Raw genomic sequence first — 112488 nt, forward strand, 5'->3', positions numbered from 1 at the left:
GCGCCCAGGCGGGGTTGTCCCAGCCGTAGTCCGGGCCGTGCATCCGCATCCACACGTACTCGCGCGACGTCCCCGACGGGACGTTGCCGCCGACGTCGATCGCCAGGCCCCAGCCGTGCTGGGACGTCCCCGGAACCGCGGCGAGGTAGGGCTTGATCGCCTTGAGCCGCACCTGGTCGTCGTAGGGGCGGTACGCATCGGTGATCTTGAGCGCGTACCCGAACTCCTTCTGGAACTCGGCGGCGAGCGCCTCGAGCTGCTCCGCCGCGTCGCAGCGCAGCGTCTTGCCCGGCGCGAAGTCGAGCGCGCACAGCGCCTCGGCCGGGATCCGCCCGTTCTGGTACTGCGCCGTCGAGCCGGCGTACCTCTCGACCACCTCGGCGAGCCGCTCCGCGAGGGTCGTGCCCGCGAGTGCCGTGGCCCCGGCCGCCGGGACGACGCCGACCGGGGAGTAGTCCGTGCCGATCAGGTCCGCGAGGTGGGTCGCCGAGACGACGACGTCCTCGAGCGTCACGTCGCCGTGAGCGTGGTCGTCGTCCTCCGCGTGCCCGCCGTCACCGCTGTCACCTGACGGGTCGTCCAGGTCGCCCTGGGTGCCGCCGAGCTCCCCCGGGGCGACACCGTCGGGAGCGGGCACGGCGTCCTCGGGGAGCGTGCGGTCTCCGGGGGAGCCCCCGGTGCCGCCGGGCGCCGTCGGTCCTGCCGGGGCGTCGCTCGAGGGCGACGGGCTCGGCGAGCCGCTGGGGCTCGGAGACCCGCTCGGGCTCGGGGACGCGGTGGGGTCGGGGCTGCTCGTCGGGCTCGGGCTCGGCGCGGTGCGGACCGCGGACGTGTGCACAGCGTCCACGTCGCCCGCCGCGTCCGCGGACGCGGGCTGCTGCGCGGGGCCTCCGGGGGTCGTCGTCCCGTCCTCGTCCGCACCGGGGAGGCCGGTGCCGTCGGAGCCCGCGCCCGGGTCGATCGGCTCCGGGAGGTCGGGCACCTCGGTGTCGTCGAGCGACTCGTCGAGGTCGAGCCCGCCGTCGGGGACCACCTGGACGGGTACCCGGCGCGCGGCGTCCTGCTGGGCGAGGTAGGTGGCGAGGAGCATGCCGAGCTCCGCGCGCGCCTGCTCCACGGGAACCGTGATCTCGCCGTCGGCGAGCGCGTTCGCGGTCGCGAGGACCTCGATCGCACCATCGAGCTGCTGGTCCTCGTCGAGCCCGGCACCGAGCGTGCTCGACAGCGCCGAGACCTGCGTCGCCGTCGCGGCCTCGGCGGCGAAGAAGGACGCGCCGGGGCGGGGCTCGACGCTCCCCGCGAGGGCCGCGGCCAGCGTGATCGCGAGCGCCGAGGAGATGAGGACGTGGGAGACGGCGCGAGCGCGTCGCGCGAAGGCCGGCGACGGGGCGGCGGGCGCGGCAGGCTCAGGCATCTGGGGCGCGTCGTCCGCCGCGCCCTCGTGCTCCGCCGTGGTGCTCACCGCTCACTCCCGTGCTTCGTGCCCTGCCACGGACCTGCGGTCCCGCACGCCGGTTCGGCGCGACGTCGCGCCCGGCGTCACGGCTGCGCACGCCCACCAGTCGGTGTGCTGCACGCCACAGTGCCCTCGTCCGCCTACCGTACACCGCCTCCACGAGGCTCTCACCCCCGTCTCATGTTCGCGGGGGAGAATGCCGCCATGAGTTCACCGACGCGTCACCGCAGGTCAACGTCACGCTCGTTCGTGCTCGGCGCGGCCGTCGTCGCGACCCTCGCGCTCGCCGGGTGCGCGGAGGACGGCTCGGTGAGCGTGCCGGAGTTCACCCTCACCGGGGACCAGGTCCAGCAGTTCCTCGACGACGCCCGGTCGCAGGCCGAGACCATCGGCGAGGACGTCCGCTCCCTCACCGACGACCTCGGCTCCCTGTCCGGCGACGCCCGCACGCGCGCCGAGGACGCCGTCACGGCGGCGCAGGATGCCGCGGACGAGGCCCGTGCCGCAGCGGACGAGGCGGCCGCAGCCACGGACGACACCCGCGCCGAGGCCGAGCAGCGCCTCGCGGAGGCGGCGACGGCGCTCGAGGACGCGTCCACCGAGCTCGACGCGGTCGCAGACTCCCTCTCCGGCGCGGACGCCGCCGTCCGGGACGCGATCGAGAGCCTGCGCACGCGCGTCGACGAGCTGCGTGCCGAGCTCGACGGCTCGACCGGCTCCTGAGCGACCCGGCCGCAGGGCCTGCCCGGATCACCGGTGACCTAGGTCCCCGCGGGCGGCGACCTTTGCCTGACGTCCACCCTTCCTTCACAGGGGTTTGCTTGGTCTCAGGAGCCCGACCGCACCGGCCGGGTCGATGAGAGGGGACAGTGATGAAGGGGACGATCGAGCGGAACGCCAACGCGCCGCTCCCCACGGTCGAAGGCAGCGAGCCGGAGACCCTCAGCCTCGCGGAGCGCGCTCCGCGACACACCCAGGTCGTCCTCGGCGTCCTGCGGATCGTGATCGGCTTCTACTTCCTCTGGGCGTTCCTCGACAAGACGTTCGGGCTCGGGTTCTCGACCCCCGCCGAGCGGTCGTGGATCAACGGGAACAGCCCGACCACCGGCTTCCTGTCGAACCTCGAGGGCACGTTCTCGGGCTTCTTCAGCGGCCTCGCCGGCAACGCGTTCATCGACGTGCTGTTCATGGTCGGCCTGCTCGGCATCGGGCTCGCCCTCATCCTGGGCATCGGCATGCGGGTCGCCTCGGTGAGCGGCACGCTCCTGCTCCTGCTCATGTACCTGGCCGAGCTCCCGCTCGTGACCAACCCGATCATCGACGACCACATCACGATGGCCCTGACGATCATCGCCCTCACCCTCCTCGGGGCGGGCAGCGTGGTCGGGCTCGGCAAGACGTGGAAGAAGATCCCGTTCGTCCAGCGCAACGCCTGGCTGGTCTGACGGTTCCGACAGCCCGCCGTGTGCGGCGGGCCTACGGGGCGACCGATACCGCGCGACGATTCTGAGGCCGTCGCTGCAGGGAGTCGCTCCCGGGGGAAGAGGGACGTGCGGGCGGTGGGGAGACCACCCGCACGTCCCGCCCCTCCGCGCCCGGCAGGGCGACCGACGCTCGACGGAGCGGGTCGCCCGCCGGGCGCCTTTTCTGTCTGCACCCGCGTGGCCGTGTCCTCGTGCTCAGCCGAAGCGCGCGAGCAGCTCCGCCGCCTGAGGGTCGCCCTGGGCCGCGGCCTCGCTCCAGAGCGTCATCGCCTCGGCGACCCGTCCGGCCCGCAGCCGCAGGACGCCGAGGCTCGTGCGCGCGGTCGGCTCGCCCACGAGCGCCGCCTGCTCCAGCAGGTCCTCCGCGTCGAGGGCGCGGCCGGCACGCACGTAGAGGTCTGCCAGCGCCGCCGCGACGCGCGCCTCGCCCGCCTCCGCCCAGCCCTCGAGGAGGGCCACGGCGTCGTCTCCCACGAGCGCGCCGCTGCGCGCCAGCTCGACGGCGGCCTCCCAGCTCTCGCCCGCCGTGGCGACGAGGAGGTCGGCGGCGGCGTCCTGCTCCCCCAGGTCGGCGAGCACCTGCGCGAGCCGGACGGAGGCGCCCTCGACGTCCTGCGCCTGCTCGTACCACCGTCGGGCGGCGTGCAGGTCGCCGCGCTCGGTCGCGACCTGCGCGGCCATGAACGCGCCGAGGACGTCGCCCGCGAGCCCCGCGAGCTCGAAGCAGCGGAACGCCTCGGCGGCGTCGCCCGCCTCGTGGTGCGCGACGCCCAGCCGGTACACCGCCCCGGGGACGCCGTGCTCGACGGCCGACTCGTAGAACGGCACGGCGGCCGCGGGACTGCCGAGGGCGCGCAGGTCGTCGGCGATGGCGACGAGCTCGGCAGGGTCGTCGGGGTGCAGGTGCCCGACGGCGGCCCGCAGGTCGGCGAGCGCGGTCGCCGTGGCGGGGCCCGCGCTCTGGTCGGTGGTCGGCATGCGGCACCGTGTCCCTTCGGCCCCCTGCGTCGACGGCCTCGGTCGGCTCGCGCCGCGCCGGCCGCGGCGGGCGACCGGCAGGACGGCGACGGACGTCCCGAGATGTGGACGCACGATAGCGCGGGGTGTCGCCCACGTCACTCCCCGCCTCCCGCCGGGTGCCGCTCCGGGCCCCGCGTCTGGGAGACTGCGTCAGGTGAGCGGAACGACCGACCTGCCGACCGACGTCGGGCAACGCGTGCTGGACGCCGTCGTGGCGGTGACCAGCGACCTCGACCTCCCGCAGGTGCTGCGGCGCATCGTCGAGGCGGCGATGGAGCTGACCGGCGCCCGGTACGGCGCGCTGGGCGTGCTCGACGCCTCGGGGCGCGAGCGCCTCGCGCAGTTCATCCCGCTGGGCCTCTCGGACGACGAGGTCGCCGCGATCGACCACTGGCCGCACGGCGAGGGCCTGCTCGGCGAGCTCATCGACCACCCCGAGCCCATCCGCGTCCCGGAGATCGCCGACGACGTCCGCTCGGCGGGCTTCCCCGAGGGCCACCCGCCCATGCACACGTTCCTCGGCGTCCCGGTCCGGGTGCGGGAGACGGTGTTCGGCAACCTCTACCTCACGGACAAGCGGGTGCGCGGGGCGGGCAGCGAGGACTCCACGACGGAGTTCACGGCGGAGGACGAGGCGGCCGTGATCGCGCTCGCCGCGGCCGCGGGGGTCGCGATCGAGAACGCGCGGCTCTACGGCCGCGCCAAGCAGGTGGGCGTGCTCGAGGACCGCGACCGCATCGCGCGCGACCTGCACGACGTCGTGATCCAGCGCCTGTTCGCGTCCGCGATGACGCTCATGAGCGTGCAGCCGCTCGTGGCCGACCCGAACGCGCGCACCCGCATCGAGGAGACCGTCTCCGACCTCGACGAGACGATCCGGCAGATCCGCTCGACGATCTTCGCCCTGCACACGGCGACCGACCCGGACGCGCCGTCGATCGAGGACCGCTTCCGCGCCCAGGCGGAGGCCGCGACGACGGTCCTGGGCTTCGCGCCGGAGGTGAGCGTCGAGGTCGCGGCCGAGGGGTCGGGCGCGGGCGTGTCCGACGGCGGCCCGAGCCTGCCCGCCGAGGTCGCCGACCAGCTCGTCGTCGTGCTCGGCGAGTCCCTGACCAACGTGGCGCGGCACGCGCAGGCGAGCCACGTCGTCGTGCACCTGTCCGTCACCGCGCACGAGGCGCGCCTGGCCGTCACGGACGACGGCGTGGGCATCCAGCCCGGCGGGCGCCGCTCGGGGCTGCGGAACATGCAGGCGCGCGCGGCGGCGCTGGGCGGGTCGAGCACGGCGACCGCGCTGCCCGACGGCGGCACGCGGCTCGAGTGGTGGGTGCCGCTCGTCTGACCCGTCGCGCCGCGGCTCAGAGGGCGCGGTGCATGACGTGCAGGCCCACGAGACCGTGCACGGGGTGATCGAAGGCCTCGGGCACCGTCGCGAGGATCGCGAAACCGAGCGACTCCCAGAGCCGCACGGCGCGCTCGTTCGTCTCCACGACGGCGTTGAACTGCATCGCCCGGTAGCCGTCGCCGCGCGCCCCGTCCAGCACCGCGCGGGCGAGCGCGCGACCCACGCCCCGCCCCGCGCCGTCGGGCCCGACGACGAAGCTCGCGTTCGCGACGTGCGACCCGGCACCCGGGTGGTTGGGCAGGTACTTCGCCGTGCCCAGCACCGCCCCCTGCGCCACGCCCGTGGCGTCGGGGTCCGTGGAGACCGCGACGAGGACCCGGGCACCGGGCGAGCCGGTCCAGGCGGCGCGGGCGTCGGCCTCGCTGATGTCGCGCGGGTAGGTGTACGTCTCACCGGCGCGGAAGACGGGCTCCAGGGCCCGCCACATGCCCGGCCAGTCCTCGGTCGTCGCGTCGCGCACCTCGGTCGTCTCGGTCATCCGGCGAGCGTAGCCGGGCCGACAGTCCGCCTCAGCGCAGTATCCGCCGCCCGGTGACGATGCGCGGCACGACCTTGATGACGCGGTCGCGCACGCCCGGCACGAACGTCACGAGCGGGAGGGCGAGCAGCCGTGCCCGCTCCACCGGCTCGGTGACCTCGAACGTGCGGCCCACGAGCACGACGGACCAGCCGGAGCGCGCCTCGGCGTCGAACTGGTCCACCTCGAACGCGACCACCGCGCGGCTCGCGGCGACAGCGAGCTTGGAGCCCTCGGCGGTGCGGAACACGACGTCCGGCCCGTCGAGGACGAAGTTCACCGGCTGGATCGCCGGCAGCGCGTGGTCGGTGTAGACGATCCTGCCCACGGGGACGGTCGCGAGGAGCGCGTAGCTCTCCTCCGGCGTGAGCTCCGAGAGCCCTGCCGAGGCGCGCGGACGCTCGGCCGTCATGGCCCCCGCACCCGCCACCGGTGCCCCTGTCCCGGTCCGCTCGACTGTGTCCATCTCCACATCGTCGCGCCGCGGTGTCAGATCGGCGAGAGCCGAAGGTCCCGACGCCGCGCGGTCCGCCGGACCCTCGCCGTCGGCCTCCGGTCCGTCCGGCGACGAGCCCTCCGGCCCGCCGGGACGTGCCCCGGCGCCGCCCTCAGGGACGGAGGGGCTGGCCACCGTGCTGCCGGTCCCCCGCCGGCGCGCCCGCGCCCGGGGTGCCGCCCTGGCGCGTCGCCTCCTCCTGGCGCATCTCGGTCGCGAGCACCGCGACCTGGGTGCGCCGCTGGAGGCCGAGCGTCGCGAGGACGTGCGAGACGTAGTTCTTGACCGTCTTCTCCGCGAGGTAGAGGCGCTTGCCGATCTCGCGGTTCGTCAGCCCCTCGCCGATGAGCGCGACGATCTGGCGCTCCTGCTGGGACAGGCCCTCGAGCCGGTCCGGGATCTCGTCCGCGGCGTGGCGCAGGCGCTCGAGCACGCGCGCGGTGCTCGCCGGGTCGAGCAGCGACCCGCCCGCCGCGACGGTGCGGACCGCGCCGACGAGGTCGGACCCGTGGATCTGCTTGAGCACGTACCCCGACGCGCCGGCGAGCACGGCCTGGAACAGCGCCTCGTCGTCGGCGAACGACGTGAGCATGAGGCAGCCGACCTCGGGCAGCTCGGAGCGCACCTCGCGGCACACCTCGACGCCGGAGCCGTCGGGCAGGCGCACGTCGAGGATCGCGACGTCGGGTCGGGTCGCCTTGATGCGCGCGAGCGCGGAGGCGGCGGTGCCGGCCTCGCCGACGACGGTGATGTCACCGGCCGCCTCGAGCAGCGCGGCCACGCCGCGCCGGACCACCTCGTGGTCGTCGAGCAGGAACACACGGATCGGGTGGGGAGAGCCCATGCCCTCAACGTAGCCCGTCGGAGGGGGATTCTCGCGCGCGCGGCGGTGTCACGCCGCAGGTGCGGGACCTTCGTCCCGCCACCTCGAGCCGTGGGTCCTCGCAGGCCGGGGCCGTCGCACGGTGCGTCGACCCCGGGTCGAGGAGTATCCAGGAGGTGTGCAGGCGGCCGGGGAGCCCGGCCGCGAAGGGGACGACAGGACCGAGGTGGGAACGGTGAGCGGATCGACGCAGCAGGTCGTGCTGGTCGGCGTGGACGGCAGCACCACGAGCGGCAAGGCGCTCGACTGGGCCGTGCGCGAGGCAGCCCGCCGCGACGCGCAGCTCCGGGTGCTCCACGTGGCGTACGTCCCGGTGGTCGCGACGCCGTTCGTCGGGGGCGCGTACTACCCGAGCGTCGAGGAGCTCGGCGAGATCGCCGGGCCGATCCTGTCGGCCGCCGCCGAGCGCGCCGCCCGCGTCGACCCCACGGTCCCCGTGCGCACCACGCTGCGCTCGGGGCCGCCCGCGGAGGCGCTGCTCGACGAGGCGAAGGGCGCCGACCTCGTCGTGGTCGGGTCGCGCGGCCTGGGCTCGGTCGGCTCCATGTTCTTCGGCTCCGTCGGGACGCGGCTCGCCGCGCGCTCGCCCGTGCCGGTCGTCGTCGTGCCGCCCGTCGTGGACCGGAGCGAGCGGACGACGGACGTCGTGGTCGGCGTCGACGGTTCCGTGCACGGCGACGCGGCGCTGCGGTTCGCGCTCGACGAGGCGGCCCGCACCCGGTCGCGCGTCGTCGCGGTGTGCGCGTGGCGGCTGCCGGTGGGACCGCTGTGGGAGGAGAACCCGTCGTTCTACACGTCGGCCGAGCGCGACGCGCGGGCCGAGGCGTCGCGCACCGTGGAGGCGGCGCTCGCGCGCGTGCGGACCGCCGAGCACGACGACGTCCTCGTCGAGACGTTCGTCGTGGACCGCGAGCCGTCCGTCGCGATCCGGGAGGCCGCGGCGGGTGCCGCGCTGACCGTCGTCGGCTCGCGCGGACGGGGCGACCTGCGCGGCATGGTCCTGGGTTCCGTGAGCCAGCAGGTGCTGCACCACGCGACGCACCCGGTCGCCGTCGTGCACGCCGAGAAGGCGTAGCCCGCCACGGGCGGTCGCCCCGCACGGCAAGCCCGGGTGGTGGTGCGCCCGCTGCCGGACGGGCACACCACCCCCGAGAAGCGGGGCAGCATCGGCCGCCGCCCCACGTGGCGCCCCGGTGGCGCCGGACGAGACGGTGTCGGACCCCCGTCTCGCCCGGCGCTCGGGTCACGTCAGCCGCACGACCGCGCGGCGTACCCGGCCGTGACCGTGTCCGTCCCGCCGTCGGCGTCCGTCACGGTGACGGTCACCTCGCCGGCCTCGATCTCCGTGGCACGCGTGCTGAACGACTGGTAGGCGTTCTTGCCCGGAGCCACGTCCGCGAAGGTCTTGCTGCCGAACGGCGTCTCGATCGCGACGTCGAGCGTGGAGTCGTCCGCGTTGAGCGCACGGACCGCGACGTAGGTCTTGCCGGCCAGGCAGCGCGGCTCGACCGTCACGTCGACCTCCGGGGTGTCCGCACCGGCGGGGATGCCGGTGAGGTACTCGAAGCCCTCGGCGGAGAACTCGTCGTTCGCCGGCGAGCCGTCGTACTCCATGACGAAGTACGCGACGTCCGCGTCGAGACCGGCCCGCAGGATCTCCTGCAGGGGCATGTCGCCCTCCCCGAGCTTGGTGAACGTCGGACGTCCACCCGCGTTGAGGTTCGTGGCGTCCTTGATGTGCAGGAGCTCGATGCGGTCCGCGTGCTCCTCGATCAGCGCGGGCACGTCCACGCCGGCGTTCGCCGCCCAGGCCGTGTCCAGCTCGAAGGCGACGAGCTCGGGGTCGGTCTCCGCCACGAGGATCTCCCACGCGGAGGTCAGCGCACCGTTGTACTCGTACTTGGTGGTGAACTCCTGGTCGTGGTTGTGACCGAACAGCTTCCCGGTGCCGTTCGCGACCGAACGCGCACCGAGACGGTCCATGGCCTCGGCCGTGGCCAGCACGTTCTCCAGGCCCCCGCCGATGCCCGGGGACGGGAAGCCGCCCGAGCCCACGTACTCCTGGCCCATCGTCTTGACGTACGCGAGCGTCGCGTCGAAGGTGCCCTCGTTCACGTTGTAGTGCGACGACGGGACGCGGAGGCCAGCGGCGTCGAACTGGGCCCGAGCCTGCTCGGCCGTGAGGCCGGAGTAGTTCGACCCGAAGGGCTCGACGTTCTCGAAGCCGATCTCGCCCAGGCGGTCGTAGACGCCCTCCCAGCCGATCTGGCGGCTCCACGAGCTGAGCGAGAACAGCTGCATCGAGACCTTGTCCACGGGGATGGTGACCGGCTCGGTCGGCTCCTCCGAGCCGCCCGCGGCCTCACCGGTGAGGTACTCGAACCCGGTCGTGGCGAAGGACTCGCCGTCGGCGGCCATGTCGTACTCCATGACGTAGTACGCGACGCCCGCCTCCTGACCGGCGGCAAGGATCTCCTGCAGCGGCATGTCGCCGTCGCCGAGGTTGGTGAACGTCGGGCGCCCACCGGCGTTGAGGTTGACCGCGTCCTTGATGTGCAGGAGCTCGATCCGGTCGCCGTACTGCTCGATGAGCGCCGGGACGTCGACGCCCGCGTGGGCGGCCCACGCCGTGTCGAGCTCGAAGGTCACGAACTCGGGGTTCGTCTCCGCCACGAGGATCTCCCACGCCGACGTGAGCTCACCGTCGTACTCGTACCTGGTGGTGAACTCCTGGTCGTGGTTGTGGCCGAACACCTTGCCGACGCCGGCCTCCACGGAGCGCTGACCGAGGCGGTTCATCGTCTCGGCCGTGGCCAGCGTGTTCTCCAGGCTGCCGATCCCCGGGCTGGGGAAGCCGCCGGAGCCCACGTACTTCTGCCCCACCGTGGCCACGTAGTCGAGCGTGTCGTCGAAGTTCGCCTCGCCCACGTTGTAGTGCGAGGACGGCACGCTCAGGCCCGCGTCGTCCGCCTGCGCGCGGAACTGCTCGGCCGTCAGGCCGGAGTAGTTGCCGCCGAAGGGCTCGATGTTCTTGAGCCCGATCTCACCGAGGCGGTCGAGCACGGCCGGCTGGCCGTCCGCGGTGACCCAGGGGATCAGCGAGAACATCTGGAGCGAGACCTGGTCCGCCGGGATGATGACGGACTTCCCGAAGAACACGTTGTCGACGTCGACGCCGCCCGTGCTCGTCACGACGACCTTGCCCGAGCCCTCCGGCACGCTGGTGAGCGTCCGGGTGACGTCGGTCCAGCCCTCGCTGGCGAAGCGGAGCTCGGCGAGCGACTCGTCGGTCGTGCCGTCGGCGCCCTCCCAGCCCAGCGTGACGGTGCCCTCGCCGCGACCGAGGACGGTCACGCGGTTGATGGCCTCGCCCGACGGGGCGTGCTCGAAGGCGACAGGCTCGTAGGCGAACGAGTCGCCCGCGTCGAGGGACGTGACGTAGCCACCGGCGTCGGCGGTCTCGTCGACGACGACCTCGATGCCCTCGGCCTCGTCGTACCACTCGGCCTGCTGCTCCTCGGGCTTGAAGATGCGCGTCAGCTCACCGGTCGTGGCCGGCACGTCGCCCTGCGCCTGGTCGGTGTAGGTCACGACGAGGGTGCCGAAGATCTTCTCGCCCTCGCCGTGCTCCACGGCGTCCGCGTTGGTCTGGATCGTGATGCCGCACCCGTCTGCCGTCGCAGCCGCCGTCCCGGTGACCTCCGGGTGGGCGTGGGTGTTGTGGCCGAGACCGAACGTGAACTTCACGTCGGTGCACGTGACCTCGTCGCCGTCCTCGGCGTCGTGCACGGAGACGCCCAGCTCGAGCTTGTCGCCCCAGTTGAAGATCGCCCCGTCCGCGACGTCGACGCTGATCTCGGGCGCCGTGTTGCCGACGGTGATCTGCTTCGTCGAGAGCGTGAACAGACCCTCGGGGTCCGTGACCCGCAGGATGACGTCGTACTGCCCGAGCTCGGTGAACTCGTGCGTGACCTTCACGCCGGTGGCGTCGGTCTGGCCGTCACCGTCGAAGTCCCACTCGTAGGTGAGCTCGGCGCCCTCGGGGTCGCTCGACCGCGAGGCGTCGAACGTGACCTCGAGCGGGGCCTCGCTGCTGGAGATCGCGCTGGCGGTGAACGACGCCTGCGGGTGCTGGTTGCCCTCGCTGTAGGACACGCGGTACAGGCCCGCGTCCGGGTTCTGGCGGAAGAAGCCGTCACCGTACTCGAGGACGTACAGGTTGCCGTCGGGACCGAACTCGAAGTCCATGACGTTGTCCCAGATGGGCTGTGCGGCGCTCGTGAGGTGCGCGTTCGGCAGGAAGTCCTCCACGGCCGTCACCACACCGGCGCTGCTCAGCTCGTCGAGCGTGAACGCGGCGACGTAGTCCTGGGAGAACTCCGCCATGAACGGCTTGCCGTCCCAGTACGCGGGGAACTTGCCCGGTGCGTCCGGGTAGTCGGCCGAGCGGAAGATCGGCCCGCCCATGGGGGCCTGGCCGCCGCCGCCCCACGCGGTCAGCGGGTCGAGCAGCTCGGGCTGGTCGCCGGGGTTGTCGCCGTAGTAGACCTGCGGCGCGGTCGCGGGCGGCAGGACGTCCAGGCCGGTGTTCCACGTCGAGTTGTTCTCGGCGCCGGCCTCGCAGTCGAAGAAGTCGCCCGGCGTCGACGTCGCGTAGTCGTACTCGTTGTAGTTGGCGTTGGGGCCGTGGCAGTACGGCCAGCCGCCGTTCATCGGCTCGGTCGTCAGGTTCCACTCGACGTAGCCCATGGGGCCACGGTCGGGGTTCGCGGTGGCTGCGTCGGGGCCGTAGTCGCCCCACACGAGCGCGCCGGACTGGGCGTCGTAGTCGATGCGGAACGGGTTGCGCAGGCCCATGACGTAGGTCTCGTCGCGCACGAGGTCGCGGACGTCGTCGTACTGCGGGTCGTCGAAGAGGTTGCCCTCGGGGATCGTGTACGTGCTCCCCGGGCCCACCTCGGTGCCGGCGGCGAGGTCCTCGATCGGGTTGATCCGCAGGATCTTGCCGCGCAGGTCGTTGGTGCTGCCCGCCCCGCGGCGGTCGTCGAAGCCGGGGTTCATGCCGGGGGCGTTGTTGTTCGGCGCGTACCCCGCCGCACCCGGCGCGCTCGCCGGCGTGTTGTCACCGGTGGAGAGGAACAGGTTCCCGTCCTCGTCCCAGGCCATGTCCGCACCGACGTGGCAGCACTGCCCGCGCTGCGCGTCGACCTTGAGGATCTCGCGCTCGGTGGACAGGTCGATCGTGGCCGTCGCCGGGTCCCACGTGAACCGCGACAGCACGTTGTAGCCCAGCCACCGGTCCCAGTAGCTCTCGTCCTCGCCCGCGGGTAGCGAGTTCGGCGCGCTCCCGCTCGGCGTCGTCTCCGGGTAGTCGACGCCCGAGGGTGACGTGCCCTCCATCACCCGAGGCGCGTAGACCAGGTAGACGAAGTGGTTCTCCTCGAAGTCCGGGTCCAGGGAGATCCCCTGGAGGCCGTCCTCCGAGTTCTTGTAGACGTCGAGCTGCGCGATCTGGCTCGTCAGACCCGTCGTCGGGTCCGTGAGTCGCACGACGCCGTCGCGGGCCGTGTGCAGGACGCGCGAGTCGGGCAGGACGGCGAGGTCGATGGGCTCGCCGGTGTCCTTGCTGAGCAGCACCTTCTCGTAGTTGTCCCAGTCGAGCGCGGCCGCGTCGGCAGCGGCGGTGTCGCCACCCTCCTCGTGCCCGGGGTGGGCGTACGCCCCTCCGACCGTCAGCGGTACCAGCATCGCGGCTGAGACCGCCGCAGCGGCGTAGCGGGACCACCTTCGGTGGCCTGGGGAAAATCTGTGCACAACGTCCTCCTTGACGCACTTGGGGAACCAAGCAGCCTGCACCGTGAGGGCGCGGCACAGGGTCTCTGGCCGCACTCCTCCGTGGCTCGCGCCGGTCGACGCCTGCGAGCACTCGACGCTGAGGCTGCACGTGCGACCGCACGAGGATGCCCGTGTCGGCCGACGAAACCCGACCGTACCTTCGGGATCTACTTTTGTCGACGTTTAGTCGAAAGATGCGTGTCGTGGATCTTTGTTATGCACGCTTGCTACGCATAAGCGGATCTGCCGCGCTGGCCGGTCGCTCGGGGGCGGGCGCTGGGCGCTGCGCTCCGCGCCTGACGACGCCGGCGGACGCCGAGCCGTTCGGGCTAGCCCCAGGGGTCGGTGATCTCGCGCAGGCGCGCGAGCTGACGCCGCAGGGACGCCATGCCGCGCACCCCGAGGTGCGCGGTCCACTCCGCCTCGACCCGCGCGAGCTCCGCCGCGGCGACGCGCGACGCCGCCGCGCCCCGAGCGGTCACCCGCACGAGGCGGGCCCGACGGTCGGCGGGGTCAGGGACGCGCTCGACGTATCCGGCGGCCTCGAGCTGGTCGACGAGGAACCCCGCGGTCTGCTTGGTGATCTCCGCCGCCTCGGCGAGCTCCGTGAGGCGCGTACCGTGCGGCCCGACCCGCTGGAACACGCGGAGCTGCGCGGGCGTCGCGTCGTCGAACCCCGCCTCCCGGACCGCGGTGTAGACCCGCAGCTCGAGCGCGCGGTACGGGATGAACAGGAGCAGCCCGGTGTTGAGCTCGTCCTGCTCGTCCACGTACGCCTCCATGGGTGCCGAGGGGGTTGACCATCGTCAGCCCGGCTGACTAAAGTAGTCAGATCATCGTATCAGTTCTGGAGGCGCTCCGATGAGTGCACCCGACTACTGGATGACGGAGGAGGACGTGTGGGCGGCCGTCGCGACCGCCCGGGCCTCCTTCGTGGACCTCGTCGCCGGTCTCGACCCCGCCGACTGGGAGCGCCCCAGCCTGTGCACGGGATGGCGCGTCCACGACGTCGCGGCGCACCTCACCCTCGCCCCTACCTCCTCGCGCGCGGCTCTGACCCGCGGGCTCGCGCGAGCGCTCGTCCGCGGCCGCGCGAGCTTCGACGGGATGATGGACCTCCTCACGCGCGAGGCCGGAGCACGCCCGCGCGAGGACGTGCTCGCCGCGCTGCGCGCGGGCGTCGGGTCACGTCACCTCGCACCGGGGACGACGCCGCGCGTCGCCCTCGTCGACGCGCTCGTCCACACCCAGGACGTCGCCGTCGCGCTCGGGATCGACCTCCCCGCCCCGCCGCTCGCGTCGCGCGAGGCCGCCGAGCGCGTGTGGGCGGTGTCCTTCCCCTTCCACGCCCGGCGGCGACTCGCCGGGTTCCGCCTCGTCGCCGCCGACGTGCCCTGGCAGCGCGGCGAGGGTCAGCAGGTGACCGGCACCATGACCGCCCTGCTCCTGCTGCTCACCGGGCGACCCGCGGCCCTCGCCCACCTGGACGGTGACGGCGCCCGCCGCCTCGCCCGCTCGTTCGCGCCGCACGACCGGGAGGAGCTCCCATGAGCACGCTCGCCCAGGTCCTCGCCGTCGCCGCCGGCGTGCTGCACGTCGGCGTCGGGGTCGTCGAGGCCTTCTTCTTCCACCGGCCCTGGGCCCAGCAGTTCCTGCTGCGCAAGCGCTTCTCGCCGCCCGAGGTCGCGCTGTGGGCGTTCAACGTCGCGTTCTACAACATGTTCCTCGGCGCCGGGACGGTGCTCGGGGTCGTGCTCGCCGCGAACGGCCTCGTGGACGAGGGGCGGACCCTCGTCCTGTACACGGCGGGGTTCATGACGCTCGGCGGGGTCGTGCTGTGGGTCTCCGACCACCGGCTGTGGACCGGGACCCTGGGGCAGTCCGGGTTCGGGCTCGCGACGCTGGTCGCGACGCTCGCGTCCTGACGCGCACCGCGTCGGCCGGTGCCGCGCGTTGCTACGGTCGGGAGGTGAGCAGCGCCGCGCAGCCCCTGTCCCACGACCCGTCCTGGCCCCGGGCGGGCGGCTGGCCCCCGCTCGGCGGGGAGGACGTCGACGTCGCGATCCTCGGCGTCCCGGCCTGGCGCACGTCGCTCTCCCCCACCGGCGCGCACGCGACCCCCGCCGCCGTGCGCGACGCGCTGCGCCGGTTCAGCCCCGCCCTCGTCCCCGACCGCCCCCTGCCCGACGGCGGTCCCTCCGCCCGCGTGCGGCCCGCCGCCGCGACGGGGTCGGACGGGACGAGGACCGCCGGGACCGGCCGGCGCGCGCCGTCGGGCCGGGCTGGGCACCTCGACCTCGCGGGCCTCGCGTTCGCAGACCTCGGCGACGTCGACGAGCCGGACGGCGCGGAGGGCGAGGCGCGGACGCGCGCGGCGGTCCGCGCCGCCCTGGAGCGCGCACGCCTGCTCGTCGCGCTCGGCGGCGACAACTCCGTGACCGTCGCGACGGCGCTCGGCGCGTGGGGCGACGACCTCGCCACCGCGGGCCTCGTGACGCTCGACGCCCACCACGACCTGCGCGACGGCGTGTCGAACGGGTCGCCCGTGCGCCGCCTGGTCGAGGCCGGCCTCGACCCACGGCGGATCGTGCAGGTCGGCATCGCGGACTTCGCCAACTCGGCCGAGTACGCGCGCCGGGCGGACGAGCTCGGGATCACGGTCGTGCACGTCGACGAGCTGCGCCGGCGCGGCCCGGACGACGTCATGCGGGCGGCGCTCGCGATCGCCGGCGCCGCGGGCGGGCCGGTGCACCTCGACGTCGATGTCGACGTGTGCGACCGGTCCGTCGCCCCGGGGTGCCCTGCGAGCGTCCCCGGCGGCATCGCGGCGTGGGAGCTGCGCGCCCTCGTCCGGGCCGCGGCGCTCGACGAGCGCCTCCGCTCCGCCGACGTCGTCGAGGTCGACGCCACCGCCGACGCCCCCGACGGCCGCACCGTCCGCCTCGCCGCCCTCTGCGTCCTCGAGCTCGCCGCCGGCGTCGCCCTCCGCGAGGTAGAGCCTCCCGTCGCGACGTAGAACGCGGCGAGCTCTATCTCGTGACAGGAGGCTCTACCTCGGCGGCAGGCGGACGCCGTCCTTCCAGACCGCCCCGACGAGCGGGACGCCCGGGCGGTAGGCGAGGTGGACGCGGCTCGGGGCGTCGAGCAGCACGACGTCGGCCCGCGCGCCGGGGGCGAGGTGTCCGACGTCGTCCCGCCGCAGCGCGAGGGCGCCGCCCGCGGTCGCGGACCAGAGGGCCTCGGCGACCGTCATGCGCATCTCGCGGACCGCGAGCGCGACGCACAGCGGCATCGACGACGTGTAGCTCGACCCGGGGTTGCAGTCGCTCGCGAGCGCGACCACGGCGCCCGCGTCGAGGAGGCGCCGCGCGTCGGGGTAGGGCTGGCGCGTGGAGAATTCCACGCCGGGGAGCAGGGTCGCCACGGCCCCGGCGACCGCCCCCGCGCCCGACGGCGCAACGGCCCCGGGCGCTGTGCCCGGGGCGGCCCCCGACCACGAGCCCGCGAGCGCCGTGACGTCGGCGTCGGTGAGGTAGGTGCAGTGGTCGACGGCGGCGGCGCCCAGCCCGACGGCGAGGCGCACGCCCTCCCCCGGGCCGAGCTGGTTGGCGTGCACGCGCACGCCGAGCCCTGCGGCGGCCCCGGCCTCGAGGACGCGGCGCGACTGCTCGGGCGTGAACGCGCCGTTCTCGCAGAACACGTCGACCCACCGCGCGTGCGGCGCGCACGCGGCGAGCATGTCGCCGCACACGAGGTCGACGTACGCGTCGGCGCGTCCGGCGAACTCCGCGGGCACGACGTGCGCCCCGAGGAACGTCACCTCCGGGGTCACCTCGCGCGCGAGGCGCACGGACCGTTCCTCGTCCGCGACCGTGAGCCCGTAGCCGCTCTTCACCTCGACCGTGGTCGTGCCCTGCCCGGCCGCCTCGTCGAGGTGCCGCGCGAGGCCCGCCCGCAGGTCGTCGTCGGACGCCGCGCGCGTCGCCGCGACGGTGGAGCGGATGCCGCCCGCCTCGTACCGGCGGCCGGCCATGCGCGCCTCGAACTCGGCGGCGCGGTCGCCCGCGAACACGAGGTGGGTGTGCGAGTCGACGAACCCCGGGATGACGGCGCGCCCGCCCACGTCGACCGTGGCGTCCGGCGCGCGACCGTCCAGGGCGCGCCCGACGGCGTCCCGCGCCTCGCGGGCGGGCCCCGCCCAGGCGACCCGTCCGCCGTCGAGCAGCACGACGGCGTCCGTCACCAGCCCGGTCGGGTCCCCTTCACGCGTCCCGGGACCGCCGGGCGCGTTGGTCGTCAGCTCGCCGATCCCGGTGAAGAGCGTCGACCCCCCTGGCGAATCCGGGATCGCTCCCCACCCGGACGCTGCCGACCCCGGGATCGCTCCCCAGGATCGGCCGCCCGTGGGGAACGACCCCGGGTTCAGCACCGGGGGGTGAGACATCAGGACTCCCGCGTCGGGACGCGGAGGCCGCCGCGCTCGGCCGCGGCGACGGCGTCGTCGTAGCCGGCGTCCACGTGGCGCAGCACGCCGAGGCCCGGGTCGTTCGCGAGCACGCGCGCGAGCTTGGCCGCGGCGAGCGACGTGCCGTCCGCGACGGACACCTGGCCCGCGTGGATCGACCGGCCCATGCCGACGCCGCCGCCGTGGTGGATCGAGACCCACGTCGCGCCCGACGACGCGGCGGTCAGCGCGTTGAGCAGCGGCCAGTCGGCGATCGCGTCGGAGCCGTCGGCCATCGCCTCGGTCTCCCGGTACGGGGACGCGACGGACCCGGCGTCGAGGTGGTCACGGCCGATGACGACCGGCGCGCTGACGGCGCCTGACGCCACGAGGTCGTTGAACGCGAGCCCCGCACGGTCGCGCTCGCCGTGCCCGAGCCAGCAGATGCGCGCGGGCAGGCCCTGGAACGCGACCCGCTCCTGGGCGGCGCGGATCCAGCGGTGGAGGTGGTCGTCGTCGAACAGGTCGAGCACGGCGGCGTCGGTCGCGGCGATGTCGCGCGGGTCGCCGGACAGCGCGGCCCACCGGAACGGCCCCTTGCCCTGCGCGAACAGCGGGCGGATGTACGCGGGCACGAACCCGGGGAAGTCGAACGCGCGGTCGTACCCGCCCCGGCGCGCCTCGTCGCGGATCGAGTTGCCGTAGTCGAACACCTCGGCGCCTGCGTCGAGGAACCCGACCATCCCCTCGACGTGCCGCGCCATGGACTCGCGCGCGCGGTCGGTGAACTCGTCGGGCTTCGCCGCCGCGTAGTCGGCCCACTCGTCGACGCTCACGCCGACCGGGAGGTACGACAGCGGGTCGTGCGCGGACGTCTGGTCCGTGACGACGTCGGCCTCGACCCCGCGCCGCAGCAGCTCCGGCACGACGGCCGCGCTGTTCCCCTCGACCCCCACCGACAGCGCCCGGCGCTCGCGCCGCGCGTCCTCGACGAGCCGGACGGCGGCGTCGAGGTCGTCGGCGACGACGTCGAGGTACCGCTCGCGGACGCGGCGGTCGAGGCGCGACCGGTCGACGTCGACGACGAGACACGCGCCCCCGTTGAGCGTCACCGCGAGCGGCTGCGCGCCGCCCATGCCGCCGCACCCGCCCGTGAGGGTGAGCGTCCCGGCGAGCGTGCCTCCGAACCGCTTCGCGGCGACCGCCGCGAGCGTCTCGTACGTGCCCTGGAGGATGCCCTGCGCGCCGATGTAGATCCACGACCCCGCGGTCATCTGCCCGTACATCGTCAGGCCCATCGCCTCGAGCCGCCGGAACTCGGGCCACGTCGCCCAGTCCCCCACGAGGTTCGAGTTTGCGAGCAGCACGCGCGGCGCCCACTCGTGCGTCCGCAGGACGCCGACCGGCTTGCCCGACTGCACGAGGAGCGTCTCGTCGTCGGCGAGCGTCGTGAGCGTGCGCACGATCGCGTGGTAGCTCGGCCAGTCGCGCGCCGCCCGGCCCGTCCCGCCGTAGACGACGAGGTCGTCGGGCCGCTCCGCGACCTCGGGGTCGAGGTTGTTCATGAGCATCCGCAGCGGCGCCTCGGTCTGCCACGACCGTGCGGTGAGGGTCGTTCCGCGCGGCGCGCGGACGGGGACGGGGGTGCCCAGTCGATGGGCCGGCTCGTGGGCCATGTCTCTCGCTCCTTCTTCGGTGGGGCTCAGGCCAGGTGCCCGACGGCGGCGCTCGCCGCCCGGACGACGTCGCCACCCGCGACGAGGCGGGTGACCGCCTCGATGTCGGGCGAGAGGTAGCGGTCAGGGCCGGGGCCGTCGACGACGGTGCGCACCAGGTCCCGCACGGCTCCGGTCCCCCGCGCCGGCGCCAGCTCCGAGCGCGTCGAGTCGTCAGCCATCGAGGGGTCCTGGGACCCGTGGGGGGCTGACAGGTCGGGGGCGCAGCGCAGGTCGAGGGCGCGCGTGGCCGTGAGGAGCTCGATCGCGAGGACGCGGCCGAGGCCGTCGACGGCGCGGCGAAGCTTGCGCGCACCGGCCCAGCCCATGGACACGTGGTCCTCCTGCATGGCCGACGACGGGATCGAGTCGACGCTCGACGGCACCGCGAGGCGCTTGAGCTCCGAGACGATCCCCGCGGCGGTGTACTGCGCGATCATCAGGCCGGAGTCGACGCCCGGGTCGTCGGCGAGGAACGGCGGCAGGCCCTCGTTGCGGGCCTTGTCGAGGAACCGGTCCGTGCGGCGCTCGCTCATGCTCGCGACATCGGCCGCGGCGATCGCGAGGAAGTCGAGCACGTACGCGACCGGGGCGCCGTGGAAGTTCCCGTTCGACTCGACGCGGCCGTCGACGGTGACGACCGGGTTGTCGATCGCCGACGCGAGCTCGCGGCGCGCGACGGCGGCCCCGTGGTCGAGCGTGTCGCGCGCGGCGCCGTGGACCTGGGGCGCGCACCGCAGCGAGTACGCGTCCTGCACGCGCGTGCACTCCGGGCGGCCCTGGGGGTCGAGCGTGCGGTGGCTCGCCACGACGGGCGAGCCGTCGAGCAGGGCGCGCAGGTTCGCGGCCGACGCCGCCTGGCCGGGGTGCGGCCGCATCGCCACGAGGTCCGCCGCGAACGGCGCGTCCGAGCCGAGCAGCGCCTCGACGCTCGCGGCGGCCGCGACGTCGGCGGTCGTGAGCAGGGACCGCAGGTCGTGCAGCGCGAGCGCGAGCATGCCGAGCATGCCGTCGGTGCCGTTGATGAGCGCGAGGCCCTCCTTCTCGCGCAGCGCGAGCGGCGCGATCCCGGCCGCGGCGAGCGCGTCGGCGGCGGGCACGAGGGCGCCCGTCGCGTCCCGGACCTCGCCCTCGCCCAGCGCCGCGAGCGCCACGTGCGCGAGCGGCGCGAGGTCGCCCGAGCAGCCGAGCGACCCGAACTCGCGGACCACGGGCGTCACCTGCGCGTCGAGCATCGCGGCGTACGTCTGCGCGACGACGGGGCGCGCCCCGGTCCGCCCGGTCGCCAGGGTCGCGAGGCGTAGGAGCTGGAGCGCGCGCACGACCTCGCGCTCGACCTCCGGCCCGGAGCCCGCCGCGTGCGACCGCACGAGGCTGAGCTGGAGCTGCGCGCGCCGCTCCACCGGGATGTGCCGCCGGGCGAGCGCGCCGAACCCGGTCGAGACGCCGTAGTGCGGGCGGTCGTCGTCCGCGAGCCCCTCGACGACGGCCCGGCTCGCCGCCATCGCCTCGACCGCCGCGTCGGCGAGCCGGACGCGCGCGCCGTGCCGCGCGACGTCGACCACGTCGTCGACCGTCAGCGGGCCGTCGCCCACGACGACCACGCGCGCGGCGCGGGCCGGGTCCGGAGTGGGTACCGCCGTCGAGCCGGGGTCGGCCGAGGTCGGGACACCGGGCGCGGGTGCGTCCGGACCAGGGCGGCCGGGGAGGGCCGGGGAGTGCGTCGTCGCTGCCATGCCCCCAGAACACACCGCGCCCCGGCGCACCGGGAGGCCGGTGGCGCGGTTTTGGTCTGGGATCCCAGACACTCCCGGATCCTCTGCACGCCCGCCGGCCCGGCGAGCCCCGCTGCCGCCGACCAGACGATCCCGGCGAGCCGAGCAGGCCCTCGTAGCGCGTCCGTCGACCAGGACGCGCCACGATCACCTGTTCGGCACCGCGTGGGGTGGGTGGGGCTGGCGGGGTGGCGGAGGGTCAGCCGCCCACGTAGGCCGCGAGGTGCTCGCCCGTGAGCGTGGACCTGGCCGCCACGAGGTCGGCCGGCGTGCCCTCGAAGACGATCGTGCCGCCGTCGTGCCCGGCGCCCGGGCCGAGGTCGATGATCCAGTCCGCGTGCGCCATGACGGCCTGGTGGTGCTCGATGACGATGACGGACTTGCCGGAGTCGACGATCCGGTCGAGCAGGCCGAGGAGGTTCTGCACGTCGGCGAGGTGCAGGCCCGTCGTCGGCTCGTCGAGGACGATGACGCCGCCCTTGTCGCCGAGGTGGGTGGCGAGCTTGAGGCGCTGGCGCTCGCCGCCGGACAGGGTGGTGAGCGGCTGGCCGAGGCTCACGTACCCGAGGCCGACGTCGTCGAGCCGCTCGAGGATCGCCTTCGCCGCGGGCACCTTGGCCTCGCCGGACGAGAAGAACTCGCGCGCCTTGGCGACCGGGAGGTCGAGCACGTCGGCGATGTTCAGCCCGCCGAGCGTGTAGTCGAGCACCGCGGCCTGGAACCGGCGGCCCCCGCAGTCCTCGCACGGGGTCGAGACGGTCTCCATGAAGCCGAGCTCGGTGTAGATGACGCCCGCGCCCTTGCACTCGGGGCACGCGCCCTCGGAGTTCGCGCTGAACAGCGCCGGCTTGACGCCGTTGGCCTTGGCGAACGCCTTGCGGATCGGCTCCAGCAGGCCCGTGTACGTCGCGGGGTTGCTGCGGCGCGAGCCGCGCACCGCGCCCTGGTCGATCGTCACGACGTCCTCGCGCCGCGAGACGGAGCCCTCGATCAGGGAGCTCTTGCCCGACCCGGCCACGCCCGTCACGACGACGAGCACGCCGAGCGGGATGTCGACGTCGACGTCCTGGAGGTTGTGCGCGTCCGCGCCGCGGACCTCGAGCGCGCCCGACGGCGTCCGCACCTCGTCCTTGAGCGTCGCCCGGTCGTCGAGGTGGCGGCCGGTCACGGTGTCGCTCGCCCGGAGCCCGTCGACCGTGCCCTCGAACGTCACCTGGCCGCCGGCCGTGCCCGCACCCGGGCCGAGGTCGACGACGTGGTCCGCGACGACGATCGTCTCCGGCTTGTGCTCGACGACGAGGACGGTGTTGCCCTTGTCGCGCAGCTGGAGCAGGAGGCCGTTCATGCGGTCGATGTCGTGCGGGTGCAGGCCGATCGTCGGCTCGTCGAACACGTACGTGACGTCGGTGAGCGACGACCCGAGGTGGCGCAGCATCTTGATGCGCTGCGACTCGCCGCCCGAGAGCGTGCCCGACGGCCGATCGAGGCTGAGGTAGCCCAGCCCCAGCTCGACGAACGACGCGAGGTTGTCGCCGAGCGCGTTGACCACGGGTGCCATGTTCGGGTCGTCGAGGTCCCGGATCCAGGCCGCGAGGTCGGTGATCTGCATCGCGCACAGGTCCGCGATGCTCACGCCGCGGATCTTCGACGAGCGCGCCGACTCCGACAGGCGCGTTCCGCCGCAGTCGGGGCACGGCGCGAACGTCGCCGCGCGCTCGACGAACGCGCGGACGTGCGGCTGGAGCGCGTCGACGTCCTTGGAGAACATCGCCTTCTGGATCTTGGGGATCAGGCCCTCGTACGTGAGGTTGATGCCCGCCGCCTTGATCTTGGTGGGCTCCTTGTAGAGGAAGTCCTGGAGCTGCTTCTCGGTGAACTCGCGGACCGGCTGGTCGCCCGGGAAGAACCCGGACTCGACGAACCCGCGCACCATCCAGCCGTCGGCCGTGTAGCCCGGCACCTTGATCGCGCCGTCGAGCAGCGACTTGGAGTCGTCGAAGATCTCCGTGAGGTCGAGGTCGGACACCGACCCGCGTCCCTCGCACCGCGGGCACATGCCGCCGTGGTATATCGCGTTGCGGACGATCGTCTTCTCGCCCGTCGCCGACGTCATGATGCCGCTCGCCTTGCGCGCGGGGATGTTGAAGGAGAACGCCGTGGGCGGCCCCACCTGCGGCTCGCCGAACCGGCTGAACAGCACCCGCAGGATCGCGTTGGCGTCGGTCACCGTGCCCACGGTGGAGCGCGGGTTCGCGCCCAGGCGCTCCTGGTCGACGACGATCGCCGTCGTGAGCCCCTCGAGGACGTCCACGTCGGGGCGGTCGAGCGTGGGCATGAAGCCCTGGAGGAACGCCGGGTACGTCTCGTTGATGAGGCGCTGCGACTCCGCCGCGACCGTGTCGAACACGAGCGAGCTCTTGCCCGACCCCGAGACGCCCGTGAACACCGTGAGGCGCCGCTTGGGGATCTCGACGCTCACGTCCTGGAGGTTGTTCGCCCGCGCCCCCTGGACCCGGATGACGTCGTGCGCGTCGGGGTCCTGGGGCACCGAGGTCTGCGTTCCCGTCGTCGTTGCCGTGCTCATCGTGTCTCCTCGTCGTCGAGCCTCGTCGCGCGGCCACCGCTGGGTCGGTCGACTGGCCGGTCGACGGCGCCGACCGTCCGACCTCGGCAGTCCGGTGAAAGTCTGCCCGAGAGCGGGTCGATCCGGCGCGTGGATTCTGCTGCGCCGCGCGGGCGTCCTGTGTCAGGACCGGCCGCGCGGGCGGAACTCACCGCGGGGTGAGCCGCACGAGCGGGTACTGCCGCTCGGCCTTGCTCTGGTACTTCGCGATGCGCGGCTGCGCCGTCGCGACGCGCTGCCACGCACGCTCCCGGTCCGCGCCGTCGAGCTCGTGCGGTGCCGCCGGCACGGGCGCGCGCCCGGGCAGCTCGATCGCGACGTCGTCGGGGTGCGCCGCGAGGTTGGCGTGCCAGTCCGGGTTGCGGCTGCCGCCTCCCGAGGCGACGACGAGGACGGCGTCGCCCTCGTCCGGCAGCCACATGAGCGGCGTCTCGCGCGGCGCGCCGCTGCGGCGGCCGACCGTGTGCAGCACGAGGACGTCCATCCCCATGAACGTCGCCTTGCCGCCACGGACCTTGCGCACGAGGCGCGCGTTCGAGCGGCGCTGCATCCAGCGCGAGAACCGTCCCGGCGTGCCCGGGGCGCGTCCCGCGCCGTTCGTCGTCCGTCCTTCGGTGCTCATCGTCCTGCTCCTCCTGCGTCGGTCCAGCCGTGCCCTGCGTGCCGCGTCGGTCGCGGCCCGCCCCTCTGCGCCGTCGTCCCCCGCCGGGGTGACCGGGGACGACGGCGGTCCTCACCGCTCGTCCAGCACCTCGCCGTCGAGCGCCTCGTGGTCGGTGGTGAGGCCGAGCGTCGCCCCGACGAGCGGGACGTCGCGCGCCGCCTGCGCCGCCGTCTGCATCGCGGCGGCCGAGTCCCACCGCCAGATGTCGAGGTACGTCCCGTCCTCGAGCCGGACGAGCGTGGCCGCGGTGAACGCGGGGTTCGCCGCGCGCAGCCCCTGGATCAGCGCGCTGCGCTGCTCCAGCATCTGGGCCAGCCGGCCCGTCTCCACCGTGTACCGGTGCGTCCTGACGACGGCCATGGTCGTCTCCTCCCGATCCCGCCCGGCGCCTCTCGCCGTGCCCTTCCAGGCTCGGGCCGCGCGGTCGCGCGAACAACGGCCGATCCCGTAACGGTGGTTGCGCCCGGGGTTAACGAACGGGACGATCGTCGGGTGGAGCTGCGCGACATCGAGATCTTCCTGACGCTCGCCGAGGAGCTGCACTTCGGACGCACGGCCGAGCGCCTGCACGTGTCCGCGCCCCGGGTGAGCCAGGCGATCGCCAAGCAGGAGCGCCGGATCGGCGCGCCCCTGTTCGAGCGCACCAGCCGGCGCGTCACGCTCACGCCCCTCGGGGAGCAGCTCCGCGCCGACCTCGAGGCCGGGTACCGCCGGATCCTCGAGGGCGTCGAGTCCGCCGCGAGCACCGCACGGGCCACGCGCGAGACCCTGACGTTCGGCGTCATGGGGCCCCTGTGGCAGGAGCTCGCTCCCGTCACGGCGCTGTTCCGCGCCCGCAACCCGCAGGTCGACCTGCGCATGCGCGAGGTCCGCATCGACGATCCCTTCCGCCTCCTGCGCGAGGGCGAGGTCGACGTCGCGCTCCTGTGGCTGCCCGTGGAGGAGAAGGACCTCGCCGTCGGCCCGGTGACCTTCACCGAGCCGATCGTGCTCGCGGTCGGCCGCACGCACCCGCTGGCCGCGCGCTCGTCGGTGTCCGTCGCGGAGCTGGCCGACGAGAACGTCCTGCCGTCCGGGCTGCCCGTCCCCGACTACTGGGAGGACGCCGTCAGCCCGGTCCCCCGCAGCGAGCCCGACCGCGGCGGCACCACCCCGACGCGCGAGGAGGTGCTGTGGCGCGTCATGTCCGGCGACGGCGTCGCCGTCGCGTGCGCCCAGGGCATCCGGTACCTCGAACGTTCGGACGTGGCCTACGTGCCGCTCGACGAGCGGCCGGTGCTGCGGTGGGGGCTCGTCCGGCGCGCCGGGCCGATCCCCCCGCTCGTCGCCGAGTTCTCGCAGGTCGCGGCCGAGCTCGGGCCGCTCGCGCTCACGCTCGACCTCGAGGCCGCGGGATCGAGCGGCCGGGTCTGACGCCCCTCAGCGGCGCTGCTGGATGCGGATCTCGTTGCCCGCCGGATCGCGGAACGCGCAGTCGCGCACGCCGTAGGGCTGGTCGATCGGCTCCTGCACGACCTCCGCCCCCGCCGCCTCGATCCGCGCGAACGTCTCGTCGACGTCCGCCGTCGCGAGGTTCACGCCGAAGTAGGCGCCCTTCGCGACGATCTCCAGGAGCGCGCGCTTGTCGTCGTCGCTGAGGCCGGGCGTCGCGGCCGGCGGGTGCAGCACGATCGCCGTGTCCGGCTGGTCGGCCGGGCCCACGGTGATCCACCGCATCCCCTCGTAGCCGACGTCGTTGCGGATCTCGAAGCCGAGGACGTCGCGGTAGAAGGCCAGCGAGGCGTCGGGGTCGGTCTGGGGCAGGAAGCTGGAGTTGATGGTGAGGTTCATGAGCACGACGCTAGGACGGCCGGCCGGCCCGCGCTTCTCGATTCCTGACCGGTCGCGTGACGCGCCGCGCGACGCACGCCGGCATCCCGTCCAAGCGCTCCGCACCGGGGTCGGCGCCGGTCCCAATGCCGCGTGAGGCGGCCGCCGCGGCCGTCCGGGACTCCACCGGCGCGGGGGACGCGGCGTCGGGTTCCGCCGCGCGGCGCCGGTAGACGCTCGGCGGTACGCCTACGAGCTCGGTGAACCGCGTGCTGAACGTCCCCAGCGACGAGCACCCCACGGCGAAGCACACGTCCGTGACGCTCAGGTCGCCGCGCCGCAGCAGCGCCTTGGCGCGCTCGATGCGCCGCGTCATGAGGTACGCGTACACCGACTCCCCGTACGCCGCCTTGAACTCGCGGCTCAGGTGCCCCGCCGACACGTGCACGCCGGCCGCGAGCGCCGCGACGTCGAGCGGCTGCGCGTACTCGCGGTCGATCCGGTCCCGCACGCGCCGCAGCCGCGCGAGGTCGCGCAGGCGCTGGTCGTCGGGCAGGGTCGTCACGCCTCGATCGTGCCACGCGCCTACCGTGGTCTCCATGCCGAGCGACGTCCCCGCCGCGCGCCAGGCCGTCCGCGTGCTCACCTACCTCGCCGCGCAGGCCGGCCCGTCGCCCGCGGCCGCCGTCGCGCAGGGCCTCGGGCTCCCCCGCTCGACCGTCTACCACCTGCTGTCCGTCCTCGTGGACGAGGGCTTCGTGACGCACCTCCCCGAGGAGCACCGGTACGGGCTCGGCACCGCGTCGCTCGCGCTCGGGTCGGCGTACGCGCGCCAGGCGCCGCTCGCCCGCCTCGCGCGGCCGGTCGTCGCGCGCCTCGTCGAGTCCACCGGCGAGAGCGCGCACCTCGCCGTCCTCAACGGGCGCGAGGTCCTCTACCTCGTCGAGCAGCGCGCGCCGCGCCGCCCCACGCTCGTGACCGACGTCGACGTCCGCCTCCCCGCCCACCTCACCGCGAGCGGCCGCGCCGTCCTCGCCGGCCTGCCCGCCGCCCAGGTCCGCGCCCTCTTCCCGAACGCCGCCGCGTTCGCCGACCGCACCGGCGTCGGACCGCTGTCCCTCAGCGCCCTGCGCGAGATCCTGCGCGGCGTCCGACGGCGCGGCTGGGCCGAGGAGGACGGCGAGGTCACCCCCGGTCTCGCGTCCGTCGCCCACGCCGCGGTGGACCACACCGGCCTCCCCGTCGCCGGCATCGCCCTCACCTTCTGGGCCGACGACGCCCCGCCCGCCCGACGGGCCGAGCTCGCCGCCGCCGTCGGACGCGCCGCGACCGAGGTGAGCCGCCGCCTCGGCGCGAGGGAGAGCCCCGCCCCGCCGAGGTAGTGCCGTGGCCGCCCCTCGGCGCGCGTCGTTGCGCACGCCGGGCCTACGGACTAGATTTTTCGGTATGCCGAACTTTGTGTCCCGGATAGCCGGAAGAACCGTCGCCCGGGCCGTCGCGCTGGCGACGGTGATCGCGCTCGCCGGGTGCTCCGCCGGGACCGACGCGGGCGGCGAGACCACCGTCGACGACGGCCGACCGGTCGTGCTCACGACGTTCACCGTGCTCGCGGACATGGCGCAGAACGTCGCGGGCGACCACCTGCGCGTCGAGTCGATCACGAAGGTCGGCGCGGAGATCCACGGCTACGAGCCGACGCCGGGCGACCTCCGCAGGGCGGCGGACGCGGACCTGATCCTCGACAACGGCATGGGGCTCGAGGCGTGGTTCGGGCGGTTCGTCGACGGGCTCGACGTCCCGCACGTCGTCGTGAGCGAGGGCGTCGACGCTCTTCCCATCGAGGACGCGCTCGGCGACGACACCGCCGAGGAGTACCAGGGCAAGGACAACCCGCACGCGTGGATGTCGCCCGTCAACGGCCAGCTCTACGCGCAGAACATGGCCGACGCGTTCGCCGAGCTCGACCCCGCGCACGCCGACGACTACGCGGCGAACGCCGCGGCGTACTCGGCCGAGCTCGCGGCCGTCCAGCGCGAGCTGACCGACGCGCTCGACACGCTCCCCGAGGGCCACCGCGCGCTCGTCTCGTGCGAGGGCGCGTTCTCCTACCTCGCGCGCGACGCGGGCCTCGCCGAGCAGTACCTGTGGGCGGTCAACGCGGAGCAGCAGGCGACGCCGCGGTCGGTGGTCGGCGCGATCGAGTTCGTCGAGGAGCACGACGTCCCGGCCGTGTTCTGCGAGTCCACGGTCTCGGACAAGGCGATGCGCCAGGTCGCGCTGGAGTCCGGTGCGGCGTTCGGCGGCACGCTCTACGTCGACTCGCTCTCCGAGCCCGGCGGCCCCGTGCCGACCTATCTCGACCTGCTGCGGCACGACACGGAGACCATCGTCGCGGGCCTCGCCGGGACGACGGCGGCGGGCGACGCGTGAGCGCGGGCACGCGGACGCCGTCGGGCACGCCCGCGATCGACGTGCGCGACCTCACGGTCCACTACGGCGACGTGCTCGCGCTCGACGGCGCGACCCTCGCCCTCGGGTCGGCGCACGGGCCGGGGACCGTGTGCGGGCTCGTGGGCATGAACGGGTCGGGCAAGTCGACGCTGTTCAAGGCGGTCATGGGCATGGTGCGCCCGGACCGCGGCACCGTCCTGGTCGACGGCGCACCCCCGGCACACGCCCGAAGGGCCCAGGCGGTGGGGTACGTGCCGCAGAGCGAGGACGTGGACTGGGCGTTCCCGCTGAGCGTGCGCGACGTCGTCATGACCGGCCGCTACGGCTACCAGGGGTTCACGCGGCGCACGCGGCCCGCCGACCGCGACGCCGTCGCGCACGCGCTGGAGCGCGTCGAGCTCACCGACCTCGCGGACCGGCAGATCGGAGCGCTCTCGGGCGGGCAGCGCAAGCGTGCGTTCGTCGCGCGCGGGCTCGCGCAGGGCGCGACCATCCTCCTGCTCGACGAGCCGTTCGCGGGGGTCGACAAGCGCACCGAGGCGACGATCACCGCGCTGCTGCGCGAGCTCGCGGCGGGCGGCGCGACCGTGCTCGTCTCGACCCACGACCTGCACGCGCTGCCCGAGCTCGCGGACGAGGCCGTGCTGCTCCAGCAGCGCGTCCTGCTGCACTCGACGCCCGCGGAGGTCCTGCGGCCCGAGAACCTCGCGCTCGCGTTCGGCGTGGAGGTGGCCCCGTGACCGACGTCCTCGCGGCGCTCGTCGAACGGCTCACCGAGCCCCTGTCGTTCGAGTTCCTGCGCACCGCGCTCGCGGTCACGGTCACCGCGGGGATCGTGTGCGGCGTGCTGTCGTGCTGGCTCGTGCTCGTCGGGTGGTCGCTCATGGGCGACGCCGTCTCGCACGCCGTGCTGCCCGGCGTCGTGCTCGCGTACGTGGTGGGAGCGCCGTTCGCGCTCGGCGCGCTCGTGTTCGGGCTGCTCGCCGTGCTGCTCATCGGCGCGGTCCGCGACACGAGCCGCGTGAAGGAGGACGCGGCCATCGGCGTCGTGTTCACGACGCTCTTCGCGCTCGGCCTCGTGCTCATCTCCGTCACGCCCAGCCAGACCGACCTCAACCACATCCTGTTCGGCAACCTCCTCGGGGTGTCGCGCGCCGACCTCCTCCAGGTGCTGGTCCTCGGCGCGGTGACGCTCGTGGTCGTCGTGCTCAAACGGCGCGACCTCACGCTCTACGCGTTCGACCCGACCCACGCGCACGCGATCGGGCTGTCCCCGCGCCGGCTCGGCGCGCTGCTCCTCGGCCTGCTCGCCCTCACCGTCGTCGTCGCGCTCCAGGCGGTCGGGGTCGTGCTCGTGGTCGCGCTGCTCATCACGCCCGGTGCGACGGCCTACCTGCTCACCGACCGGTTCTCGCGGATGCTGTGGATCTCGCCGCTCGTCGCGGCGGTGTGCGGGGTCGTCGGGATCTACGTGAGCTACTACCTCGACACCGCGTCGGGGGGCACGGTCGTCGTCGCGCTCGGCGTCGCGTTCGCCCTCGCGTACCTGTTCAGCCCGCGCCACGGCCTGATCGGGACCCGCGTGGCCGCCGCACGACGCCGGCGCCTCGTCCGGGTCTGACCCTCCGCCCGGCGGGACGCGCCCGTTCCGGACGACGGGCGACGTGTCGCCCCCGTGCGCTGTGTGCGAAATCTCCATGAATTCGCCCACGATTCCCTGGCTCTTCTCAGGTTCGACCGGGAGACTGGGTGCCATGTCAGCGAGGACGAGCGAGCCCACGACGCCGCAGCGCACGCGCACGTCTGCCCGGTTCGCCGCGGCGAGCCTGCTCGCGCTGGCCATGATGCTCCCGATGTGCTCGACGGCGAGCGCGGCCGAGGTCCAGCAGCTCATCGCCGACGCGCAGGTCCAGACCGAGACGATCGGTGACGACCTCGACCGCGTCCACGCCCAGCTCCCCGCCCTCCACCCCGTGCTCCGCAACGACGTGCTCGACGCCGTCGAGTCGGTCCAGGCGGCGACGGACGAGGCCCGTTCCGCGCTCGACCGCGCGACCGACGGCGACGAGGCCGCCGACGGCCGGGCCGCCGTCGCGCTGGCCGACGCGCAGGTCGCCCTCGACGCCGCGTCCGCGCAGCTCCGGCACGTGACCGACCTCGCGCACGACGCGGGCGAGGGCGTCGCCGTCGCGCTCGAGCGGCTGCAGGCCCACATCGACGTGCTCCGCGGCGAGACGAGCCGCGCCGGGGTCTGACCCCGCCCTCCGTCGTCGCGAGATCGACCCGCGCGGTGGAGATCGACCCTTGGTGGGTCGATCTCGTGACGGTGGGGCCGATCTCGCGGAGCACGACCGCCGCGCGGTCCGTCGCGACGCTTCCTACGATGGCGGGATGCCGCGCATCACCGGGATCGTCAAGCCGCACGAGGCGTTCCCCGGGGTCGCCCGGCTCGACCGCGCGATCAACGGCTGGACCAACCGTCGCGCTCTGGGACCCCTCGCGGACGCCGCGCTCTCACGCCTGTCGACCGCGGCCGACCGCAGCGTGCTGTGGGCAGGTACGGCCCTGGGCATCGCCGCGACCGGCCGGCGCGGGCGCGAGGCGGCGCTGCGCGGCTACGGCTCGCTGCTCGTCTCGAGCCTCCTCGCGAACGTCGTCGGCAAGACCGTCTTCGGCGGCGAGCGCCCCTCGCTCGAACCGCTCCCCCTGTGGCGCCGGCTCGCCGACCCCCCGACGTCGCCGTCGTTCCCGTCCGGCCACTCGGCGTCGGCGGCCGCGTTCGTGACGGGCGTCGCGACCGTGTGGCCCGCGCTCGGCCTGGCGCTCGCGCCGCTGGCGGGGGCGGTGATGTACTCGCGCCTCCACACCGGCTCCCACTGGTTCTCGGACGTCGCCGCGGGCGCCGCGCTCGGGGCGGGGGTCGCCCTCGTGGGCCGAGCCCTCGTGCCCGGCAGGGCCGAGCGCGGCCCCGACGTGCCCGCCGGCCCGCCCGCCGTCGTCCCGGCGCTCGACGACGGAGTGGGGCTCTTCGTCGTCGTCAACCCCGCGGCAGGGTCGGGCCGCCTGCTCAAGGAGGACCCGCTCGTCGCGCTGCGCGAGGGCCTGCCGCGCGCCGTGGTGCACGTGCTGAGCGAGGACGACGACCTGCGCCGCCTGTTCGACGACGCCGCCGCGGACGGCGCACGGGCCCTCGGCATCAGCGGTGGCGACGGCACCGTCTCCACGGCCACGGCGGCGGCCCGCGCGCACGACCTGCCGCTCGCCGTCTTCCCCGGCGGCACGCTCAACCACTTCGCGCGGGCGGCCGACCTCACCTCCATGGGCGCGACGGTCGCGGCCGTCCGCACCGGCTCTGGCGTGACGATCGACGTTGCCGACCTCGAGGTCGACGGGGACGACAGCCCGCCACGGACGGTGCTCAACACCTTCTCGGCGGGCGTCTACCCGGAGCTCGTCACCGAGCGCGAGAAGCACGAGCACCGCCTCGGCAAGTGGCCGGCGGCGGTGCTCGCCGCTGCGCGGGTACTGCGGCGCGCGCACCGGGTGCGGATGGCGGTGGACGGGCACGACGGTGAGTACTGGTCGCTGTTCGCGGGCGTGAACCGCTACTACCCGCAGAGCCTCGCCCCGGTCGAGCGGCGCCGGCTGGACGACGGCGTGCTCGACGTCCGCACGGCCCGCGCGGAGCGGCGCGCGAGCCGGCTGCGCACGTTCCTCGAGGTCGCGGCGGGCGACACGGGGACCCGCCTCGCGCGCCGGGTCCCGGGCGTGCGGCGGCACCTCGTCGTCGACGCGACGGCGGTCCCCTCGCTCGAGCTCCGGTTCCCGGCGCGGGGCGCGGTGGTCGGCCCGGACGGGCCCGACGGCGGGGCCTCGTCAGGGGTCGCCTCGGCGCCGCCCGTGGTGCTCGCGCACGACGGCGAGACGCTCGCGCTCGACGGCGCCGCGGGTGCCGGACCGGTCACCGTCCGTCTCACGATGCGGCGCGGTGCGGTGCGGCTCTACGCGCCGAGCGACCCGACGGCGGGGTAGTACGTCGCCCCTATCCCTTTTGTCGCTCTTTCACTGACATCGGGGAGAACTCCCCCTGTTCAGGCACACGCGCCATGCCCCACAATGAGGCCCGCAGTCGCGCGGACGGCACCCCGTCCGCGCCCCGTCCGGACTCGACCACGTCGGCCCCACCAGAAAGCAGAAGAACCATGGCCCAGCAGTACCCCGCCGCCCCGCAGGCCCCCGCCGGCTACTCGGCCCCGATCGAGGACCCGGGCAAGACCCTCGGCATCGTCGGCTTCGTCCTGGCGTTCGTCTTCGCGATCGCGGGCATCGTCGTCAGCGCGATCGCGCGCAAGAAGAGCAAGGAGGCGGGCTTCGACAACCAGCTCGCCAAGTGGGGTCTCATCCTCAGCATCGTCTTCACCGTGCTCGGCGCCATCGGCTTCATCATCTACGTCGTCGCCATCGCGGCGCTCGTCGCGAGCGGCGACGTCTCGACCTACTGAGTCGGCGCGCCGCACGCCGGCGCCACGCCCGACGGCCGTCGTCCCTCCCGGGGCGGCGGCCGTCGTCGTGCCCCGGCTGCGAGTCGCCGCGAGACCGGACGGGTCGCGGAAGAAGGACGGACCCGGCACGGTTGAGACGGCGCACGACCGCGCCGCCGGTGAGAGCACCGGACCGCCGACGGTCGACCGACCGCAGGAGCAGACGATGACCGACGACACGACTCCCCCGACCCCCGCCGGACCCGAGGGCACGACCGCCGGACCGCCGTCGGACCCCACGACCGTCGAGCTCGGCCTCGACACGTTCGGCGACGTGACCGCGGGCCCGGACGGTGCGCTCCTCAGCGGGGCGCGCACGATCCGCGACGTCGTCGAGGAGGCGGTCCTCGCGGACCAGGTCGGCGTCGACTTCTTCGGTGTGGGCGAGCACCACCGCGCGGACTTCGCGATCAGCGCGCCGGAGGTCGTGCTCGCGGGGATCGCGACGCGGACGTCGCGCATCCGGCTCGGGTCGGCGGTGACCGTGCTCAGCTCGGACGACCCGGTGCGCGTGTTCGAGCGGTTCTCGACGCTCGACGCGCTGTCCGGCGGGCGGGCGGAGGTCATCCTCGGGCGCGGGTCGTTCATCGAGTCGTTCCCCTTGTTCGGGTACGACCTCAGCGACTACGAGGTGCTGTTCGAGGAGAAGCTCGACCTGTTCGTCCACCTCCTCGACGAAAGGCCGGTCACCTGGTCGGGCACGAAGCGCGCGGGCCTGGCCGACCAGGAGGTCTGGCCCAAGACCGAGAGCGGCCGGCTCCGCACGTGGGTCGGCGTGGGCGGCTCGCCCGAGTCGGTCGTGCGGACCGCGCGGCACGGGCTCGGCCTCATGCTCGCGATCATCGGCGGCGAGCCCGAGCGGTTCCGGCCCTACGTGGACCTCTACCACCGCGCCGTCGAGGAGCTCGGCAAGCCGGTGCTGCCGGTCGGCGTGCACTCGCCCGGCCACGTCGCCGACACGGACGAGCAGGCGCAGGAGGAGGTCTACGAGCACTTCGCGGCGATGAACAACCGCATCGGGCGCGAGCGCGGCTGGCCCGCGTACCACCGCGGACGCTTCGCCCACGACGTGCGCGACGGGTCGCTCTACGTCGGCTCGCCCGAGACGGTCGCGCGCAAGATCGCCCGGACGGTGCGACTCCTCGGGGCCGGCCGGTTCGACCTCAAGTACTCGACCGGCACGCTGCCGCACGCGACGATGCTCCGCAGCATCGAGCTCTACGGCACGCAGGTCATCCCGCGCGTCCGCGAGCTCCTCGCGGAGGGCTGACCGGGCCCCGTCGGCTCAGCGCCCGGCAGCGCGGAGCGCGGCGGACTCGAGGTCCGGCGGGAGCCCGACGGCGGGGCGGTCCGCACGCTGCGGCGTCGCCTCGCCCGCGGCGTCGAGCGTGCGGAGCCAGGCCCAGGTGTCGTGCACGGTCTCGCGCACGTCGCGAGGGCGGAGCCCGAGCGCGTACGCGTGCGACGTGTCGGAGCCGTGGAGCGCGTCGTGCAGCTCGCCCGGCGGGAGCCAGACCGGGAGCTGGCTCCACGGCTCGATGCCCGCCGCGAGCACGGCCTCCGGCTCTACCCAGACGAGCTCGGCGGCCGGGTTCCCGGCCGCCGCCGCGTCGTCCGCCGTCGTCTCGACGCACGCCGCGAGCAGCTCGCCCATGGTCGTGTGGCCCGGGGCGCTGACGACGTCGACCGGCCCCGACGCTCCCGCGAGCGCCGCATCGAGCGCGAACGCCGCGAGGTCGCACGCGTCGACGTACTGCAGCGGCAGGTCCGCCGGTCCGGGCGCGAGCACCGGCCCGCCGCGCGCGACGCGCCGCAGCCACCACGGCAGGCGGCCGACGTTCTCGCGCGGTCCGAGGATCAGCCCGGCACGGAGCAGGATCGCGCGGTCGCCGAGCGCGTCCACCGCGGCGATCTCCGCACCGCGCTTGGCCCGCGCGTAGTCGTCGTACGTCGTGTCCCCCGGGTCGCCCTCGACGAGCGGGGCTGACTCGTCGGCGCCGCGCGGGGTCGGGAAGGGGTAGACCGAGCGCGACGACACGTAGACGTACCGGCTGTCACCGGGGAGCCGGCCCGCGAGCGCGCGCGCCGCGTCGCGCACCGCGACGGGCGCCCACGACCACGTGTCCACCACGACGTCCCACGTCTGCGGGACGTCGTCGGCGAGCAGCGCGTCGAGGCCGTCCGGCCGGGTGCGGTCGCCGACGAGCTGCCGGACGCCGTCGGGCACGGGGGTGCTGCCCCGGTTGAGGACCGTGACGTCCCACCCGCGGGCGAGGGCGTCGTCGACGACGGCGCGCCCCACGAAGTCGGAGCCGCCGAGGACGAGGAGACGCGTCATGGCCTCACTCTCCCCCGGCGCGGGGTCTCCCGCAGCCGGTTTACGCCGCCGGCAGACGGCCGGTGGCACGCGCGCTCGGACGGATCTCTCCGGGGTTCCACCCGACAGACCTGGCCAGGTATCCTGGCCATCAGGTCGTCGGAAGGTTGAGGAGTCGCCGTGCAGGTCAATGTGCTCGAGGCCAAGAACAACCTCTCGCAGCTCGTCAACCGTGCCGCAGCCGGCGAGGACGTGGTCATCGCCCGCCGCGGTGTCCCGCTGGTCCGGCTCGTGCCGGTCCGGGCTGACCTCGCGCACGGGACGGGCGCGGCGATCGTCGAGTGGCTGGACGACCACCCGCACGCGGCGCGTTCGCTCCGGACCGCGGAGCAGGTCGACGCCGCGATCGAGGCCGAGCGCGAGGGCTGGGAGTGATCTACCTCGACACGTGTCTCGTGATCTACCTGGTCGAGGACGTGGAGCGCGGGCTCCACATGCGCGGGCTGCTCGCCAGGCACGGCGAGGAGGAGTTCGCGATCAGCCCGCTCGTCCGGCTGGAGTGCCTCGTCGGGCCGCTCCGGTCCGGGGACGTCGAGCTCGAGGACCGTTACCGCTCGGCGCTCGGGCTGTTCGCCGAGGTGCCGCTCGACGCCGTCGTCTTCGAACGCGCCGCGCGTCTCCGCGCTGCCTCGTCGCTCCGCACGCCCGACGCACTCCACCTCGCCGCCGCGCAGGTGCACGGGTGCACGAGTCTGTGGACGAACGACGCTCGGCTCGCCGTCGCCGGGCGTGGGCTCGCCGTGGACGTGCTCCACGGCGACTGACCCGGGTCCCTCGCGCACACGCGCAGGGCCACCGCTCAGTCGGGGTCGGCCGGGTCCAGGGGTGCGTCGGGGTCGAGGTTGACGACGCCGCGGCGCCAGTAGCCGTGGAGGGCGAGCTGGTCGGGACGTGCGCCGCCCCGCCGCAGGTCGCGGCGCACCTGTGCGAGGTCGGTCGCCTCGCCGGCGCCGAACACGTACTCGTCGGCGTCGACGGGGCCGAGCGCGCGGACTGCCTCCGCGAGCTGACCCGGGCCGTCGGTGCGGTAGAGGAGCTCGAGCGTCGCGCGGCCGAGCTCGTCCTCGACGAACGCCTCGTCCACGTCGTCGCCGATCTCGACGATCGCCGTCACCGGCACGTCCGCCCCGACGGCGTCGACCCACCGGGCGAGCGCCGGCAGCCCGGCCTCGTCCCCGACGAGCAGCAGCCGCCCGACGCCGTCCGGCACGCCACGGCTCGTCGTCGGGCCCGCGAGCACGACCTCGTCGCCCGGCTCCGCGCGCGCCGCCCACGCCGACGCGGGACCGCCCTCGCCGGTGGGCGGCTCGCCCGGGTCGGCGCCCCCGTGCAGCACCCAGTCGACGTCGACCTCGGCGACCCGGTCGACGGTCCGCGTCGCCCGCACGGTCAGCTCGCGCGAGATGGAGACCACGCCCGTCGGACGCTGGAGCGCACCGTCGGCCGTGAGCGTCGGGGCGTGCAGGACGCCGGTCGCCGGGTCGGGCAGGAAGACCTTGACGTGGTCGTCCGGGCCGGGGGCGCACAGCGTCGCGAGCGAGGCCCCGCCCGAGCCGTCGGCACCCGGCCCGGCCGACCGTCCGTCGTCGTGCCCGGCCGGCGCGGCGTCGCGGAAGGTGATGCGCCGCAGCGCGCCGGACGTCTCCTGCACGGCGTGCACCCGGACGCGGCGCGGGACGAGGTCGAGTCGGGTGAGGGGTCGGTCGAGCACCGCCCCATTCTGCGCCGACCACGACGTCGCTGTCGCCATCTGGCTGATGACGACAGCGACGTCGTGGTCGAGGCCGCGTCACTGTTCTCGACGGTCGCGGGCGAGCGTCAGGCGAAGAACACCCGCAGGTCGGCGACGACGTCGAGCGGGACCTCGAGCGACGCGTAGTGGCCGCCGCGCGGGAACTCCGACCAGTGCTCGATCCGGGCGTTGTCACGCTCCGCGAAGGCGCGGATCGTCTGGAAGTCGTCCTTGAACACCGCGACGCCGATCCGGCCCTGGCTCACGACCGGCTCCGCGCCCGACCGCTGCTCGGAGTAGTGGTAGCGCGCGGCGGTCGCGTAGGAGTTCGTCAGCCAGTAGAGCGTCGCCTGCGCGAGCACCTGGTCGGCGCTCACGAGGCTCGTCCCGTTGCCGAAGCTCTCGAACAGCTCGTGGTACGCGAGGACGGCGACGGGCGAGTCGGCGAGGCCCGCGGCCATCGTCTGCGGCCGGGACGCGTTCATCGTGTTGTACGCACCCACGGACTGGAACCACTGGAGGTGGCCGAGCGCCGCGAACTCCTTCTCCCCGAAGCCGTCCATCTCGCCCGGAGCGCCGGACGGGAAGGAGAAGAGCTGGAGCACGTGGGCGCCGCGGAAGCCCTCGGGGTCGAGGATCGCGAGCTCGCGCGAGACCATCGCTCCGCCGTCGCTCCCGTGGATGCCGTAGGACGCGTAGCCGAGGTCCCGCATGAGGGTGTCGTAGGCCCGGGCGACGCGTGCCATGGTCCAGTCCGCGTCGCCGACGACGGGCGTGGAGAACCCGAAGCCCGGCATGGACGGGATCACGAGGTGGAACGCGTCCTCGGGCCGCCCGCCGTGCGCGACGGGGTCGACGAGCGGGTCGATCATGTCGAGGAAGTCGAGGATCGAACCCGGGTAGCTGTGCGCGAGCAGCAGCGGCGTCGCGTCCTCGTGCTGCGACCGCACGTGCAGGTAGTGGATCGGCTGACCGTCGATCTCCGTGCGGAAGCCCGGGTAGGCGTTGACCCGGTCCTCGACGGCGCGCCAGTCGAACGACGTCCAGCGCCCGACCATGTCGCGCAGGTAGGACTCGGGCGTGCCGTAGTCCCAGGAGTCGCCGGGCGCGGCCGGCGCGAAGCGGGTCCGCTCGAGGCGCTCGCGCAGGTCGTCCAGGTCGGCCTGCGGGACGGCGACGGCGAACGGGCGGTGCTCGAGGGTCGTGCTGCTCATGATTGCCTCCTCGGTCGGGCGGGGCCTCGTGCCCTGCTCTGGTACCGACGTTACGCAGGGTTCAGGAACGTTTTCTTCCGTTATTCTGGCTCGGTTCCGACTTTCTTCCGGCGACCTCTCGGAGGGACCTGTTGGCCTCCACCTCGGCCCGCATGCTCGCCCTGCTCGGGCTGCTCCAGTCGCGCCCCGACTGGTCGGGCGGCGAGCTCGCCGCGCGACTCGACGTCACCGACCGCACCGTCCGCAACGACGTCGCGCGCCTGCGCGAGCTCGGCTACCCCGTGGACGCCGTGCGCGGCCCGGGCGGTCGCTACCGGCTGGGCGCCGGAGCCCGGCTGCCCCCGCTCCTGCTCGACGACGCCGAGGCCGTCGCGGTCGCCGTCGGGCTGCGGGCCGCGACCGGCACGGCGGGGTTCGAGGAGTCCGGTGCGTCCGCGCTGGCCAAGCTCGAGCAGGTCATGCCGGACCGGCTGCGCCGCCGCCTCGTCGCCCTGCGGTCCGCGAGCGCCGCCGGGCCGGCCAACACCGACTCGAACGTCGAGGACCCGGTCGTCGACCCGGACACGCTGACCGCCCTCGCCGACGCCGTGCGCGACCACCAGGGCCTGCGCTGCTTCTACCGCGACGAGCCGCTGGAGCTCGAGCCGTACCGCCTCGTCGCGTGGCAGCGCCGATGGTTCCTCGTCGCGCGCGACCCGGAGACCGGCGCGTGGGGTCCCTACCGCGTCGACTGGCTCGTGCTGCGCGTGCCGGGCGGGCGGCGGTTCTCGCCGGTCGACTTCCCCGGAGACATGACCGAGTTCGTCGTGCGGGAGGTCGCGCGCACCGGGTGGGCCGTCCACGCCCGGATCGTCGTCGACGCGCCCGCCGAGGAGGTGCTGCGGCGCATCAACCCGACGGTCGGCACGGTCGAGCCGCTCGACGACGACCGCTGCGTCCTCGTCACCGGCGGCGACAGCGTCGAGGTCGTCGCGGTGTGGGTCGGCATGCTCGGCCTCGACTTCCACGTGACGGAGCCGCAGGCTCTCGTCGACCACGTCCGCACCCTCACGGCCCGGTACGCCCGCGCGACGCCCGACTGACTCGTCGGGGCGGTCTGCGCCCGCCCCGCCCCCGGCGTGAGGCCCGACGGCGGCGCTCGCCCGCGTGGGTGGGCGCGCCTAGCGTGGGTGGGATGGACGTGGAGGTGCGCTCCGCCGTCGGGCGCTACGACGACTTCGCCACCGTGGTCGGGCCGCGGAAGGCCGGGGTGCGCGGGTGCTGGTGCATGTCCTACCGCGACAGCCGCGTCAGCGCCGAGGATCGCCCCGGCTTCATGGCCGACCTGTGCACGACCGACCCCGGGCCGGGCGTGCTCGCGTACGTCGACGGTGAGGTCGCGGGCTGGTGCTCGGTGGCGCCGCGCAGCACCTACCGGCGGCTGATGAACGCCCGGACCATCCCGTTCGTCGACGACCTCGACGCGTGGAGCGCGGTGTGCTTCGTCGTCCGGTCCGGGTACCGGCGCCGAGGGTTGATGCACGACCTCCTCGCCGGCGCCGTCGAGCACGCCGCCGCGCACGGCGCACCCGCGGTCGAGGGCTACCCCGTCGACGCGGGCGGCGAGCGCGTCGACGTCATCTCCGGGTACGTCGGCACGGTCGCGCTGTTCGAGCAGGCCGGGTTCGTGCGCGCGGCCCCGACCACCGGCGTGAGCGGCGGCGTGCCGCGGGTCGTGATGCGCCGCGCGCTCGGCTGAGCGTGCAGGTCAGGAACATGCTGGGTCAGGAAGGCACGGGTCTCCACGGGTCGATGACGGCCACGCCGGTGCCGACGAAGTCGCGGACGTTGCGCGTCGCGAGCGTCGCGTCGTGCACGCGACAGATCGCGGCGATCTGCGCGTCGGCCATGCTCATCGGCCGCCCCGCTCGCTCGCGGAGCGCGAGGAGGGTGCCACCGACGCGCGCGGCGTCGGCGTCGTACGCGAGCACCCGGCCCGAGAAGGTCGTGGTGACGTGCTCCTCGATGAGCGCGGCGAGGCGGTCCCGGCGCCGCCCCTCGGGCAGCCGCGCCACGCCGTGGACGATCTCGCCGACGGTGACGGCCGTGATCCACAACGCCTCCGGAGCCTGCGCGTCGAGCCAGCGGAGCACGCGCGCCTCGGGTACCGGGCGAATCGCCTCGGACACGACGTTCGTGTCGAGGACGATCACGCGTCCGCGACCTCGCGGTCCGACCCGCCCGGCTCGTCGGAGAAGTCGACGGCGCGTCCGTGCTCCGATCGCGGGGGCAGGTCGAGCTCGACCGTCAGCCCGGCGTCGGCGAACGAGCTGTGGATGAAGGTGCCGAGCCCGCGTTCCAACCCGCTCGGTGCCGTCACCGCAGACGTGAGGATCGCGCGGATCTCCGCCTCCATGGACCGGCCGTGCTCTGCGGCCCGGGCGCGCAGCCGTTCGCGCACGTCGTCGTCGAGCCCTCGGATCGTCAGCGTCGCCATCTCGACCACCTCCGAGAACCACGCTAGCAAAATGACAGCACTGTCCACCAGGGTCGTCCCGCCCTCGGGCGCAATGAAGTTGCGGCGGGTTGAGAGAATGGACCGTCGTGAGTACCGAGCCCGCAGCGAACCAGCCTGACGCGCGCCCTCCCCAGCGGGACGGCGCCGCCGAGGGCACCCCGCGCGAGGGTCGCCGGCGCCGCGGGAACCGCCGCGGCCGTGGTCGAGGCGACCGCCCGACGTCGGGCACCCCGACGACCACGGAGCCGACGCGACGCGGGCGGGGCGAGCGGACGTCGTCGGGCCCGCGGCAGGTGAGCCGCGCGCAGCTCGAGCGTGCCGCGCAGGCGCGCGAGACCGTGACGGTCCCGCCCATCACGTACCCCGAGCAGCTCCCCGTCAGCGCGCGGCGCGCGGACATCGCCGCCGCGATCCGCGACCACCAGGTCGTCATCGTCGCGGGCGAGACGGGCTCGGGCAAGACGACGCAGCTCCCCAAGATCGCGCTCGAGCTCGGCCGCGGCCGCACGGGGCAGGTCGGGCACACGCAGCCCCGCCGCATCGCCGCGCGCACGGTCGCCGAGCGCATCGCGGAGGAGCTCGGCACGGAGCTCGGCGGCGTCGTCGGGTACCAGGTGCGGTTCACCGACACCTCCAGCGAGGACACGCTCGTCAAGGTCATGACGGACGGCATCCTGCTCGCGCAGATCCAGCGCGACCCGGAGCTCCTCGCGTACGACACGATCATCGTCGACGAGGCGCACGAGCGGTCCCTCAACATCGACTTCCTGCTCGGCTACCTCGCACGGCTCCTGCCGCGCCGCCCCGACCTCAAGCTGATCATCACGTCGGCGACGATCGACTCCGAGCGCTTCGCGCAGCACTTCTCCCCCGCGCACCTCGCCGCGCTGGGCGGCGCACCGGACTACGTGATCGACGCGCTGCCCGACGCCGCGCCCGTGGTCGAGGTGTCCGGCCGCACCTACCCGGTGGAGATCCGGTACCGGCCGCTGTCGCCCGACGTCGACCCCGGCTCCGGGAAGGCGAAGGGGCGCGCGGGCGCCGAGGAGAAGGACCTCGTGACCGGCATCGTCGACGCGTGCGACGAGCTCATGCGCGAGGGGCACGGCGACATCCTCGTGTTCCTCTCGGGCGAACGCGAGATCCACGACGCCGCCGACGCGCTCACCGGCCACCTCAAGGACCGCGTCACCGACCCGAAGCACCCGCAGCGCGTCGAGATCCTCCCGCTGTACGCGCGGCTGTCGTCGGCCGAGCAGCACCGCGTGTTCCAGGCGCACTCGTCGCGGCGCATCGTGCTCGCGACCAACGTCGCCGAGACCTCGCTCACCGTGCCGGGCATCCACTACGTCGTCGACCCGGGCACCGCGCGCATCTCGCGCTACTCCAAGGCGACCAAGGTGCAGCGCCTGCCGATCGAGCCCGTGTCGCAGGCGAGCGCCAACCAGCGCTCCGGCCGCTCGGGCCGCGTCGCCGACGGCATCGCGATCCGCCTGTACTCCGAGGACGACTTCGTCTCGCGGCCCGAGTTCACCGAGCCCGAGATCCTGCGCACCTCGCTCGCGTCCGTGCTGCTGCAGATGATCTCCGTCGGCGTCGTCGACACGCCCGATGCCGTCGCGCGCTTCCCGTTCGTCGAGCCCCCGGACACGCGGGCCGTGCGCGACGGCGTCCAGCTCCTCACCGAGCTCGGCGCCCTCGAGACGTCCGACGGCGCCACGCGCCTCACCGAGGTCGGGCGCGTCCTCGCGCAGCTCCCCATGGACCCGCGCCTCGCCCGCATGATCTGGGAGGGCTCGACGCTCGGCGTCGCGCGGGAGGTCGCGATCATCGCGGCCGTCATGTCGATCCAGGACCCGCGCGAGCGCCCCGCCGAGGTCCGCGCGCAGGCCGACCAGGCCCACGCGCGCTTCACCGACCCGCACTCCGACTTCCTCACGTACCTCAACATCTGGGAGTACGTCCGCGAGCAGCAGCACGAGCTCTCGTCGTCGGCCTTCCGCCGCCTGTGCAAGGCCGAGTACCTCAACTTCCTGCGCATCCGCGAGTGGCAGGACGTCGTCGCGCAGCTCCGCGAGATGTCCAAGCCCCTCGGCATCGACATGTCGTACAGGCCGCGCGCCGGGCGCTCCGGCTCGGGTTCGGCGGCGGAGGGGGCGTCGGGCTCAGCCGCCGCGGACCCGACCACGGCTCCCGACCCCGCCGCCGCGGAAACGAGCGCCGCGTACAAGCGCGCCTGGGACGGCGACACGATCCACAAGGCGCTCCTGTCCGGGTTGCTGTCGCAGATCGGGATGCAGGACACGGGCGACGTGAAGGCGTCGTCGGTCGCGCACCTCAAGGGCGAGGCCCGGGCCAAGGCGCTGCGGCGCGCGCAGAAGCAGGCGCGCAACGAGTACACCGGCGCGCGCGGCGCGCGGTTCGCGATCTTCCCGGGCTCGCCGCTGAGCAAGAAGCCGCCGGCGTGGATCATGGCGGGCGAGCTCGTCGAGACGTCGCGGCTGTGGGCGCGCGACGTCGCCCGCATCCAGCCCGAGTGGGCCGAGGACCTCGCAGGCGACCTCGCCCGGCGCACGTACTCCGAGCCGCACTGGTCGACCAAGCGCGGCGCGGCGATCGCGACCGAGAAGGTGCTGCTGTACGGCGTGCCGATCGTCGCCGACCGCAAGGTCCTCTACGCCAAGGTCGACCCCGAGGCCGCGCGCGAGATGTTCGTGCGGCACGCGCTCGTGCAGGGCGAGTGGACGACGCACCACCAGTTCTTCCGCGACAACCGCAAGCTGCTCGACGAGGCCGAGGAGCTCGAGGCGCGCTCGCGCCAGCGCGGGCTGGTCGTCGACGACGACGTGCTGTTCGACTTCTACGACGAGCGCGTGCCCGACGACGTCGTGTCCGCCGCGCACTTCGACCGCTGGTGGAAGACGGCGCGGCGCCGCGACCCCGACCTGCTCACCTTCACGCTCGAGCAGCTCGTGCCCGACGCCGAGCAGATCGACACGTCCCAGTTCCCCGAGACCTGGCCCCAGGGCGAGCTCACCCTGCCGCTGACGTACCAGTTCCAGCCTGGGACCGAGGCCGACGGCGTCACCGTGCACGTCCCGATCTCCGTGCTCAACCGCGTCGTGCCCGACGGGTTCGACTGGATGGTCCCCGGCCTGCTCGACGAGCTCGCCACCGCGACGATCCGCTCGCTGCCCAAGCCGGTCCGCGTCCAGCTCGTGCCCGCGCCCGACGTCGCGCGCGACGTCGTCGCCTGGCTGCGCGCGCACACGCCCACCTGGGAGGACATGGCCCGCGCGGGCGACATGGCCGAGCCGTTCCACGTCGCGTTCACGCGCGCCGTCCGGGCGCTGCGCGACGTCGTCATCCCCGACGACGCGTGGGGTCCTGAGCAGGAGGCGCGCCTGCCCGCGCACCTGCGCATGACGTTCCGCGTCGAGGACCCGCGCGGCCGGGGCGGGTCCGTCGTCCTCGACGAATCGAAGGACCTCCTCGCCCTCCAGCGCCGCCTCGCGGCCCAGAACCAGGCCGCGGTCCGCGCCGCGGTGAAGGGCGCGGTCGGTGCTGCTCTGCGCGAGGCGGCGTCGGGATCGGTTCCCGGGTCGGGTGCGTCGGTCTCTGGGTCGGGTTCGGCGGCGGAGGGGGCGTCGGTGCTCGGGCTACCATCCGCGCCGCTCGTTCCTCACGGCGCTCCCGCCAGGCCCGCCACGCCCTTCGCATCCGACGCCCCCTCCACCACCTCCGCGTCCGGCTCACCGACACGCGGCGGCCAGGCCACGGGGACCGACGACGGGCGGGCGGCCACGGCGGCCGGCTCGCCCGGGCGAGGCGCAGGACGAGGGGCGGCAGCCGCCGGTGACCCTGCCGCGCTCGTCACCGAGCAGACCGGTCTCACGACCTGGCCCGAGCTCACGGACGGCGAGCTGCCCGCGGCGGTGTCGACGGACCTCGGGGGTGGGGTGGTCGTGCGGGGGTACCCCGCGGTCGTCGAGGAGCAGGACGCGAAGGGCAAGCCGGTCGTCGCGCTGCGCGTGCTGGCCGACGCGAACGCGCAGGCGCGTGAGCACGCGCGGGGTGTGCGGCGTCTGCTGCTGTCCGAGACGGCGCTCCAGACGGGGCGCATCACGAGCCGGTGGAACGGGACGCAGTCGCTCACGATGGCGGCCAGCCCGTACCGGAACACGGACGCGCTCGTCGCGGACCTGCAGCTCGCCGCGGTGATCGCGCTGACGAGCGGGGGTAGCGGGCAGTACGGCACGCAGCCGGACGTCGCGATGATCCGCGACGCCGAGGCCTACGCGACGGCGCGGGCATTCGTGCGGGCGCACCTGGAGGAGCAGGTGCACCATGTCGTCGGGCACGTGGTGGCGGCGCTCACGGCGTCGCGGAACCTCGACGCGGAGATCCGCGCGTCGAACAGCCTCGCGCTGCTCAACACGCTCACCGACCTGCGCGACCAGGCCGCAGGCCTGATCCACGACGGCTTCGTCTCCCAGACCCCGCCCCGACGGCTGCCGCACCTGACGCGCTACCTGCGCGCGGCGTCGTACCGGCTGGAGAAGGCGCAGGCGAACCCGAACCGCGACGCCGAGCTCGCGTGGCGCATGCACGACGTCGAGGAGGCGTACCAGCGCGCCCGTGCTGCCTACGCCCAGGGGCCGGCCGACCCGGTCCGCGCCGCGGACCTGGCCGAGGTCCGATGGCTGGTCGAGGAGCTGCGCGTCTCGCTGTTCGCGCAGCAGCTCGGCACCGACGGCCCGGTCAGCGAGAAGCGCATCCGCAAGCTCCTCACGCCCGACGGCTGGTGACGCGAGGCGCCGGCCAGCCCGTTGGGCTGGCGTATGGCCTGAGCGCCCGTCGGACGGCGCGTCAGCAGGCGTCGTAGACGTAGCCGGAGTCGTCGGGGGTGACGAGGTCGCGGTCGCGCAGGACGGTGAGCGGGGCGGGGTCGTCGAGGGCGCACACGTCGTCGAAGGTCAGACCCGCGTCGTCGAGCGCGTCGGGGTACTCGACCTGGAGCACGTGGTCGCCGTAGGCGTCGGTGTAGGCGGAGCACTCGTCGAAGACCGCGCACTCCTCGGTGACGGCGAAGTCGAAGCCCAGGACTCCCGCGGCGAGGGGCGCGATCTCCGCCGCGTTCTTCTGCGCGATCGCGAGGCCGGCGTCGTGCGCGAGGTCGGCGTACGCCCGTGCGAGCGCGTGGGCGCCGTCCTCGTCGATCGCGTCGAAGCGCCTCCACGTGTCGAGGTTGTCGATCTCGACGGCGTCGAACCCGTCGTCGGCGCAGCCCGTGACGACCGGGCCGAGGATCGCGAGGATGCCGTCGCGCTGCTCGGCGGTCGACGGGTCGAGGACGTGCTCGTCCGGCCAGTCGGGGTCGACGACGAGGCCACCGTCCGCGTCGTGCAGGAGCAGGTCCTCTTGGTCGTCGAGCCACCGGTCGGCCTCGTCGGGCTGGGTCTGGAACCCGTTGACGTAGCAGACCGAGTACGCGCCGGGCAGGGGCTCGGCCGTCGCGTCCCGCACGACGACGTCGGGCGCGACAGGCCCGGACCCGGCGTCGACCTCGTCGTACGCGCCGCCGAGCTGGTAGTCGAGGATTCCCTCGGTCGGCGGGAGCTCGAACGCCGGCACCTCGAGCGGGCTCGTGTCGGCCGTGGGCGTCCCGTCGGCTGCGCACCCGCCGACGACCAGGGCGAGCAGGCCGGTCGCAACGACCGCCGTCCTGCCCCGGATCGACGCCCGGCTCACGGCAGCACGACCTCCCGCGCCGGGCGGACCGACGCGTCGAGCACCACGCGGTCGCCGAGCGGCTCGTCGAGCGCGACGACGAACGGCGTCGGCGGGTTCGACGGGCAGCTCGCCCCGCCCGTGCGCGGCTCGACGCCGATGGTGACCTCGACGGCGTCGTCGCGCACGGCGAGCGCGGACTGCCGCACCCGGCCCTCGGCGTCCTCACCGTTGTTGCACGCCATCTCGGTGACGAGCAGGTGCAGCTCGCGCGCGTCGGGCACCGGCGGGTGGTCCGGGTCCAGGGTGAGCGTCGCGGTGGCGAGCTCGCCGAGGTCGGCGCGCAGCGCGCAGGTCTGCGCGGCGGTGAGGAGCCACGTGGGCGACGGGTCGAGGTTCGGCGCGTCGGTCCACTCGATCACCAGCATCTCGTGCGTGCGCACGTCGCCCGCGCCCAGGTCCTCGGGGTCGTCGAGCTCGCGCAGGAGGGCGACCCGCTCGGCACCGTCCGCGACGACGGTCCACTCGGCGGGGTCGATCGGCGGCACCTCGAGACCGTCGAGGGCGGCCTGGCCGTCCTCGCTCAGGTGGTCCGCCGTCACGCCCGAGTCCAGCACGTCGTCGGGGACCACCGTCTCCCAGCACCGGTACGCCCCCTCGCCCGCGGTCGCGCCTGCCGGCCCGTCCGCCGTCGCGCAGGCTCCGAGGCCCAGGACGGCCACCAGCCCGGCCCCGACCACCCGCCCAGCACGACCCACCTGGCGCTCCTCCATGTCCCGTCTGTGTGCCGACCGTACGCGACCTTGCGAGCCCGTCCTGATCGGATGACCGACCCGCCGCTTCACTCGTGGTGGGTGACAGCGTGCGCACTGTCACACTGTCGGACAAGACAAACCCCATACGGATGTCTTGAAATGGGACCCATCGACCACAACCGTCGCCGCCGAGGCGACGCCCGCAGGTAGGGGGACACCATGACACGAGCCGTCGTCACCGGCTACGGGGCGGTGACCCCGGTCGGGCTCACCGCGGCGGACACCTGGGACGCGCTGCTGCGCGGAGAGCCCGGGGTGCACGCCATCAAGGAAGACTGGGCCACCGACCTGCCCGTGCGCATCGCGGCGCGGGTGGACGACGCCTTCGCGGAAGGTCTCGCCGTGCGCGAGGCGCGCCGGACCGACCGGGCGGAGCAGCTCACGCTCGTCGCGGGCCGCGAGGCCTGGGCGTCGGCGGGGTCGCCCGACGTCGACCCGACGCGTCTCGCCGTCGTCGTCGGGTCCGCGAACGGCGGCATCGCGACGACGCTCGACCAGTCCCACGTGCTCGACGAGCAAGGGCCCCGGCGCGTCTCGCCGCACACCGTGACCATGCTCATGGCCAACGGGCCCGCGGCGTGGCTGTCGATCGACCTGGGCGCCAAGGCGGGCGCGCGGGCGCCGATCAGCGCGTGCGCCGCCGGGTCGGAGGCGATCACGATGGGCCGCGAGATGATCCTCGCCGGGTCGGCCGACGTCGTCGTGTGCGGCGGCGTGGAGGCAGGGGTCCGGCCGTTCTCCCTCGCCGCGTTCGCCGCCGCACGGGCCATGTCGACGCGCAACGACGAGCCCGAGCGCGCGTCGCGACCGTTCGACGCGCACCGCGACGGCTTCGTCATGGGCGAGGGGTCGACGCTCCTCGTCCTCGAGAGCGAGGAGCACGCGCGGGCGCGCGGTGCGGCGGTGCACGGCGTCGTCTCCGGCGCCGCGCTGACCTCCGACGCGTTCGACATCGTCGGCGGCGACCCCGAGAACCAGGCCCGGACGATCGGGATGGCCCTGCGGTCGGCGGGCCTCTCCCCCGGCGACCTCGGCCTCGTCCACGCGCACGCGACGTCGACCCCGGTGGGCGACGTCAACGAGTCCGACGCCCTCCACGCCGCGCTCGGCATGCCGCCACCCGTGACGAGCACCAAGGGCGCGACGGGCCACCTGCTCGGCGCCTCGGGCGCGCTGGGCATCCTCGTCGCGCTGCTCGCCGTGCGCGACGGCCGCGTGCCGCCCACGCTCAACCTCGACGCGCAGGACCCGGCGATCGACCTCGACGTCGTCCGCGGCTCCGCCCGGTCGACGACCGCCCGCCACGCGCTGGTCAACGCGTTCGGCTTCGGCGGCCACAGCGCGAGCGTCGTGGTCTCGCGCGACTGACGATGTGACGATGGACCTCGACGCCCGGCTCGCCGACATCACGACGCTCACGGTCGACGCGGTCGTCAACGCCGCCAACTCGTCGCTGCTCGGCGGCGGTGGCGTGGACGGTGCGATCCACGCCGCGGCCGGGCCCGGGCTCCTGGAGGAGTGCCGCCGGATCCGGCGCACGACCCTCCCCGACGGCCTGCCCGTCGGTGACGCCGTCGCGACCGGCGCCTACGACCTCCCCGCCCGCTGGGTCGTCCACACCGTCGGGCCGAACCGCCACCGCGGCCAGACCGACCCCGCGCTCCTCGCGTCGTGCTTCACGCGCTCGCTCGACGTCGCCGCTGGCCTCGGCGCCGCGACCGTCGCCTTCCCCGCCGTGAGCGCGGGCGTCTACGGCTGGGACGTCGACGACGTCGCGCGGGTCGCGGTCGGGGCCGTGCGCGGGTGGTCCGCCGCCCGTCCGAGCGCCGACCCCGGCGACGGCGTCACGGCGGTGACGTTCGCGCTCGCGTCGCCCCGCGCCCTGGCGGCGTTCGAGGCCGCGCTCGGGCGTTGAACCAGAGGTCAGGGTCAGGGTCCGTGTCCCGAGGATCAGGGTCGGTTCGGGGGACTTCCCGATACCGCCGTGGCGGGCGCGCTCCTACCGTCGAGGTATGAGCACCTCAGACGCCTCCGCAGCCTCGTTCCGGCCGACCCTGTCCCGGCCGCGCCACGGTCGGATGATCGCGGGCGTGTGCGCGGGGATCGCCCGTCGGTTCGGGTGGGACCCGACCGTCGTGCGCATCGTCGCCGCCGTCTCGATCCTGCTCCCCGGCCCGCAGATCATCGCCTACCTCATCCTCTGGGCCCTCATGCCCAACGACCGCGACTGAGCCGGTCGCGCAGGTCACGCCGGTCACCCGGACGGCCGAGCCCGGGGTTGCGGGCGGGCTCGGCCTTCGAGACCGCCCGCGAGCCCGGGTTCGGCGACGTGCGGGGTCGTCAGCCCGGGAGGCCACGCATGCGGCGCCTGGCGACGACGATCGTCGCGCCGCCCGCGACCAGCACGATCGCGAGGCCCACGAGCGCGCCGACGTGCGCACCGGTCGTGGCGAGCCCGTCGGGCCGGCCCGACCCCTCGCCGTCGGCCCCGCCGGCCGCGCCGTCCACCGCGAGGACCTCGAGCTCCGTCCACAGGACGCGGCCGTCCACCTGCCCGACGAGCGCGAACCGGTGCTCGCCCGCCGCGACGTCGGCCGGGACCGTCACGGTCGCGGTGAGGCTGCCCGACGCGTCCGCGCGGTACATCCCGAGCTCCGCCGGCGTCGAGAAGAGGGTCGCGGAGACCCACTCGCCGGGCGCGAAGCCCTCGGCCGTCGCCGTGACCTGCTCGCCCGCGCGGGCCTGCGCCGGGGAGAGCGTGACGCCGCCGTGGTTCGCGTCGGTGAGGTCGTCCGCGCCGACCGTGTGCAGCGGGGTCGACGGCGGCTGCTCGCCCGCACCGGGCGTCCCACCGGGCTCGCCCGGACCGCCCGGGTTCTCGCCGTCGAGGTGACCCTCGAACACGTCCGAGGCCGCGCCGAGGCTCAGGAGGACGGTCTCGCCCGTGGCGTCGGCGAGGCCGTCGTTGTCGGTGATGGCCCAGACCGTGCCGTCGCCGCCGACCGTGAGGCCCTCGAGCTTCTCCTGCGTCCAGCCGTTCGTCGCGCGCAGGTCGGGCAGGACGTCGTGCGCGAGCGTCTTGGTCACCGCGACCGGGGTCGTCGACGCGGTCCCGACGCCGACGTCGGGCACGTCGACCGCGTAGACGCGCTTCACCGCGGCGGCGGGGCCGTTGAGCTTGTCGCGCTCGATCACGGCGAGGGTGTCGTGGTCGACGACGGTCACCTCGCTGAGGCCGAGCCAGTCGCCGTCGGTCGTGGTCTGCTCGAGCGGGTACGCGAACCAGTCCCACGTGCCCGACGCGATGTCGTAGCGACCGAGACGGGCGGTGCCCGCCGTGCCGCCGTCGTCGGTGGTCAGGCCGCGCTGGAGCGCGACCCACACCTGCTCGCCCGCAGCCCCGCTCGCGGCCCCGTCTGCCGTCGAGGCGGCCGCGACCGCGACGCCCTCGATGCCCTGCTTGCCGAGGCCGCCGGACACGGCCTCGGGCAGCGCGACCGACTCGACGACCGCGCCCGCGGCGTCGACGCGCACGATCGCGTTCTCCGCACCCTTCGCGCCCTCGACGCCGAGCCAGAACCCGCCGTCGGCGCGCGCCGCGACGCCCTCGACGTCGAGGCCCACCGGGGCGCCGTCGCGCGTGAGCGGCACGGTCCGGTCGATGACGGCCGGTGAGCCCGCGCCGTATCCGCTCACGTCGAGCGCCAGGAGCCGCGTCGTGGCGTACGCGGCGTCGGTCGCCGTCCACAGGCGCTGGGGATCGGCGGGGTCGGCGCTCAGCGCACCGAGCGCGCCCCACCCGATCGGGGCGCCGGCCTGCGCGCCCTCGGTCGCGTCCGCCGAGACGACGCTCGGGAACTGCGGCGACCCGCCGCCGTCGGCCCACTGCGCACCCCGCCCGAAAACGGTGACGGCCGACCGCACGCCCGCACCGGCGTCGTCCTCCTCGCTCGACACGACGAGCAGGTCGCGCTGCGGGACGACGAGCAGCCCCTCGGGACCGTTGGTCGTCGCGAGCACCTGGACGAACGACGGGGCGCTCGGGTCGGAGACGTCGTAGGCGGCGACGACGTTGGACCGCTCGGAGCCGACGAACGCGTACCGCGTCCCGCCGAGCGTCGCGACGGTCAGGCCCTCGGGCTCGACGCCCTTCTTGGCCGCGCGGTCCTCCGTGTGCAGGCCGACGCGGACGGCGAGGCGCTCGAGCTCCGCGCCCGCGTCCCACACGACCTCACCCGACGCGGCGTCGAAGACCGACCAGCCGCGCGACCCGCCCTTCCAGTCGCCCTCGTTCGCGGTCGCGACGTGCGCGTCGTCGAGCCAGCCGATCGCGTCGGGCTCGCGCGGCGTCGCGGGGATCGACCCGGTCTGGTCGATCACGCCGTCCTTCTTCACGTCGATCCCGGACACGGCGACCGCGCCCGCGGAGAAGACGGTCTCGATCTCGCCCGTGGCGACGTCGACGACGGCGACGCCGTTGTTCTCCTGGAGCGTCACCGCGACCTTGGTGCCCGCCGGGTTGACAGCGACGTACTCGGGCTCGGGGTCCTCCGGGGTGTCGAGGCCGGCCGCCTCGACCACGGGGAGCGGCGCACCGGACTCGTCGAGGAACGAGACGGCGCGGGTCGACCAGGCCGCCGGGTCGTCGCCGGGCAGGTCGAGGATCTGGAGGAAGCCGCCGGGGAGCTGCGGGAGGTCGCCCTCGTCGCCCCCCTCGGGGGTGACCTCCTCGTCGCGCTGGTTCTCGATCGCGACGACGGCGTGCGTGCCGTCGGGCGTGACGGCGATCGAGTCGGGCTGGCCGCCGAGGTCGAGCGACCGCACGCGCTCGCGCGTCGCGAGGTCGACGACGTCGAGGCGACCGCTCGGCTCGGTGAAGCTCACGGACGTGTCCACGACGACCAGGACGTACCCGCCGACGATCGCGACCGACGTCGGCTCGTCGTGCTCGGACCCGAGCTCGGCGAGGCTCAGCGTGCCCAGGCCCTTCGGGGCGCTCGGGTCCGTGAGGTCGAGGAAGCCGATGCGGCGCGCGAGCGCGTCCGTGTGGACGACCGTGCGCCCGTCCTCGCTGACCGCCGAGATCTCGGCGACCGTCTCGGCCGCGGCGTCCTCGCCGGCCGGGCGGTTCTGGAACACGGGGTACGTGGCGAGGCGGTGGAACGTCTCGTCCGCGGTGGGCGTCGTCCAGGCGCCCGCCGTCGCGAGCGCCGTCTTCGGGGCCGACGCCGCAGCGCCGGCCGGGTGCGCGGGAGCCGCGGCGAGCGCGGGCAGCGCGCCCAGGCCCAGGGTGAGCGTCGCGCCCGTGGCGACGAGCGCGGCGAGACGCGCGCGGCGGGCCGGGGCGCGCTCGGGGGTGCGTGCCGCGGTCCGCTCAGGGGCCCGCTCAGGGATGGCTGACATGTCTCTCCTTCGACGAGGGTCGAGCAGAGGGTGGTGTCCTGCGGTGGCGCGCCGACGACCGTCCCGGGACCGCCGCGTGACGGGTGGATGAACAGTGCGTACCTGCAGGCCCGGGGCCGCCGGCGCCCCGCCCGTTGCCCCGAGCGACAGGTTCCGGGGCGGAGTACCTGATACTTCGGCCCCGTGACCGAATCGTGACGGCGAAAGTACCTAGTACTCGCTGTCCGCCCTGTCCTGGTGGTTGCTAGCGTCGTTCGGGATTTACCTGCTACTCCACGTCCCGCCAACGTTGGCGGTACGTGGTCCCGGCGCACTCCCGCGGCGGGCACGCACGTGACCCCGCCTCTCTCCCGCTCCTCTCCCCTCTTGCCGACCGCCCTGCGACGACGCCGGGCGCGAGGAAGGACGACCGATGACGCAGCACGCCTCTCCCCGACCGTCGCGCACCCACACGGTCCTCACGTCCGTCGCGCTCGCCGTGCTCGCCCTCGCGGTGGCCGGCCTGATCGCGTTCCTGCTCGTGTACAACGGCAAGGTCGCCGACGGCGCCACCCGCCTCGACGACGGCGCCGCACAGCTCTCCGACGGCGCCGCGACCCTCGCCGACGGGACCGCCGAGGCCCAGGACGGCGCTCAGCGCCTCGCTGACGGGGCCGGCGACCTGGAGGACGGCGCCGGCGACCTCGTCGCCGGGGCGCAGAAGGCGTCCGACGGCGCGGTCCAGCTCGCCGCGGGCGGCACCACCGCGCTCGACGGGGCGACCGAGCTCGCCGCCGGCGCGGACGAACTGAACGCCGGGGCGGCTCGTCTCGCCGCGGGCACGGGCGACGCCGCGAGCGGCGCGGCCCGGCTCGCCGCGGGCGGCAAGGACCTCGACGCCGGGGCCGCCCGCCTCGCGGCCGGCAACGCGCGCGCCGCCGACGGTGCGTCGCAGATCGCCGACGGCGCGACCACGCTGAAGGACGGCGCCGCCGAGCTGTACGTCGGCAACGCGACCGCCGCGCACGGCGCCGGGCTGCTGGCAGAGGGCACCTCGGCCCTCGCCACCGGCGCATCCGACCTCGCCGACGGCACGGCGCGGCTCGCCGTCGGGGCGAGCACCCTCGCGGACGGGGCGTCGTCGGTCACCACGGGTCTCTCCGGGGCTGCGTCCGGCGCGCGCGACCTGGCGACCGGTGCGAGCAGCGTCTCCGCGGGCGCATCGACCCTGCGCGACGGTGTCGCCGCCACCGCACGAGGCGCGAGCGCGCTCGCACCGGGGGCGGCGACGGTCGCGGAGGGGGCCGGGCAGCTCTCCGCCGGGGCGGGCTCGCTGCAGGCGGGCACAGCGCTTCTGGCACCGGGTGCTCAGCAGGTCGCGGCCGCGTCCGCGCAGCTCCGGGACGGCGCGTCGGGACTCGCCACGGGTCTCTCCTCGGCCCGCGACGGTGCGGCCCGGCTCGCCGACGGGACGCGTTCGGTGGCCCAGGGCGCCGATCAGGTCCACGCGGGAGCGGACTCCCTCGCGGCACAGCTCCAGGGACTGGCCGCGGCGACCGACGACCCGGCCCTCAAGGCGAAGCTCGACGCGCTCGCGGGTGCGGCGGGCTCGGTGCGCGACGGCGCGGCGCAGGTCGACGCCGGCGCCGGGGGGCTCGTCGCCGGGGCAGCCGCCCTGCGCGACGGACTCTCGGGTGACCAAGGTGCCGCCGCAGGCGCGGCTCGGCTCGAGGCGGGTCTTCGGGACCTGAGCACCGGAGCCGCACGGGTGTCCACCGGCGCCCAGGAGGCGAACGCGGGCGCGACGCGGCTCGCGGAGGGTGCGGCCGGGCTCGCCTCCGGCGCCGCCACGGTCTCCGGCGGAGCACAGAGTCTCGCCACCGGGACGGCTCAGCTCTCCGGAGGGGCCGAGGCGCTGGCCGCCGGTGCGAGCACGGTCTCGGCGGGCAACGCCTCGCTCGCCGGGGCGACCCGCGCTCTCGCCGACGGCGCCGCTCAGGTGTCCGGAGGCGCGACGACCCTCGCCGCCGGGAACGCCGCGACGGCGGACGGCGCCGCCCGGCTCTCCGCGGGGAACACGGGAGCAGCCGAGGCCTCAGCGGCGCTCGCCCGGGGCACGAACCAGCTCGCCGAGGGCGCCTTCCAGATCGCAGGTGGCAACGCGTTCCTCGCGACGAAGACCTCCGAGCTCGCCACGGGCACGTCGGACCTCGCCATGGGTGCCGCCGATCTCAAGGCGGGGACAGCCAGGGCCGCCACGGGAGCCGCCGACCTCTCCGCCGGCACGGTGCGGCTGCGCACGGGCGCGGGCGACCTGTTCGCCGGGACGACGCGCCTGGAGGACGGGACGCTGCGCCTGCAGAACGGGCTCACGACGCTGTCCGGCGGCGCGACGACCCTGGCGGCGGGCAACGCCGCGCTCGCCGAGGGCTCGACGACGCTGCACGCCGGGACGACGACGCTCGCCGACGGCGCGTCGGACCTGCACGACGGCAGCACCCGCATCGCGGACGGCGCCGCCACGCTGTCCGACGGAACGGGCACTCTCTCCGACGGCACGGCCGAGCTCAAGGACAGCGTCGAGAACAGCCCCGTCGGACGGGTGTCGCTCGGCATGTCGGCGCTCGTCGGCGGGACCGTGCTCGCGGGTGTCGCGGGCGTCGGGCTCGGGCTGCGCCGTCGGCTCGCGGCGGTCTGACCGACCGTCGCGCACGGCCGGGCGGCCCCTCCTCACCGCCCGGCCCCCGACTCGGGGGCGGCTTCACGTCGACGGTGTCGCCCTCGCGGGCGGCGGTCCCGGTGGACAGGACTCCGGGACCGCCGCCCTTCTTCCTGCCCTCCGGCACCTCGTGCCCGGCGAGCGGGCGGGAGCGGGCCACCGGAGCGGCACCGGCTACCGTGACCGCGTGACGCTGCTCCTCAAGCTCGTGATGGCGCCGGCCCTGGTGGTCGCGTCCACGCTCGCCGGACGGCGCTGGGGGGCGCGGCTCACGGGGGTGCTCGTCGGGCTGCCCGTCGTGGCCGGGCCGATCCTGCTCATCGCCACGCTCGACCACGGCACCGCGTTCGGCGCCGCCGCGGCCTCCTCGGCGCTCCTCGGCCTCACGTCCCTCGCCCTGTTCGCCGTGGTGTTCGGGTGGTGCTCGCGCCGGACCGGCTGGGTCGGTGCGCTCGCGGCGTCCTGGGCCGCGTGCCTCGTGGCGGACGTCGCCCTCGCCCGGCTGACGCTTCCCGCCGGGATCGCGTTCGTGGTGGCGCTCGCGACGTTCTGGGGCGCGTCCCGGGCCATGCCCCCCGACGTGCCGGACACCTCGCCGCCCGTCGTGGCGGCGCCGTGGTGGGACCTGCCGGCGCGCGCCGCCGCGACCGCGACGCTCGTCCTCGCCGTCACCACCGCGTCAGGCGCGCTCGGGCCCGCGATGACCGGCGTGCTCGCGCCGTTCCCGATCGCGTCGAGCGTGGTCGCGGCTTTCGCGCTCGCGCAGCGCGGGTCGGCCGAGACGGTCCGCCTGCTCCGCGGCCTGCTCGCCGGACTCACCGGGTTCGCGGTCTTCTGCCTCCTCGTCGCGCTCCTCGTGGACCGGCTCGGCGTCGCCGCGGCGTTCTCGGTCGCGCTGGTCGCGAGCCTGGCCGTCCAGGCCGTCGTCCCCCTCGCCGGGCGGCTCGCCGCGGGCGCGGCAGGCCGTCGCGCCCGCTACTGACGGCGGCGCCGGGCGAACACGTACGCCGCGGCACCGAGGAACACCAGGACCAGGCCGGCGCACCACGCGAGGGCGAGCGCCGCCGTCGGGCCCAGGTCCGTGACCGGCGCGCCCGTCGAGTCCATGCCGACGAGGAGCCCGCGGATCGTCTCGATCACCGGCGTGACGGGCTGGTGCTCCGCGAACCCGCGCAGCCACGACGGCATGGTCTCCGGTGGCACGAACGCGCTCGACACGTACGGCAGGAAGAGCATGAAGAAGCTGAACCCCCCGGCCGCCGCGGGCGAGCGTACGAGCACACCCAGGAAGGCCGCGATGCTCGTGATCGCGAACACGTAGGCCGCGACGACCCCGACGGCCCCCAGCCACTCGAGCGCGTCCGCGTCGGGCCGGAAGCCGATGAGGAACGCGACGCCCAGCACGACGGCCGTCGTCACGAGGTTCTTCACGACGCTCGCCACGACGTGCCCCACGAGCACCGTCCAGCTCGCGATCGGCATCGACCGGAACCGGTCCATGATGCCTCCGGACATGTCCTGCTCCACCGCGATCGCCGTGTTCGACGCCCCGTACCCCGCGCAGAGCAGGATGATCCCCGGCGTCGCGTACGTGACGTAGTCCGTGCCGACGCTCATCGCGCCGCCGAACACGTAGACGAACAGGATCATGAGCATCACGGGCAGCACGAGCGCGAGGATCAGCTCGTCCGGCTCGCGGCGCACGAGCCGCAACGAGCGCGCGACCATCGTCCCGGCATCGGCGAGCGCGTGCCGGCCGGGCCGGGCCACGGGGGCGGGGAGCCGCGCGGCCGTTCCCGACGGCGCGGCGGTGGTCTGGGCGGTCATGCTGCGGTCTCCTCGTGGTCGGTCCCGGTCGCGACGTCCCGGTCGCGCGTCCGCGCGGCGTGGCCCGTCAGGGTGAGGAACACGTCGTCGAGCGTCGGCTCGCGCACCTCCCACCGCACCGGTTCGACGCCGGTCGCCACCACCGCTGCGAGGACGTCGCGCACGTGCTCGACCGACCCGTCGGTGGGGACGCGGAGCGTCGCGGAGGTGGCGCCGAACGCCTCCGGCCAGGGCCCCGCGGTCCCGACCGACTTTGCCTCGGCGACCGACGCGAAGGTGAGCTCGATGCTCGCGTCGCCGACGCGGCGCTTGAGGTCCGACGGCGAGCCCTCGGCGACGACGCGGCCGCCGTCGACGAGCGCGACGCGGTCGGCGAGCTGGTCGGCCTCCTCGAGGTACTGCGTCGTGAGGAACAGGCTCGTGCCGTCGGCGACGACGCCGCGGATCACCTCCCACATGGTCTGGCGGCTGCGCGGATCGAGGCCGGTGGTGGGCTCGTCGAGGAACATGACCTGGGGACGGGTGAGGAGACCGGCCGCGAGATCGAGCCGACGGCGCATGCCGCCGGAGTAGGTGCCGACCCGGCGGTCGGCGGCGCTGACGAGGTCGAACGCGTCCAGCAGGGCGTCGACGCGGGCGCGCGCGGCCCGGCGCGACAGGTGCGCGAGGCGACCCATCATCGCGAGGTTCTCGCGCCCCGACTGCTTCTCGTCGACCGCCGCGTACTGGCCGGTGAGGCTGATCAGCCCGCGCACGCGCGCGGCGTCGCGCACGACGTCGTGGCCCGCGACGGTGGCCGTCCCGCCGTCGGGCCGCAGGAGCGTGGCGAGGATGCGGACGGTGGTGGTCTTCCCCGCGCCGTTGGGGCCGAGGAGAGCGAGGACCTCGCCCCGGTGCAGCGTGAGGTCGACGCCGTCGAGCACGCGCACGGGCCGGCGCGCGGAGCCGTAGCTCTTGCGCAGGCCGTCGGCACGCACGAGCACGTCAGGTGCGGGCATGAGGACTCCCTGGATCGGACGAGCGAACCGCGTCGAACGAAAACTGTTTACGACACCTACTATTCTGTGTACGGTAGACACGATTTCGCGGGCGGTCAAGACCCGCGGGAGGATGACGAGATGACCGGGACCGACCCCAGCGAGGCGCGCAGCACCGATCGACCGACCCCCGGTGCGGAGCTGCCTCCCGTCATCGCGCGGCTGTGGGGACGCGGCGCCGCCCCGCGTCGTGGTCCCAAGCCCGCGCTGACCGTCGAGCAGGTGGTGCGCGCCGCCGTCGACCTCGCCGACGCCGAGGGCCTGCCCGCGGTGTCCATGGCGCGCGTCGCCGAGTCGCTCGGGTACTCGTCGATGGCGCTCTACCGCTATGTCGAGAGCAAGGACGAGCTCCTCGTCCTCATGGCCGACGCCGCCGCGGACGTGCTCGCGCTCCCCCCGTACGACGAGGGCGACTGGCGCGCGGGGCTCGAGGCCTGGACGCGTGCGCAGATCGAGGGCGTCCTCGCCCGCCCCTGGTTCCTCGACCTGCCGCTGACGACCGCGCAGGTCGGCCCGAACCGCCTGCGCTGGATCGACCGCGCGTTCGCGATCCTCGCCCCGCTCGACCTGACGACGGACGAGAAGCTGCAGATCGTGGGGCTCCTCGCGCAGCACGTGCTCGGCGAGGGACGCGTGCAGGTCGAGACCCGGCGCGCCGCCGCCGAGGCCGTGCGCCACGCCCAGGGGCTCCCCGCCGACACCCCCGAGGCCGACCTCGACCAGGACGCGGTCGCGGCCGCCAACCCGTACGCCGACTACGAGCTCGTGCTCACACGGCTCGTCGACCCCGAGACGTACCCCGCGCTCACCGGGGCGCTCGCCGCGTGGACGCCGGCCGAGGCCCAGCCCGACGACTGGGAGAGCGACATCGGGTTCGGGCTCGACATCCTCCTCGACGGGATCGAGGCGTTCGTCGCCAAGCGCGCCGCCGCCCGCGGTGTCGCCGAGCGCGGCTGACCGCGGCTGACCGCGGCTGACCGCGGCTGACCGCAGCTGACCGCCAGGCGGTACCGGGTCCAGGGGTAGGGCGGCGCCCGGCCCGCTCGCCCGACGTCTCACCGCGTCAGGGAGTCGTCTGGGCCGGGGCTCCGGGCACCTGGACGTCGGGCAGGTCCGGCAGGTCGAGCGTCGGGACGTCGATGCTCGGGATGTCGATGTCCTCCATTCGGTCGCGCAGCTCCTCCTGCCGGATGCGGTTGTTCTCCTGGATGCAGGAGAGACGGGTCACGGGGCGCCCCGCACACTCCTGGACGTCCGAGTCCGGGTCGCGCGGGGCCTTCGGCGCCTGGACGTAGCGGCCGTCGGCATCGTGCTCGCCCGGGCTCACGGGCAGCGCGGCGAGCGCCGCGACCCCGCCGAGCGCGAGGGACGCCGTCGTGACGAGGAGGACCGCCGCGCCCAGCCCGGCACGGACGGCGGCGCCGGCGCCGACCGCCGCACGCTCGTCCGACGCCGCGCGCTGCTGGGCGGCCACGCGCCAGGCGACCCACAGGCCGATCGCGACCGGCAGGACGAACGCGACGGCGGCGAGCGCCGCGACGGGCCGGGCGTCGCCGCGCGCGAACCCTCCCGGCCCGATCGCGGCGACCACGATCGCGACGAGGCCCATGACGACCGTGCGACGCACGGCGGCGCCGCGCAGGCCCGACCGGAGCCCGGCGATGCGGGCCGCCCCCACGGGGCCGGGGGGGAGGTACCCGAGCTCGCGCGTCTGCGTGAGCATGGCCGCGTGCAGGACTGCGGACGTCACGGCCGTGACCGCGAGCACCACGCCCAGGCCGACGAGGAACCAGCGCACGACGACGGCGTCGCGCACCACGTAGAGCAGGGCCAGGCCCGCGAGCACGCCCACCCAGCCCACGACCACGGCGGCGACGGTCCCGCCGCGGAACGGCGTCCGGCGCAGCGTGCGGCGCAGCAGGCCGCGCGGCACCTGGAGGAGGACGGGCAGCACGCGCAGGGCGGTGATCCCGGTCCACAGCAGGACCACGATCCCCCAGACCGGGACGCTGCCGACGTACGAGTCGCTCATCGAGAAGGCGACGACCAGCGCGACCGCCCCGACGAGCAGGACCGGCATCTCGACGAGTCGCAGGATCTGCTGCCACACGCTGAGGTGCAGCAGGTAGCCGGCCTCGGCGTGCTCGGGGTTCATCGCGAGGACGCCGCTGTACCCCTTCGCGCTGCGTCCCGCGTCGAGGGCGAGCGCCGCGTCGAGGTAGAGCAGGTCCTCGTGCTCCGGGGCGACGGCGAGGCCCTGGCGCACGAGCGTGCGCGCCCGGTCGTCGTCGCCGAGCCGCGACCAGAGCCGTGCGGCCTGCGCGAGCCGGTCCGGGTCCTCGGGTGCGAGCTCGAGCGCGGACGCGATGCGCTCGCGCGCGAGCCGCCGGTCCGGCCCGCGTACGCGACCCGACAGGTGCGTGTCGGCGAGCTGGAGGTGGTACCGCGCGTCGTCGGGGTCGAGCTCGAGCGCCCTCGCCGCGGCGTCGCGCGCGCCCGGCACGTCACCGGTGTTCTGCCGCGCGATCGAGAGGAGGTACAGCGCGCCGTCGGCCGCGGGCTGGGCGCCCACGACCTGCTCCAGGAGCGGCAGCGCCTCGGCCGAGCGCTGGAGCCGCAGCCGCACCCAGGCCGCGGTGAGGAGCAGCCGCGGGTCGTCGGGCAGGCTCGCGAGCGCGTCGTCGACCTCGCCGAGCGCGCGCTCGGGCCGCCCCATCTGGACGAGCAGCTCCGCGCGCGAGGCGACGGCGCGCGGGTCGGTCGTGGTGCTCACGGTCGGGGGTCCTCCGGCGCTCAGAGCATGCGCCGCGCGCGCAGGTACGCAGCGAGGTCGTCGTAGCGGCCGTCGTTGTTCGCGAAGGTGACGACGTTGCGCGCCGACTGGAGCCACGCCGTCGTCGAGGGCCGCACGTCCGCGAGCGCCGCGTCCAGGTCGGCCATGGTGATCGGCCGCACCTGCCCCGACGCGATGGAGTCCATCATCGCCTTCTCGGCCGCCGTCGCCGCGAGGTGCTCCAGGTCAGCGCCGGAGAAGCCGTCGGTGCGCTGCACGACCGAGCGCAGGTCGATCCCGGCGACCGGGCGGCCGGCGAGGTGGTGGCGCAGGATCGCCTCGCGCGCCGGCTCGTCGGGCGGCAGCACGAGCACGACGCGGTCGAACCGCCCCGGCCGCAGCAGCGCGGTGTCGACGTCCCACGGGTGGTTCGTGGCGCCGAGGACGAACAGCCCGTCGTTGTCGGAGCCGATGCCGTCCATCTCCTGGAGGAGCTGGTTGACGACGGTCCGCATGCCCGACGAGCCGGAGTACTGCGCGCGCTTGCCGCCGATCGCGTCGACCTCGTCGAGGAAGAGCACGGCGGGCGCGAGCTGGCGCGCCTTCTGGAACAGCGCGTGCAGGTTCTGCTCGCTCTCCCCGATGTACTTGTCGAGGATGTCCGCGAGCGTCACCGTGAGGAACCGCGCGCCGAGCTCGCCCGCCACGGCACGCGCCATGTATGTCTTGCCGGTCCCGGGCGGCCCGTAGAGCAGGAGCCCGCCGCGCAGCGACTTGCCGAACGCCTTGGCGATCGCCTGGTTCCGCATCGGCTCCAGGAACGCCTCGCGGATGCGCTGCTTCACCGGCTCGAGGCCGCCGACGTCCGCGAGCGTCACCGTCTCGCGCGAGACCTCGAGCAGGCCGGACCCGTCGTCGGGGGCGTCGTCGCGCGCGGGGACGAGGAACGGCTGGCCACCCGGTGCGGGCGGGACGGTGCCGCCGTCCTCCCCGGGGGGCGTGCCGCCCGGGGAGGCCGGCGGCTCCCCGGGCACCTGTCCGGACGGCGCCTCGACGACGGGTGTCTCGACGAACGGTGCCGGGACGTGGACGCCCACCTCGTGCTCCAGCCGGTCCCAGTCGATGCCCGACGGCGCCGCGGGGCCGGGCGCCTCGGGGCCAGGTGCGGCGGGAACGCCGGGCGTGGCCGCGGGGGCGGGCGCCGCGGGGACCCCCGCGGTCGGGGTGCCGGGCGCGGGCGCGCCGGGCGCGCGCGGGACGGTCGCGTCGGACGGCACGCCCGTGATGATCCCGTCGTCGACGCCGCCCGGCGCCGACGTCGGTGCGTGCAGCCCGGCGACCGGGTCCGACGACGCGGCGGGACCCGTCGAGGACGGGTCGGCCGCGGGGCGGGCTCCGGTCGCCGCGGCGACGGCCGACTCCTGGACGAGGCGGAGCGCCTCGCCGTCGGCCGGGTCGATCCGCAGGGCGGCGCTCGCCTGCTCGAGCGCCTCGACCGAGCGCCCGGCGGCCAGCAGGAGGCTCGCGTAGTGGACGCGCAGGGGGGCGCTCGACGGCGCCGCCGCGACGGCGGCGGCGAGCGCGGCCAGGGCGTCGGACATGGGGGTGCTCCTCGGGTGGCGCGGGCGGGACGACGACGCCGGCGCACCCGCGTGCGCGGCCGGCGGGGAACAGTGTGCCCCGGACCGGTGACGCCGACCATCGGCACAACTCCCCAGGGCAACTACTTGCCACATTGGAAAGTAGATGCTTGCATGGCATCCATGGCCACCGACGACACGACCGCCCGCACCGCCCCCAGCCCGGCCGAGGCATCCTCGGCGCTGGAGCACGCCGCACGGCTCGCCGCCTCGACGCGGACCCAGGGCTGGCGCTGGATCCGCCTCTACCTCTCGGGCTGGGCGGCGGCGAGCGTCGGCCTCGTGCTCGCCCTGGGCCTCGGCGGCCGGATCGGCTTCGTCGTCGGCATGAGCGCCTGGGCCGTGATCGTCACGGCAGGTGTCACGTGGGCCGCGCGCCAGGGGAGCATGGCCGCCGGGACGCGACGCCGCCTGGTCCTCGGCGCCGGCGGGTGGGCCGTCGTCTACGGCGCGACGCTCTTCCTCGGGCTCGACCGGTTCACGGGCGACGTCGCGTTCTGGGTCCCCGCCGCCCTCGTCAGCGCGGCCCCCCTGCTCCTCGCGGCGTGGCTGCCCGCGCCGCGCGACGACGCGGCGACCGCATGAACGCGGGGCGCGTCGGCGCCGCGGGCGACGCCGACGAGCACCACCCGCGGCACACGCTCGACGAGGTGATCCACTCCCCCGTGCGCCTGTCGGTCGTCGCGGCGCTGTCCGGCGTCGAGAAGGCGGACTTCAAGACCCTGCGCGACACCATCGAGCTCTCCGACCCGACGCTGTCCAAGCAGCTCACGGTGCTGGAGGCCGCAGGGTACGTGGAGATCTCCAAGGAACGGTCGGGGCGGCGCGCACGCACCTGGGTCCGGCTGACCAGCACCGGGCGTGACGCTCTCGTCGCCCACCTCGACGCGCTGCGCGCCATCGCGGACCTCCGGCTGCCTCCCGGGCCGCCCCCGGGAACGTGAGCGTGCACAGGCCCGGATCGTGCGGTCCCCGCCCACAGGGGGCACCGGGAGCGGGCCACGTGTCGGCGGGACCGGGCAGAGTGGACGCATGACGACCGAGACGACCCCGCCCACGCCCCTGGCGGTGCCCGACGACGCGCCCGCCTCCCCGCAGCCGGGCGCCCGCTGCTTCGGTGACGGGGACCCGCTCTACGAGGAGTACCACGACACCGAGTGGGCGGTCCCGGTGCACGGGGACACGGCGCTGTTCGAGCGCCTGGCGCTCGAGGGGTTCCAGTCCGGCCTGTCCTGGATCACCGTGCTGCGCAAGCGCCCCGCCTTCCGCGAGGTCTTCGCGGGGTTCGACCCGGAGGCCGTCGCCGCGTTCGACGAGCCCGACGTCGAGCGCCTGCTCGGCGACACCCGCATCATCCGGAACCGGCAGAAGATCACGGCCACGATCGACAACGCGCGCGCCCTGCTCGCGCTCCAGGAGAGCGGACGCACGCTGGACGAGCTGCTCTGGTCGTTCGCGCCGCCGGCCCGCCGCGAGCGCCCCGCGACGTGGGGCGACGTGCCCGGGCTCACGCCCGAGTCGACCGCGCTCTCGAAGGCGCTCAAGAAGCACGGGTTCCGGTTCGTCGGGCCGACGACCGCCTACGCGGCCATGCAGGCGTGCGGGCTCGTCGACGACCACCTCGCGACGTGCCCGGTCGTCCTGCACAGGGCCGGCTGACATTCGCGGGTCCATCCGCTATAGCAAGAACCGCCCGCATCGTGGGACGGGGTGCGACCATGGTCTCCATGAGCGCGTACGTGTCGGTCCTCGACCTCTTCTCCGTCGGCGTGGGGCCGTCGAGCTCGCACACCGTCGGGCCGATGCGGGCGTCGAAGGCGTTCGTCGCGACGCTGGCGGACGACGGCGTGCTGGACGCGGTCGCCGGCCTGCGGGTCGTGCTCTGCGGGTCGCTCGGGGCCACGGGCGTCGGCCACGGCACGCCGGACGCCGTCGTCGCGGGGCTGCTCGGCCTCGACCCCGAGACGTGCGACCCCGCCCGGGTCCCCGGCTCGTGGGAGAAGCTGGGCGACGGCGCGCCCGTCGCGCTGCTGGGCCGGCACCGCGTCACGATGACGAGCGAGGACGTGCGCCTCGCGCCGCTGACGCGCATGCCCGGCCACCCCAACGGCATGCGCTTCACCGCGCTCGACGCCGACGGCGCGACGCTCGCCGAGGAGGCGTACTACTCGGTGGGCGGGGGGTTCGTCCTCACGGCGGCCGAGCTCGAGTCCGCCGCGGCGAACGAGGCCGCGCAGCTCGGCGCCGAGCTCGCGGGCGAGGCGATCGACCCGCGCACCGAGCCGACCGGCGTCCCGTTCCCGTTCGCCAACGCCGCCGAGCTCCTCGCCCTGTGCGAGCGCGAGCGCACGTCCATCGCCGCCGTCGCGTGGGCGAACGAGTCCGCCCTGCGCCCCGCCGCCGAGGTCGAGGCGGGGGTCGACCGGATCTGGGACACCATGAGCGCGTGCGTCGACGCCGGGCTCGAGCGCGACGGGGTGCTGCCCGGACGCCTCAAGGTCCGCCGTCGGGCGCGGGCCCAGCGCGAACGACTCGAGCTCGCCGACGAGCGCGGCGCCGACACGACCATCGAGTGGCTCCAGGCGTTCGCCATGGCCGTCAACGAGGAGAACGCCGACGGGCGTCGCGTCGTCACCGCCCCCACGAACGGCGCCGCGGGCATCATCCCCGCGGTCGGTCGGCACTTCCTGCGCACCCACCCGGACGTCGCCGCGGACCCCGCGCGCCGACGTCGGGCCATGCGCACGTACCTCCTCACGGCCGCCGCGATCGGCGCGCTCTACAAGCGCAACGCGTCGATCTCCGGCGCGGAGGCCGGTTGCCAGGGCGAGGTCGGCTCGGCGTGCTCGATGGCGGCGGGCGCGATCTGCGCCGTGCTCGGCGGCACACCCGCCCAGGTGGAGAACGCGGCCGAGATCGCGATGGAGCACAACCTCGGGCTCACGTGCGACCCCGTCGGCGGGCTCGTCCAGGTCCCGTGCATCGAGCGCAACGCCATCGCCGCCTGCACCGCCGTCTCCGCGGCGCGCCTCGCGCTCCAGGGCGACGGCTCGCACGTCGTCTCGCTCGACACCGTCATCGAGACGATGCGCCAGACCGGCGTCGACATGTCGACCAAGTACAAGGAGACCTCGACGGGCGGCCTCGCGGTCAACGTCGTCGAGTGCTGAGCCGGAGCGCAGCGAAGCAAGCGCAGGCTTCAGCACGACCAACAGATCGAGTGCTGAGCCGGAGCTGACCGGTCACCACGTGCGGCGCACCGCCGCCTTGGTGCCGGTGACCAGGCTGCGCGGCGGGACGTCGTCGGTCACGACCGCGCCGGCGGCGACGACCGCGTCGCGGCCGATGGTCACGCCGGGCAGGATCGTGGCCCCGGCCCCGATCCACACGTTCTCGTGCACGTCGATCGGGCCGCCGGTGAGCCAGACCTTGCGGTCGTCGGTGTCGACGGGGTGCCCGACGGTGATGAACGTGACCCGTGGGGCGACCATGACGCGCTCGGCCAGCCGGATGCCCGCGTAGTCGAGGAACGTGCAGTTCTGGTTGACGAACACCCGCTCCCCCAGGTCCAGGTTCAGTCCGTGGTCCGTGAAGAAGGGCGGGTAGATCGTCACGCGCGGCCCCAGCGGGCGGCCCAGGATCTGCTCGAACAGCCGCGCCCGGCCCTGCTCGTCGTCGAACGGCAGGACGTTGAGCCGCGAGGTGAGCTCGGTGGCGCGCAGCACCCTCTCGGACATGGCGCGGAACTCGGGGCCGTGGATGCGCATGAGCAGGTCGCTGGGCATCCCCCGATCCTGCCCCGGTCAGCGGACGGCGCGCGACGCCTCCCGAGAGGCGACGACCTCCTCGACGACGTCGACCACGCCGTCCTCGCCCGGTGAGGCCGCGATGCGCTCGCCGATGCGTGCGCTGGCTCGCGCGTACGACGGGTCGGCGAGCAGACGCCGCACCGCGCGCCGCACCTGGGCGGGGCGCGGCGTGCTCGTCCGCAGCCGCACGCCGGCGCCCGTCCACGCGACGCGCGCGGCGACCTCCGCCTTGTCCTCGGTCTTGCCCGCGACGATCACGGGGACGCCGTGCCGCAAGGCATGGTGGACGCCGCCGTAGCCGCCGTTGGTCACGAGGACCGAGGTGCGCGGCAGCAGCGCGTCGTACGGGAGGTACTCGGCCGCGCGCGCGTTCGCCGGGAGCGACCCGAGCGAACCGACCGGACGGCCGCCCGTCGCGGCGACCACGAGCACGTCCTCGTCGGCGAGCGCGCGCAGCGTGGGGACGAGGAGCTGGGTCGGGTCCTCGTTCGCGACGGTCCCCTGGGTGACGTGGACGACCGGTCGGCGGGTGTCGAGGTCGCCCCACCACCCCGGGAGGTCGACACTGCCCGGCGCCGGGCGCGGCGGGCCCACGAACCGGACCGGGGTCGCGACGTCGGGCCGCGGGTACTCGAGCTCGGGGACGGTGAGCTGCACGACGGCGTCCGCGTCGGCGGGCCAGCCGAGGAAGAAGGTGCCGCTCGGCTCCCCGCCCGCCGCGCGGACCATGTCCTGGGCGGCGCGCTGCGGGGCGGCGAACGCGACACCCTCGACGAACCGGTGCAGCGCCCTGTTGCGCACCACGCCGAGCGGTCCGCGCGCGGGCAGGACACCGAGGCCGAACGGCGCGGTGCGGTCGCTCTTGAGCCCGAGCGGGAAGATGCCGAGCGCGAGGACGGGCGGCCGGCTGTCGGCGGGCGTCGCCACGAGCGGCATCGCGCCGAGGAACAGCGGCTCGACGAGCACGGCGTCGGCCGGGCGGGACGCGAGGGCGTCGACCACCGCCCGGTACTGCGCGACGCCGGGCCCGACGAAGATCTCCAGCATGTCGTGCCGGATCGCGTCGAGCCCGGTGCGCCCCGCGCGACCGGGGAACGCGGCCGCGAGGTCCCGGTCGTCGAAGTCGGCCTCCGCGGGGAGCGGGAGGAACGTGGCGCCCGCTGCCTCGACGGCCGCGGCGAACCGGGATCCTGTCAGGAACCGGACGCCGTGCCCGCGGGCGACGAGTGCCCGCGTGACGGCGAGCAGCGGGGTGACGTGGGCGTGCACAGGGGTGGAGCAGAGCAGGACGTCGGCCATCGGTGGTGCCTCTCTCGTGGCGGCGCGCGGCGCGCCGGGGGGACGGGAAGGCGCAGGACCGGGCCGTCTGCGCGGGGGCGCCGGTGGGGAGCCGGCGTGTGAGAAGATCGATCAACCGTCAGGAGTATTCATCACCTTCGAGGGGTAGTCAATAGTGGTCCCGCGCGCCTACACGTCCGACCTCCGCGCCGAGCAGGCCGCGCGCACGCGTGAGCGGGTCGTGCGCGCCGCCGCGCAGGAGCTCGCCGAGCGCGGCTACGAGCGCACGACCCTCGCGCGCGTCGCCGAGCGCGCGGGCGTGTCGCTCGAGACGGTCAAGGCGCACGGGCCCAAGCGCGCGCTGCTCCTCGCCGCGTTCGAGCTCACGTTCGCCGGGTCCGAGGGGCGGGAGTCCCTCGGCGAACGGCCCGAGGGCCGCTCCGTCGCCGGCACCACCGACCCCGAGAAGTTCCTCGACGGGCTCGTCGCGCTCGTCGCGGCGGCGAACGCACGCGTCGCCGGACTGTGGTCCGCCTTCACGTCGGCGGCACGCTCCGACGAGGCCGTCGCCGCGGAGCTCGACGCGCTCCTCGGACGCCGCCGCGCCGACCTGCGCGCGAGCGTGGACGTGCTCGTGGCGCACGGTTTCCGCCCGCACTCCTCCCGGGAGGAGGCGGCCGAGGCCCTCTCCTACCTGCTCGCGCCCGAGGGCTGGGCGCACTTCGTCGAGGGGGCGGGCTGGTCCGACGAGCGGTACCGCGCCTGGCTGCGCGACGCCGTGGTGCGCCTCGTCGCGGCGCCGCCCAGCGGGGACGCGAACGCCTGAGCCCTGGCGCGCCGTCGGGCACCGCGCCTACCGTGTGCCATGAGCACCCTCACCCCCGGCTTCCACGGCCGGCCACGCCCGCAGGGCGTGGCGCTCCCGCCGGGCCAGTACGTCGAGACCGGGTTCCCGGTGCTCTCGGCGGGGCCCACACCGCGCGTCGACACCGCGACCTGGCGGCTTGACGTCACCACCGAGACCGGCGCGACGCACGCCTGGTCGTGGGCGGACCTCATGGCGCTCCCCCAGGACGAGCCGACCGTCGACATCCACTGCGTGACCCGCTGGTCCAAGTTCGGGACGTCGTGGCGCGGCGTCTCGCTCGACACGCTCCTCGCCGACGTCGAGTCGACCGCCGACTTCGCGATGATCGGCTGCTACGGCGGGTACACGACGAACCTCCCGGTCGCAGAGCTCCTGGGCGGCAAGGCGTGGGTCGTGCACACGTTCGACGGCGCGCCGCTGCACCCCGTGCACGGCGGCCCGGCGCGGCTGCTCGTGCCGCACCTGTACTTCTGGAAGTCGGCCAAGTGGGTCAACAGCATCACGCTCATGCCCATGGACCGGCAGGGGTTCTGGGAGCGGCTGGGCTACCACGACCTCGGCGACCCGTGGCGCGAGCAGAGGTACCAGGGTGATTGAGCCTCGAGATGACTGAGGCGCCCGTCCGCCTCGGCGCCCGGTACGCGACGCCGTCACGCTGGCAGGTCGCGACGCTCGTCGACGCGTGGGAGGAGAGCCCGTCCGCGCGCACGCTCGTCCTCCAGGTCCCCGCCTGGCCCGGGCACCTGGCCGGGCAGCACGTCGACCTGCGCCTCACCGCACCCGACGGCTACACCGCCGAGCGCAGCTACTCGATCGGCAGCGCGGCGACCCGCGCCCCCGTGCGCGACGGCGACGCCGCGGACGGGTCGCCCACCGTCGCGACAGACGGCGTGCACGACGGCGCCTCTCCCGCGCGCGTCGAGGTCACCGTGCAACGCGTCCCGGGCGGGGAGGTCTCGACGTATCTCACCGACGTGTTCGCGGTCGGCGAGGCGATCGAGCTGCGCGGGCCGGTCGGCGGCTGGTTCGTCTGGTCGCCGGAGCGCGACGCCGGGACGCCGGTCCTGCTCGCGGCCGGCGGGTCGGGCCTCGTGCCGCTCATGGCGATGCTGCGGACCCGCCGCGACACCGGCGACCGCACGCCGTTCCGGCTCGTCTACTCGGTGCGCCGCCCGGAGGACCGGCTGTACGTCGACGACCTCGACCGGCTCGCCGCCGCGCACGACGGCCTCGACGTCCAGGTCGTCTTCACGCGCTCGACGCCGCTCGGGTCGATGCGCGGCCCCGGGCGCCTCGAGCGCCGCGACCTCGCTGCGTGGGGCTGGCCCGCCGAGATCGACCCGGCGTGCTTCGTATGCGGGCCGACGGGTTTCGTCGAGGCCGTCGCCCGCCAGCTCGTCTCGCTCGGCCACGACCCGGCGCGGGTCAAGACCGAGCGCTTCGGCCCTGCCGCGGACTGAGGGCGAACCGAGCGACTACGCCGACGGAGGCGGCGGCCAGCCCGCGCGGGCTCGGGCGTCGCGCTCCGAGAGCACGCTGCGCAGCAGCCGGATCGTGAGGATCAACGCCCAGATCACCAGGACGGCGACGGTCGCGATCACGGCGACGTAGAGCAGGATCAGCAGCGGGTAGATCGGCCCGATTCCCATGCGCGGACCCTACCGGCCCCGAGCCCGCCCCTCGCGGCACCACCACTCGACGCCCCTGGGTGGTCGCGCCCGACGGCGTCAGGTCGTCCACCGCGGGCGGCCCGGCCGAGCGGAGACCAGGGCGAGTCGACGCCGGTCGGGGTGGGTGGTGGTGCCGCGTCGTGGCGGGCCTGGCGGGAGCCGCGAGGAACGAGCGGCGGATGGTAGACGCGGCACCACCACCCACCCCGACCACCCAGGGCGACCACGCGCCGTCGGGCAAAGAACCACGGCTCTACCTCGCGGGACCAGGGATCTACCTCGACGAACGTGGCACATCGGGTGCTTGCGACATCTCTTGACGCCTCCTTCACCCGGCAGTAGCGTTCTTGCGTGTTGATGCAAGAAATCAACACTCCGTTGTGCGGTGCGGCACAGCGGGTCCGCAATTCTCGAAGGTACTGACCCGAGCCACCCGGCCACGGCCGGACGTGCGCCGTGGCCCGTCCTCCGACCCGGGCGTCCGGCCCGGTGCGGGGTCGCGCTCGGCGCGGCCTGACGCCCGTCGACGACGACGGGAGATCGAGGACATCGATGAGACATCGACCCAGCACGTCGAACCGCACAACCGCCGGCGCGCCGCAGCGCCGGCTCCGCCTCCTCGCCGCGACGGCGGGGGCAGCGGCCCTGCTCGTCCCGCTCGGCCTGACCACGACGGCGACGGCCGCACCCACGGTGCTGTCCGCCGGGAAGTCGACGGCGGCGAGCAGCAACAACTCGCCGTACCTGTCCGGCAACCTCACCGACGGCAACCAGGGCACCTACTGGGAGTCGACCAACAACACGTTCCCCCAGTGGGCGCAGGTCGACCTCGGCGCGGCCGCCACGGTCGAGGACCTCGTGCTCAAGCTGCCCACGGGCTGGGAGACGCGCAGCCAGACCCTCAGCGTGCAGTCGAGCACCGACGGCTCGAGCTTCGCCACGATCAAGGCGTCACAGGCGTACGCGTTCAACCCCGCGTCGGGGAACACCGTGACGGTCGACGTGCCGGACACGTCCGCCCGCTACGTGCGCGTGCAGATCACCGCGAACACGGGCTGGCCCGCGGGCCAGCTCTCCGAGCTCGAGGTGCGCGGCACGGCCGGCGGGACCGACCCGGGCCCCGGGAACCCCGAGCCGCCCACCGGCACCAACCTCGCGCTGAACAAGCCGATCGAGGCGTCGTCGACGGAGTGGCAGTTCGTCGCGAAGAACGCGAACGACGACAGCACGTCGACCTACTGGGAGGGCGCGGGCGGCCAGTACCCGAGCACGCTCACGGTCTCGCTCGACGCCGCGGCCCAGCTCACGAACGTCGCCGTCAAGCTCCCGCCGGCATCCGCGTGGGGCCCGCGCACCCAGACCTTCGAGGTCCAGGGTCGCGCGACCGCGACCGGCGCGTGGCAGACGCTCAAGGCGTCGGCTGGCTACGCGTTCTCCCCCAGCACCGGGAACACCGTGACCGTCCCCGTGACCGGCACCGCCAAGGACGTGCGCCTGCGGTTCACGGGGAACACCGGCTCCGGCAACGGCCAGGTCGCCGAGCTCCAGGTGTTCGGCACCGCCGCGCCCAACCCCGACCTCGTCGTCACGAGCGTCACCGCGACCCCCGCCTCGCCGCTCGAGTCGCAGGCGATCACGCTGTCGGCGGTCGTGAAGAACATCGGCACGCAGTCGTCCGCCGCGACCGACGTCGCGTTCACGCTGAACGGCCAGACGGTCGCGACGAAGCCGGTCGGCGCGCTCGCGGCCGGTGCCCAGGCGACCGTCACGGCCGACGTCGGCGCCCGCCCCGCCGCGAGCTACACGATCGGCGCGGTCGCCGACGCGGGCGGAACGGTCGCAGAGCAGAACGAGGGCAACAACGGGTACGCGAACCCGACCCCGCTCGTCGTCACCGCCGTCCCGAGCTCGGACCTCGTCCCGACCCTGACGTGGTCGCCGAGCAACCCCGCCGCGGGCAGCACGGTGACGTTCTCCGCGACGATCGCGAACCAGGGCAACGTCCCGACCTCCACGTCCGCGCACGGCCTCACCGTCACCGTGACGAACAAGGCCACGGGCGCCGTCGTGCGCACCCTCACCGGCTCCGCGAGCGGCGCGATCGCCGCGGGCGCGAGCAGCGCGAGCGTCAACCTCGGCACGTGGACCGCCGCGAACGGCAACTACGACGTGAAGGTCGTCGCCGCGCCGGACTCCACCGAGGTCTCGGCGAAGCAGGCCAACAACACCGCGACGCGCCCCCTGTTCGTCGGACGCGGCGCCAACCTGCCGTTCGACACGTACGAGGCGGAGGACGGCGTCACGGGCGGCGGCGCGACCGTGCTGGCGCCCAACCGCGTCGTCGGCGACCTCGCGGGCGAGGCGTCGGGCCGACGCGCGGTGACGCTCAACCAGACCGGCGCGTACGTCGAGTGGACCACCAAGGCCCCGACGAACACGCTCCTGACCCGCTTCTCCCTCCCCGACTCGGCGGGCGGCGGCGGCACGAACGCGACCCTCGCGATCTACGTCGACGGCCAGTTCCTCAAGAACATCGACCTCACGTCCCGCTACGCGTGGCTGTACGGCAACGAGACCAACCCGGGCAACCAGCCGGGCCAGGGCGCGCCGCGCCACGTCTACGACGAGTCGAGCACGCTGCTCGGCACGACCGTCCCGGCGGGCTCGAAGATCCGCCTGCAGAAGACCGCGCAGAACACGTCGCAGTACGCGATCGACTTTGTCGACCTCGAGCTCGCGACGCCGCGGGCGAACCCGAACCCCGCGCAGTACACGCAGCCCGCGGGCTTCACGCACCAGGACGTCCAGGCCGCGCTCGACAAGGTCCGCATGGATGCGACCGGCACGCTCAAGGGCGTCTACCTGCCCGCCGGCGACTACCAGACGTCGAGCAAGTTCCAGGTCTACGGCAAGGGGGTCGACGTCGTCGGTGCCGGGCCGTGGTTCACGCGGTTCTTCGCGCCGCAGGGCCAGGAGAACACCGACGTCGGCTTCCGCGCCGAGGCGAGCGCGAACGGCTCGACGTTCCGCGACTTCGCGTACTTCGGCAACTACACGTCGCGCATCGACGGCCCGGGCAAGGTGTTCGACTTCGCCAACGTGAAGAACATGACGATCGACAACATCTGGGTCGAGCACATGATCTGCATGTTCTGGGCGTCCAACATGGACGACTCCGAGGTCACGAACTCGCGCATCCGCAACACGTTCGCGGACGCGATCAACATGACCAACGGCAGCGCGAACAACCACGTGCACAACAACCAGGCGCGCGGCACGGGCGACGACTCGTTCGCGCTCTTCGCGGCCACCGACAACGGCGGCAGCGGGCAGCGCGGCAACGTGTTCGAGAACCTCACGTCCACCAACACGTGGCGCGCGGCCGGCCTCGCGGTCTACGGCGGCCAGGACAACACGTTCCGCAACATCTACATCGCGGACACCCTCGTCTACTCGGGCGTCACGATCAGCTCGCTCGACTTCGGCTACCCGATGGAGGGCTTCGGCCCGGCGCCGACGGTGTTCGATGGGCTCACGGTCGTGCGCTCGGGCGGGCACTTCTGGGGCGACCAGGTGTTCGGGGCCGTATGGATGTTCTCGGCGTCCAAGGCGTTCGGGAACATCCAGGTGAACAACCTCGACGTCATCGACCCGACGTACTCCGGGATCATGTTCCAGACGAACTACGTCGGCGGGCAGCCGCAGAACACGTTCCAGAACCCGACCTTCACCAACGTCACCATCACGGGGGCGAAGAAGAGCGGTGACCAGTACGACGCCAAGTCGGGCTACGGCATCTGGGCCAACCCGATGCCGGAGACCGGCCAGGGCCCGGCCGTGGGCACGGCGACGTTCACCAACCTCACGTTCTCGGGCAACTTCCGGGACATCGAGAACACGACGTCGACCTTCACCATCACGCGTCACTGACCACGTCCCGGCCCGACGCCGCAGCCCGCCTCACAAGGCGGGCTGCGGTGCGTCCGGGGCACGCAGGTCGGGCCGCTCGCCCGACCCGAACCGCCACCGCATCGCCGCGTGCTCGGCCGTGCGCTCGTAGGCGAACACGACCTCGGGCCGCACCGCGAAGACGAGCGCCGGGTCGCCGTCGTTGACGAACGCGCCGTCCCGGACCGTGAACGACCACTCGTCGCCGTACTTGCAGCGCCACCGCTCGGCGAGCCGGTGCAGCGCCGCGTCCTCGGTGACGCGTACGGCAGTCCCTTCCACGACGACGTCGAGCGCGTCCTCGTAGACGTTCGTCCCGGTCGTGAGCACCACGCGCGCGTTCTCGGCGAGGTTGCGGGCCTTGCGCTCCTCGGGCCCGGTGGTGACGTGCAGGCAGCCGTCCGCGACGACCGTCATGAGCGGCGTGACGTGCGGCCGGCCGTCGGGCCGCACGGTCGAGATCCAGGAGATCTCGGCGCGCTCGAGCGCCCGCCGGACGGACTCCCAGGGCACCGGGCTCGCGCCCGGGGAGCTGTAGCCGGGGATCAGCGTGCCCTCCGGCGCGCCGGGCGTGCTCGTGGGGGGTGCGGTCGTCATGCGGAGTCCTCTCGTCGGCGGTCTCGTCCGTCCCTCCTGGGACCGTCGACTGCACCCGGACTCATCGGCCTCAGCCCACGTCGCCGGGCCCCGCCTCGTGGCCCGACCGCCCGGCCGTGCGGCGCTCCTGCTTCATGCGCGCCTCGAAGAGATGGCGCACGCCGCCCGCGAGCTCGTCGCGCGCCGCGCGCTCGTGGTCGCGGAACACCGACCAGTAGCCGTCGTCGTACTCCTCGACGAGCTGGAACGTCCAGCGTCCGGGCGCGACGTTGCGCCCCACCAGGTCGGTCGCGATCCGGTCGGCGACCTCCGCGTGCCCCGCCGCCCGGAGCTTCTCGACGGCGTCGCCGAGCGCGAGGTCCGCCTCCCCGGTGAGCTGGTGGAACGTGTACAGGTGCCCGCGCGCCCGCTCCGTCGTCTCGAGCGCCTCGCTCAGCGCGCCGAGCGCCTCGACGGTCGCGTCGCTCACGCCCGGCGGGGTCGCCCGCGTGGGCAGGTCGGCAGGGTTCGGGGGCGTCTGCTCGCTCACGCGCCCACGCTAGGTTCGGGCGCACCCGCCCGCACCCCGCCGGGCTCCGGGACCGCGCGTCGAGGCCCGGCCGGGACCGCGCGCGTCGGCGGGCTGTGACAGGGTTGACCAGCCACCCCCGACCGAGGACACCGCTGCGCCCATGCCCCAGACCGCACCCGTACCGACCGTCACGACCGAGGCCACCCCGAGCCAGCGACCCCACCGGGCGGCGCGGCTCGAGGACCGGTGGCGCGCCGTCGTCTCCCGCTTCCAGAAGGCGCGCGGGTGGCGCCCGCGCGTCGAGCCGTTCGCCGGGTACGGCAGCCCCCGTCGCGTCCGCGTCCTGGGGCGCGTGCTCCTCGCGAGCCCCGCGTTCGACCCCGCGCTGCACGAGCGCGAGTCCGCGGACCGCCGCGGCTGGCGGTACTTCTTCACCGCCCCGGCACCGCGGGAGGAGGTCCGGGTCCACGTGGGCAGCACGACGGTCGACCTCGTGTCCGACCGCGGCGGGTACCTCGACGCGACGATCGACGTCGCGCTCGCCCCCGGCTGGCACGACGTGACGTTCCGTCCCTCCTCGGGCGCGGTCGCGAAGGGCCGCGTGTTCGTCGTGGCCGACGGACGCCGGCTCGGCGTGGTGTCCGACATCGACGACACCGCGATGGTGACCGCCGTCCCCCGCCCGTTCATCGCGGCGTGGAACACCTTCGTGCGGCACTCGAGCGCGCGCGTGCCCGTGCCGGGGATGGCCGCCCTCTACCGCGGGATCGCAGCGGAGCGCCCCGGCACGCCGTTCGTCTACGTCTCGACGGGCGCCTGGAACACCGCCGCGAACCTGCGGCGGTTCCTCCAGCGGCACGGGTTCCCGCCCGGCCCGCTCCTGCTCACCGACTGGGGCCCGACGAACACCGGCTGGTTCCGCAGCGGCCCCGAGCACAAGGACACGTCCCTCGACCGCCTCTTCCGCGAGCTGCCCGACGTCGACTGGCTGCTCGTCGGCGACGACGGCCAGCACGACCCCGAGATCTACGCGCGCGCCGCGAGACGCTACCCGGGTCACGTCGCGGCCGTCGCGATCCGCGAGCTGACGCCCGCGCAGCAGGTCCTCGCCCACGGCTCCCCCCTACCCACGCCGGGCAGCCTCCCCGGCGAGGTCGGCAGCGGCGTCCCGACGGCGTTCGGCCCCGACGGCGACGCCCTCACCCGCGCCCTCGCCCGGGCCCTGCGCCGGTAGGCTCCCGCGGGCGCCGGCCGGATCCGCCGCGCCGACCCGGCCGCTCCCGACCGCACGGGTCCGCGACCCCGCGCGGTCACGGGTGGAACCTTCCGGGCTCCCGCTGCGTGCTGAGGGCGTGACGATCTCGACGGAGTCCACCTTCATGACAGCAGACGACCCACCGTCGCCGGTCGGCTGGGCCGACCGCGACCTGCGCGTGGTCACCGACGCGGGCCACGCGGAGGAGTTCGTGGCGTTCGTCGAGACCGCGAAGGACCCGCTCCACCGGCTCGCGTACTTCCTCTCCGGCGACCACCACCGCGCGGAGGAGCTCACGCAGCAGACGTTCGAGCGCACGTGGCGCTCGTGGCGACGCGCGCGGCAGGGCGACCCGCTCGCGTACGCCCGCACGATCCTCGCCAACCTGCGCGTCGACACGTGGCGGCGCACGCGCCACGAGGTGCTCACGGGCCTCGACCACGACGCACGCCGGCACGCGCCCGACGCGACGGGCCAGGTCCACGACCGCGACGCGGTCGTGCGGGCGCTCCTCACGCTCCCGCTGCGGCAGCGCCGCGTGGTCGTGCTGCGTCACCTGCTCGACCTCTCCGAGGCGGAGGTGTCGCGCGAGCTCGGCATCCCCGTCGGGACCGTGAAGTCCACCGCGTCCCGCGCGCTGGCTCGGCTGCGCGCCACTCTCGGCGACACCGCCGACGCCGCTCCCACCGACACGAGCCTCCGCACCGGCTCGTCGACCTCTTCCGCCGAAGGAGACCGATCGTGACCGACCACGACGACGCGGCGTTCGCCGCTGACCTGCGCACCGCTGTCGCGCCCGACGGCCTGCGCTCGACGCTCGACTCTCACCGCGTCCTGGAGTCCTCGCGGCGTGCCCAGCGCCGTCGCCGGACGGCGGCGCTCTCCGCCACCGCGGGATGCGCCGCCGCGGTCGGGCTGCTCGCGGGCCCCCTGTCACCCCGCGCAGAGGTCGACGCGGCGCCCCCGGCAGCGGCCGCGGGCACCACCGGCGCGGCGGGGGTGGTCGAGATCGCCCCGGGCGTGACGGCCGCCGTCGACCCGCGCGTCCACGACCGCACCGGGGGCGGGATCGTCGTCGACCTCGGACTGCCCACCTGGGAGCCCGGGACGCGGTTCCTCCTCACCGTCGAGCCGGACGCCGTCGACCTCCCGCTGCAGGTCTGGGCCGGCGACGACGCCGACCTCAAGACGCTGCTGACCGGCGCGGGCCTGCCCGACGGTCCCGTGACCACGTCCCGAGGAGACCTCGCCCTCGTGACCGGGCCGGGCGGTGACGACCAGCTCGCCGTCGGGCTCGTGCTCGACCAGGACCTGGTCGAGGAACCGGAGGCCGTGACCGTCGTGGCCCGCGAGACCCTGCGCGGCCCGGAGGGCGAGGCCCGCGCCACCCTCGACCTCCCCGTGTCGCCGCTCGACGCCGGGTCGTGGAGTGGCGTCTTCGCGATGCGGGTCGCGGACGCGCCGACCGACCTCGCCGTTCCCGCCGTCCGCGGGGTCTTCCTGCGTGACGCCTTCGGCAGGAACGTGGGGTACGGCGGCTGCGACACCGACCCCGACCCCGACGCGTGCGCGACGGTCTGGGACGCGGCGGAGGGCTCCCGAACGGCCCCGACACGCAGCAGCGAGCCGTCCGCGGACGACGTCGCCGTGCAGGCCTTCGCCGACGCGTACGCGGCGAGCGACCTGTGGGCCAGCCAGGGTCACTTCGTCACCGCCGCCTGCCCGGAGGAGCGCCGCGCGCTCGACGCGGCGCGCGGACTCGAACGGGACGACGAGGACGACCTGACGTGGCAGTGCGAGGCGGACGACGCGGTCGACTGGTCCCGCTGGACGGGTGACGCCACCTCGTGACCTGCCCGGCGCGCCGGGATGCCGCGCGTCGTCGCGGGTGATTGCCTGAGGGAATGACGACGCCGGAGCTGCCCTTCCCCACGCCCGACCCCGAGCCCGAGCAGCCCCGGCGGACCTGGCCGTGGATCGTGCTCACGATCGTCGCGGTGCTGGTGATCGCCCTGGTCGTGTGGCTCGTCAACCGCCCGGCGGACGACGCTCCGGCGGCGGAGACCCCGACGGCGACGGAGTCCCCGAACCCGTCGCCGACGGACACGGGCACGCCCACCGCCGACACGTCGACGCCCGCCGCCGAGGGGTGCCCCGCGGCGGGCGACGGCGTCCCCGCGGGGGCGGGCACGCACGAGATCGTCGACGTCGACGGCGACGGCCGCCCGGACACCGCGTGGCTGACCGGCGGCGCAGACCGCGCCTTCGGGATCACGACCGCGTCGGGCGCGACGTTCTCCGCGCCGATCGAGTCCGCGAGCCCGGTCGCGGCGAGCGCGATCGTCCAGCTCGTCGCCGCGGGCGACGCCACCGCGCCGGTCGCGCTCGTCGACACGGGCCGTGAGGTCCTGCTGTTCTCCGCCGCCGACTGCGCCGTGACCCCGACGCAGAACGCCCAGGGCGAGCAGTACACGTTCGACAAGGGCTTCACCGGGTTCGGCACGGGCGTCGGCTGCACGGAGGTCGACGGGGAGCTGCACCTCGCGGGTCTGAACGCCGTGTCCGACGACGGCACGTCCTTCACCGTGTCGCGCACCTTCGTCGACCTCGACACGGGCGCGCAGACGGCGACGAACGGCGAGGAGGAGACGGTCGCGCAGGACGCCGGCGCGGACGACCCGGTGGTCACGACCGCGCAGGAGACCAGCTGCGGCGACCTCGTCGCCGGCCAGGACGGCCCGGTCGAGCCCCAGTGACCCCGCCGAGCACGACACGAGGGTCGTCATCCGTCGGACAGCGACCCTCGTGTGGTGCTCGACCGCGCGCGGTGGCGTGCTCGGCCATCACCCGCGGCCGCACGCGCGGCACGTGCCGCGGCGGCGGAGCCAGTAGGCGTAGGTCGCCGCGCCGAGGGCGAGGGACCACACCGGCCACAGGAACGTCGGGCCGACGGCGCCCCACGAGTCCGCCGTGAGCGCCAGCCGGCTCTCGCCGAGCCCGATCACGATGAGCGAGAGCCCCGCGGGGAGCACCGCGACCGCCACGATCGTCGCGGGGACGACCGCCAGCCCGACGGGGACCCTGCGGCCCGCGAGCCCGACCATCCACCGGGGGAAGACCTCGCCCCAGCGCTGGAACAGGCCCAGGGTGAGCACGGCGCCCACGAGCGCGAAGCCGCCCAGCCCGAGCGCCGCGACCAGACCGTCCTTCCCCGCGAGGTCGGCGACGTTCTCCGCCGAGAAGCCGAGCGGGATGCCGAGGACCCACGCGATGCGCGTCACCGCGTAGAACGTCGGGATCGCGGCGGCGACGAGCGCGGCCGTCCGGCCCCAGCGCGCCGCGGCGGCGGGCGTCGTCCAGGCGGGGTCGTGGCCGTCGTGCCGCCGCCCGCACGACGCGCACGCGCCGACCCCGCGGCGCACGAACCGCCACGTCGAGGCGACGAGCAGGGCGCCGCCGGCCAGGAGCGCGAGCTGCGTGAGCGGGCCGGCGCCCAGGAAGTCCTCGAACGCCGCCCGGATCACGGGGTCGAACGGCGCCATGACGAGCGTGACCGGGAGGTACCCGAGCCGCGCCAGGATGGACGCGTCGGTGAGGGCGAGGACCCCGGCCGCGACGAGGGCGGTCGCCGCGACCGTCAGCGCGCGGTCCGCCCGGGCGACGGGGCCGTGCCGAGCCCCGAGCCACGCCCGCAGCGCGGTCGCCGCGCCGACGAGCGCGAGGACCGCGACCCAGGGCGTGAGCGTCGCGCCCGCGACCCCGCTCAGGGCGCCGAACGACAGGTCGTTCGCGTCGCCCACCGCGAGCGTGCCGCCGGTCAGGGTGACGACGAGGGCCGCGACTCCCCCGACCGCCCACCACACCGCGGCGGTCGGGGCGATCCACCGGCCACGGGCGGCGTGCGCCCCGGGACCGGGCGGCGCGCCGGCGGGGGACCCGACGGCGACCGTGCGCGGGCCGGAGGGTGCGGGGACGGAGGACGGGGGCGGGGTTCGTGTGCTCATGCCTCGACCCTCGCGCCCGCCGTCGCGCGCCGGATCCCCCGCGGCGACGACGTCGATCCCCCGTGCGGGGGATCAGTCGCGCGCGGGCCCGCGACGCAGCGCCCGCAGCGCGCCCGTGGACCACAGCGCCCACGCCACGAGGACCGGCTGGAAGAACAGGCGCACGAACCGCTTGGCGTCGGTGTCCAGGCCGAACCCGTCCTTGCCCTCGAGCCACTGGCCGACGTTGCCCGGGAAGATCACGACGAAGAACGCGGCGGCGACCAGGCCCACCGCGACCCGCCAGCGGGACAGCACGACGAGCGAGCCGCCCAGCGCGATCTCGACGGCCCCCGAGGCGAGGACCGTCACGTCCTCGTCGACCGGGAACCAGGACGGCACCTGGGCCTGGAACTCCTCCCGCGCGACCGTGAGGTGGCTGACGCCCGCACCCACCAGGGCGACCCCGAGGGCGACGCGGGCGAGCGTCGCGACGGGCGGGACGGGCGGTGCGGGGCGGGAGAGCACGGAGAGGTCCATGGCGCGATCGTCGCACCGGGCCGGGGCACGCGCAGCGCTACGTGCCGGACCGCCCGTCAGCCGGCCCGCACGAACCCGGACTCGTAGGCGCGCACGACGGCCTGCGTGCGGTCGCGCACGCCGAGCTTGGCGAGCACGTTGCCGACGTGCGTGCGCACCGTCTCGACACCGAGGTAGAGCTCGGCCGCGATCTCGGCGTTCGACAGCCCCTGCGCGACGAGCCGCAACACCTCGCCCTCACGCTCGGTGAGGTGCGCGGCGCGCAGCTCGTCGCCCGCAGGCGGTCGCACCGTCGCGAGCCGCCGCACCGCGTCGGGGAACAGGAGCGACTCGCCGCGTGCGACGACCCGCACGGCCTGCGCGACCTCCTCCGGCCGCGCGCGTTTGAGCAGGAACCCGTGCGCGCCCGCCCGCAGCGCGTCGAGCACGTGGTCGTCGTTCTCGAACGTCGTGAGGACCAGCACGCGCGGCGCGGCGTCGCGGGCGAGGAGGGCGCGCGTCGCCGCGATGCCGTCGACGCGCGGCATGCGCACGTCCATGAGCACGACGTCGGGGCGCGCCCGGGCGACGACCCCCGGCACCTCCGCGCCGTCCCCCGCCTCGCCGACGACCTCGAGGTCCGGCTCCGCGCCGAGGATGACGCGCAGCCCTGCGCGCACGAGCGGCTCGTCGTCCACGAGCACCACGCGCGTCGTCCTGTCCGTCATCCGCCCGATCCTGCCAGCGGGAACGTGGCGCGCACGACCCACGCGCCGCCGTCGGGCGCGGGTCCCGCCGACAGCTCTCCGCGCAGCAGGTGGGCCCGCTCCCGCATGCCCGCGAGACCGCGACCCGCGCGGCCGGGACCGTCGGGTGCCCGACGACGCGTGCCCGGCCCGAGCGGGTTGCGCACCTCGACGGCGAGCGCGCCGCCCGGACCCCGCGCCACAGCGACGGCGACCGGCTCGCCCGGGGCGTGCCGGAGCGCGTTCGTGAGCGCCTCCTGGACCACGCGGTACGCCTCCTGCGATACCGCGCGCGGCACGTCCGGCAGCACGGCGTCGCCCTGCGCGAGGCGCACGTCGACTCCCGTGCGGCGCGCGTCGTCGAGCAGGGCGTCGAGGTCGGCGAGAGTGCGCGCCGGGCTGCGCACGGGCGCGCGCGGTCCGCCTGCCTCGGCCGGCCACGCCTCCGCGCGGAGCAGCCCGAGGACGTGGTCGAGGTCCGCCATCGCGGTGCGGCCCGTCTCCTCGATCGCAGCGAGCGCGGCACGTGCGGCGACCGGGTCGCGATCGAGGAGACGGGCGGCCGCGGCGGCCTGGAGGGTCGTGACGGTCAGGGCGTGGCCCACCGAGTCGTGGAGCTCGCGCGCGAGCCGGCCCCGCTCGGCGGCGCGGTCGGCCGCGGCCTCCAGCTCGGCGATGCGCTCCGACTGGTCGGGGCCGAGGAGCGGGAGGGCCGCCTGCCGGAGCACCGCGCGCGCGAGCGCGACGGCGTACGGGACGGCGAGCAGCGCGAGCGCCGCGGTGACCAGCCACGTCCACGCGGGCAGCGCCTCCCACGGCCGCCAGTCGGTGAGGAGCACCGGCTCGACCCCCGTCGCGGAGAGGACGAGCTGCGTCGCGACCGGGACGAGGAACAGCACCACGACGAGCACCGCGGCGCCGAGCGCGAGGTGCAGCCCGTACCAGGCCGCGGCGCGCCAGCGGGTGGCCGCGCCCGGGGGCGAGTCACCCGCTGGCACGGGCACGTCGACGTCGAGGAACGTCCGCACGGCCGCGATCTCGAGCGCGCGGACGGGGGCGAGGAACGGCGGCGTGCTCACGAGGACCGCGGAGACGAGCGCGAGGACGAGGGTCGCGACGCGCGGCGTCTGCAGCGAGGCGAACATCTGCACGAACCCGGCGACCAGCGTCACGTACGCGCCGGCGACCACGCCACCGACCACGAGGTAGACCCCGGCCCGGACGGTGGCCGCGCTGCGCAGCGGTGCGACGACTCGTCCCCACCCACCCCGCCCCGGCGCGGTCGCCGCACGGGTGGGGCGGGCGTCGTCGGGCGTCATGGCCCCAGTCTCGCGGGACCGGGCAGGGCGCGCCTCCCCCGGCCGGGGGAACCGCACGAGCCGACCGCCCGTCCCCGCGCGGTCCCGGCCGGCCGCTGGTCCAATGGGCCCATGATCGGCTTCTGGTGGGGCCTCGTGGGGGCGTCGTCGCTGCTCCTCGGCGCGGCGCTGGTCTTCTGGCGGCCGCCGGGCCAGCGCCTCGTCGGGCTCATCATGGCGTTCGGGTCGGGCGTGCTCATCAGCGCGGTCGCGTACGACCTCGTGGAGGACGCGTCCACGCACGCGAGCGGCCTCGTGCTGCTCGCCGGCCTCGCGGGCGGGGCGCTGACGTTCTTCGTCGGCGACCGGATCATCGACCGGATGGGCGGCGAGGGACGCAAGCGGTCCACCGGCGTGCAGGCGGAGTCCGTCCAGGCGGCGGGCGGCACGGGCGGTGCGGCGATCGCCCTCGGCACGGTGCTCGACGGCATCCCCGAGTCGGTCGTGCTCGGCGCGACGCTCATCGGGGGCGGCGGGGTGAGCGTCGCGATGCTCGCCGCCGTGTTCGTCTCGAACCTGCCCGAGGCGATGTCCGCGACGTCCGGGCTGCTCAAGGCGGGCACGAGGCCGTCGCGGCTCTGGGTGCTGTGGGGGTCGACGACCCTGGTCTCGGCGCTCGCGGCCGGGATCGGCTACGTCGCGCTGGACGGCGCGTCGCCCGCCGTCGTGGCGGTCACGCAGGCGTTCGCCGCCGGGGCGCTGCTCACCATGCTCGTCGACACGATGATCCCCGAGGCGACGGAGTTCGGCGGCCCGGTCACCGGGCTCGTCACGGTGCTGGGCTTCGCGACGGCGTTCGGGCTGAGCTCGCTCTGAGCGTCAGGCCGCGAGGTCCTGGCCGCTCATGCGGTGGATCGACGCCATGACCTCGTCCGTGAGCTCGCGCCGCGCCTGCGCGGGCTTGGTGCCCGCGGTGATCTGGCGCTGCGGGTCGATGGGCTTGCCGAAGTGCACCTGCACGCGGTGCAGGCGCGGGATCCGCTTGCCGATGGGCTGGACCTTGTCCGTGCCGCGCACGGCGACGGGGACGACCGGGGCGTGCCCGGCGAGCGCCAGCCACGCCACGCCGGTGCGGCCCGCGTGCAGCTTGCCGTCGCGCGAGCGCGTGCCCTCGGGGTAGATGCCGAACGCGCCACCGCGCTGGAGCACCTCGAGCGCGTCCTCGAGCGAGCGCTGCCCGGCGCGCGGGTCGTCGCGCTGGACGGGGATCATGCCGATCGTGGTGAAGAACCAGCGCGACAGGCGGCCCTTGAGCCCGCGGCCGGTGAAGTACTCGGCCTTGGCGAGGAACGTGACGTGCCGCGGCGCGACGATCGGGATGAGGATCGAGTCGATGAACGACAGGTGGTTGCTCGCGAGGATGACCGCCCCGTTGCGCGGGATGTTGTTGCGTCCGGTCACCTGTGGCCGCAGCAGCACGTAGGCGAGCAGCGACAGGATGAGCCTCAGGACGCGGTAGGTCATTCGTTCATTGTGCACTCTCGTCGGCGCACGTCCGTGCACGCGGCGTTCGTCCCCGGTGTCCCCGCAGGTCGTCCGGCGTCACCTCCGGTTCACGCGTCGCGGCGCGCCTCCGCCGACCCGACGCGCCGCGCGCGGCCGCGGTGCGTCAGCGCGTAGAGGGCCAGGATGACGACCACGAGGCCGGCGGTGGACAGGAGCTGGGCGCGCGCGGCGGCGTCGGTCAGCATGAGGACGGCCAGCGCCGCGAGACCTGCGAGCACGGCCCACGTGAGCCACGGGAAGCCCCACATGCGCAGCGTCATGGGCTCGCCCGACGCGCGCGCCTGCTCCTCGATCCGGCGGCGAAGCCGGAGCTGCGACACGGCCACGAGCACCCACACGACGAGCAGCGCCGCGCCCACCGCGTTGAGGAGGATGCCGAGCAGCGCCTCGGGCAGGAGCCAGTTGAGCCCGACCGCGACGAGCGCGAAGAACACCGACACGAGCACCGAGACCCACGGCACGTCACGCCCGGACACGCGCCGCAGCGCCCGCGGCCCGTCGCCGCGCCCGGCGAGCGAGTACGCCATGCGCGACGTCCCGTAGACGTTCGCGTTGAACGCCGACAGGAGCGCGATCACCACGACCACCTCCATGACGCGCGCGGCGCCCTGGAGCCCGGCGAGGTCGAGCACCGCGACGAACGGGCTCTCCGCGAGCAGCGGCGAGTCCCACGGCAGGACGAGCACCATGATCGCGACCGAGCCCAGGTAGAACACGAGGATCCGCCACACGATGCTGCGGGTCGCGCGCGCGACGGCGGTGCGCGGCTCGCGCGCCTCCGCCGCGGCGATCGTGACGATCTCGATGCCGCCGAACGCGAAGACGACGACGAGCAGCCCCGCGGCGATCCCTCCCCAGCCCTCGGGCGCGAAGCCGCCGTGGCCCAGGAGGTTCGACGTGCCGACAGGATCGGTCCCGGGCAGCAGCCCGAGGACCAGCAGGACGCCGACGACGAGGAAGCCGACGATCGCCGCGACCTTGACGAACGCGAACCAGAACTCCAGCTCGCCGAACTGTCGCACGCCCCACAGGTTGATCACCGCGAACACGACGACCACGGCGAGCGCGACGCCCCACTGCGGCAGGTCGGGATACCAGCCGGTGACGATGCGCGCGGCACCGGTGATCTCCGCACCGAGCACCATGACGAGCATGAACCAGTAGAGCCAGCCCAGCAGGAACCCGGCCCACGGGCCGAGCGCCTCCTCCGCGTAGACCGAGAAGGACCCGCTCGCGGGCCGCGCGCTCGCCATCTCGGCGAGCATCCGCATGACGAGGATGACGACGACGCCCGCGATCGCGTACGACACGAGCACGGCGGGACCGGCGGTCGCGATCCCGACGCCCGAGCCGAGGAACAGGCCCGCCCCGATCGCGGAGCCGAGCCCCATCATCGTCAGGTGCCGCGTCCGCAGCCCGGTGCCGAGGTGGTCGGAGGTCGGGCTCTCGGCCGGCGCCCGGCTCGCGGTCGGCGCCGGAGGCTCGGGCGTGGGGGTGCTCATGGTGCGGTCCTGCGGTCGGGGTGCCGGCGTCGTGCTCGACGCCGACCCACGACGCTACACGTCCCGGGCACGACGGCGCCCCGCACCCGGCGCGAGGGGGTCGCTCGGGTGCGGGGCGCGTCGGGCACGACGCTGTGCCGGCGCCTACGGGGTCGCGGTCCGCGGGAGCGGCGCGACGGCGTGGTGCCGCGGTGCGGCGCTCTCGCCGCCGGTCGCCTCGGCGGGCGGTGCGGGCTGCGCAGCGGCGTCGGTGCTGTCGTCGGCGGGTCGGCCGTCGTGGTCCTGGCCGCCGCTCGGGGCGGCCGAGGTCGCCGGCTCGGGAGCCGTCGCGTCGCCGGCCACGGGGCCTCGGGTCGAGCCGTTGATGACGCCGTCGTCCTCGAGGTCGTCGAGGTCGCCCTCGTCCACGGAGCTCGCGCCGTGCTCCGCGCCTGCGGCGAACACGGACGGGTCGGGCGGGTTGCCGAGCTTGACGTGGTTGAACAGCAGGTTGAGCAGGATCGCCATGACCGCGGCGGAGCTGATGCCCGAGTGGAAGATGATGCCGAACCACGTGGGGAACTGGTCGTAGAAGTCGGGCTTGGCGATGGGGATCATGCCGAACGAGATCGACGCCGCCACGATGATGAGGTTCATCGGCCTCGAGTAGTCGACCTTCGCGAGCGTGCGGATGCCGGATGCCGCGACGGAGCCGAACAGCACGACGCCCGCACCACCGAGGACCGGCGTCGGCACCGCGGCCACGACGCGGCCCAGGATCGGCAGGAGGCCGAGGACCACGAGGATCGCACCGCCCGCCGCGACGACGAACCGGGACTTCACGCCCGTGATGGCCACGAGCCCGACGTTCTGCGCGAACGCCGACTGCGTGAACGACCCGAAGAACGGGGAGACGACGGACGACGCCATGTCGGCGCGCAGGCCGTTCGCGATGCGCTTGCGGTCCACCTTGGTGTCGACGATCTCGCCCACGGCGATGATGTCCGCCGTCGTCTCGGTGAGGGTCACGAGGATGACGATGAGCATCGAGATGATCGCCGCGATCTCGAACGTCGGGGCGCCGAAGCCGAGGAACGACGGGAACGCGGCCACCGGGCCGTCGCCGACCCCGGAGAAGTCCGCCTTGCCGAGCGCGAGCGCGATGAGGGTGCCGACGACGATCGCGATGAGGATGGACAGGCGCGAGATCGTGCCGCTGCCGACCTTCGACAGCAGGATGACGATCGCGAACGTCAGCGCGGCGAGGCCGATGTTGCTCACCGAGCCGTAGTCGGGCGCGCTCGCGTTGCCGCCCATCGCCCAGTTCGCCGCGACGGGCATGAGCGTCAGGCCGATCGTCGTGATGACGACGCCCGTGACGACCGGGGGGAAGAACCGGATGATCTGCGCGAAGAACGGCGTGATGAGCAGGCCGACCGCCGACGCGACGAGCACCGCGCCCAGCACCCCCGGGATCCCTCCCCCGCCGTTGACGATCGCGACCATGGTCGACACGCCCGCGAACGACACGCCCTGCACGAGCGGGAGCTGCGACCCGAAGAACGGGATGCCGAGCGTCTGGAGGATCGTCGCGAGGCCGCCCATGAAGAGGGACGCCGCGACGAGCGTCCCGATCTCGGCCCCGGTCAGCCCGGCGGCGCCGCCCACGATGAGCGGCGGGGCGATGATGCCGCCGTACATCGTGAGCACGTGCTGGAACCCGTACCCGAACGTCGACCCGATGGGCAGCCGCTCGTCCTCGGGGCGTACCGGACGACGTTCGGCGCCGTCCGCGGCCCTCGTGGCTCGCGCGTTCATAGCGGACCTCCTCGTCAGCTATCGTTCCGCTTGGCGGAAAACTACTTCCACTATTCGAACGCCAAGTGTGACGCGTGTCAAGTCCCCTCCGGCAACTCGCGCGTGGCCTGCGGCGACGGCCCCGGTACGCCGACGCGGTCAAAGCGCTGGCCCCGCCCGCCCCGCCTCCGTAGCCTCCAGCGGTGACCATCACGCTCCGCCCCTACCGCCCCACGGACCTCGACACCGTCGCCGACCTGTCGCTGCGCGCGTGGGAGGACGCCTTCGCCGCGTGGCGCGCGATCCTCGGCGAGCGCCTCTACGGGCTCGCCTACCCCGACTGGCGGCGCAGCCAGGAGGCGGAGGTGCGCGCTGCGTGCGAGAAGCACCCCGCGACGACGGTCGTCGCGGAGCGGGCCGGCCGGGTCGTCGGGTTCGCCACCGCGGTGGTCGGCGAGCCTCCTGCCGAGGGAGCCCGCACCGGCGACCTCGAGATCATCGCCGTCGACCCCGACGCGCAGGGCGAGGGCATCGGGCGGCTCCTCGTGGACGCCGCGCTGCAGCACCTGCGCGACGCCGGGTGCGCGTACGCCAACGTCTGGACCGGCGGCGACCCGGGCCACGACGCCGCGCGCGCCCTGTACGAGTCGAGCGGGTTCACCGCCCTCCCCGTCGTCCACTACTACCGCGAGCTCTGAGCGCGGCGGGGACGCCCCGGTCGGTGGCCGGGCCGCCCCCGCCGGCGCGCGTCAGCCCCCGACGAGGCGGCGGGCCGCGGCCGAGTGCTCGGCCACCAGGGCGTCGAGGTCGAGACCCGGGATCGCGCCGTCGACCACGCGCCACTCGCCGCCGACCATGACGCGGTCCGCGCGGTCGGCCCCGCACAGCAGGAGCGCCGCGACCGGGTCGTGCGAGCCGGAGAAGCGCAGCTCGTCGAGGCGCCACAGCGCGAGGTCCGCCTGCTTGCCGACGGCGAGCACGCCGACGTCGTCCCGGCCCAGGACGCGCGCCGACCCGCGCGTGCCCCAGCCGAGCGCGCGGGTCACGGGGATGTCGGCGCCGTACTTGAGGCGCTGGAGGTAGAGCGCCTGGCGTGCCTCGAGGATCATCGTCGACGCGTCGTTCGACGCCGAGCCGTCGACCCCGAGCCCGACGGGCGCGCCCGCGTCCTCGAGCTCCACGGCCCGGGCGATCCCGGACGCGAGGCGCATGTTCGACGTCGGACAGTGCGCGACGCCGGTGCCGGCGGCCCCGAGACGGCGCACCTCCTCGTCGTCGAAGTGGATGCCGTGGCCGAGCCACGCGCGGTCCGTGAGCCAGCCGACCGACTCGAGGTAGTCGACCGTGCGCATCCCGAAGCGCTCGCGGCAGAAGTCCTCCTCGTCGATCGTCTCGGCGAGGTGCGTGTGCAGGCGGACGTCGAGGTCCTCCGCGAGCGCCGCGCTCTCGCGCATCGCGTCGGTCGTCACCGAGAACGGCGAGCACGGCGCGAGCGCGATCTGGACCTGCGCCCCGGCGCCCCGCTCGTGATAGCGCTCCACGAGGCGCTGCGAGTCGGCGAGGATCACGTCCAGGCTCTGCACGACCGACTGGGGCGGCAGGCCGCCGTCGTCCTGGCCGAGCGTCATGGACCCGCGCGTGAGGGTCGCGCGCATCCCGATCCGCTGGACCGCCGCGACCTGGAGGTCGATCGCGTCGTCGAGACCGGCCGGGAAGACGTAGTGGTGGTCGGCCGCCGTCGTGCAGCCGGAGAGCAGCAGCTCGGCGAGCGCGACCGTCGTCGCGAGCTCGTGGTCCCGCGGGGTCAGGCGCGCCCACACCGGGTAGAGGCGCTGGAGCCAGGGGAAGAGCGGGGCGTCGGCGACCGGCCCCCAGGCGCGCGTGAGCGTCTGGTAGAAGTGGTGGTGCGTGTTGATCAGCCCGGGCGTGAGCACGTGCTGCGAGGCGTCGAACGTCGCGTCGACCGGGGCGGACGGCTGCCCGCCCGCCGCGACGACCTCGACGATCACCCCGTCCTCGACGACGACGCCGCCGCGCGCGTCGGGCGCGTCCGGGGAGTCGTCCGCGGTGAAGACGCCGAGGGGGTCGCGGACCCAGGTGCGGGTGCTGGTCATGGTGCCTCCTGGTGGCTCGTGCTCACCGAGGCGCGGCTCCGGCGCCACGGTGCGCCGGCTCAGTGGTCCTGTCTGCCGATCCAGGTGCCGCGAGAACCGCGGCTGGGCCGACCGTAGGCCGGGCCGCGACAGGCCGTCAACCCCGGCGGACGACGACGCGGACCTCCGCCGCGCGCGACCTGCGGCGCTGCGGGATCCTGGGACCCGCCGCCCGCCGAGACCCGGAGACCCGCCCGTGAACGTCTACGCCCCGCTCGTCCCGGTGTTCGTCGTCGCGCTGGTCGCGCCGCTGCTCGCGGGCCTCATGCCGGTGCGGTCGCGCGTGCCGCAGGTCGTCGTGCTGCTGCTCGGCGGCATCCTCATCGGGCCGTCCGCGCTCGACCTCGCGACGCCGGCCGACGTCACCCTCCTGTCCGACCTCGGCATGGGCTTCCTGTTCCTCCTCGCCGGGTACGAGCTCGAGCCGAACCTCCTGCGCGAGCGCGTGGGGCGACGCGCCGGCGCGGCGTGGCTGACGTCGCTCGTCGTCGGCGCGGTGCTGGTCCTCGTGGTCGTGGGCGACGGCTCGCCGCACCGGGTCGCGGCCGGGGCGATCGCGCTCACGACCACCGCGCTGGGCGTCGTGCTCCCGATCCTGCGCGACGGCGGCCAGCTCGGCTCGCGGCTCGGGCGCACGGTGCTCGTGGTCGGGGCGGTCGGCGAGCTAGGGCCGATCGTCGCGATGGCGGTGCTGCTCGGCACGCGCGAGAGCGGCGTCGCGGCGATCCTGCTCGTCCTGTTCGCCGTCGTTGCGATCGCGCTGTCCGCGCTGCCGGGCCGGCTGGGGCGCATCAAGGCCCTCGGCGGCGACCGCCTCTTCAGCGCCGCGGAGCACGGGACGGGCCAGAGCACGCTGCGCCTCACCGTGCTGCTGCTCGTCGCGCTGCTCGCGCTCGCCGCGGGGCTCGGGTTCGACGCGGTGCTGGGCGCGTTCGTCGGCGGGATGGTGCTGCGGCGCTGGGCGCCGGGCGACGTCGAGGCGCTGGAGAAGAAGCTGGACGCGGTCGCGTGGGGCGTGTTCGTGCCCGTGTTCTTCGTCAGCTCCGGCATGGGCCTGGACATCGACTCCATCGTCGCGTCCCCGCTGCTGCCGCTGACGTTCTTCGTGCTCATGGTGGTCGTGCGGGGCGGGCCGGTGCTCCTGTGGTTCCGGCGCGAGCTGCCGTCGGTCGAGCGGGTCAAGACCGCGCTGTACGCGGCGACCGCGCTGCCGCTGCTCGTTGCGCTCACGGAGATCGCGGTCGAGCAGGGCGCGATGACGTCACGCGTCGGCGCGGCGCTCGTGGGCGCGGGCGTGCTGTCCGTGATCGTGCTCCCGATGGTCGCGAGCCGGCTCGGCCCGCGCCCCGCGGAGGCCGACGACACCGCAGCCCCGCCGACGGGAGGACGCGTCGGCGGATGACCGCGGGCGAGCGATGCGCCCGTGCGCGAGAGATGCGTCCGGGGACGCAGCGCTCGCACACGGACGCATCCGTCGGCTGTGGGCGGATCAGAAGGTCCACTGCTGGTTGGTGGACCCGTGGCAGTCCCAGATCACGAACCGCTGGCCCTCGTGGAGCGGGTTGCCACCCTCGGCGTCCAGGCACCTGCCCGCCTGCGGGTTGCGCAGCGTCTTCGACCCCGCGTCGTAGGCCCACTTCTGCGCGTTCGTGCCGTTGCACGTCCAGAGCTGGACCACCGTCCCGTTGGCCGTGCCGCTGCCGCTCACGTCGAGGCACTTGCCGAGCGCCCTGATCGTGCCGTCGCTCCCCCGCGTCCACGACTGCGCGACGTTGCCGTTGCACGGGACGATCTGCACGCGGTTGCCGTCGTGCGTCTGACCCCACGGGACGTCGAGGCAGTACCCGTTCGCGATCCGGATCGTCCCGGTCCCGGTCGGGAGGCTGCCGCCGGGGTTCGGCGGGTTCGAGGTCCCCGAGCCGTTGTCGTAGACCCGGACGTAGTCCACCTTCATCTGCTGCGGGAGCTGCGTCGTGCCGTCGGGGTACCCCGGCCACTGCCCGCCGACCGCGACGTTGAGGATGAGGAAGAACGGCTGGTCGAACACCCACGCGTTCGCGCCGACGCTCGCACGCGTCACGCGGTGGAACTGCTGGCCGTCCACGAACCACGTGATCTCGCCGGGCTTCCAGTCGACGGCGAAGGTGTGGAAGTCGTCCGCGAACGACCAGCCCTGCGGGTGCTGGTACATGCCCGTGATGCCGGCGCCGCCCGAGTACCCCGGTCCGTGCACCGTGCCGTGCACGCGGTGCGGCTCGAAGCCGACGTTCTCCATGACGTCGATCTCGCCCGACGTCGGCCAGCCCACCCCGGGGAGATTGCCGCCGAGCATCCAGAACGCCGGCCAGATGCCCTGGCCGCGCGGGATCTGGATGCGCGCCTCGACGCGCCCGTACTGCGGCTGGTACTTGCCCTGGGTCGTCATGCGCGCCGACGTGTACGACCCGTCGGCCTCGCGGCGCGCGGTGATGACGAGGTGGCCCTGGCCGTCGAGCGCCGAGTTCGCGCGCGACGTCGTGTAGTTCTGGAGCTCGGCGTTGCCCCAGCCGCCGGCCCCCGTCTCGTGGTTCCAGCGGGCAGAGCTCGGGGCCGAGCCGGCGGCGCCGTCGAACTCGTCCGACCAGACGATGTCGCCCGGCGCGGCGACGGCCGACGTCGCCGGGACGGTCACGGCGAGCGCCGCCGCGGCCGCGGTGAGCGCGGCGACGACGGCGCCCGCGACCCGGCGGCGCGTGCGGGCAGCGGTGCGGGCCCGGGTACCGGGTGGGGCGCTGGGCGGGGTGGGCAGGGAGCGCTGACGTGCGAGGTCCATCGATCCTCCAGTCCGGCGGCGGTGCCGCCTGCGTCTCGCCACGGTGCGCGACGTGCTCTCGGCGCGACTCTGCACCGGGCGGGGGCCGTTCCTCGGCCCTCCGTCCGCGAACCTACGGTGGCGGGACGACGCCGAGCAAGCGCTCTCTCGGCGTGTCGTGGGATCGCTCCCACTTTCTGCCACGCACCGCAGCCGGGGCGGGAGCAGCGCCGACGACGGACGGCGCGAGAGGCGGGAGGCGTCAGGCCGACGCCGGGACCGCCGCGTCGAGGATCGCCTCGGCCGCCCGGCGGGCCTGGCGCGCGACGTCGACGTCCTGCGTGATGGCCGCCGTCGTCTGCGCACCCTCGGCGAGCAGCACGACCTGGAGCGCGACGTCGTCGGGCAGACCCGCCTCGCGCACGACGCTGCGCGCGTACCGCTGGAACGACTCCTTGTGCTCGCGCACGGCCGCGGCCACGGCGGGCGACGTCGCGCCGAGCTCGCCGAACGAGTTGATGAACGCGCACCCGCGGAACCCGTCCTCGCGGAACCACGCGTCGAGGAAGTCGAACACGGCGAGGAGCCGGCCGCGGGGCGTGGTCGCTCCGGCCGCCGCACGGGCGATCCCCGCGTCCCACTGCTCCGTGCGGTGCCGCAGCACGGCGACGACGAGGTCGTCCTTCGACGGGAACAGGGAGTAGATGCGCTTGAGCGACACCCCGGCCTCGGCACGGACGGCGTCCATCCCCACGGACTGGACGCCCCGCGCATAGAACAGCCGGTCGGCGGCAGCCACGACCGCCGCGCGTGCGCTCGCGTCGTCGAGCATCGTCATCTCCTGTTCACGTGGCACCGCTTGCGGGGAGAACCATCGTTCTCTAGTGTAGCGACCAACGGAGAGAACGACCGTTCTCCCCGCTCCACGAAGGGAGCACGACCATGGGGTACATCACCGTCGGGCAGGAGAACTCCACCGACATCAAGCTCTACTACGAGGACCAGGGCGCCGGGCAGCCGGTCGTCCTCATCCACGGCTACCCCCTCGACGGGCACAGCTGGGCGCTCCAGAAGCGCGAGCTCCTCGAGGCCGGCTACCGCGTGATCACTTACGACCGTCGCGGGTTCGGCGCGTCGAGCAAGGTCGGCAGCGGGTACGACTACGACACGTTCGCGGCCGACCTCAACACCGTCCTCGAGACCCTCGACCTGCGCGACGTGATCCTCGTCGGGTTCTCCATGGGCACGGGCGAGCTCGCCCGCTACGTCCACAACCACGGGCACGAGCGCGTCGCCAAGCTCGCGTTCCTCGCGTCGCTCGAGCCGTTCCTCGTCCAGCGCGACGACAACCCCGAGGGCGTCCCGCAGTCCGTGTTCGACGGGATCGTCGAGGCCGCCCGCGCCGACCGGTACGCCTGGTACACCGACTTCTACAAGAACTTCTACAACCTCGACGAGAACCTCGGGAAGCGCATCAGCGAGGACACCGTGCGCGCGAGCTGGATCACCGCGATCGGGTCCGCTCCCGTCGCCGCCTACGCCGTCGTGCCCACGTGGATCGAGGACTTCCGGGCCGACGTCGAGGCCGTCCGCGCGGCCGGCAAGCCGACGCTGATCCTCCACGGCACGAAGGACAACATCCTCCCGATCGACGCGACCGGGCGCCGCTTCCGCGAGCTGGTGCCCGACGCCGAGTACGTCGAGGTCGAGGGCGCGCCCCACGGCCTCCTCGTCACCCACGCGGCCGAGGTCAACCAGGCGCTGCTCGCCTTCGTCGGGCGCTAGGCGACCGACACGCGGTAGTCGTCGGCGTCGTCGTCCCAGGCCAGGTCGACGGCGCCGGCGGCCTGCGCCGCCTTGCAGAACTGCAGGAAGCCGCGGTAGCCGAGAGCCTTCTCGCTGAAGTCGGGGCGCTTCTTGCGGATCGCGTTCTTCAGTCCGGACAGGACGGTCGAGCCGCCCTCCTCCCGGACCACGTCGCGCACGAGCGCGAACGCCTGGTCGGTGTCGCCCTGCGCGGGCAGCGACACCTCCGGGTCGCCCGTCGCCGGGCCGGGCGCGAGCTCCACGAAGCTCCGGTCGGCGAGGAACCGCAGGAACTCGCCGAAGTTGCGGAACCCGTAGTCGGCCTCGCTGAACGTCGGGTCCTTGCGCAGGAGCGTGCGCTTGAGCACGGACGCGGTCACCGCGCCGCTCGTCGAGGCCTCGAGGTCCGCGAGCGTCTGCGCGACGCGTACCTCCATGGGGACGTCCTCGCCCGTCGGCGCGTCGTCGTCGGCCTCGGGGGCGGTCGCGGCGAGCGCGGGCTCGTCGGCGGGCTGCTCGACGGGTGTCGTCTCGCCGTCGACCTCCGCGTTCTCCGTCACCACGGGCTCGCCGCGGCGGGTCGTGCGCCCGACCGCCTCGCCCAGCTCCGCGAGCGCCGCGGCGGTCGGAGTCTCGACCTCCGGCTCGGCGATCTCGGTCGCCTTGCGCCGCCCGGACGTGCGCCCGCCGGAACGCTTGGGCTTGGCACCGCCCGACGCCGTCGCACCGGACGCGCGCGAGCCCCGGACCGAGCGGGGCTCCGGCTCGTCCGGGACGTCGACGCCCTCGAGCCGGTCGTAGAAGAGGAACTCGTCGCACGCGGGCGGCAGGAGGCGTGACGTCGACTTCTCGACGCCCACACCGATGACGCGCTTGTTCAGCTCGCGCAGCTTGTGGACGAGCGGGGAGAAGTCGCTGTCCCCCGTGCACATGACGAACGTCGAGATGTAGTCGCGCTCGAACGCCATCTCGATCGCGTCGACGACCATCTTGATGTCGGCCGCGTTCTTGCGCGACGCGCCCATCCGCTGCGGCATCTCGATGAGCTCGACCTGGTGCCGCGTGAGCGAGCGCCGGTCCTCGTCGAAGTACGACCAGTCCGCGTACGCGCGCCGCACGACCACGCGCCCGCGCACGGCGAGCGCGTCGGCGATCGGGCCGAAGTCGAACGTCATGCCGCCCAGGTGCTCGCGCGCCCCGAGCGCGAGGTTCTCGTAGTCGATGAAGACGGCCAGGCGCTCCTCGGTGTCCATGCCCGCCAGCCTAGGCGCTGCCCGCCGCACCGCCCCGCCGAACCCGCGTCGACGCGTCCCGCCGAACCCGGGGTTGCTCCCCACCTCGGTGCCGAACCGGGGAGCAACCCCGGGTTCGGCACTCGGGGACGATGTGTACGATCGTACGCATCGTGTGTACGATCGTCCGCATGTCGTCCTCCGCCCTCGCGCGCCCCGCGCTCGACGTGCGGCGCGCCCGCGTCGCCGTCGCCGCGCTGTTCCTCACGAACGGCGCGCTGTTCGCGAACCTCGTGCCGCGCTACCCCGAGATCAAGGCCGGGCTCGACCTCGGCAACGCCACGTACGGGCTCGCCGTCGCCGCGTTCCCCGCCGGGGCCATCGCCGCGGGGCTCGCCGCGGCGGCGCTCGTGCGTCGGTTCGGGTCCGCGCGCGTCGCGGTCGCCGGCACCGTGCTCACCGCGGCCGGGCTGCTGCTCGCGGGCCTCGCGCCCGCCCTGCCGCTGCTCGTCGTCGCGCTGTTCGCGGCGGGCGCGATGGACGCGTTCACCGACGTCGCGCAGAACGCGCACGGCCTGAGGGTGCAGCGCCGTTACGGCCGGTCGATCATCAACGGGTTCCACGCGCTGTGGTCGGTCGGCGCCGTGGTCGGCGGCGGCATGGCCGCCGCCGCGATCGCGCTCGACCTGCCGCTCGGCGTGCACCTCGCGATCACGGGGGCGCTGTTCTCGGTGGTCGCGCTCGTGGCCCTGCGCTCGTGCCTGCCGGGGCTGGACGGAGACGTGACCGACGGCGCCTCGGCCGCGGCCGAGGCGAGCGCCTCGCCCGGCGCGCCCGCCGGCACGGGCCTCTCGGGAGCCGCCGCGGCCCTGGCGCGCACGTCCCGCGCTCGCACCGCTGCCGTCCTCGCCGCGCTCGTCCTGGTCGCCGTCGCGGGGACCCTCGTCGAGGACGCGGGCAGCACGTGGGCAGCCGTCTACCTCTCGGGGTCGCTCGGCGCCCCCGCGACGATCGCCGCCGCGGGGTTCGTCGCGCTCGTCGGCGCGCAGTTCGTCGGGCGCCTCGTCGGCGACCGGCTCGTCGACCGGTTCGGGCAGCGCGCCGTCGCCCGGACCGGTGGCGCGCTCGTGCTGCTCGGCACCGGGCTCGCGCTCGCGTTCCCGTCCGTCCCCGGCACCATCGCCGGGTTCGCCGCGGCCGGGTTCGGCGTCGCGACCCTCGTCCCGGCCGCGATGCAGCAGGCCGACGAGCTCCCGGGTCTGCGCGCGGGGACCGGCCTCACGCTCGTGTCGTGGCTCATGCGGCTCGGGTTCCTCCTGTCCCCGCCGGTCGTCGGGCTCGTCGCCGACGCCACGAGCCTGCGCACCGGGCTGCTCGTCCTGCCGCTCGCGGGCGTCGTCGTCGTGCTCCTGGCCGGCGTGCTCGCCCCGCGCCGACCGGCGGGCCGGACGGACACCGCCGACCGGCATGATGACCCCGACCACCGCACGACCCCCGCCCCCGAGGAGGCCACCGCATGACCACCGACTACTTCGCCGGCGACGACCGCACGAGCTACGAGCGCATGGCCGCGGGCGACCTGTACATCGCCGACGACCCGGAGATCGCGCGCGGCGTCCACCGGGGCATGCGCCTCGTCGACGCGTTCCACCGCGCCGTCCTCGACGGCGACGGCGACGACACGCGCGCCCGCGAGATCCTCGCCGACCTGCTCGGGTCGCTCGGCGAGGAGTCGTGGGTCAAGCCGCCGCTCGCGGTCGACTTCGGCAGCAACGTGCACCTCGGCGACCGGACGTTCGTCAACTCCGGGCTCACCGCGCTCGACGTCGCGGCGATCACGATCGGCGACGACTGCCTCCTCGGGCCGAACGTCCAGCTCCTCACCCCGACGCACCCCGTCGACCCGCAGCCCCGGCGCGACAAGCTCGAGGCGGCCGAGCCCATCACGCTCGGCGACAACGTGTGGCTCGGCGGCGGCGTGATCGTGTGCCCGGGCGTGACGATCGGCGACAACACCGTGGTGGGCGCGGGCTCCGTCGTGACGCGCGACCTGCCCGCGAACGTCGTGGCGGTGGGCAACCCGGCCCGGGTGATCCGCGAGAACATCTGACCATGAGCGCCTCCGCGGCCCCGACCGACCCGACGCCCCGCGCCCGCCGTCACGACCCCGAGCGGCGCGACCGCATCATCGACGCGTGCCTCGACGTCGTCGCCGAGCACGGCGTCGCGGGCACGTCCCACCGGCGCGTCGCGGTCGCGGCCGACGTCCCGCTCGGGTCGATGACGTACCACTTCGCCGGGATGGACGAGCTGCTGCGCGAGGCGTTCGGCCGGTTCACGCGCGACGCCGCGGCCCAGTTCGAGCGCCGCATGAGCGACGCTCGCACGCCCGAGGAGGCCGTGCAAGCGGTCACGACGCTCATCACGCACGACGTGTTCGCGACCCAGCGCGACCTCGTCCTGTCGCACGAGCTCTACACGCTCGCAGCGCGCGACCCCGCCTACCGGACGCTCACGAACGACTGGATGCGTCGCAGCCGCGACGCGCTCGGCCGCCACTTCGACCCCGCGACGTGCCGCGTGCTCGACGCGTTCATCGAGGGCATGACCATCCACCGCGCGCTCGACACCGAGACGCACGACGACGTCGACGTCCTCGGCGCGGTCCGGCGCCTCGCGCGGGTGCCCTGACGGGGCGCTCCCGTCAGGGCGCGGTCACGTCGAACAGCTCGCACGTCGTGTCGTAGTACGCGTCCGTCGTGCCGCGGTGGGTCATGCCGATCCGCCGGCACACCGCCTGGGACGCGGCGTTGTCGGCGTGCGTCACGGCGACGACACGGTCGAGCCCGCGCTCGAACGCGTGCGCGAGCACCGCGGCCGCCGCCTCCGTCGCGTACCCGCGGCCCCACACGTCGGGGTGGAAGTGCCACCCGATCTCCGTGTCGCCCGACGGCTCCAGCGGGTCGCCCGTGCCCGACGCCGGGATGGGCTTGAGCAGGATGGTCCCCACGGGCGCGGCGTCGGGGAGGCCCGTGCCCTCACCCGCGCGCGGGACGACGGCCCACACCCCGTGCGTGCCGTCGTCGGCGGCGGCCCAGCGCTCGACCCGCTCCAGCGCCTCGTCGCGGCGCTCGAGGACGCGCGGCGTCACGCCGATGAACCGCATGACGTCCCAGCGCGAGTAGATGTCGAGGATGGCGTCGGCGTCGTCGGGCTGCCACGGGCGGAGGGTGAGCCGTGGCGTCGTCAAGGTCTGCATCGCCCCAGGCTACGAGGCCCACGGGCGCCTGGGGACCGCGGCGTCAGACGATCTTGGGGAACGTCGCGAGGAAGACGACGCCGACGACGAGGACCACGCACGCGAGCCCGACCATGGCCCAGGAGGCGCGCTCCGAGCGGAACCGGCCGGCGAAGGCGCCGAAGAACAGCACGAGCGCGAAGAGCACGGTGGTCAGCGTGTAGTTGTCGCCCCGCTGGTTGTTGACGAGCGCCTGCGCGAAGAGGGCGTCGGCCCGCTCGTCGGCCTCGACCGCCTCGACCGCCCCGGGCGGGACGTAGGAATCGAGCGCGAACGGGCTCGGGGCCGCGTCGGGGTTCTGCAGGGGGCGCGACGCGATCCACTCGTCGAACGCGGGCTGGAAGTGGGGCGTGAAGCGCGCGCGCGTGAACTCCTCGAGCTCCGTGTCCCCGGTCGCGTACGCCTCGAGCCACAGGCTGAACACCTGGAGGTCGATCGACCGGGCGGTGTCGGCGTGCGCGCGCTCCGTCGAGGCCTCGATGCGCTGGGTCGACGCGCGCGAGAAGGCGATCGACATCTCGCCGCCCCACTTGCTCGCCTCGAACCCGCTCCACGCCGTGAGGACGGCCGTCACCGCGAGCAGCACCACGGTCACCGTCTCGCGCCACGACCGTCGCACGTGCTCGCCGTGCTGCGCCGTCCCACCCGGCTCGGACCGCTCGACCTGCCCGGTGTGCCCGGTCTGCTCGACCCGCTCGCCCTCGTCGGCCACGGCAGGACAGTAGCCCGGCGGGGCGGGCACCGCGCGGCGAGCCGCGGCAGGCTGCGGCGTCCCGATCAGCCGCGCCGGCGCCGGACCCCGAGCAGCGTCCCGCCCACGACGAGCGCCACGAGGGCCACCGCGAGCAGCACGGCGACGTCGGTCCCGGTCGCGGCGAGGTCGTCGCCGGGCGTCGCTCCCGGGGTCGACGTGCCGTCCGGCTCCGGGGCGTCCGACGTCGGCCCGTCGGTGGGCGGTGCCGTCGGGTCGGTCGGGGTCGGGGTGGGGGTCGGCGGGTCGAGGACCGCGTTCACGACGGTGCACTCGACGTCCGCGGCGTCCTCGACCCGCACGGTGTCCACGTCGACGAGCGTGCCGCCGTCGCACACCCACTCCTCCTGGGTGTAGTCCCAGTCGCTGCCCGACTCGGTGAGGTCGTACGTCCCGGCGGCCACCGGGACGAGCGTGACGTCCTCGCTGCCGTCGAAGCCGGAGATCGCCGTCGGCCCCGCGGCGGTGAGCTGCCAGTCGTCCGCGGGCGCGGCGTCGTCGACCACCTCCTTGTGGAGCGTCAGCGTGCCCGCGAGCCAGTGGTTGGTGACCGTGCACGTCGCGTCGTTGCCCGGCTCGACGACGACTGTCGACACGAGCGTGCCTCCCGGTCCGGGCGTCTGGACGACGCGCGCGTCGTCGCACACCCACCGGAGCGCGGTCCACCCGTCCGGGCCGCCGGACTCACCCAGGACGTAGCGCCCCGGACCGACGCCGACGTGCGAGACGTCGGCCGAGCCGGTGACGCCCGCGATCTCGCGCCCCTCGCCCGTCGCGGTCAGGGTCCAGTCGGTCGCGACGGCGTCGCCCGTGTAGCCACGGTCGTCGAGCTCCTTGACGAGCGTGAGGTGGGGCAGGCGGGCGCGGTTCGTCACCACGCACGTCGCCTCGTCGCCCGGGCCGAGGGTCACCGTCGCGCCCTCGAGCGTCCCGGCGTCGCACGTCCAGCCCTCGGCGTCGTAGCCGCCGTACCCACCGGACTCCGCCAGGTCGTACGCCCCGGGCGGGAGCGGCACCGCGGTGACCTCCGCGCTACCCACCGGCCCGCTCGCGACGGTCTGCCCGCCCGCGTCGGTCGCCGTGAGGGTCCAGGCCTCCGGGTCGCCCGACCCGCCGACGACGACCTTCACGAGGGTCAGCATCGACCCGACGTACGTGTTGGTCACGGTGCAGACGACGTCGTCGTCCGGCCCGACGAGCACGCCCGAACCGAGCTGCACCCCGCCGACGCAGACCCAGTCCCCCGGCTCGTACCCCTCGGGGCCGCCGGACTCGGCGAGCGTGTGGAGCCCCTCGCCGACGTCGACGTGGCTCACCGCCGCGCTGCCCGAGGCTCCGGAGATCGTCCCCGTCGTCCCGTCGGCCTGCGGCCCGGTCGCTGACAGCGTCCACTCCGCCGGGGCCGCGGGGCCGCCGTCGACCACCTTGACGAGCGTGAGCCGCGACGGCAGCGGGGTGTTGACGATCGTGCACGTGACGTCCGCGCCCGGGCCGACCGTCACGACGGCGCCGGCCACCGCGCCGCCGTCGCACGCCCAGTCCCCGGCGGTGAACCCCGACCAGCCGTCCTCCGCGAGCGCGTAGTCGCCGGCGGGCACCGGCACGTCCGTGACCGCCGCGGTCCCGGAGCGGCCCACGACCTCGGCGTCGGACCCCGTCGCGCTGAGCGTCCAGTCGACGGGGCGGGCGAGGGTCTCGCCCGCGAGCTCCTTGACGAGCGTGAGGGTGCCGCCGGCCCACGTGTTCGTGGCCGTGCAGACGACGTCGTCTCCCTCCGCGACGGTCACGGCACCGTCCGAGCCGTCGCCCGACGTCGCACCCGTGCACGACCAGGCGCCGTCGTACCCGGCCGGGCCGTCCTCGGAGAGGGTGTACCTCCCGGGACTCACCTCGGCGGCGGTGATCGCCGCGTCCCCGGTGGTCCCTGTGACGGTCGTCGTGCCGTTCTCCGCCGTGAGCGTCCAGTCCCCGGCCGCGGCCGGTCCGCCGACGACCTCCTTGACGAGCGTCAGGGTCGGCACGGTCGGCACCACCGGCGCGACGTTGGTGACGACGCACGTCACCGAGTCGGCGAGGTCGATCGTCACGGTGCTGCCGACGACCTCCGCGCCCTCGCACACCCAGCCGTCGTCGCGGTAGCCGGCCGGCCCGCCCTCCTCGGAGAGGGTGTACTGCCCGATGCGGACGGCCTGGTCCGTCACCGCGTCGGACCCGGACGGTCCGGCGATCGACGACGGCCCCTGCGCGCGCAGCGTCCAGTCCTCGGGCGACGCCGTGCCCCCGACCACCGCCTTGACGAGCGTGAGCGTCGGGGAGATCGCCTCGTTGTCCACCGTGCACGTGAGCGTCCCGCCGGGCGGGACGACGACGTCCGGCGTGGGGTCGAGGATGTCCTCCCCGCCGCAGTTCCAGTTCTGGAACCGGAAGCCCGCGACGCCGCCCGTCTCCCAGATCCGGTACGTGCCCGCCGGGACCTCGAGCGACTGGACCCCGTTGAGCCCGTCGCCCTCGACGACCGCACCGGTCTCGACGTTGCGCGCGTGCATCGTCCACAGCTCGCGCCGCCCCTCCGACGATCCCGTGTCGAGGTTCTCGATGCGCTTGAAGAGCGAGAGCCGCCCGGTCTCGACCTGCGCGGAGGCGGGCAGGGCGCCGACCGCGGCGAGCGCGAGCAGGGTGCCGAGGGCGAGCACGAGCGCGACGACCGCCGCGAGCGCCGCGACGGGTCGCGACGTGCGGGACGACCGGGCGACGAGGGCGGACGGCATCGGTACGGGCACCTCCGGCTGGGGACGGATCGAACGTATCGCCCGGCTCGTGGGGGCGCGCGGCGACCGCCGTTCGTCGCACGCGGGCCACCGTTCGTCGCACACCTCGACCGCCGGTCGACGTGACCTGGATCACCCCCTCGCGGCCTCCCTAGCCTTCCGTGGTCGGACCGCAACGACGCGACCCAGGAGAGGCTCGATGACGACAGACACCCGCGCGGCGCACAGCGCCGCCCCCGACGAGCCGGAGATCGTGCCGGACCCGTCGCTGCCCCCCACCGCAGTGCCCGACTCCGTCCCCGGAGCGCAGACCCGGACCCGCTGGACGCCGCAGAAGATCGCCCTGTGGGCCGCGATCTCGCTGCTCGGCGGCATCGCCTGGGTCATGCTCGCGGTCGTCCGCGGCGAGACCGTCAACGCGATCTGGTTCGTGTTCGCGGCCGTCTGCACCTACCTCATCGGGTACCGCTTCTACTCGAAGGTCATCGAGCGCTACATCACGCGCCCCGACGACCGCCGTGCCACCCCGGCCGAAGTGCGCGAGGACGGCAAGGACTACGTCCCGACCGACCGCCGCGTGCTGTTCGGCCACCACTTCGCCGCGATCGCCGGCGCGGGCCCGCTCGTCGGCCCGGTGCTCGCCGCGCAGATGGGCTACCTGCCCGGCACGATCTGGATCATCGTGGGCGTCGTGCTCGCGGGCGCCGTCCAGGACTACCTCGTCCTGTTCTTCTCCATGCGTCGCGGCGGGCGGACCATCGGCCAGATGGCGCGCCAGGAGCTCGGGCGCGTGGGCGGCACCGCCGCGATCGTCGCGTCGCTGCTCATCATGATCATCATCGTCGCGATCCTCGCGCTGGTCGTCGTCAACGCGCTCGGCGAGAGCCCGTGGGGCGTCTTCTCCGTCTCGATGACGATCCCGATCGCGCTCTTCATGGGCGTCTACCTGCGCTACATCCGTCCGGGGAAGATCACCGAGGTCTCGGTCATCGGGTTCGTCCTGCTCCTGGCCGCGATCGTCGCGGGCGGCTGGATCGCGGACACGTCGTGGGGCGCCGAGCTGTTCCACCTCGACCGCACGACCATCGCGGTCGGCGTGATCGTCTACGGCTTCGTCGCCGCCGTCCTGCCCGTGTGGCTCCTGCTCGCCCCGCGCGACTACCTGTCGACGTTCATGAAGGTCGGCGTCATCGTCGTCCTCGCCGTCGCGGTGATCGTCGTCCGGCCCGAGATCACGGTGCCCGCGATCAGCGAGTTCGCGAGCGGCGAGACGGGCCCGGTCGTGTCCGGCGCGCTCTTCCCGTTCCTCTTCGTCACCATCGCGTGCGGCGCGTTGTCCGGGTTCCACGCGCTCATCGCGTCGGGCACCACGCCCAAGCTCGTCGAGAAGGAGCGCCAGACGCGCTTCATCGGCTACGGCGGCATGCTCATGGAGTCGTTCGTCGCGATCATGGCGCTCGTCGCCGCGATCTCGATCGACCGCGGCATCTACTTCGCGATGAACTCGTCCGCGGCCGCCACGGGCGGCACGGTCGAGGGCGCGGTCGCGTTCGTCAACGGGCTCGGCCTCATGGGGGTCAACCTCACGCCGGACATGCTCACGTCCACGGCCGAGGCCGTCGGCGAACCGTCGATCGTGTCCCGCACCGGCGGCGCCCCGACGCTCGCCCTGGGCCTCGCGCACATCATGCAGCAGCTCGTGGGCGGGACCGCGATGATGGGCTTCTGGTACCACTTCGCGATCATGTTCGAGGCGCTGTTCATCCTCACCGCCGTCGACGCCGGCACGCGCGTCGCGCGCTTCATGCTCCAGGACACGATCGGCAACGTGGCGCCGAAGTTCCGGGACGTGACGTGGCGACCCGGCGTGTGGTTGTGCACCGCGATCATGGTCGCCGGGTGGGGATCGATCCTCTACCTCGGCGTGACCGACCCGCTCGGCGGCATCAACACGTTCTTCCCGCTGTTCGGCATCGCGAACCAGCTCCTCGCGGCCATCGCGCTCGCCGTCGTGCTGGCGATCGTCGCCAAGCGCGGGCGCAGCTACCAGCGCTGGCTGTGGATCGTCGCGGCGCCGCTCGCGTTCACCGCGGTCATCACCATCTGGGCGTCGATCGAGAAGATCTTCTCGCCCGTCCCCGCGGTCGGGTACTGGGCCAACCACAACGCGTTCAAGGACGCTCTCGCGGCCGGCGAGACGTCGTTCGGCACGGCCGGCTCGGTCGAGGCCATGGAGGCCGTCGTCCGCAACACGTTCGTCCAGGGCACGCTGTCGATCGTGTTCGTCGTGCTCGCGATCGTCGTCATCGTCGCCTCGGTCCTCGTGACCGCGAAGGCGCTGCGCGACGGCGGCGGCACGAACCACGAGGACCCGCCCGTGGCGTCGCGCCGCTTCGCCCCGGCCGACGTGCTCGCGACGAAGGCCGAGAAGGAGATCGAGAAGGAGTGGGCGGCGCTGCCGCCCGAGAAGCGTCCTGCCGCGACGGGGCACCGGTGACGGTGCGACAGGGCTCGCAGGGTCCCGCCACGACGGTCCGCGCGACCGTCGTGGCGGGGCTCCGCGCCGTCCGCTGGTACGTGCGGCAGATCATGGGCGACGACGCGTACGCGACCTACGCCGCGCACCAGCGCGCGGTGCACCCGGGCGGGGTCGTGATGACCGAGCGCGAGTTCTGGCGCATGCGCCACGCCGAGCAGGACGCCAACCCGGGCTCGCGCTGCTGCTGACGGCCTAGGCTCGGCGCCGTGCTGCGCGTACCCGTCGACCTGCTCCTCCCGCGGGTCTCGACCGCCGACGTCCGGCGCCGCGCCGCGGAGCTGCCCCGCCGCGGGCAGGAGGTCCGGTTCCGCGTGCGTGGCGACGTGCTGGTCGCGCGCCGCTGGGCCAGCGGTGCGCACGCGAGCGGTCACAGCGTGCTGCGGGCCCGTCTCACCCAGGAGCCCGACGGCGTCCGGGTGCGCGGGGCGGTCGCGCCGAGCGGGCTCGACCTGCTCCTGGTCGCGATCTGGCTCGCCGCGGCCGGCGGGCTCGCGACGCTCGGCGCCGTCTACCAGAGCGGGGTCGCGTGGTGCGCGGCGCTCCTCCCGCTCGCGTTCGGGGCCGCCTTCGCCGCCTGGCTCCCCGGGGCCGCACGGGCCGGTCACGACGCCCTGCTCCCGACGCTCTCCGGCCTCGGCGAGATTCCCGACCCGGACCGGCTACGGTGACGGGCGTGGCTCGCCCTCCCGTCCCCGTCACGCTCGACCCGCCGCGGGGCCAGATCCCCACCGTCTCGGTCGTGCTCGCCACCGACCCGTCGACCGCGGCGGCGTGGGTCGCCGAGGCGTTCGGCTCCCAGCGCTGGAAGCGCCGCGCCTCGGACGCCGCCCACCAGGCCGGGGCGGCGCTGTGGGAGATCGGGGGCGCCGGCCGCGCGTTCTTCCTCGACGACCTCGACGTGCTGCGCTGGGTCACCCCGCGCGCGACGGCGTTCGTCTCGCACGGCCGGGCCGTCGCGACGGTCGGGCCCCTCGACCCGGGACCGGGCCAGGCGCCCGCCACGACCGTCGCCCTGTCCCTCGTCGACGGCGCCTTCTCCTGCCGCGAGAGCCTCGGCGCCGTCGCGCGCGGCCTGTGCGACCGCGCCGTCCGCGCCGGGGCGCTGGGCCCCGACGACGGCCCGGTCTGGGCGAACGCCGTCGAGATCCCGGCCGGGTCGCCCCTCCACCCGGCCACGGGGCGAAAGCTCTTCCGCCGTGGCTGAGCCGACGGCCGAGCACACGACGGTCCCGCCCGTGATCGAGCTGGCCATGGGGGACGCCGCGAAGCGTCAGGTGCTGCGCTCCAACATGGCGTTGATCTCGATCCTCGCGCCGCTCGTGGGCCTCGCCCAGCTCCCCGCGGCGATCACGGGCGGGAACCTGGCGCTCGCCGTCGGGTTCCTCGTCTTCGCGCTGTCCATGATCCCGCTGACGTACGCGATCGGGCGCCGCATGGTCGACCGCGCGCGGATCGTCCTGGGCGACGGGACGTACACCGTGCACGGGTGGGGCCGGACGAAGCGGTTCACCGTCGCGGACGTCGACCGCGTCGTCACGGTGGACCGCATGGCGTTCGGCATGTCCGGGGCGACGCACCACCTCATCGTCCTCGGCCCGACGAAGCGGCTGCTCCTGCTCGTCGGGCAGATGTGGGACCGCGACCAGCTCTCGACCGTCGCGCTCGACCTCGCGCGCCGCGGCGTCCCGCTCACACCCTGGCACCAGCCGGTCACGCCGGCCCGGCTCCGCGCGTTCGACCGGCGGCTCGTGCCCTGGCCGCAGGCGCACCCGGTCGCCCTCGGCCTGCTCGTCGGGCTCGGCACGCTCCTCGTCCTCGTGGTGCTGTTCGTCGTCCTGGTCACGATCTTCGTCTGAGCGTCGCGAGGGGCGCCCCGGAGGACACGGGCGGTCCTCAGGCTCGCGCCGCGCCGCCGTCCGGCGAAGGTCGACGCCGGGCCCGGTCGTGCCAGTAGCCCTGCGCGTGCACGCGCGACCTCTCGATCCCCGCCGCCACGAGCTCGGCGCGGACCCGCGCGACGGTGGCGCTCTCCGTCGCGCACCACGCGTAGAAGCCGGTACCCGCGTCGGCCGCGGACCGGCCGTGCTCCGCGGCCCAGTCCCGGACCGCGCCCAGCACGGCCCGCTCGGCCCGACGGCGATGCCGGGGCACGTGCTCGACGCGCACGGCCCCGGGCACGTCGCCGACCGGCGCGTCGGCCGGGTCGTCGGCCTCCACGAGCACGTGCGCCCGCACGTCCGGACGCAGGCTCGCGAGGATGCCGCGCACCGCCGGCGCCGAGGTCTCGTCACCGACGAGCAGCACGTGCGCGACGTCGGGCCCCGGGTCCCACTGGGTGCCGTGGTCGGTCACGCCGAACCGCGCGTGCGGCGCCGAGAGCAGCACCCGGTCCCCGGGCGCCGCGCGGCGTGCCCACGCGCTCGCGGGTCCGGCGGGCTCGTGCAGGTACAGGTCGAGGTCCACCTCGGCGTCCTGCGGCCGCACGGCCACGGGCGTGTACGAGCGCATCACCGGTCGCTCGACGTCGTCGAGCGCGGACCACTCGCGCCGCCACGCGCTCTCGACCGCGAGCCCCGCACGCCGCGCGAGCAGGTCCGCCCCCGGCCCGGGGAGCAGGATCTTCACGCGCTGGTCGAGCCCGACGTCGGCGCACCCCGCCAGGTCCGGGCCGGCGAGCGTCACGCGCACCAGGCACGGGCCGACGTCGTGCACGCGCGCGACCGTCGTCGGGAAGAGGACGTTGGGCGAACGGTGGAACCGGCACCCCGCCGCGCTCCCCACCGTGCTCCCGGGCGGGCTCCCGACCGTGGCCGAGGACCCGGCCGGCCGGTCAGGACCCAGCACGGTCCTGGAGGAACTGCTCGAGGTCGTCGAGCACGGCCTGGCCACCGAGCGGGCCGACGCCGCTGATCCAGGACGACTGGTCGACGACGCGCACGTCGGGGAAGGACCCCGCGTTGAGCGGGATCTCGGCCGGGACCGCGGCCGGGTCGGCCGGGTCGGCTGCCGAGACGAGGACGAGGTCGGCGGCGGCCTCGGTCACGCGCTCGGGCGACAGGTCGACCGAGATGTCCTCGCCCCAGTCCTGCTCCGGCGTCGAGAACCCGACGCACTCGAGCGTGCTGCCCGCGAACGACCGCGGGCCGTAGGCGGACACGATGCCGTCGCGCGGGCGCAGGAGCTGAGCCGTCCCGGAGACGTCGTAGTCCTCCTGGAGCTGGGCGCACCGCTCGTCGTAGGCGTCCAGCAGGGCCTGGGCGTCGGTCTCGCGGCCGAGCGCGCGGCCCACGAGCAGCACGTTCTCCTGCCAGGGGTCGGTCTGCGTCGCCATGAACACCGTCGGCGCGATCCCCGCGAGCTGGTCGTAGAGGTCGGCGTGGCGCGACTCCGTGCCGAGGATGAGGTCCGGCTCGAGCGCGGCGACGGCCTCGAGGCTCGGCTCGGGCACCGTGCCCACGACCTCGATCGCCTGCGCGTCCTCGCCGAGGTACGCCGGCACGCCGGCCTCGACGCTCAGCACGGCGGCGCCGACCGGGACGACGCCCAGCGCGACCGCGGTGTCCGTCTCCACGGGCTCGAGCGTCACGACGCGCTGCGGCGCCGACGCGAGCTCGGCGGTCCCGCGCGCGTGCTCGACGGCGTACCCCGCGGCGGTGGCGTCCACCGTCGCGGTCGGCGCGGGCTCCACCGGCCCCGACGAGCAGGCGGCGAGCAGGGCGGAGGCGAGCACGAGGGCACCCGCGAGGGCGCCGCGGCGCGCGCGGAGGCTGGACGATGTCGTCCGGGAGATCGGCACAGGGGTTCCTTCATCACGAGTAGGTTTGCCTCACCTTACCTGGCGGCGGAGGCGGGAGACGACGCGTCGCTGGTTACGATCGCTGCATGTCCGGGCCCGTGTTCGCCGGCGCCGTCGCCGGTCTCGTCGTGGGCGTGCTGCTCACCCTCGGGCTCGTGCTCGCCTGGCGGCTCGCGCGCGGGTCGCGCGAGCTCGGGAGCGACTCGGACCGCGCCACGTTCCGCACCCTGCACCTCGCGTCGCGCGCCGCGACGCACCTGCGGGGCGGGCTCGACGGCGACGACGTCGGCCGGGCCGCCCGCTCGCTGCGCCAGCTCCTCGGCGCGGACGCGCTCGCCGTCGTCACCGCCGAGGGCGCGGTCGCGCTCGACGGCAGCACGACCCTCGAGCCCGACGCGCGCCGGGTCGCCGAGCGCGTGCTGGCCACCGGCCGGCGGCACGTCGAGAGCGGGGCCACCGGGCACGAGGGTGGCGACGTCGCGGACGCCGTCGGGGCCCCGGTCGTCGCGGGCGGTCGCGTCGCGGGCGTCGTCGTCGCGTTCGCGGGCACGGTCCGCCCCCCGCTCGTGCGCGCGACGGGCGAGGTCGCGCAGTGGTGCTCCGCGCAGCTCGAGCTCGGCGAGCTGGAGGCGTCGCGCACCGCGCTCGCGCAGGCCGAGCTGCGCGCGCTGCGCGCCCAGATCAGCCCGCACTTCGTCTACAACGCGCTCGGCGCCATCGCGTCGTTCATCAGCACGGACCCGGAGCGGGCGCGCGACCTCGTGCTCGACTTCGCCGACTTCACGCGCTACTCGTTCCGGGGCCGCGGCGACTTCACCACCCTCGCGGACGAGCTGCGCTCCATCCACTCGTACGTCGAGCTCGAGCGCGCCCGGTTCGGCGAGCGCCTCGCCGTGACCCTCCAGATCGCGCCCGAGTCGCTGACGACCGTCATCCCGTTCCTGTCGGTGCAGCCGCTCGTCGAGAACGCGGTCCGGCACGGCCTGGAGCCCCGGGAGCGCGGCGGGACGATCGTCATCACCGCGCGCGACGAGGGCACCCAGACGGAGATCACCGTCGAGGACGACGGCGTCGGCATGGACCCCACCGTCGTGCGCGAGCTCCTCACGTCCCGCGGGAGCGAGCACGTGGGCCTGCGCAACGTCGACCGGCGCGTCCGCCAGCTCTACGGCGACGACCACGCGCTCGACATCGAGACCGCGCCCGGCTCCGGCACGCTCGTGCGCCTGCGCGTGCCGCGGTCCCAGCCCTTGCACGAGACGGAGGTGAGCGTGCCATGACCGGAACCGACCCGACACCCGGACGGACCCCGGGACGGACGCCCGATCAGCCGCCGACCCCCGGCTCCGAGACCAGGGACCCAGGCACCGACGTCGGTCTCGACGTGCTCGTCGCCGACGACGAGCGCCCCGTGCTCGACGAGCTCGTCGCCCTGCTGCGGCGCGACCCGCGCGTGCGGACAGTGCTCGGGGTCGCGACCGGCTCGGAGGCGCTGCGCGAGCTCTCCTCGCGCACGGTCGACGCGGCGTTCCTCGACATCCACATGCCCGGACTGACCGGCCTCGACCTCGCCCGCGCGCTCTCGCGCTTCGCCGACCGGCCCGCCGTCGTGTTCGTCACGGCCGACGAGGCCCGCGCGCTCGAGGCGTTCGACGTGGAGGCGGTCGACTACGTGCTCAAGCCCGTGCGCCGCGAGCGCCTGACGCGCGCCGTCGACCGGGTCGTGGAGCGCGTCGCGGACCGCGCGGGCCGCGCCGGCGGGGCCGCGCCGGACGCCGGGTCGACGCCCGCGAGCGCCGCTCCCCCGGCCGTGGGGTCCGGCGCGGGGTCCGAGGTGCCGGAGGACGAGACCCTCGTCGTGACGGTCGGGACGACGACGCGCCTCGTCCGCCGCAGCGCGGTGCGGTGGGTGCAGGCGCAGGGCGACTACTCGCGGCTCGTGACGGACACCGAGCAGTTCCTCGTGCGCGAGCCGTTGTCCGACCTGGAGGAGCGGTGGGCCTCGGCCGGGTTCCTGCGCGTCCACCGGTCGTACCTCGTGGACCGGGCCGCCGTGACCGCGGCGCGGTTCGGCGGGGCGCAGCCCGCGCTCGTCGTCGCGGGCCACGAGGTCCCCGTGAGCCGCCGCATGGTCCCGGCGGTGCGCGAGGCGCTGCTCGGCCCGCACCGGGGACCGTCGTGAGCGACACCGGCCCGACCCCGCCCGCCGAGCGCGTGCGCGTCCGGTCGACGGACGCGCGAACCGACGCCGGGCCGCCGTCGGGCACCCCGCGAGGTCGCCCCGAGGAGCCGGACGACGACGTGGCCCACTACACGCGCGGCCTCGTCCGGGCGCAGCTCCGCCTCGGGCTCGCCTGCGTGGTCTCGTTCCTCGCCGTCGTCGCGCTGCTCACGGTGACGATGAGCGCGGTGCCCGCGCTGGACGCCGTGGTGATCCTCGGCGTCCCGCTCCCCTGGCTCGTGCACGCGTACGGCTTCTACCCCGTGATCGTCGCGTTCGCGGTCGTGTTCGCCGTCGCGGCGGCGCGCAACGAGCGCCGGTACCGCGCCCTCGCCGAGGGATCGGTCGGGCCCGCCGAGGCCGGCCCGGACGAGGCAGTCCCCCACGAGGCGGACGCCCCGTGAGCGCGCTGCCCCTCGTCGCGATCGGTCTGCTCCTGCTCGCGACCGGCCTCATCGGGTTCTACGGCCTGCGCATCTCCCGCACCACGAGCGACTTCTTCGTCGCGTCGCGCACGGTGCGCCCGGTGTGGAACGCGTCGGCGATCAGCGGCGAGTACCTGTCCGCGGGCACGTTCCTCGGCCTCTCGGGGCTCGTGCTGCTCTCCGGCGCCGAGGCGTTCTGGTTCCCCGTCGGGTACGCGGCCGGCTACCTGCTCGTCCTGCTGTTCGTCGCCGGCCCGCTGCGCCGCAGCGGCGCGTACACGATCCCCGACTTCGTCCACGCCCGCCTCGACTCCGTCGTCGCACGCCGCGTCACGAGCGTCCTCGTGCTCGTCATCGGGTGGCTCTACGTGGTGCCGCAGCTCCATGGCGCGGCGCTCGTCATCACGAGCGTCGCGCCCGTCCCGCCGTGGGTCGGGTCGGTCGGGATCGCGGTCGTCGTGAGCGCGGTCGTCGCGGCGGGCGGCATGCGCTCCATCACGTTCGTCCAGGCGTTCCAGTTC

At 74.7% G+C, this 112488-nt stretch carries 103 protein-coding genes (2 of these 103 only partly in view); 55 read left to right on the top strand and 48 right to left on the bottom strand.

Annotated features, from left to right (window positions below; translation table 11 throughout):
- Window positions 1–1462 carry the 5' portion of a PASTA domain-containing protein gene (locus ACN9MS_RS19055; protein ID WP_426309955.1) on the bottom strand. Its footprint begins 581 nt before the window's first position, so 1462 of the gene's 2043 nt are visible here — the first part of the coding sequence; the start codon lies at window positions 1460–1462; the stop codon falls past the left edge of the window.
- A 198-nt stretch (window positions 1463–1660) separates the two neighbouring features.
- On the opposite strand from ACN9MS_RS19055, the gene ACN9MS_RS19060 reads away from it, so the two are divergent.
- Together ACN9MS_RS19060 and ACN9MS_RS19065 are read left to right on the top strand one after the other, a co-directional pair.
- Complete coding sequence (locus tag ACN9MS_RS19060; RefSeq protein ID WP_426309956.1) at window positions 1661–2179, top strand: hypothetical protein; 519 nt, start codon at window positions 1661–1663, stop codon at window positions 2177–2179.
- A gap of 149 nt (window positions 2180–2328) precedes the next feature.
- On the top strand, window positions 2329–2901 hold the full coding sequence (locus ACN9MS_RS19065; protein ID WP_426309957.1) for a hypothetical protein: 573 nt from the start codon (window positions 2329–2331) through the stop codon (window positions 2899–2901).
- A 234-nt stretch (window positions 2902–3135) separates the two neighbouring features.
- Here the strand turns inward: ACN9MS_RS19065 and ACN9MS_RS19070 are convergent, their stop codons facing one another.
- Window positions 3136–3918: a tetratricopeptide repeat protein gene (locus ACN9MS_RS19070; RefSeq protein WP_426309958.1), complete on the bottom strand. Its 783-nt coding sequence runs from the start codon at window positions 3916–3918 to the stop codon at window positions 3136–3138.
- 196 nt (window positions 3919–4114) lie between these two features.
- On the opposite strand from ACN9MS_RS19070, the gene ACN9MS_RS19075 reads away from it, so the two are divergent.
- Window positions 4115–5302, top strand: a complete 1188-nt coding sequence (locus ACN9MS_RS19075; RefSeq protein WP_426309959.1) for a GAF domain-containing sensor histidine kinase — start codon at window positions 4115–4117, stop codon at window positions 5300–5302.
- A 16-nt stretch (window positions 5303–5318) separates the two neighbouring features.
- On the opposite strand, the gene ACN9MS_RS19080 is transcribed toward ACN9MS_RS19075, so the two are convergent.
- The 3 genes from ACN9MS_RS19080 to ACN9MS_RS19090 all read right to left on the bottom strand — a co-directional run bounded on the left by ACN9MS_RS19080 (window position 5319) and on the right by ACN9MS_RS19090 (window position 7222).
- Window positions 5319–5843 carry a GNAT family N-acetyltransferase gene (locus ACN9MS_RS19080; protein WP_426309960.1) on the bottom strand — a complete coding sequence of 175 codons (525 nt, stop codon included), beginning with the start codon at window positions 5841–5843 and terminating at the stop codon, window positions 5319–5321.
- Window positions 5844–5874: 31 nt separating this feature from the next.
- A complete protein-coding gene (locus ACN9MS_RS19085) occupies window positions 5875–6348 on the bottom strand; it encodes a pyridoxamine 5'-phosphate oxidase family protein (protein WP_204538192.1) in 474 nt (157 codons plus the stop codon).
- Window positions 6349–6490: 142 nt separating this feature from the next.
- On the bottom strand, window positions 6491–7222 hold the full coding sequence (locus ACN9MS_RS19090) for a response regulator transcription factor (protein WP_426309961.1): 732 nt from the start codon (window positions 7220–7222) through the stop codon (window positions 6491–6493).
- A 214-nt stretch (window positions 7223–7436) separates the two neighbouring features.
- On the opposite strand from ACN9MS_RS19090, the gene ACN9MS_RS19095 reads away from it, so the two are divergent.
- Window positions 7437–8336 (top strand): universal stress protein, encoded by a 900-nt coding sequence (locus tag ACN9MS_RS19095; protein WP_426309962.1) that lies wholly within the window; start codon window positions 7437–7439, stop codon window positions 8334–8336.
- A 173-nt stretch (window positions 8337–8509) separates the two neighbouring features.
- Here the strand turns inward: ACN9MS_RS19095 and ACN9MS_RS19100 are convergent, their stop codons facing one another.
- Entirely contained in the window at window positions 8510–13009 is a 4500-nt protein-coding gene (locus ACN9MS_RS19100) for a PQQ-dependent sugar dehydrogenase (protein ID WP_426309963.1), read from the bottom strand.
- A gap of 416 nt (window positions 13010–13425) precedes the next feature.
- Entirely contained in the window at window positions 13426–13866 is a 441-nt protein-coding gene (locus ACN9MS_RS19105; protein WP_426309964.1) for a MarR family winged helix-turn-helix transcriptional regulator, read from the bottom strand.
- A 91-nt stretch (window positions 13867–13957) separates the two neighbouring features.
- On the opposite strand from ACN9MS_RS19105, the gene ACN9MS_RS19110 reads away from it, so the two are divergent.
- From ACN9MS_RS19110 to ACN9MS_RS19120, 3 genes are read left to right on the top strand one after another with little or no spacing between them, the layout of a single operon-like run.
- Window positions 13958–14647 carry a maleylpyruvate isomerase family mycothiol-dependent enzyme gene (locus tag ACN9MS_RS19110; RefSeq protein WP_426309965.1) on the top strand — a complete coding sequence of 230 codons (690 nt, stop codon included), beginning with the start codon at window positions 13958–13960 and terminating at the stop codon, window positions 14645–14647.
- Window positions 14644–15021: a DUF1304 family protein gene (locus ACN9MS_RS19115; protein WP_378229862.1), complete on the top strand. Its 378-nt coding sequence runs from the start codon at window positions 14644–14646 to the stop codon at window positions 15019–15021. Before ACN9MS_RS19110 ends, ACN9MS_RS19115 begins: the two co-directional genes overlap by 4 nt.
- A gap of 44 nt (window positions 15022–15065) precedes the next feature.
- Window positions 15066–16112 carry an arginase family protein gene (locus tag ACN9MS_RS19120; protein WP_426309966.1) on the top strand — a complete coding sequence of 349 codons (1047 nt, stop codon included), beginning with the start codon at window positions 15066–15068 and terminating at the stop codon, window positions 16110–16112.
- Window positions 16113–16145: 33 nt separating this feature from the next.
- Here the strand turns inward: ACN9MS_RS19120 and ACN9MS_RS19125 are convergent, their stop codons facing one another.
- The 6 genes from ACN9MS_RS19125 to ACN9MS_RS19150 form a co-directional block, all read right to left on the bottom strand.
- Complete coding sequence (locus ACN9MS_RS19125) at window positions 16146–17540, bottom strand: amidohydrolase family protein (RefSeq protein ID WP_426309967.1); 1395 nt, start codon at window positions 17538–17540, stop codon at window positions 16146–16148.
- On the bottom strand, window positions 17540–19216 hold the full coding sequence (gene hutU / locus ACN9MS_RS19130; protein ID WP_426309968.1) for a urocanate hydratase: 1677 nt from the start codon (window positions 19214–19216) through the stop codon (window positions 17540–17542). Before hutU ends, ACN9MS_RS19125 begins: the two co-directional genes overlap by 1 nt.
- A 26-nt stretch (window positions 19217–19242) precedes the next feature.
- On the bottom strand, window positions 19243–20991 hold the full coding sequence (gene hutH, locus ACN9MS_RS19135; protein WP_426309969.1) for a histidine ammonia-lyase: 1749 nt from the start codon (window positions 20989–20991) through the stop codon (window positions 19243–19245).
- 238 nt (window positions 20992–21229) lie between these two features.
- The gene (locus ACN9MS_RS19140; protein ID WP_426309970.1) at window positions 21230–23614 is read right to left on the bottom strand and encodes an ATP-binding cassette domain-containing protein; all 2385 of its coding nucleotides are present in this window, start codon (window positions 23612–23614) and stop codon (window positions 21230–21232) included.
- 187 nt (window positions 23615–23801) lie between these two features.
- Window positions 23802–24275 carry a nitroreductase family deazaflavin-dependent oxidoreductase gene (locus tag ACN9MS_RS19145; protein WP_426309971.1) on the bottom strand — a complete coding sequence of 158 codons (474 nt, stop codon included), beginning with the start codon at window positions 24273–24275 and terminating at the stop codon, window positions 23802–23804.
- A 111-nt stretch (window positions 24276–24386) separates the two neighbouring features.
- Window positions 24387–24677, bottom strand: coding sequence for a hypothetical protein (locus tag ACN9MS_RS19150; RefSeq protein ID WP_205205596.1), 291 nt, complete (start codon window positions 24675–24677; stop codon window positions 24387–24389).
- 132 nt (window positions 24678–24809) lie between these two features.
- On the opposite strand from ACN9MS_RS19150, the gene ACN9MS_RS19155 reads away from it, so the two are divergent.
- Entirely contained in the window at window positions 24810–25730 is a 921-nt protein-coding gene (locus ACN9MS_RS19155; protein ID WP_426309972.1) for a LysR family transcriptional regulator, read from the top strand.
- Between the two features lie 6 nt (window positions 25731–25736).
- Here the strand turns inward: ACN9MS_RS19155 and ACN9MS_RS19160 are convergent, their stop codons facing one another.
- Both ACN9MS_RS19160 and ACN9MS_RS19165 read right to left on the bottom strand, forming a co-directional pair.
- Window positions 25737–26147 (bottom strand): VOC family protein, encoded by a 411-nt coding sequence (locus ACN9MS_RS19160; protein WP_047231031.1) that lies wholly within the window; start codon window positions 26145–26147, stop codon window positions 25737–25739.
- A gap of 10 nt (window positions 26148–26157) precedes the next feature.
- Window positions 26158–26691, bottom strand: a complete 534-nt coding sequence (locus tag ACN9MS_RS19165; RefSeq protein WP_426309973.1) for a helix-turn-helix transcriptional regulator — start codon at window positions 26689–26691, stop codon at window positions 26158–26160.
- 34 nt (window positions 26692–26725) lie between these two features.
- Between ACN9MS_RS19165 and ACN9MS_RS19170 the strand changes: the two genes are divergently transcribed.
- The 8 genes from ACN9MS_RS19170 (at window position 26726) to ACN9MS_RS19205 (ending at window position 34388) form a co-directional block, all read left to right on the top strand.
- Window positions 26726–27508 (top strand): IclR family transcriptional regulator, encoded by a 783-nt coding sequence (locus ACN9MS_RS19170; protein WP_426309974.1) that lies wholly within the window; start codon window positions 26726–26728, stop codon window positions 27506–27508.
- Window positions 27509–27572: 64 nt separating this feature from the next.
- Complete coding sequence (locus ACN9MS_RS19175) at window positions 27573–28556, top strand: metal ABC transporter substrate-binding protein (RefSeq protein WP_426309975.1); 984 nt, start codon at window positions 27573–27575, stop codon at window positions 28554–28556.
- The gene (locus ACN9MS_RS19180) at window positions 28553–29317 is read left to right on the top strand and encodes a metal ABC transporter ATP-binding protein (protein WP_426309976.1); all 765 of its coding nucleotides are present in this window, start codon (window positions 28553–28555) and stop codon (window positions 29315–29317) included. The genes ACN9MS_RS19175 and ACN9MS_RS19180 overlap by 4 nt, the downstream gene beginning before the upstream one ends.
- The gene (locus tag ACN9MS_RS19185) at window positions 29314–30198 is read left to right on the top strand and encodes a metal ABC transporter permease (RefSeq protein ID WP_426309977.1); all 885 of its coding nucleotides are present in this window, start codon (window positions 29314–29316) and stop codon (window positions 30196–30198) included. Before ACN9MS_RS19180 ends, ACN9MS_RS19185 begins: the two co-directional genes overlap by 4 nt.
- A 133-nt stretch (window positions 30199–30331) precedes the next feature.
- Window positions 30332–30832 carry a hypothetical protein gene (locus ACN9MS_RS19190; protein WP_426309978.1) on the top strand — a complete coding sequence of 167 codons (501 nt, stop codon included), beginning with the start codon at window positions 30332–30334 and terminating at the stop codon, window positions 30830–30832.
- 136 nt (window positions 30833–30968) lie between these two features.
- Complete coding sequence (locus ACN9MS_RS19195; RefSeq protein ID WP_426309979.1) at window positions 30969–32609, top strand: bifunctional phosphatase PAP2/diacylglycerol kinase family protein; 1641 nt, start codon at window positions 30969–30971, stop codon at window positions 32607–32609.
- A 170-nt stretch (window positions 32610–32779) separates the two neighbouring features.
- Window positions 32780–33079, top strand: a complete 300-nt coding sequence (locus tag ACN9MS_RS19200; protein ID WP_052877351.1) for a hypothetical protein — start codon at window positions 32780–32782, stop codon at window positions 33077–33079.
- Window positions 33080–33284: 205 nt separating this feature from the next.
- Window positions 33285–34388, top strand: coding sequence for an LLM class flavin-dependent oxidoreductase (locus ACN9MS_RS19205; RefSeq protein ID WP_426309980.1), 1104 nt, complete (start codon window positions 33285–33287; stop codon window positions 34386–34388).
- A 15-nt stretch (window positions 34389–34403) separates the two neighbouring features.
- Here the strand turns inward: ACN9MS_RS19205 and ACN9MS_RS19210 are convergent, their stop codons facing one another.
- Entirely contained in the window at window positions 34404–35456 is a 1053-nt protein-coding gene (locus tag ACN9MS_RS19210) for an NAD-dependent epimerase/dehydratase family protein (protein ID WP_426309981.1), read from the bottom strand.
- A gap of 159 nt (window positions 35457–35615) precedes the next feature.
- On the opposite strand from ACN9MS_RS19210, the gene ACN9MS_RS19215 reads away from it, so the two are divergent.
- Both ACN9MS_RS19215 and ACN9MS_RS19220 read left to right on the top strand, forming a co-directional pair.
- On the top strand, window positions 35616–35870 hold the full coding sequence (locus tag ACN9MS_RS19215; protein WP_426309982.1) for a type II toxin-antitoxin system Phd/YefM family antitoxin: 255 nt from the start codon (window positions 35616–35618) through the stop codon (window positions 35868–35870).
- Window positions 35867–36259: a type II toxin-antitoxin system VapC family toxin gene (locus ACN9MS_RS19220; RefSeq protein ID WP_426309983.1), complete on the top strand. Its 393-nt coding sequence runs from the start codon at window positions 35867–35869 to the stop codon at window positions 36257–36259. The genes ACN9MS_RS19215 and ACN9MS_RS19220 overlap by 4 nt, the downstream gene beginning before the upstream one ends.
- Window positions 36260–36294: 35 nt before the next feature.
- Here the strand turns inward: ACN9MS_RS19220 and ACN9MS_RS19225 are convergent, their stop codons facing one another.
- Together ACN9MS_RS19225 and ACN9MS_RS19230 are read right to left on the bottom strand one after the other, a co-directional pair.
- On the bottom strand, window positions 36295–37206 hold the full coding sequence (locus ACN9MS_RS19225) for a siderophore-interacting protein (RefSeq protein ID WP_426309984.1): 912 nt from the start codon (window positions 37204–37206) through the stop codon (window positions 36295–36297).
- 107 nt (window positions 37207–37313) lie between these two features.
- The gene (locus tag ACN9MS_RS19230; RefSeq protein WP_426309985.1) at window positions 37314–38441 is read right to left on the bottom strand and encodes an epoxide hydrolase family protein; all 1128 of its coding nucleotides are present in this window, start codon (window positions 38439–38441) and stop codon (window positions 37314–37316) included.
- Window positions 38442–38572: 131 nt separating this feature from the next.
- Here ACN9MS_RS19230 and ACN9MS_RS19235 point away from each other — a divergent pair, with 131 nt between their 5' ends.
- Together ACN9MS_RS19235 and ACN9MS_RS19240 are read left to right on the top strand one after the other, a co-directional pair.
- The gene (locus ACN9MS_RS19235; protein WP_426309986.1) at window positions 38573–39523 is read left to right on the top strand and encodes a helix-turn-helix transcriptional regulator; all 951 of its coding nucleotides are present in this window, start codon (window positions 38573–38575) and stop codon (window positions 39521–39523) included.
- A gap of 92 nt (window positions 39524–39615) precedes the next feature.
- Window positions 39616–40179: a GNAT family N-acetyltransferase gene (locus ACN9MS_RS19240; RefSeq protein WP_426309987.1), complete on the top strand. Its 564-nt coding sequence runs from the start codon at window positions 39616–39618 to the stop codon at window positions 40177–40179.
- A gap of 25 nt (window positions 40180–40204) precedes the next feature.
- On the opposite strand, the gene ACN9MS_RS19245 is transcribed toward ACN9MS_RS19240, so the two are convergent.
- Window positions 40205–40633 (bottom strand): type II toxin-antitoxin system VapC family toxin, encoded by a 429-nt coding sequence (locus tag ACN9MS_RS19245; protein ID WP_426309988.1) that lies wholly within the window; start codon window positions 40631–40633, stop codon window positions 40205–40207.
- Window positions 40630–40917: a FitA-like ribbon-helix-helix domain-containing protein gene (locus tag ACN9MS_RS19250; protein ID WP_154797530.1), complete on the bottom strand. Its 288-nt coding sequence runs from the start codon at window positions 40915–40917 to the stop codon at window positions 40630–40632. Before ACN9MS_RS19250 ends, ACN9MS_RS19245 begins: the two co-directional genes overlap by 4 nt.
- 107 nt (window positions 40918–41024) lie before the next feature.
- On the opposite strand from ACN9MS_RS19250, the gene hrpA reads away from it, so the two are divergent.
- On the top strand, window positions 41025–45746 hold the full coding sequence (gene hrpA / locus ACN9MS_RS19255) for an ATP-dependent RNA helicase HrpA (RefSeq protein WP_426309989.1): 4722 nt from the start codon (window positions 41025–41027) through the stop codon (window positions 45744–45746).
- 61 nt (window positions 45747–45807) lie between these two features.
- Here hrpA and ACN9MS_RS19260 read toward each other — a convergent pair whose 3' ends face one another.
- Both ACN9MS_RS19260 and ACN9MS_RS19265 read right to left on the bottom strand, forming a co-directional pair.
- The gene (locus tag ACN9MS_RS19260; protein WP_426309990.1) at window positions 45808–46689 is read right to left on the bottom strand and encodes an endo alpha-1,4 polygalactosaminidase; all 882 of its coding nucleotides are present in this window, start codon (window positions 46687–46689) and stop codon (window positions 45808–45810) included.
- Window positions 46686–47441 carry a hypothetical protein gene (locus ACN9MS_RS19265; RefSeq protein WP_426309991.1) on the bottom strand — a complete coding sequence of 252 codons (756 nt, stop codon included), beginning with the start codon at window positions 47439–47441 and terminating at the stop codon, window positions 46686–46688. Before ACN9MS_RS19265 ends, ACN9MS_RS19260 begins: the two co-directional genes overlap by 4 nt.
- A 201-nt stretch (window positions 47442–47642) precedes the next feature.
- Between ACN9MS_RS19265 and ACN9MS_RS19270 the strand changes: the two genes are divergently transcribed.
- From ACN9MS_RS19270 to ACN9MS_RS19280, 3 genes are all read left to right on the top strand, one after another.
- Window positions 47643–48851: a beta-ketoacyl-[acyl-carrier-protein] synthase family protein gene (locus tag ACN9MS_RS19270; protein WP_426309992.1), complete on the top strand. Its 1209-nt coding sequence runs from the start codon at window positions 47643–47645 to the stop codon at window positions 48849–48851.
- 10 nt (window positions 48852–48861) lie between these two features.
- Complete coding sequence (locus ACN9MS_RS19275) at window positions 48862–49398, top strand: O-acetyl-ADP-ribose deacetylase (RefSeq protein ID WP_426309993.1); 537 nt, start codon at window positions 48862–48864, stop codon at window positions 49396–49398.
- Window positions 49399–49495: 97 nt separating this feature from the next.
- Window positions 49496–49714, top strand: coding sequence for a PspC domain-containing protein (locus ACN9MS_RS19280; protein WP_426309994.1), 219 nt, complete (start codon window positions 49496–49498; stop codon window positions 49712–49714).
- Window positions 49715–49823: 109 nt separating this feature from the next.
- Here the strand turns inward: ACN9MS_RS19280 and ACN9MS_RS19285 are convergent, their stop codons facing one another.
- A complete protein-coding gene (locus ACN9MS_RS19285; protein WP_426309995.1) occupies window positions 49824–52886 on the bottom strand; it encodes an esterase-like activity of phytase family protein in 3063 nt (1020 codons plus the stop codon).
- 412 nt (window positions 52887–53298) lie between these two features.
- Here ACN9MS_RS19285 and ACN9MS_RS19290 point away from each other — a divergent pair, with 412 nt between their 5' ends.
- Both ACN9MS_RS19290 and ACN9MS_RS19295 read left to right on the top strand, forming a co-directional pair.
- A complete protein-coding gene (locus tag ACN9MS_RS19290; protein WP_426309996.1) occupies window positions 53299–55563 on the top strand; it encodes a hypothetical protein in 2265 nt (754 codons plus the stop codon).
- 208 nt (window positions 55564–55771) lie between these two features.
- The gene (locus tag ACN9MS_RS19295) at window positions 55772–56566 is read left to right on the top strand and encodes a hypothetical protein (protein WP_426309997.1); all 795 of its coding nucleotides are present in this window, start codon (window positions 55772–55774) and stop codon (window positions 56564–56566) included.
- On the opposite strand, the gene ACN9MS_RS19300 is transcribed toward ACN9MS_RS19295, so the two are convergent.
- Window positions 56560–57411 carry an ABC transporter permease gene (locus ACN9MS_RS19300; RefSeq protein ID WP_426309998.1) on the bottom strand — a complete coding sequence of 284 codons (852 nt, stop codon included), beginning with the start codon at window positions 57409–57411 and terminating at the stop codon, window positions 56560–56562. The two genes, ACN9MS_RS19295 and ACN9MS_RS19300, sit on opposite strands and share 7 nt — an antisense overlap.
- A complete protein-coding gene (locus ACN9MS_RS19305; protein WP_426309999.1) occupies window positions 57408–58409 on the bottom strand; it encodes an ATP-binding cassette domain-containing protein in 1002 nt (333 codons plus the stop codon). Before ACN9MS_RS19305 ends, ACN9MS_RS19300 begins: the two co-directional genes overlap by 4 nt.
- A 120-nt stretch (window positions 58410–58529) precedes the next feature.
- Between ACN9MS_RS19305 and ACN9MS_RS19310 the strand changes: the two genes are divergently transcribed.
- A complete protein-coding gene (locus ACN9MS_RS19310) occupies window positions 58530–59405 on the top strand; it encodes a TetR/AcrR family transcriptional regulator (RefSeq protein WP_426310000.1) in 876 nt (291 codons plus the stop codon).
- 106 nt (window positions 59406–59511) lie between these two features.
- On the opposite strand, the gene ACN9MS_RS19315 is transcribed toward ACN9MS_RS19310, so the two are convergent.
- Both ACN9MS_RS19315 and ACN9MS_RS19320 read right to left on the bottom strand, forming a co-directional pair.
- The gene (locus ACN9MS_RS19315) at window positions 59512–61221 is read right to left on the bottom strand and encodes a tetratricopeptide repeat protein (RefSeq protein WP_426310001.1); all 1710 of its coding nucleotides are present in this window, start codon (window positions 61219–61221) and stop codon (window positions 59512–59514) included.
- 20 nt (window positions 61222–61241) lie between these two features.
- Window positions 61242–62822, bottom strand: a complete 1581-nt coding sequence (locus ACN9MS_RS19320; RefSeq protein ID WP_426310002.1) for an AAA family ATPase — start codon at window positions 62820–62822, stop codon at window positions 61242–61244.
- Window positions 62823–62984: 162 nt separating this feature from the next.
- On the opposite strand from ACN9MS_RS19320, the gene ACN9MS_RS19325 reads away from it, so the two are divergent.
- The 4 genes from ACN9MS_RS19325 (at window position 62985) to ACN9MS_RS19340 (ending at window position 66031) form a co-directional block, all read left to right on the top strand.
- Complete coding sequence (locus tag ACN9MS_RS19325) at window positions 62985–63446, top strand: hypothetical protein (protein WP_400553466.1); 462 nt, start codon at window positions 62985–62987, stop codon at window positions 63444–63446.
- Window positions 63443–63805, top strand: a complete 363-nt coding sequence (locus ACN9MS_RS19330) for a winged helix-turn-helix domain-containing protein (RefSeq protein ID WP_053370464.1) — start codon at window positions 63443–63445, stop codon at window positions 63803–63805. The genes ACN9MS_RS19325 and ACN9MS_RS19330 overlap by 4 nt, the downstream gene beginning before the upstream one ends.
- An 88-nt stretch (window positions 63806–63893) precedes the next feature.
- Window positions 63894–64520 carry a DNA-3-methyladenine glycosylase I gene (locus ACN9MS_RS19335; RefSeq protein WP_426310003.1) on the top strand — a complete coding sequence of 209 codons (627 nt, stop codon included), beginning with the start codon at window positions 63894–63896 and terminating at the stop codon, window positions 64518–64520.
- A 68-nt stretch (window positions 64521–64588) separates the two neighbouring features.
- On the top strand, window positions 64589–66031 hold the full coding sequence (locus ACN9MS_RS19340) for an L-serine ammonia-lyase (RefSeq protein ID WP_426310004.1): 1443 nt from the start codon (window positions 64589–64591) through the stop codon (window positions 66029–66031).
- Window positions 66032–66103: 72 nt separating this feature from the next.
- Here ACN9MS_RS19340 and ACN9MS_RS19345 read toward each other — a convergent pair whose 3' ends face one another.
- Together ACN9MS_RS19345 and ACN9MS_RS19350 are read right to left on the bottom strand one after the other, a co-directional pair.
- On the bottom strand, window positions 66104–66646 hold the full coding sequence (locus ACN9MS_RS19345; protein WP_426310005.1) for a DapH/DapD/GlmU-related protein: 543 nt from the start codon (window positions 66644–66646) through the stop codon (window positions 66104–66106).
- Between the two features lie 18 nt (window positions 66647–66664).
- Window positions 66665–67969, bottom strand: coding sequence for a glycosyltransferase (locus tag ACN9MS_RS19350; protein ID WP_426310006.1), 1305 nt, complete (start codon window positions 67967–67969; stop codon window positions 66665–66667).
- 154 nt (window positions 67970–68123) lie between these two features.
- On the opposite strand from ACN9MS_RS19350, the gene ACN9MS_RS19355 reads away from it, so the two are divergent.
- The 3 genes from ACN9MS_RS19355 to ACN9MS_RS19365 are packed head-to-tail and all read left to right on the top strand — an operon-like array spanning window position 68124 to window position 70276.
- Complete coding sequence (locus ACN9MS_RS19355; protein ID WP_426310007.1) at window positions 68124–68774, top strand: TetR/AcrR family transcriptional regulator; 651 nt, start codon at window positions 68124–68126, stop codon at window positions 68772–68774.
- A gap of 39 nt (window positions 68775–68813) precedes the next feature.
- Window positions 68814–69413: a molybdopterin-dependent oxidoreductase gene (locus tag ACN9MS_RS19360; RefSeq protein ID WP_378229977.1), complete on the top strand. Its 600-nt coding sequence runs from the start codon at window positions 68814–68816 to the stop codon at window positions 69411–69413.
- A gap of 8 nt (window positions 69414–69421) precedes the next feature.
- Window positions 69422–70276 (top strand): ferredoxin reductase, encoded by an 855-nt coding sequence (locus tag ACN9MS_RS19365; RefSeq protein ID WP_426310008.1) that lies wholly within the window; start codon window positions 69422–69424, stop codon window positions 70274–70276.
- Between the two features lie 15 nt (window positions 70277–70291).
- Here the strand turns inward: ACN9MS_RS19365 and ACN9MS_RS19370 are convergent, their stop codons facing one another.
- The gene (locus ACN9MS_RS19370) at window positions 70292–70465 is read right to left on the bottom strand and encodes a hypothetical protein (RefSeq protein WP_156186253.1); all 174 of its coding nucleotides are present in this window, start codon (window positions 70463–70465) and stop codon (window positions 70292–70294) included.
- Between the two features lie 573 nt (window positions 70466–71038).
- Between ACN9MS_RS19370 and ACN9MS_RS19375 the strand changes: the two genes are divergently transcribed.
- The gene (locus tag ACN9MS_RS19375) at window positions 71039–74416 is read left to right on the top strand and encodes a discoidin domain-containing protein (RefSeq protein ID WP_426310009.1); all 3378 of its coding nucleotides are present in this window, start codon (window positions 71039–71041) and stop codon (window positions 74414–74416) included.
- Window positions 74417–74446: 30 nt separating this feature from the next.
- Here ACN9MS_RS19375 and ACN9MS_RS19380 read toward each other — a convergent pair whose 3' ends face one another.
- Both ACN9MS_RS19380 and ACN9MS_RS19385 read right to left on the bottom strand, forming a co-directional pair.
- Window positions 74447–75031 carry a pyridoxamine 5'-phosphate oxidase family protein gene (locus ACN9MS_RS19380; RefSeq protein WP_426310010.1) on the bottom strand — a complete coding sequence of 195 codons (585 nt, stop codon included), beginning with the start codon at window positions 75029–75031 and terminating at the stop codon, window positions 74447–74449.
- A gap of 70 nt (window positions 75032–75101) precedes the next feature.
- Window positions 75102–75560: a hypothetical protein gene (locus ACN9MS_RS19385; protein WP_426310011.1), complete on the bottom strand. Its 459-nt coding sequence runs from the start codon at window positions 75558–75560 to the stop codon at window positions 75102–75104.
- A 142-nt stretch (window positions 75561–75702) separates the two neighbouring features.
- Between ACN9MS_RS19385 and ACN9MS_RS19390 the strand changes: the two genes are divergently transcribed.
- The 4 genes from ACN9MS_RS19390 (at window position 75703) to ACN9MS_RS19405 (ending at window position 79553) form a co-directional block, all read left to right on the top strand.
- Window positions 75703–76776, top strand: coding sequence for an App1 family protein (locus ACN9MS_RS19390; RefSeq protein WP_426310012.1), 1074 nt, complete (start codon window positions 75703–75705; stop codon window positions 76774–76776).
- Window positions 76777–76894: 118 nt separating this feature from the next.
- Complete coding sequence (locus ACN9MS_RS19395) at window positions 76895–77542, top strand: SigE family RNA polymerase sigma factor (protein ID WP_426310013.1); 648 nt, start codon at window positions 76895–76897, stop codon at window positions 77540–77542.
- Window positions 77539–78648, top strand: a complete 1110-nt coding sequence (locus ACN9MS_RS19400; RefSeq protein ID WP_426310014.1) for a hypothetical protein — start codon at window positions 77539–77541, stop codon at window positions 78646–78648. The genes ACN9MS_RS19395 and ACN9MS_RS19400 overlap by 4 nt, the downstream gene beginning before the upstream one ends.
- A 53-nt stretch (window positions 78649–78701) precedes the next feature.
- Window positions 78702–79553: a hypothetical protein gene (locus ACN9MS_RS19405; RefSeq protein WP_426310015.1), complete on the top strand. Its 852-nt coding sequence runs from the start codon at window positions 78702–78704 to the stop codon at window positions 79551–79553.
- 87 nt (window positions 79554–79640) lie between these two features.
- Here the strand turns inward: ACN9MS_RS19405 and ACN9MS_RS19410 are convergent, their stop codons facing one another.
- From ACN9MS_RS19410 to ACN9MS_RS19425, 4 genes are all read right to left on the bottom strand, one after another.
- A complete protein-coding gene (locus ACN9MS_RS19410; RefSeq protein WP_426310016.1) occupies window positions 79641–80801 on the bottom strand; it encodes a hypothetical protein in 1161 nt (386 codons plus the stop codon).
- 72 nt (window positions 80802–80873) lie between these two features.
- Window positions 80874–81320 carry a DoxX family protein gene (locus tag ACN9MS_RS19415; protein WP_426310017.1) on the bottom strand — a complete coding sequence of 149 codons (447 nt, stop codon included), beginning with the start codon at window positions 81318–81320 and terminating at the stop codon, window positions 80874–80876.
- Between the two features lie 56 nt (window positions 81321–81376).
- Window positions 81377–82027 carry a response regulator gene (locus tag ACN9MS_RS19420; RefSeq protein WP_426310018.1) on the bottom strand — a complete coding sequence of 217 codons (651 nt, stop codon included), beginning with the start codon at window positions 82025–82027 and terminating at the stop codon, window positions 81377–81379.
- Window positions 82024–83364, bottom strand: a complete 1341-nt coding sequence (locus ACN9MS_RS19425) for a sensor histidine kinase (RefSeq protein ID WP_426310019.1) — start codon at window positions 83362–83364, stop codon at window positions 82024–82026. Before ACN9MS_RS19425 ends, ACN9MS_RS19420 begins: the two co-directional genes overlap by 4 nt.
- A 111-nt stretch (window positions 83365–83475) precedes the next feature.
- Between ACN9MS_RS19425 and ACN9MS_RS19430 the strand changes: the two genes are divergently transcribed.
- Window positions 83476–84219 (top strand): ZIP family metal transporter, encoded by a 744-nt coding sequence (locus ACN9MS_RS19430; RefSeq protein WP_426310020.1) that lies wholly within the window; start codon window positions 83476–83478, stop codon window positions 84217–84219.
- Window positions 84220–84222: 3 nt separating this feature from the next.
- Here the strand turns inward: ACN9MS_RS19430 and ACN9MS_RS19435 are convergent, their stop codons facing one another.
- From ACN9MS_RS19435 to ACN9MS_RS19445, 3 genes are all read right to left on the bottom strand, one after another.
- The gene (locus ACN9MS_RS19435; protein ID WP_087470316.1) at window positions 84223–84867 is read right to left on the bottom strand and encodes a lysophospholipid acyltransferase family protein; all 645 of its coding nucleotides are present in this window, start codon (window positions 84865–84867) and stop codon (window positions 84223–84225) included.
- An 89-nt stretch (window positions 84868–84956) separates the two neighbouring features.
- Window positions 84957–86411 (bottom strand): amino acid permease, encoded by a 1455-nt coding sequence (locus ACN9MS_RS19440; RefSeq protein ID WP_426310021.1) that lies wholly within the window; start codon window positions 86409–86411, stop codon window positions 84957–84959.
- A gap of 144 nt (window positions 86412–86555) precedes the next feature.
- On the bottom strand, window positions 86556–88208 hold the full coding sequence (locus tag ACN9MS_RS19445) for a nucleobase:cation symporter-2 family protein (protein WP_426310022.1): 1653 nt from the start codon (window positions 88206–88208) through the stop codon (window positions 86556–86558).
- 182 nt (window positions 88209–88390) lie between these two features.
- Between ACN9MS_RS19445 and ACN9MS_RS19450 the strand changes: the two genes are divergently transcribed.
- Window positions 88391–88885: a GNAT family N-acetyltransferase gene (locus ACN9MS_RS19450; RefSeq protein ID WP_426310023.1), complete on the top strand. Its 495-nt coding sequence runs from the start codon at window positions 88391–88393 to the stop codon at window positions 88883–88885.
- Window positions 88886–88936: 51 nt separating this feature from the next.
- Here the strand turns inward: ACN9MS_RS19450 and ACN9MS_RS19455 are convergent, their stop codons facing one another.
- Complete coding sequence (locus ACN9MS_RS19455) at window positions 88937–90301, bottom strand: 8-oxoguanine deaminase (protein ID WP_426310024.1); 1365 nt, start codon at window positions 90299–90301, stop codon at window positions 88937–88939.
- 235 nt (window positions 90302–90536) lie between these two features.
- On the opposite strand from ACN9MS_RS19455, the gene ACN9MS_RS19460 reads away from it, so the two are divergent.
- Window positions 90537–91742: a cation:proton antiporter gene (locus ACN9MS_RS19460; RefSeq protein ID WP_426310025.1), complete on the top strand. Its 1206-nt coding sequence runs from the start codon at window positions 90537–90539 to the stop codon at window positions 91740–91742.
- Window positions 91743–91829: 87 nt separating this feature from the next.
- Here the strand turns inward: ACN9MS_RS19460 and ACN9MS_RS19465 are convergent, their stop codons facing one another.
- A complete protein-coding gene (locus ACN9MS_RS19465) occupies window positions 91830–93152 on the bottom strand; it encodes a ricin-type beta-trefoil lectin domain protein (RefSeq protein ID WP_426310026.1) in 1323 nt (440 codons plus the stop codon).
- A 241-nt stretch (window positions 93153–93393) separates the two neighbouring features.
- Complete coding sequence (locus ACN9MS_RS19470; RefSeq protein WP_426310027.1) at window positions 93394–93963, bottom strand: TetR/AcrR family transcriptional regulator; 570 nt, start codon at window positions 93961–93963, stop codon at window positions 93394–93396.
- 110 nt (window positions 93964–94073) lie between these two features.
- Between ACN9MS_RS19470 and ACN9MS_RS19475 the strand changes: the two genes are divergently transcribed.
- Window positions 94074–94916: an alpha/beta fold hydrolase gene (locus tag ACN9MS_RS19475; RefSeq protein WP_426310028.1), complete on the top strand. Its 843-nt coding sequence runs from the start codon at window positions 94074–94076 to the stop codon at window positions 94914–94916.
- Here the strand turns inward: ACN9MS_RS19475 and ACN9MS_RS19480 are convergent.
- On the bottom strand, window positions 94913–96190 hold the full coding sequence (locus ACN9MS_RS19480) for an NYN domain-containing protein (protein ID WP_426310029.1): 1278 nt from the start codon (window positions 96188–96190) through the stop codon (window positions 94913–94915). The two genes, ACN9MS_RS19475 and ACN9MS_RS19480, sit on opposite strands and share 4 nt — an antisense overlap.
- A gap of 170 nt (window positions 96191–96360) precedes the next feature.
- Here ACN9MS_RS19480 and ACN9MS_RS19485 point away from each other — a divergent pair, with 170 nt between their 5' ends.
- Genes ACN9MS_RS19485 through ACN9MS_RS19495 form a run of 3 tightly spaced genes read left to right on the top strand, consistent with a single transcriptional unit; the run spans window position 96361 to window position 98860 of the window.
- Window positions 96361–97689, top strand: a complete 1329-nt coding sequence (locus tag ACN9MS_RS19485) for an MFS transporter (protein ID WP_426310030.1) — start codon at window positions 96361–96363, stop codon at window positions 97687–97689.
- Window positions 97686–98279 (top strand): sugar O-acetyltransferase, encoded by a 594-nt coding sequence (locus ACN9MS_RS19490; protein WP_426310031.1) that lies wholly within the window; start codon window positions 97686–97688, stop codon window positions 98277–98279. Before ACN9MS_RS19485 ends, ACN9MS_RS19490 begins: the two co-directional genes overlap by 4 nt.
- A gap of 2 nt (window positions 98280–98281) precedes the next feature.
- Window positions 98282–98860 carry a TetR/AcrR family transcriptional regulator gene (locus ACN9MS_RS19495; RefSeq protein WP_426310032.1) on the top strand — a complete coding sequence of 193 codons (579 nt, stop codon included), beginning with the start codon at window positions 98282–98284 and terminating at the stop codon, window positions 98858–98860.
- Window positions 98861–98873: 13 nt separating this feature from the next.
- Here the strand turns inward: ACN9MS_RS19495 and ACN9MS_RS19500 are convergent, their stop codons facing one another.
- The 3 genes from ACN9MS_RS19500 to ACN9MS_RS19510 all read right to left on the bottom strand — a co-directional run bounded on the left by ACN9MS_RS19500 (window position 98874) and on the right by ACN9MS_RS19510 (window position 102986).
- The gene (locus ACN9MS_RS19500) at window positions 98874–99428 is read right to left on the bottom strand and encodes a GNAT family N-acetyltransferase (protein WP_426310033.1); all 555 of its coding nucleotides are present in this window, start codon (window positions 99426–99428) and stop codon (window positions 98874–98876) included.
- A 43-nt stretch (window positions 99429–99471) separates the two neighbouring features.
- The gene (locus ACN9MS_RS19505) at window positions 99472–100179 is read right to left on the bottom strand and encodes a hypothetical protein (protein WP_426310034.1); all 708 of its coding nucleotides are present in this window, start codon (window positions 100177–100179) and stop codon (window positions 99472–99474) included.
- Window positions 100180–100244: 65 nt separating this feature from the next.
- A complete protein-coding gene (locus ACN9MS_RS19510; protein WP_426310035.1) occupies window positions 100245–102986 on the bottom strand; it encodes a hypothetical protein in 2742 nt (913 codons plus the stop codon).
- A gap of 199 nt (window positions 102987–103185) precedes the next feature.
- Between ACN9MS_RS19510 and ACN9MS_RS19515 the strand changes: the two genes are divergently transcribed.
- Genes ACN9MS_RS19515 through ACN9MS_RS19535 form a run of 5 tightly spaced genes read left to right on the top strand, consistent with a single transcriptional unit; the run spans window position 103186 to window position 107381 of the window.
- Window positions 103186–105483 carry a carbon starvation CstA family protein gene (locus tag ACN9MS_RS19515; protein WP_426310036.1) on the top strand — a complete coding sequence of 766 codons (2298 nt, stop codon included), beginning with the start codon at window positions 103186–103188 and terminating at the stop codon, window positions 105481–105483.
- Window positions 105480–105713, top strand: a complete 234-nt coding sequence (locus tag ACN9MS_RS19520; RefSeq protein ID WP_426310037.1) for a YbdD/YjiX family protein — start codon at window positions 105480–105482, stop codon at window positions 105711–105713. The genes ACN9MS_RS19515 and ACN9MS_RS19520 overlap by 4 nt, the downstream gene beginning before the upstream one ends.
- A gap of 18 nt (window positions 105714–105731) precedes the next feature.
- Entirely contained in the window at window positions 105732–106193 is a 462-nt protein-coding gene (locus tag ACN9MS_RS19525; RefSeq protein ID WP_426310038.1) for a hypothetical protein, read from the top strand.
- 5 nt (window positions 106194–106198) lie between these two features.
- The gene (locus tag ACN9MS_RS19530) at window positions 106199–106729 is read left to right on the top strand and encodes a hypothetical protein (RefSeq protein ID WP_426310039.1); all 531 of its coding nucleotides are present in this window, start codon (window positions 106199–106201) and stop codon (window positions 106727–106729) included.
- Window positions 106722–107381, top strand: a complete 660-nt coding sequence (locus ACN9MS_RS19535) for a hypothetical protein (protein WP_426310040.1) — start codon at window positions 106722–106724, stop codon at window positions 107379–107381. Before ACN9MS_RS19530 ends, ACN9MS_RS19535 begins: the two co-directional genes overlap by 8 nt.
- 37 nt (window positions 107382–107418) lie before the next feature.
- On the opposite strand, the gene ACN9MS_RS19540 is transcribed toward ACN9MS_RS19535, so the two are convergent.
- Window positions 107419–108237 carry a siderophore-interacting protein gene (locus ACN9MS_RS19540; RefSeq protein ID WP_426310041.1) on the bottom strand — a complete coding sequence of 273 codons (819 nt, stop codon included), beginning with the start codon at window positions 108235–108237 and terminating at the stop codon, window positions 107419–107421.
- A gap of 118 nt (window positions 108238–108355) precedes the next feature.
- A complete protein-coding gene (locus tag ACN9MS_RS19545) occupies window positions 108356–109321 on the bottom strand; it encodes an ABC transporter substrate-binding protein (protein WP_426310042.1) in 966 nt (321 codons plus the stop codon).
- Window positions 109322–109407: 86 nt separating this feature from the next.
- On the opposite strand from ACN9MS_RS19545, the gene ACN9MS_RS19550 reads away from it, so the two are divergent.
- The 4 genes in view from ACN9MS_RS19550 to ACN9MS_RS19565 are tightly spaced (each overlapping or abutting the next) and all read left to right on the top strand, a layout consistent with a single transcriptional unit that may run on beyond the window.
- A complete protein-coding gene (locus ACN9MS_RS19550; RefSeq protein ID WP_426310043.1) occupies window positions 109408–110601 on the top strand; it encodes a sensor histidine kinase in 1194 nt (397 codons plus the stop codon).
- On the top strand, window positions 110598–111503 hold the full coding sequence (locus tag ACN9MS_RS19555) for a LytR/AlgR family response regulator transcription factor (protein WP_426310044.1): 906 nt from the start codon (window positions 110598–110600) through the stop codon (window positions 111501–111503). Before ACN9MS_RS19550 ends, ACN9MS_RS19555 begins: the two co-directional genes overlap by 4 nt.
- Window positions 111500–111946: a heavy metal transporter gene (locus ACN9MS_RS19560; protein ID WP_426310045.1), complete on the top strand. Its 447-nt coding sequence runs from the start codon at window positions 111500–111502 to the stop codon at window positions 111944–111946. The genes ACN9MS_RS19555 and ACN9MS_RS19560 overlap by 4 nt, the downstream gene beginning before the upstream one ends.
- Window positions 111943–112488 carry the 5' end (the start) of a cation acetate symporter gene (locus tag ACN9MS_RS19565; protein ID WP_426310046.1) on the top strand. Its footprint extends 978 nt past the window's final position, so 546 of the gene's 1524 nt are visible here — the first part of the coding sequence; its start codon is at window positions 111943–111945; the stop codon falls past the right edge of the window. The genes ACN9MS_RS19560 and ACN9MS_RS19565 overlap by 4 nt, the downstream gene beginning before the upstream one ends.

The sequence above is a fragment of the Cellulosimicrobium sp. E-16 genome, from assembly GCF_049913115.1.
Taxonomy (GTDB): domain Bacteria; phylum Actinomycetota; class Actinomycetes; order Actinomycetales; family Cellulomonadaceae; genus Cellulosimicrobium.

Excerpts from the sequence above, each read along its gene's own strand:
- ACN9MS_RS19125 (WP_426309967.1), bottom strand. The coding sequence starts at position 17,540 with ATGTCTCACCCCCCGGTGCTGAACCCGGGGTCGTTCCCCACGGGCGGC.
- ACN9MS_RS19425 (WP_426310019.1), bottom strand. The coding sequence starts at position 83,364 with ATGACGCCCGACGACGCCCGCCCCACCCGTGCGGCGACCGCGCCGGGG.
- ACN9MS_RS19375 (WP_426310009.1), top strand. The coding sequence starts at position 71,039 with ATGAGACATCGACCCAGCACGTCGAACCGCACAACCGCCGGCGCGCCG.
- ACN9MS_RS19265 (WP_426309991.1), bottom strand. The coding sequence starts at position 47,441 with ATGGAGGAGCGCCAGGTGGGTCGTGCTGGGCGGGTGGTCGGGGCCGGG.
- ACN9MS_RS19115 (WP_378229862.1), top strand. The coding sequence starts at position 14,644 with ATGAGCACGCTCGCCCAGGTCCTCGCCGTCGCCGCCGGCGTGCTGCAC.
- ACN9MS_RS19210 (WP_426309981.1), bottom strand. The coding sequence starts at position 35,456 with ATGACGCGTCTCCTCGTCCTCGGCGGCTCCGACTTCGTGGGGCGCGCC.
- ACN9MS_RS19145 (WP_426309971.1), bottom strand. The coding sequence starts at position 24,275 with ATGAGCACCGAAGGACGGACGACGAACGGCGCGGGACGCGCCCCGGGC.
- ACN9MS_RS19495 (WP_426310032.1), top strand. The coding sequence starts at position 98,282 with ATGAGCGCCTCCGCGGCCCCGACCGACCCGACGCCCCGCGCCCGCCGT.
- ACN9MS_RS19110 (WP_426309965.1), top strand. The coding sequence starts at position 13,958 with ATGAGTGCACCCGACTACTGGATGACGGAGGAGGACGTGTGGGCGGCC.
- ACN9MS_RS19325 (WP_400553466.1), top strand. The coding sequence starts at position 62,985 with ATGGCCACCGACGACACGACCGCCCGCACCGCCCCCAGCCCGGCCGAG.
- hutH (WP_426309969.1), bottom strand. The coding sequence starts at position 20,991 with ATGGCAGCGACGACGCACTCCCCGGCCCTCCCCGGCCGCCCTGGTCCG.
- hutU (WP_426309968.1), bottom strand. The coding sequence starts at position 19,216 with ATGGCCCACGAGCCGGCCCATCGACTGGGCACCCCCGTCCCCGTCCGC.
- ACN9MS_RS19370 (WP_156186253.1), bottom strand. The coding sequence starts at position 70,465 with ATGGGAATCGGGCCGATCTACCCGCTGCTGATCCTGCTCTACGTCGCC.
- ACN9MS_RS19485 (WP_426310030.1), top strand. The coding sequence starts at position 96,361 with ATGTCGTCCTCCGCCCTCGCGCGCCCCGCGCTCGACGTGCGGCGCGCC.
- ACN9MS_RS19200 (WP_052877351.1), top strand. The coding sequence starts at position 32,780 with ATGGCCCAGCAGTACCCCGCCGCCCCGCAGGCCCCCGCCGGCTACTCG.
- ACN9MS_RS19305 (WP_426309999.1), bottom strand. The coding sequence starts at position 58,409 with ATGCCCGCACCTGACGTGCTCGTGCGTGCCGACGGCCTGCGCAAGAGC.
- ACN9MS_RS19415 (WP_426310017.1), bottom strand. The coding sequence starts at position 81,320 with ATGGACCTCTCCGTGCTCTCCCGCCCCGCACCGCCCGTCCCGCCCGTC.
- ACN9MS_RS19280 (WP_426309994.1), top strand. The coding sequence starts at position 49,496 with ATGAGCACCTCAGACGCCTCCGCAGCCTCGTTCCGGCCGACCCTGTCC.
- ACN9MS_RS19380 (WP_426310010.1), bottom strand. The coding sequence starts at position 75,031 with ATGACGACCGCACCCCCCACGAGCACGCCCGGCGCGCCGGAGGGCACG.
- ACN9MS_RS19340 (WP_426310004.1), top strand. The coding sequence starts at position 64,589 with ATGAGCGCGTACGTGTCGGTCCTCGACCTCTTCTCCGTCGGCGTGGGG.
- ACN9MS_RS19090 (WP_426309961.1), bottom strand. The coding sequence starts at position 7,222 with ATGGGCTCTCCCCACCCGATCCGTGTGTTCCTGCTCGACGACCACGAG.
- ACN9MS_RS19490 (WP_426310031.1), top strand. The coding sequence starts at position 97,686 with ATGACCACCGACTACTTCGCCGGCGACGACCGCACGAGCTACGAGCGC.
- ACN9MS_RS19190 (WP_426309978.1), top strand. The coding sequence starts at position 30,332 with ATGTCAGCGAGGACGAGCGAGCCCACGACGCCGCAGCGCACGCGCACG.
- ACN9MS_RS19085 (WP_204538192.1), bottom strand. The coding sequence starts at position 6,348 with ATGGACACAGTCGAGCGGACCGGGACAGGGGCACCGGTGGCGGGTGCG.
- ACN9MS_RS19365 (WP_426310008.1), top strand. The coding sequence starts at position 69,422 with ATGACTGAGGCGCCCGTCCGCCTCGGCGCCCGGTACGCGACGCCGTCA.
- ACN9MS_RS19080 (WP_426309960.1), bottom strand. The coding sequence starts at position 5,843 with ATGACCGAGACGACCGAGGTGCGCGACGCGACGACCGAGGACTGGCCG.
- ACN9MS_RS19195 (WP_426309979.1), top strand. The coding sequence starts at position 30,969 with ATGCCGCGCATCACCGGGATCGTCAAGCCGCACGAGGCGTTCCCCGGG.
- ACN9MS_RS19410 (WP_426310016.1), bottom strand. The coding sequence starts at position 80,801 with ATGAGCACACGAACCCCGCCCCCGTCCTCCGTCCCCGCACCCTCCGGC.
- ACN9MS_RS19290 (WP_426309996.1), top strand. The coding sequence starts at position 53,299 with ATGACGCAGCACGCCTCTCCCCGACCGTCGCGCACCCACACGGTCCTC.
- ACN9MS_RS19480 (WP_426310029.1), bottom strand. The coding sequence starts at position 96,190 with ATGGACACCGAGGAGCGCCTGGCCGTCTTCATCGACTACGAGAACCTC.
- ACN9MS_RS19470 (WP_426310027.1), bottom strand. The coding sequence starts at position 93,963 with ATGCTCGACGACGCGAGCGCACGCGCGGCGGTCGTGGCTGCCGCCGAC.
- ACN9MS_RS19550 (WP_426310043.1), top strand. The coding sequence starts at position 109,408 with ATGTCCGGGCCCGTGTTCGCCGGCGCCGTCGCCGGTCTCGTCGTGGGC.
- ACN9MS_RS19060 (WP_426309956.1), top strand. The coding sequence starts at position 1,661 with ATGAGTTCACCGACGCGTCACCGCAGGTCAACGTCACGCTCGTTCGTG.
- ACN9MS_RS19300 (WP_426309998.1), bottom strand. The coding sequence starts at position 57,411 with ATGACCGCCCAGACCACCGCCGCGCCGTCGGGAACGGCCGCGCGGCTC.
- ACN9MS_RS19285 (WP_426309995.1), bottom strand. The coding sequence starts at position 52,886 with ATGTCAGCCATCCCTGAGCGGGCCCCTGAGCGGACCGCGGCACGCACC.
- ACN9MS_RS19510 (WP_426310035.1), bottom strand. The coding sequence starts at position 102,986 with ATGCCGTCCGCCCTCGTCGCCCGGTCGTCCCGCACGTCGCGACCCGTC.
- ACN9MS_RS19330 (WP_053370464.1), top strand. The coding sequence starts at position 63,443 with ATGAACGCGGGGCGCGTCGGCGCCGCGGGCGACGCCGACGAGCACCAC.
- ACN9MS_RS19390 (WP_426310012.1), top strand. The coding sequence starts at position 75,703 with ATGCCCCAGACCGCACCCGTACCGACCGTCACGACCGAGGCCACCCCG.
- ACN9MS_RS19360 (WP_378229977.1), top strand. The coding sequence starts at position 68,814 with ATGAGCACCCTCACCCCCGGCTTCCACGGCCGGCCACGCCCGCAGGGC.
- ACN9MS_RS19515 (WP_426310036.1), top strand. The coding sequence starts at position 103,186 with ATGACGACAGACACCCGCGCGGCGCACAGCGCCGCCCCCGACGAGCCG.
- ACN9MS_RS19275 (WP_426309993.1), top strand. The coding sequence starts at position 48,862 with ATGGACCTCGACGCCCGGCTCGCCGACATCACGACGCTCACGGTCGAC.
- ACN9MS_RS19310 (WP_426310000.1), top strand. The coding sequence starts at position 58,530 with ATGACCGGGACCGACCCCAGCGAGGCGCGCAGCACCGATCGACCGACC.
- ACN9MS_RS19240 (WP_426309987.1), top strand. The coding sequence starts at position 39,616 with ATGGACGTGGAGGTGCGCTCCGCCGTCGGGCGCTACGACGACTTCGCC.
- ACN9MS_RS19500 (WP_426310033.1), bottom strand. The coding sequence starts at position 99,428 with ATGCAGACCTTGACGACGCCACGGCTCACCCTCCGCCCGTGGCAGCCC.
- ACN9MS_RS19150 (WP_205205596.1), bottom strand. The coding sequence starts at position 24,677 with ATGGCCGTCGTCAGGACGCACCGGTACACGGTGGAGACGGGCCGGCTG.
- ACN9MS_RS19070 (WP_426309958.1), bottom strand. The coding sequence starts at position 3,918 with ATGCCGACCACCGACCAGAGCGCGGGCCCCGCCACGGCGACCGCGCTC.
- ACN9MS_RS19230 (WP_426309985.1), bottom strand. The coding sequence starts at position 38,441 with ATGAGCAGCACGACCCTCGAGCACCGCCCGTTCGCCGTCGCCGTCCCG.
- ACN9MS_RS19335 (WP_426310003.1), top strand. The coding sequence starts at position 63,894 with ATGACGACCGAGACGACCCCGCCCACGCCCCTGGCGGTGCCCGACGAC.
- ACN9MS_RS19440 (WP_426310021.1), bottom strand. The coding sequence starts at position 86,411 with ATGAGCACCCCCACGCCCGAGCCTCCGGCGCCGACCGCGAGCCGGGCG.
- ACN9MS_RS19430 (WP_426310020.1), top strand. The coding sequence starts at position 83,476 with ATGATCGGCTTCTGGTGGGGCCTCGTGGGGGCGTCGTCGCTGCTCCTC.
- ACN9MS_RS19455 (WP_426310024.1), bottom strand. The coding sequence starts at position 90,301 with ATGACCAGCACCCGCACCTGGGTCCGCGACCCCCTCGGCGTCTTCACC.
- ACN9MS_RS19465 (WP_426310026.1), bottom strand. The coding sequence starts at position 93,152 with ATGGACCTCGCACGTCAGCGCTCCCTGCCCACCCCGCCCAGCGCCCCA.
- ACN9MS_RS19065 (WP_426309957.1), top strand. The coding sequence starts at position 2,329 with ATGAAGGGGACGATCGAGCGGAACGCCAACGCGCCGCTCCCCACGGTC.
- ACN9MS_RS19445 (WP_426310022.1), bottom strand. The coding sequence starts at position 88,208 with ATGAACGCGCGAGCCACGAGGGCCGCGGACGGCGCCGAACGTCGTCCG.
- ACN9MS_RS19175 (WP_426309975.1), top strand. The coding sequence starts at position 27,573 with ATGCCGAACTTTGTGTCCCGGATAGCCGGAAGAACCGTCGCCCGGGCC.
- ACN9MS_RS19270 (WP_426309992.1), top strand. The coding sequence starts at position 47,643 with ATGACACGAGCCGTCGTCACCGGCTACGGGGCGGTGACCCCGGTCGGG.
- ACN9MS_RS19435 (WP_087470316.1), bottom strand. The coding sequence starts at position 84,867 with ATGACCTACCGCGTCCTGAGGCTCATCCTGTCGCTGCTCGCCTACGTG.
- ACN9MS_RS19475 (WP_426310028.1), top strand. The coding sequence starts at position 94,074 with ATGGGGTACATCACCGTCGGGCAGGAGAACTCCACCGACATCAAGCTC.
- ACN9MS_RS19160 (WP_047231031.1), bottom strand. The coding sequence starts at position 26,147 with ATGAACCTCACCATCAACTCCAGCTTCCTGCCCCAGACCGACCCCGAC.
- ACN9MS_RS19405 (WP_426310015.1), top strand. The coding sequence starts at position 78,702 with ATGACGACGCCGGAGCTGCCCTTCCCCACGCCCGACCCCGAGCCCGAG.
- ACN9MS_RS19320 (WP_426310002.1), bottom strand. The coding sequence starts at position 62,822 with ATGTCCGACGCCCTGGCCGCGCTCGCCGCCGCCGTCGCGGCGGCGCCG.
- ACN9MS_RS19350 (WP_426310006.1), bottom strand. The coding sequence starts at position 67,969 with ATGGCCGACGTCCTGCTCTGCTCCACCCCTGTGCACGCCCACGTCACC.
- ACN9MS_RS19170 (WP_426309974.1), top strand. The coding sequence starts at position 26,726 with ATGCCGAGCGACGTCCCCGCCGCGCGCCAGGCCGTCCGCGTGCTCACC.
- ACN9MS_RS19205 (WP_426309980.1), top strand. The coding sequence starts at position 33,285 with ATGACCGACGACACGACTCCCCCGACCCCCGCCGGACCCGAGGGCACG.
- ACN9MS_RS19100 (WP_426309963.1), bottom strand. The coding sequence starts at position 13,009 with ATGCTGGTACCGCTGACGGTCGGAGGGGCGTACGCCCACCCCGGGCAC.
- ACN9MS_RS19345 (WP_426310005.1), bottom strand. The coding sequence starts at position 66,646 with ATGCCCAGCGACCTGCTCATGCGCATCCACGGCCCCGAGTTCCGCGCC.
- ACN9MS_RS19555 (WP_426310044.1), top strand. The coding sequence starts at position 110,598 with ATGACCGGAACCGACCCGACACCCGGACGGACCCCGGGACGGACGCCC.
- ACN9MS_RS19140 (WP_426309970.1), bottom strand. The coding sequence starts at position 23,614 with ATGAGCACGGCAACGACGACGGGAACGCAGACCTCGGTGCCCCAGGAC.
- ACN9MS_RS19420 (WP_426310018.1), bottom strand. The coding sequence starts at position 82,027 with ATGACGGACAGGACGACGCGCGTGGTGCTCGTGGACGACGAGCCGCTC.
- ACN9MS_RS19250 (WP_154797530.1), bottom strand. The coding sequence starts at position 40,917 with ATGGCGACGCTGACGATCCGAGGGCTCGACGACGACGTGCGCGAACGG.